The 92013-nt window shown below is 73.2% G+C and carries 87 protein-coding genes, 1 other RNA gene, 2 pseudogenes and 1 riboswitch; of the genes and pseudogenes, 48 read left to right on the top strand and 42 right to left on the bottom strand.

Annotated features, from left to right (window positions below; translation table 11 throughout):
- Nucleotides 1-149 precede the first annotated feature (149 nt).
- The gene (locus tag ACH4K4_RS07300) at nt 150-1328 is read right to left on the bottom strand and encodes an XRE family transcriptional regulator (RefSeq protein ID WP_398165431.1); all 1179 of its coding nucleotides are present in this window, start codon (nt 1326-1328) and stop codon (nt 150-152) included.
- A 504-nt stretch (nt 1329-1832) separates the two neighbouring features.
- Between ACH4K4_RS07300 and ACH4K4_RS07305 the strand changes: the two genes are divergently transcribed.
- Nucleotides 1833-2321: a hypothetical protein gene (locus ACH4K4_RS07305; RefSeq protein WP_398165433.1), complete on the top strand. Its 489-nt coding sequence runs from the start codon at nt 1833-1835 to the stop codon at nt 2319-2321.
- Nucleotides 2322-2413: 92 nt separating this feature from the next.
- A complete protein-coding gene (locus ACH4K4_RS07310) occupies nt 2414-3079 on the top strand; it encodes a class I SAM-dependent DNA methyltransferase (RefSeq protein ID WP_398165435.1) in 666 nt (221 codons plus the stop codon).
- A gap of 204 nt (nt 3080-3283) precedes the next feature.
- On the opposite strand, the gene rnpB is transcribed toward ACH4K4_RS07310, so the two are convergent.
- Nucleotides 3284-3684: RNase P RNA component class A (gene rnpB / locus ACH4K4_RS07315), an RNA gene on the bottom strand.
- Between the two features lie 77 nt (nt 3685-3761).
- Here rnpB and ACH4K4_RS07320 point away from each other — a divergent pair.
- From ACH4K4_RS07320 to eda, 4 genes and pseudogenes are all read left to right on the top strand, one after another.
- Nucleotides 3762-4585, top strand: a pseudogene (locus tag ACH4K4_RS07320) (MerR family transcriptional regulator).
- A gap of 76 nt (nt 4586-4661) precedes the next feature.
- Nucleotides 4662-5315 (top strand): hypothetical protein, encoded by a 654-nt coding sequence (locus tag ACH4K4_RS07325; RefSeq protein ID WP_398165436.1) that lies wholly within the window; start codon nt 4662-4664, stop codon nt 5313-5315.
- A 65-nt stretch (nt 5316-5380) separates the two neighbouring features.
- Nucleotides 5381-6178 carry a peroxide stress protein YaaA gene (gene yaaA, locus ACH4K4_RS07330; protein WP_398165437.1) on the top strand — a complete coding sequence of 266 codons (798 nt, stop codon included), beginning with the start codon at nt 5381-5383 and terminating at the stop codon, nt 6176-6178.
- A 33-nt stretch (nt 6179-6211) separates the two neighbouring features.
- Nucleotides 6212-6898 (top strand): bifunctional 4-hydroxy-2-oxoglutarate aldolase/2-dehydro-3-deoxy-phosphogluconate aldolase, encoded by a 687-nt coding sequence (gene eda, locus ACH4K4_RS07335; protein ID WP_398165439.1) that lies wholly within the window; start codon nt 6212-6214, stop codon nt 6896-6898.
- A 118-nt stretch (nt 6899-7016) separates the two neighbouring features.
- On the opposite strand, the gene ACH4K4_RS07340 is transcribed toward eda, so the two are convergent.
- The 5 genes from ACH4K4_RS07340 to ACH4K4_RS07360 form a co-directional block, all read right to left on the bottom strand.
- The gene (locus ACH4K4_RS07340) at nt 7017-9098 is read right to left on the bottom strand and encodes an alkyl/aryl-sulfatase (protein WP_398165440.1); all 2082 of its coding nucleotides are present in this window, start codon (nt 9096-9098) and stop codon (nt 7017-7019) included.
- A gap of 259 nt (nt 9099-9357) precedes the next feature.
- Nucleotides 9358-10116 carry a PIG-L deacetylase family protein gene (locus ACH4K4_RS07345; protein ID WP_398165441.1) on the bottom strand — a complete coding sequence of 253 codons (759 nt, stop codon included), beginning with the start codon at nt 10114-10116 and terminating at the stop codon, nt 9358-9360.
- 43 nt (nt 10117-10159) lie between these two features.
- The gene (locus ACH4K4_RS07350) at nt 10160-11353 is read right to left on the bottom strand and encodes a bifunctional RNase H/acid phosphatase (RefSeq protein WP_398165442.1); all 1194 of its coding nucleotides are present in this window, start codon (nt 11351-11353) and stop codon (nt 10160-10162) included.
- Nucleotides 11354-11356: 3 nt separating this feature from the next.
- Complete coding sequence (locus ACH4K4_RS07355) at nt 11357-12100, bottom strand: zinc ribbon domain-containing protein (protein ID WP_398166284.1); 744 nt, start codon at nt 12098-12100, stop codon at nt 11357-11359.
- Nucleotides 12097-12963, bottom strand: coding sequence for a Nif3-like dinuclear metal center hexameric protein (locus tag ACH4K4_RS07360; RefSeq protein WP_398165443.1), 867 nt, complete (start codon nt 12961-12963; stop codon nt 12097-12099). The genes ACH4K4_RS07355 and ACH4K4_RS07360 overlap by 4 nt, the downstream gene beginning before the upstream one ends.
- Nucleotides 12964-13228: 265 nt before the next feature.
- Here ACH4K4_RS07360 and ACH4K4_RS07365 point away from each other — a divergent pair, with 265 nt between their 5' ends.
- Nucleotides 13229-14644: a hypothetical protein gene (locus ACH4K4_RS07365; protein ID WP_398165444.1), complete on the top strand. Its 1416-nt coding sequence runs from the start codon at nt 13229-13231 to the stop codon at nt 14642-14644.
- Between the two features lie 150 nt (nt 14645-14794).
- Complete coding sequence (locus tag ACH4K4_RS07370; RefSeq protein WP_360136816.1) at nt 14795-14959, top strand: hypothetical protein; 165 nt, start codon at nt 14795-14797, stop codon at nt 14957-14959.
- Between the two features lie 84 nt (nt 14960-15043).
- Here the strand turns inward: ACH4K4_RS07370 and ACH4K4_RS07375 are convergent, their stop codons facing one another.
- The 3 genes from ACH4K4_RS07375 to ACH4K4_RS07385 form a co-directional block, all read right to left on the bottom strand.
- The gene (locus tag ACH4K4_RS07375; RefSeq protein ID WP_398165445.1) at nt 15044-15997 is read right to left on the bottom strand and encodes a 3-oxoacyl-ACP reductase; all 954 of its coding nucleotides are present in this window, start codon (nt 15995-15997) and stop codon (nt 15044-15046) included.
- A gap of 64 nt (nt 15998-16061) precedes the next feature.
- Nucleotides 16062-17147, bottom strand: a complete 1086-nt coding sequence (locus ACH4K4_RS07380; protein ID WP_398165446.1) for a Zn-dependent alcohol dehydrogenase — start codon at nt 17145-17147, stop codon at nt 16062-16064.
- A gap of 64 nt (nt 17148-17211) precedes the next feature.
- On the bottom strand, nt 17212-18078 hold the full coding sequence (locus ACH4K4_RS07385) for a MaoC/PaaZ C-terminal domain-containing protein (RefSeq protein WP_398165447.1): 867 nt from the start codon (nt 18076-18078) through the stop codon (nt 17212-17214).
- 353 nt (nt 18079-18431) lie between these two features.
- Here ACH4K4_RS07385 and ACH4K4_RS07390 point away from each other — a divergent pair, with 353 nt between their 5' ends.
- From ACH4K4_RS07390 to ACH4K4_RS07400, 3 genes are all read left to right on the top strand, one after another.
- On the top strand, nt 18432-19649 hold the full coding sequence (locus ACH4K4_RS07390) for a sensor histidine kinase (protein ID WP_398165448.1): 1218 nt from the start codon (nt 18432-18434) through the stop codon (nt 19647-19649).
- Between the two features lie 123 nt (nt 19650-19772).
- Nucleotides 19773-21170, top strand: a complete 1398-nt coding sequence (locus ACH4K4_RS07395) for a condensation domain-containing protein (RefSeq protein ID WP_398165449.1) — start codon at nt 19773-19775, stop codon at nt 21168-21170.
- 66 nt (nt 21171-21236) lie between these two features.
- Complete coding sequence (locus ACH4K4_RS07400; RefSeq protein WP_398165450.1) at nt 21237-21875, top strand: response regulator; 639 nt, start codon at nt 21237-21239, stop codon at nt 21873-21875.
- 11 nt (nt 21876-21886) lie between these two features.
- Here the strand turns inward: ACH4K4_RS07400 and gcvH are convergent, their stop codons facing one another.
- From gcvH to ACH4K4_RS07420, 4 genes are all read right to left on the bottom strand, one after another.
- Nucleotides 21887-22282: a glycine cleavage system protein GcvH gene (gcvH, locus tag ACH4K4_RS07405; protein ID WP_398165451.1), complete on the bottom strand. Its 396-nt coding sequence runs from the start codon at nt 22280-22282 to the stop codon at nt 21887-21889.
- A 120-nt stretch (nt 22283-22402) separates the two neighbouring features.
- Nucleotides 22403-23851, bottom strand: coding sequence for an MFS transporter (locus ACH4K4_RS07410; RefSeq protein ID WP_398165452.1), 1449 nt, complete (start codon nt 23849-23851; stop codon nt 22403-22405).
- A gap of 144 nt (nt 23852-23995) precedes the next feature.
- Nucleotides 23996-25192, bottom strand: a complete 1197-nt coding sequence (locus ACH4K4_RS07415) for a lipid-transfer protein (RefSeq protein WP_398165454.1) — start codon at nt 25190-25192, stop codon at nt 23996-23998.
- A gap of 30 nt (nt 25193-25222) precedes the next feature.
- On the bottom strand, nt 25223-27418 hold the full coding sequence (locus ACH4K4_RS07420) for an acyl-CoA dehydrogenase (protein ID WP_398165455.1): 2196 nt from the start codon (nt 27416-27418) through the stop codon (nt 25223-25225).
- Between the two features lie 248 nt (nt 27419-27666).
- Here ACH4K4_RS07420 and ACH4K4_RS07425 point away from each other — a divergent pair, with 248 nt between their 5' ends.
- The 4 genes from ACH4K4_RS07425 to ACH4K4_RS07440 all read left to right on the top strand — a co-directional run bounded on the left by ACH4K4_RS07425 (nt 27667) and on the right by ACH4K4_RS07440 (nt 31433).
- Entirely contained in the window at nt 27667-28317 is a 651-nt protein-coding gene (locus ACH4K4_RS07425) for a class I SAM-dependent methyltransferase (protein ID WP_398165456.1), read from the top strand.
- 21 nt (nt 28318-28338) lie between these two features.
- Nucleotides 28339-29274, top strand: coding sequence for an N-acetylmuramoyl-L-alanine amidase (locus tag ACH4K4_RS07430; RefSeq protein ID WP_398165457.1), 936 nt, complete (start codon nt 28339-28341; stop codon nt 29272-29274).
- 141 nt (nt 29275-29415) lie between these two features.
- Nucleotides 29416-30270 (top strand): DUF5336 domain-containing protein, encoded by an 855-nt coding sequence (locus ACH4K4_RS07435; RefSeq protein WP_398165458.1) that lies wholly within the window; start codon nt 29416-29418, stop codon nt 30268-30270.
- Between the two features lie 152 nt (nt 30271-30422).
- Nucleotides 30423-31433, top strand: a complete 1011-nt coding sequence (locus tag ACH4K4_RS07440) for an LLM class F420-dependent oxidoreductase (RefSeq protein WP_398165460.1) — start codon at nt 30423-30425, stop codon at nt 31431-31433.
- 44 nt (nt 31434-31477) lie between these two features.
- On the opposite strand, the gene ACH4K4_RS07445 is transcribed toward ACH4K4_RS07440, so the two are convergent.
- A complete protein-coding gene (locus ACH4K4_RS07445; protein ID WP_398166285.1) occupies nt 31478-32272 on the bottom strand; it encodes a maleylpyruvate isomerase family mycothiol-dependent enzyme in 795 nt (264 codons plus the stop codon).
- A gap of 120 nt (nt 32273-32392) precedes the next feature.
- Here ACH4K4_RS07445 and ACH4K4_RS07450 point away from each other — a divergent pair, with 120 nt between their 5' ends.
- Nucleotides 32393-32692 (top strand): hypothetical protein, encoded by a 300-nt coding sequence (locus ACH4K4_RS07450; protein ID WP_398165461.1) that lies wholly within the window; start codon nt 32393-32395, stop codon nt 32690-32692.
- A 53-nt stretch (nt 32693-32745) separates the two neighbouring features.
- Here ACH4K4_RS07450 and ACH4K4_RS07455 read toward each other — a convergent pair whose 3' ends face one another.
- From ACH4K4_RS07455 to ACH4K4_RS07465, 3 genes are all read right to left on the bottom strand, one after another.
- Nucleotides 32746-33816 (bottom strand): prenyltransferase, encoded by a 1071-nt coding sequence (locus ACH4K4_RS07455; protein ID WP_398165462.1) that lies wholly within the window; start codon nt 33814-33816, stop codon nt 32746-32748.
- Complete coding sequence (locus ACH4K4_RS07460; protein WP_398165463.1) at nt 33813-34583, bottom strand: methyltransferase domain-containing protein; 771 nt, start codon at nt 34581-34583, stop codon at nt 33813-33815. The genes ACH4K4_RS07455 and ACH4K4_RS07460 overlap by 4 nt, the downstream gene beginning before the upstream one ends.
- A gap of 90 nt (nt 34584-34673) precedes the next feature.
- Complete coding sequence (locus tag ACH4K4_RS07465; RefSeq protein WP_398165465.1) at nt 34674-36053, bottom strand: glycosyltransferase family 4 protein; 1380 nt, start codon at nt 36051-36053, stop codon at nt 34674-34676.
- A gap of 295 nt (nt 36054-36348) precedes the next feature.
- On the opposite strand from ACH4K4_RS07465, the gene ACH4K4_RS07470 reads away from it, so the two are divergent.
- Nucleotides 36349-36981: a TetR family transcriptional regulator gene (locus ACH4K4_RS07470; protein WP_398165467.1), complete on the top strand. Its 633-nt coding sequence runs from the start codon at nt 36349-36351 to the stop codon at nt 36979-36981.
- A gap of 121 nt (nt 36982-37102) precedes the next feature.
- A pseudogene (locus tag ACH4K4_RS07475) lies at nt 37103-37693 on the top strand (response regulator); the annotation flags it as partial.
- On the opposite strand, the gene ACH4K4_RS07480 reads toward ACH4K4_RS07475, so the two are convergent.
- From ACH4K4_RS07480 to ACH4K4_RS07505, 6 genes are all read right to left on the bottom strand, one after another.
- On the bottom strand, nt 37619-39502 hold the full coding sequence (locus ACH4K4_RS07480; protein ID WP_398165468.1) for an ATP-binding cassette domain-containing protein: 1884 nt from the start codon (nt 39500-39502) through the stop codon (nt 37619-37621). The pseudogene ACH4K4_RS07475 and the gene ACH4K4_RS07480 sit on opposite strands and share 75 nt — an antisense overlap.
- The gene (locus ACH4K4_RS07485; protein WP_398165470.1) at nt 39495-41201 is read right to left on the bottom strand and encodes an ATP-binding cassette domain-containing protein; all 1707 of its coding nucleotides are present in this window, start codon (nt 41199-41201) and stop codon (nt 39495-39497) included. Before ACH4K4_RS07485 ends, ACH4K4_RS07480 begins: the two co-directional genes overlap by 8 nt.
- Before the next feature lie 114 nt (nt 41202-41315).
- Nucleotides 41316-41435: a SapB/AmfS family lanthipeptide gene (locus tag ACH4K4_RS07490; RefSeq protein WP_398165472.1), complete on the bottom strand. Its 120-nt coding sequence runs from the start codon at nt 41433-41435 to the stop codon at nt 41316-41318.
- Nucleotides 41436-41559: 124 nt separating this feature from the next.
- Entirely contained in the window at nt 41560-44190 is a 2631-nt protein-coding gene (lanKC, locus tag ACH4K4_RS07495; RefSeq protein WP_398165473.1) for a class III lanthionine synthetase LanKC, read from the bottom strand.
- A gap of 184 nt (nt 44191-44374) precedes the next feature.
- The gene (locus tag ACH4K4_RS07500) at nt 44375-44653 is read right to left on the bottom strand and encodes a ferredoxin (protein ID WP_398165475.1); all 279 of its coding nucleotides are present in this window, start codon (nt 44651-44653) and stop codon (nt 44375-44377) included.
- Between the two features lie 9 nt (nt 44654-44662).
- Nucleotides 44663-46114: an aldehyde dehydrogenase gene (locus tag ACH4K4_RS07505; RefSeq protein ID WP_398165476.1), complete on the bottom strand. Its 1452-nt coding sequence runs from the start codon at nt 46112-46114 to the stop codon at nt 44663-44665.
- Nucleotides 46115-46258: 144 nt separating this feature from the next.
- On the opposite strand from ACH4K4_RS07505, the gene ACH4K4_RS07510 reads away from it, so the two are divergent.
- From ACH4K4_RS07510 to ACH4K4_RS07540, 7 genes are all read left to right on the top strand, one after another.
- Nucleotides 46259-47332 carry an MBL fold metallo-hydrolase gene (locus ACH4K4_RS07510; RefSeq protein WP_398165477.1) on the top strand — a complete coding sequence of 358 codons (1074 nt, stop codon included), beginning with the start codon at nt 46259-46261 and terminating at the stop codon, nt 47330-47332.
- Nucleotides 47333-47410: 78 nt separating this feature from the next.
- Nucleotides 47411-47512, top strand: a riboswitch (cobalamin riboswitch).
- 262 nt (nt 47513-47774) lie between these two features.
- The gene (locus ACH4K4_RS07515) at nt 47775-49097 is read left to right on the top strand and encodes a prenyltransferase/squalene oxidase repeat-containing protein (RefSeq protein ID WP_398165478.1); all 1323 of its coding nucleotides are present in this window, start codon (nt 47775-47777) and stop codon (nt 49095-49097) included.
- Nucleotides 49097-49813: an SCO2322 family protein gene (locus ACH4K4_RS07520; RefSeq protein WP_398165479.1), complete on the top strand. Its 717-nt coding sequence runs from the start codon at nt 49097-49099 to the stop codon at nt 49811-49813. The genes ACH4K4_RS07515 and ACH4K4_RS07520 overlap by 1 nt, the downstream gene beginning before the upstream one ends.
- The gene (locus ACH4K4_RS07525) at nt 49810-50916 is read left to right on the top strand and encodes an energy-coupling factor transporter transmembrane protein EcfT (protein ID WP_398165480.1); all 1107 of its coding nucleotides are present in this window, start codon (nt 49810-49812) and stop codon (nt 50914-50916) included. The genes ACH4K4_RS07520 and ACH4K4_RS07525 overlap by 4 nt, the downstream gene beginning before the upstream one ends.
- The gene (locus ACH4K4_RS07530; protein WP_398165481.1) at nt 50913-52670 is read left to right on the top strand and encodes an ABC transporter ATP-binding protein; all 1758 of its coding nucleotides are present in this window, start codon (nt 50913-50915) and stop codon (nt 52668-52670) included. The genes ACH4K4_RS07525 and ACH4K4_RS07530 overlap by 4 nt, the downstream gene beginning before the upstream one ends.
- A complete protein-coding gene (locus tag ACH4K4_RS07535; protein ID WP_398165482.1) occupies nt 52667-53572 on the top strand; it encodes an ECF transporter S component in 906 nt (301 codons plus the stop codon). Before ACH4K4_RS07530 ends, ACH4K4_RS07535 begins: the two co-directional genes overlap by 4 nt.
- Before the next feature lie 299 nt (nt 53573-53871).
- The gene (locus ACH4K4_RS07540; RefSeq protein ID WP_398165484.1) at nt 53872-54318 is read left to right on the top strand and encodes a transglycosylase SLT domain-containing protein; all 447 of its coding nucleotides are present in this window, start codon (nt 53872-53874) and stop codon (nt 54316-54318) included.
- A 48-nt stretch (nt 54319-54366) separates the two neighbouring features.
- Here ACH4K4_RS07540 and ACH4K4_RS07545 read toward each other — a convergent pair whose 3' ends face one another.
- Nucleotides 54367-55536 (bottom strand): steroid 3-ketoacyl-CoA thiolase, encoded by a 1170-nt coding sequence (locus tag ACH4K4_RS07545; RefSeq protein WP_398165485.1) that lies wholly within the window; start codon nt 55534-55536, stop codon nt 54367-54369.
- 307 nt (nt 55537-55843) lie between these two features.
- Here ACH4K4_RS07545 and ACH4K4_RS07550 point away from each other — a divergent pair, with 307 nt between their 5' ends.
- From ACH4K4_RS07550 to ACH4K4_RS07565, 4 genes are all read left to right on the top strand, one after another.
- Entirely contained in the window at nt 55844-57076 is a 1233-nt protein-coding gene (locus ACH4K4_RS07550; RefSeq protein WP_398165486.1) for a cytochrome P450, read from the top strand.
- 244 nt (nt 57077-57320) lie between these two features.
- Entirely contained in the window at nt 57321-57941 is a 621-nt protein-coding gene (locus tag ACH4K4_RS07555) for a DUF6230 family protein (RefSeq protein ID WP_398165487.1), read from the top strand.
- Nucleotides 57932-58399 carry a DUF6114 domain-containing protein gene (locus tag ACH4K4_RS07560; protein ID WP_398165489.1) on the top strand — a complete coding sequence of 156 codons (468 nt, stop codon included), beginning with the start codon at nt 57932-57934 and terminating at the stop codon, nt 58397-58399. Before ACH4K4_RS07555 ends, ACH4K4_RS07560 begins: the two co-directional genes overlap by 10 nt.
- A 137-nt stretch (nt 58400-58536) precedes the next feature.
- On the top strand, nt 58537-59247 hold the full coding sequence (locus ACH4K4_RS07565) for a hypothetical protein (protein ID WP_398165490.1): 711 nt from the start codon (nt 58537-58539) through the stop codon (nt 59245-59247).
- Nucleotides 59248-59282: 35 nt separating this feature from the next.
- Here the strand turns inward: ACH4K4_RS07565 and ACH4K4_RS07570 are convergent, their stop codons facing one another.
- Together ACH4K4_RS07570 and ctaD are read right to left on the bottom strand one after the other, a co-directional pair.
- On the bottom strand, nt 59283-59642 hold the full coding sequence (locus ACH4K4_RS07570) for a hypothetical protein (RefSeq protein ID WP_398165491.1): 360 nt from the start codon (nt 59640-59642) through the stop codon (nt 59283-59285).
- Nucleotides 59639-61264, bottom strand: a complete 1626-nt coding sequence (gene ctaD / locus ACH4K4_RS07575; RefSeq protein ID WP_398165492.1) for a cytochrome c oxidase subunit I — start codon at nt 61262-61264, stop codon at nt 59639-59641. The genes ACH4K4_RS07570 and ctaD overlap by 4 nt, the downstream gene beginning before the upstream one ends.
- An 82-nt stretch (nt 61265-61346) precedes the next feature.
- On the opposite strand from ctaD, the gene ACH4K4_RS07580 reads away from it, so the two are divergent.
- Entirely contained in the window at nt 61347-62066 is a 720-nt protein-coding gene (locus ACH4K4_RS07580) for an RNA polymerase sigma factor (RefSeq protein WP_398165494.1), read from the top strand.
- Between the two features lie 13 nt (nt 62067-62079).
- On the top strand, nt 62080-63159 hold the full coding sequence (locus tag ACH4K4_RS07585) for a CU044_5270 family protein (protein WP_398166287.1): 1080 nt from the start codon (nt 62080-62082) through the stop codon (nt 63157-63159).
- A gap of 18 nt (nt 63160-63177) precedes the next feature.
- On the opposite strand, the gene ACH4K4_RS07590 is transcribed toward ACH4K4_RS07585, so the two are convergent.
- Genes ACH4K4_RS07590 through ACH4K4_RS07600 form a run of 3 tightly spaced genes read right to left on the bottom strand, consistent with a single transcriptional unit; the run spans nt 63178 to nt 65262 of the window.
- Nucleotides 63178-64182 (bottom strand): aldo/keto reductase, encoded by a 1005-nt coding sequence (locus ACH4K4_RS07590; protein ID WP_398165495.1) that lies wholly within the window; start codon nt 64180-64182, stop codon nt 63178-63180.
- Nucleotides 64179-64454 carry a DUF397 domain-containing protein gene (locus tag ACH4K4_RS07595; protein WP_398165497.1) on the bottom strand — a complete coding sequence of 92 codons (276 nt, stop codon included), beginning with the start codon at nt 64452-64454 and terminating at the stop codon, nt 64179-64181. The genes ACH4K4_RS07590 and ACH4K4_RS07595 overlap by 4 nt, the downstream gene beginning before the upstream one ends.
- Nucleotides 64414-65262 carry a helix-turn-helix domain-containing protein gene (locus ACH4K4_RS07600; RefSeq protein WP_398165498.1) on the bottom strand — a complete coding sequence of 283 codons (849 nt, stop codon included), beginning with the start codon at nt 65260-65262 and terminating at the stop codon, nt 64414-64416. The genes ACH4K4_RS07595 and ACH4K4_RS07600 overlap by 41 nt, the downstream gene beginning before the upstream one ends.
- A gap of 92 nt (nt 65263-65354) precedes the next feature.
- Here ACH4K4_RS07600 and ACH4K4_RS07605 point away from each other — a divergent pair, with 92 nt between their 5' ends.
- The gene (locus tag ACH4K4_RS07605; RefSeq protein WP_398165500.1) at nt 65355-65816 is read left to right on the top strand and encodes an ATP-binding protein; all 462 of its coding nucleotides are present in this window, start codon (nt 65355-65357) and stop codon (nt 65814-65816) included.
- A 57-nt stretch (nt 65817-65873) separates the two neighbouring features.
- Here ACH4K4_RS07605 and ACH4K4_RS07610 read toward each other — a convergent pair whose 3' ends face one another.
- Nucleotides 65874-66440 (bottom strand): superoxide dismutase family protein, encoded by a 567-nt coding sequence (locus tag ACH4K4_RS07610; protein ID WP_398165501.1) that lies wholly within the window; start codon nt 66438-66440, stop codon nt 65874-65876.
- 404 nt (nt 66441-66844) lie between these two features.
- On the opposite strand from ACH4K4_RS07610, the gene proP reads away from it, so the two are divergent.
- On the top strand, nt 66845-68422 hold the full coding sequence (proP, locus tag ACH4K4_RS07615; RefSeq protein WP_398165503.1) for a glycine betaine/L-proline transporter ProP: 1578 nt from the start codon (nt 66845-66847) through the stop codon (nt 68420-68422).
- A gap of 125 nt (nt 68423-68547) precedes the next feature.
- Here proP and ACH4K4_RS07620 read toward each other — a convergent pair whose 3' ends face one another.
- A complete protein-coding gene (locus ACH4K4_RS07620) occupies nt 68548-68814 on the bottom strand; it encodes a hypothetical protein (RefSeq protein WP_398165504.1) in 267 nt (88 codons plus the stop codon).
- Between the two features lie 158 nt (nt 68815-68972).
- Entirely contained in the window at nt 68973-69497 is a 525-nt protein-coding gene (locus ACH4K4_RS07625) for a nitroreductase family deazaflavin-dependent oxidoreductase (protein ID WP_398165506.1), read from the bottom strand.
- A 138-nt stretch (nt 69498-69635) separates the two neighbouring features.
- Between ACH4K4_RS07625 and ACH4K4_RS07630 the strand changes: the two genes are divergently transcribed.
- Nucleotides 69636-69968: an antibiotic biosynthesis monooxygenase family protein gene (locus tag ACH4K4_RS07630; RefSeq protein ID WP_398165508.1), complete on the top strand. Its 333-nt coding sequence runs from the start codon at nt 69636-69638 to the stop codon at nt 69966-69968.
- Between the two features lie 40 nt (nt 69969-70008).
- On the opposite strand, the gene ACH4K4_RS07635 is transcribed toward ACH4K4_RS07630, so the two are convergent.
- Both ACH4K4_RS07635 and ACH4K4_RS07640 read right to left on the bottom strand, forming a co-directional pair.
- Nucleotides 70009-70563 carry a hypothetical protein gene (locus tag ACH4K4_RS07635; protein ID WP_398165510.1) on the bottom strand — a complete coding sequence of 185 codons (555 nt, stop codon included), beginning with the start codon at nt 70561-70563 and terminating at the stop codon, nt 70009-70011.
- Nucleotides 70560-71297 (bottom strand): hypothetical protein, encoded by a 738-nt coding sequence (locus ACH4K4_RS07640; RefSeq protein ID WP_398165512.1) that lies wholly within the window; start codon nt 71295-71297, stop codon nt 70560-70562. Before ACH4K4_RS07640 ends, ACH4K4_RS07635 begins: the two co-directional genes overlap by 4 nt.
- 139 nt (nt 71298-71436) lie before the next feature.
- On the opposite strand from ACH4K4_RS07640, the gene ACH4K4_RS07645 reads away from it, so the two are divergent.
- Nucleotides 71437-72000: a GNAT family N-acetyltransferase gene (locus ACH4K4_RS07645; RefSeq protein WP_398165514.1), complete on the top strand. Its 564-nt coding sequence runs from the start codon at nt 71437-71439 to the stop codon at nt 71998-72000.
- A gap of 12 nt (nt 72001-72012) precedes the next feature.
- On the opposite strand, the gene ACH4K4_RS07650 is transcribed toward ACH4K4_RS07645, so the two are convergent.
- Complete coding sequence (locus tag ACH4K4_RS07650) at nt 72013-74088, bottom strand: DHA2 family efflux MFS transporter permease subunit (RefSeq protein ID WP_398165516.1); 2076 nt, start codon at nt 74086-74088, stop codon at nt 72013-72015.
- A gap of 222 nt (nt 74089-74310) precedes the next feature.
- On the opposite strand from ACH4K4_RS07650, the gene ACH4K4_RS07655 reads away from it, so the two are divergent.
- Nucleotides 74311-75321 carry a peptidoglycan-binding protein gene (locus ACH4K4_RS07655; protein WP_398165518.1) on the top strand — a complete coding sequence of 337 codons (1011 nt, stop codon included), beginning with the start codon at nt 74311-74313 and terminating at the stop codon, nt 75319-75321.
- 199 nt (nt 75322-75520) lie between these two features.
- Nucleotides 75521-76183, top strand: coding sequence for an HAD-IA family hydrolase (locus ACH4K4_RS07660; RefSeq protein ID WP_398165520.1), 663 nt, complete (start codon nt 75521-75523; stop codon nt 76181-76183).
- Between the two features lie 48 nt (nt 76184-76231).
- Here ACH4K4_RS07660 and ACH4K4_RS07665 read toward each other — a convergent pair whose 3' ends face one another.
- Together ACH4K4_RS07665 and ACH4K4_RS07670 are read right to left on the bottom strand one after the other, a co-directional pair.
- Nucleotides 76232-76813 (bottom strand): TMEM165/GDT1 family protein, encoded by a 582-nt coding sequence (locus ACH4K4_RS07665; RefSeq protein WP_031003615.1) that lies wholly within the window; start codon nt 76811-76813, stop codon nt 76232-76234.
- A gap of 240 nt (nt 76814-77053) precedes the next feature.
- Nucleotides 77054-77812 carry an ABC transporter permease gene (locus ACH4K4_RS07670; protein ID WP_398165522.1) on the bottom strand — a complete coding sequence of 253 codons (759 nt, stop codon included), beginning with the start codon at nt 77810-77812 and terminating at the stop codon, nt 77054-77056.
- A 267-nt stretch (nt 77813-78079) separates the two neighbouring features.
- On the opposite strand from ACH4K4_RS07670, the gene ACH4K4_RS07675 reads away from it, so the two are divergent.
- The 3 genes from ACH4K4_RS07675 to ACH4K4_RS07685 all read left to right on the top strand — a co-directional run bounded on the left by ACH4K4_RS07675 (nt 78080) and on the right by ACH4K4_RS07685 (nt 81300).
- Entirely contained in the window at nt 78080-78724 is a 645-nt protein-coding gene (locus ACH4K4_RS07675; RefSeq protein WP_398165523.1) for an HNH endonuclease family protein, read from the top strand.
- A gap of 245 nt (nt 78725-78969) precedes the next feature.
- On the top strand, nt 78970-80658 hold the full coding sequence (locus ACH4K4_RS07680) for an alkaline phosphatase D family protein (protein WP_398165524.1): 1689 nt from the start codon (nt 78970-78972) through the stop codon (nt 80656-80658).
- A 165-nt stretch (nt 80659-80823) separates the two neighbouring features.
- Complete coding sequence (locus ACH4K4_RS07685; RefSeq protein WP_398165526.1) at nt 80824-81300, top strand: DoxX family protein; 477 nt, start codon at nt 80824-80826, stop codon at nt 81298-81300.
- 121 nt (nt 81301-81421) lie between these two features.
- Here ACH4K4_RS07685 and ACH4K4_RS07690 read toward each other — a convergent pair whose 3' ends face one another.
- Entirely contained in the window at nt 81422-82126 is a 705-nt protein-coding gene (locus ACH4K4_RS07690) for a superoxide dismutase family protein (protein ID WP_398165528.1), read from the bottom strand.
- Nucleotides 82127-82413: 287 nt separating this feature from the next.
- Between ACH4K4_RS07690 and ACH4K4_RS07695 the strand changes: the two genes are divergently transcribed.
- Both ACH4K4_RS07695 and ACH4K4_RS07700 read left to right on the top strand, forming a co-directional pair.
- A complete protein-coding gene (locus ACH4K4_RS07695; protein ID WP_398165530.1) occupies nt 82414-83076 on the top strand; it encodes a DedA family protein in 663 nt (220 codons plus the stop codon).
- Between the two features lie 155 nt (nt 83077-83231).
- Nucleotides 83232-83753: a GNAT family N-acetyltransferase gene (locus tag ACH4K4_RS07700; RefSeq protein ID WP_398165532.1), complete on the top strand. Its 522-nt coding sequence runs from the start codon at nt 83232-83234 to the stop codon at nt 83751-83753.
- A 47-nt stretch (nt 83754-83800) separates the two neighbouring features.
- Here ACH4K4_RS07700 and ACH4K4_RS07705 read toward each other — a convergent pair whose 3' ends face one another.
- Nucleotides 83801-84730: a universal stress protein gene (locus ACH4K4_RS07705; protein ID WP_398165533.1), complete on the bottom strand. Its 930-nt coding sequence runs from the start codon at nt 84728-84730 to the stop codon at nt 83801-83803.
- A 147-nt stretch (nt 84731-84877) separates the two neighbouring features.
- On the opposite strand from ACH4K4_RS07705, the gene ACH4K4_RS07710 reads away from it, so the two are divergent.
- Nucleotides 84878-86056: a methyltransferase gene (locus tag ACH4K4_RS07710; protein ID WP_398165534.1), complete on the top strand. Its 1179-nt coding sequence runs from the start codon at nt 84878-84880 to the stop codon at nt 86054-86056.
- Between the two features lie 43 nt (nt 86057-86099).
- Nucleotides 86100-86759: a nucleoside/nucleotide kinase family protein gene (locus ACH4K4_RS07715; RefSeq protein ID WP_398165535.1), complete on the top strand. Its 660-nt coding sequence runs from the start codon at nt 86100-86102 to the stop codon at nt 86757-86759.
- 18 nt (nt 86760-86777) lie between these two features.
- Here ACH4K4_RS07715 and ACH4K4_RS07720 read toward each other — a convergent pair whose 3' ends face one another.
- Nucleotides 86778-88334, bottom strand: coding sequence for a hypothetical protein (locus ACH4K4_RS07720; RefSeq protein ID WP_398165536.1), 1557 nt, complete (start codon nt 88332-88334; stop codon nt 86778-86780).
- Nucleotides 88335-88563: 229 nt separating this feature from the next.
- On the opposite strand from ACH4K4_RS07720, the gene ACH4K4_RS07725 reads away from it, so the two are divergent.
- From ACH4K4_RS07725 to ACH4K4_RS07735, 3 genes are read left to right on the top strand one after another with little or no spacing between them, the layout of a single operon-like run.
- The gene (locus ACH4K4_RS07725) at nt 88564-89112 is read left to right on the top strand and encodes a MarR family winged helix-turn-helix transcriptional regulator (RefSeq protein WP_398165537.1); all 549 of its coding nucleotides are present in this window, start codon (nt 88564-88566) and stop codon (nt 89110-89112) included.
- Nucleotides 89109-89990 carry an alpha/beta fold hydrolase gene (locus ACH4K4_RS07730; RefSeq protein ID WP_398165538.1) on the top strand — a complete coding sequence of 294 codons (882 nt, stop codon included), beginning with the start codon at nt 89109-89111 and terminating at the stop codon, nt 89988-89990. The genes ACH4K4_RS07725 and ACH4K4_RS07730 overlap by 4 nt, the downstream gene beginning before the upstream one ends.
- Nucleotides 89991-90037: 47 nt before the next feature.
- Nucleotides 90038-90829, top strand: a complete 792-nt coding sequence (locus tag ACH4K4_RS07735; RefSeq protein ID WP_398165539.1) for a PE-PGRS family protein — start codon at nt 90038-90040, stop codon at nt 90827-90829.
- A 164-nt stretch (nt 90830-90993) separates the two neighbouring features.
- Here ACH4K4_RS07735 and ACH4K4_RS07740 read toward each other — a convergent pair whose 3' ends face one another.
- Nucleotides 90994-91269, bottom strand: a complete 276-nt coding sequence (locus tag ACH4K4_RS07740) for a zf-HC2 domain-containing protein (protein WP_398165540.1) — start codon at nt 91267-91269, stop codon at nt 90994-90996.
- 61 nt (nt 91270-91330) lie between these two features.
- On the opposite strand from ACH4K4_RS07740, the gene ACH4K4_RS07745 reads away from it, so the two are divergent.
- Entirely contained in the window at nt 91331-91894 is a 564-nt protein-coding gene (locus ACH4K4_RS07745) for a sigma-70 family RNA polymerase sigma factor (RefSeq protein WP_398165542.1), read from the top strand.
- Nucleotides 91895-92013 lie beyond the last annotated feature (119 nt).

The raw sequence follows: 92013 nt of genomic DNA on the forward strand, positions 1-92013 counted from the left end.
GGGCGACGGAGTTCACCAGGCCATGCTCGGCATCGCCCGGTTGCACAACCTGGCCCTCACGGGATAACTCACACCCCATACGGGACAACCTCTAGGAACGACCACGCGGCTCGACTGACCTCACGCCCTGGCCTTCTCAAGCACTGCTCTCACCTGAGTGAGCCCCGTGTGGGCTTCGAGCTTGCGGAGCGCTGGGGCGATGCGCTGCCGGGGACGTACCGATGCCACACCGGTTGAGAGATCCAGGACCCGGTCAATGATGCCCGCAGCTTCCTCCACCTCTCCGGCTGCCAGGTAGGAGTCTGCCAGCCACTGAGTTCGTCGTGATCGACCCAGGCCGCCCAGTCGGGTGGGGGCGAGTCGTCAGCCGAGGCAAGCGCTGTCTCCGCAGCGTCCAACGCCCTCTCCGTCTCAGTAGCGTCCCCTGCGACGGCATAGGCCCATGCAAGGCGTTCGCGCAGCAGCGCCTGCACGCTCAGCGGTGCCGATGGGGTGGCGATCAAGCAGGCACCAGACGCGTCTTCCACTCCGCCTTTCGGGGTTCCGCCGCTCTTTTGGTAGCCGAGGAATGCCAGGGCATTGCCTGCTAGAGATAGGTCGCCGGCCTCGGTGGCTACTTGGTAGCTCTCGTGGTACAGGCTGCTCGCATCAGCATGATTGCCGTTGTCGAAGGCCGCCCATCCGGCCTGTTGAGCCTGCTCGGCCAGTACGGACAGCAGTTGCTTTCCGGTCGTATCAGTGCATCTGACCTCGCGCAGCATCCTCTTCGTAGCTTGGTACTCCCCGAGGTACACACGATAGGTGTCCCCTCCGCCCAAAATGTCGTCCATGCGCCGAAGGCGGGCTGTCCGCCGGCGCAGATACTCGGGGTAGCCGCTGCTCAGTTGGCCGTGAGGAGCTATGCACGCCGAGTCGGGCAGGCTGACCGCAAGTCCGGCCCCAGCAGTCAGCTTGAAAAACTTTCTGCGTCGCACAGCGTCTCCGTGTCGTGTGGTGGCGATACGTCGAACAGGCGCAGCGTTCTCTTCAGTGGGCGTCAGCTCCCAATCGCGGGGCGCGAGCCCCACCATGTGGCCGGGGATGCGCAAGGCGTCAGCTACCAAGCTGATCTTCTCGAAGCTCGCAATACGCCCTACCCCGCGCGCCAAGGTCCCAACGCGCTCCGGCTTGATGTCGCATGCCGCGGCAATCCTTGAGTAGGAGATACCTATTGCGTCCTTGGCGAGCCGGAAGACGGTGCCGAAGTCATGCGCCGCTAGAGCATCTGCCACATCCTCTCGCTCCAAGAAGCCGCATGGCAACGCGGTTGCTGACTGGTCCATGGTCATGAGAAGCCTCATTGTGCCTGCTGGCGCCAATCTGCCCACTGGCTTGCCCGGCAGCCTACCCATGCCGGGGATACCCCTTGCGGGGACGGCAAGGCCGTTATGACGCGGCAGTGTTGCCGGTGTCGCCGGCGCTCCCCGTCCGAGTCCGCCAGCGGGTCGCTCTGGGCCTGCCCAGGTGCGGCCGGCGGAATGGTTCCAGCTCCGTCGTTCTCGTCTTCCTCTTCCTTGCCGCTACCTACTGATCAGCCCCTAGACCCCCGTCTGCTGCCGTGCCCACCCGTGGCCCCGGCGAGGCATTGCGGCAGTAGACGGGCCTCAGAAGTCCCCTCGCATCGTCCGACCTCCGCGAGGGGATCAGGGGGTACCGATGCCGAAACCGCTTCTACGGCCCGGCGCCCCCGCCCTCCCGGTCGCACGCCGCCTCGTTTCCGTGAGCGGAGTCGACCGGGCAGGTCAGCAAGTGCAGCACTCCCAGCTCATCCCCCCACCTAGGAGGCACGCACGATGAGCATCACCGCCGAAGCCCCGACACGCACCCGTGATCCGCGGGTCATCCTGAACGCGCTCGAAGAGCGCGTCCCCCACCTCGTCGCCAATGTCGGCGTGGACGACCTGTGGGAGCGCGAAGTACAGCTCCTCTTGCGCGACAGCGTGGCCGTCCGCAGCCTCGCCGAGCGCATCCTCGGTCAGGGCGTCGCGTACCTGATCACCGCCATGGAGAACGCTGGCGTGGACATGGGCGTCGGCAAGACGGTCGACACCGGCGTCCATCAGATCATCCTCGACACGCCCTTGTACTTCGCGTTCTGCAACCAGTACAACGGCGGCATCTACAAGCACCACGCTCCGCTGATCGAGCGTCGCCGCGACGGCACCGTGATGCGGACAGCCGACCTCATCAGCAAGAACGGTTTCGAGGTCGACACCGAACTGTGGGCTTCGGACGAGTCCGACTGCTCACCGTGCGACAACAAGGTGCCCGACAGCCACTGATCTCGGCCCTGCCGGCACTGCAGTGCGCGCCTCTGCCCCCTGCGGGAGGCGGGGGCACGCCCCGTTGTTCACCCCACCCCAAAGGAAGTTCGTTGCGCGCACAGCACCGTTACGACCATGAACGCGATAATTGGGATGCCTTCGCCCGCAGCACCAGGGACAAAGTGTTCGAGGACGCCGAGCCCGCCTTCTGCTGGACACAGTACGCAGGGCACGGCCCCGGCCCGGAACTGCTCGGCGACCCGTCAACCGCCTTGGAGATCGGCTACGGTACCGGCCGGCATCTGGCCTACCTCGCCAAACGCGACGTGAAGATGAGCGGGGTTGACCTGTCCCCCGTCGCAGTCGAGCAGACGAAGGAAAGGTGGGGGTCGCTGGGCGTACAGCTCCATTGCGCCGAAACCCTCGACTTCCTGGCCACGACGAGCGAGACGTACGACGCCATTTATTCGATCTTCGGGGCAGCCTGGTTCGCCGACCCGGCCCGCCTCTTTCCGCTGGTGCATGAGCGCCTGAACCCCGGCGGCCGATTCGTGTTCTCCCAGCCCCCGGCCATTCCCGGAGCCTACGGCCCACAAGGGATGTACAAGGGCGGATTTGCGGGCAAGGAGACGTTCCTGTACCGCTACGCCTACACCCCAGAGAGCTGGGGGAACTTCCTGGCGGATGCGGGGTTCGAAGAAGTCGACGGGCAAGTATTCGCCGCTCCGGAAGAAGGCCACATCGGAACCCTCATCATGCAGGCGCGGCGAGGCTGAAGGTCGGGGGCTTACTTCCGTTCGAGCACGTTCCGGATGCGGCCTGCTTCATGCCGTTGTACCGCCACACAATCGCCACACGACGCTGAGCAACATCCCGAACCGGCCACAAACAGTGAGCGCTCCGTCACTGAAGGGCGTGCAGCGGAAAGCCCTCCGATCTGGCGTTTTGCCAGACCGGAGGGCCTTGCGCCAGGCGACCGGCGGACGAGTCGGCCTATACGCCGGGTTCTGTCGCCGAAGGGCCTTGCGGCCCGTCGGGAGACGGCCATCCATCTAGGGCTGTCGTTGCCGGCAGCCTCGTGCGGTCTACCCGCGGACTCGGGCGGGCAGCCCTCGAACGTCCGCGCAGAAACACCGGGGTGTTTCCTCTTGACCTTGCTCCGGGTGGGGTTTACCGAGCCCTCCGAGTCACCTCGGAGGCTGGTGGTCTCTTACACCACCGTTTCACCCTTACCGGCGCCTCGCGGCACCGGCGGTCTGCTTTCTGTGGCACTGTCCCGCGGGTCACCCCGGGTGGGCGTTACCCACCACCCTGCCCTGTGGAGCCCGGACGTTCCTCGGGAGGATCCGATGAATCCCCACGCGGCCGTCCGGCCGGCTCGTCCGCCGTGCCGACCATGCTACCTGCCGGGCGGCTGAGCCTTGACCTTGACGCAACGGCAACGTGTGTACTGGCCGCATGAGGATCGGAGAGCTCGCGGCGCTGGCCGGTGTCACCACCCGGACCGTACGGCACTACCACCATCTCGGCCTGCTCCCGGAACCCGAACGGCTGGCGAACGGCTACCGCGCGTACCGGCTGCGCGACGCGGTGACGCTGGCGCGGGTGCGGCGGCTGACGGAGCTGGGGCTCGGGCTGAGCGAGGTGCGCGACGTGCTGGCGGACGACGCCGGGCGGGAGCTGCGCGAGGTGCTCGGTGAGCTGGACGCGGACCTGGCGCGGCAGGAGGAGGAGATCCGCCACCGGCGCAAGCGGCTGGAGGGGCTGCTGCGGCAGGTGGAGAGCGGGCATCTGCCGGACGAGGGGCCGTGTTCGGAGCAGCTGACGGCGCTGGTCGGCGAGATGCAGCGGGTCTCGGCCGCGCTGCCGGGTCCGGAGCCGGCGATGGCGGTGAAGGAGCGGGAGATGCTGTCGGTGCTGGAGATGACCGCGGGGCGACCGAGCAGGGCGGGCGGATGCTGTCCGTGCTGCAGGAGGCCGTCATGCCGCCCGGGGCGATGGAACGCGCCTACGAGGTCTACGCCTTGCTGGACGAGCTGGCCGGGGTCGAGCCCGGGGACCCGCGGGTGGAGGAGGCGGCCCGCGCGCTCGCGACGTGTATTCCGGACGGGTTGGTGGAGGAGCTGCGCGAGGTGGAGAAGTTGGAGGAGGGGGAGGCGGCGACGGGCGGGTCGCGGTTCGATACGGGGTTCTTGGGGTCGTATTTCGCGGACTTCGCGCCGGCGCAGGAGGAAGCCGTGCGGTGGGCGGTCCGGTTGGTGCTGGAGCGGGACCGTGGGTAGCGGTCGCGGCGCGGCCGGAGGGGGAACGGGAATGAAGGGGACGGGAATGGGGGGTAGGGGCACGGGGGGCACCGGTATGGGGGGTCGGCTGGCGGCGTACGAGGGGCGGCGGATGGCCAGCCTGGCGCTGTGGGTGGCGCGTCGGCGCCACGGCGTGGGTGCCGGGGAGCGCGCGCTCGGGTATGCGCGGGCGCAGGCGCCGATGATGTACGGCTTCGCGTTCGTGTGCCTGGTCGAGACGGTCGGTGTCGGGTTCTTGATGGCGCAGCTTCCGGTCGCGCACCTGGTCATGCTGGTGCTCGACATCTACACGCTGCTGACGGTGCTGAGCTTTCAGGCCGCCGCCGTGACCCGGCCGCATGTCCTGGGGGACGGCGGGCTGCGGATACGCAACGGGGCGCAGCTGGACCTGTGGATACCCCTGGAGCGGATCACGTCCGTCCGCTACGACCTGCGCTTCCCGAAGACGGAGGTGGACAAGCGCCAGGAGCTGGAGCGGGACGGCGTGCTGGAACTGGCGGTGGCGGCGCAGACCTGCGTCACCGTCGAGCTGGCCGAGCCGGTCGTCGCGGTGAAGCTGCTGGGGCAGCGGGTGGCGGCCCGTACGGTCCGGTTCCACGCGGACGAGGGGCGGGCCGCGGTCGCCGCCATCAGGGAGGCGGTCGCGCGCCGGAAGGAAGCGGAGGGGGAGGAAGAGGGCGAGGGGAGGAGTGTGGTGGCGCCGGTGTGAGAGGGGCGGCCGCTCCCGAACGTAAAGTGGCGGGGCCATCGCACCGGGAGTTTAAGGAGAAGCGCGTGCTCGTGTTGCTGCCGCCGTCCGAAGGGAAGGCCGCGTCCGGGGGCGGGAAGCCGCTGGATCTGGGGGCGCTGTCGCTGCCAGGGCTGGGCCCCGCGCGGGAGGCGGTGCTCGAAGAGCTGGTCGGGCTGTGCGCGGCGGACGAGGCGAAGGCGCAGGAGGTCCTCGGACTGAGCGACGGCCTCAGGGGCGAGATCGCGAAGAACGCGGCGCTGCGCGAGTCCGGTACGCGGCCGGCCGGCGAGATCTACACGGGCGTGCTGTACGACGCGCTGGGCCTGGCCACGCTGGACGCCGGGGCGCGGCGGCTGGCCGGGAAGTCGCTGCTGGTGTTCTCGGGGCTGTGGGGTGCGGTGGGAATCGGTGACCGGATCCCGTCGTACCGCTGCTCGATGGGGGTCAAGCTGCCGGGCCTGGGCGCGCTGGGCGCGTACTGGCGTACGCCGATGGCCGGGGTGCTGCCCGAGGCCGCGGGGGACGGGCTGGTGCTGGACCTGCGGTCGGCGGCGTACGCGACGGCCTGGAAGCCCAAGGGTGAGGTCGCGGGCCGTACGGCGACGGTGCGGGTGCTCCAGTCGAAGATCGTGGACGGCGCCGAGAAGCGGTCGGTCGTCAGCCACTTCAACAAGGCGACGAAGGGGCGGCTGGTGCGGGACCTGCTGACGGCGGGGCGGGCGCCGGAGGGCCCGGCGGAGCTGGTCGAGGCGCTGGGCGATCTCGGGTACGTGGTGGAGGCCGAGGCCCCGGCGAAGGCGGGCAAGGCGTGGGCGGTCGACGTGGTGGTCAAGGAGCTTTAGGGGCGGCAGCCACCCCGTGTTGCAGTACGTGCAATGAGCGTTGCGGATGTTGTCGGGCGGGCGCAGTATGGGCGCGTGACTACCGCTGCCTCCTCCCCCGCCGGCGCGCCCTCCGTTCTCGGGCTCGCCCCCGTGATCCCGGTCGTGGTCCTCGACGACGCGGCCGACGCCGTCCCGCTCGCCCGCGCGCTGGTGGCGGGCGGGCTGCCCGCCATCGAGGTGACGCTGCGCACGGCCGCGGCGCCGGACGCGATACGGGCCATCGCCGACGCGGTGCCGGAAGCGGTCGTGGGCGCGGGCACGGTCCTGGCCCCGGAGCACGTGGACACGGCGGTCGCGGCGGGCGCCCGCTTCCTGGTCAGCCCGGGGTGGTCGCCGCGGCTGCTGACCGCGATGCGGCAGTCCGGCGTGCCGTTCCTGCCCGGCGTCTCGACGGCGTCGGAGGTGGTGACGCTGCTCGACGAGGGCGTGACCGAGATGAAGTTCTTCCCGGCGGAGGCCGCGGGCGGCACGGCCTACCTGAAGTCCCTCGCCTCGCCGCTCCCCCGGGCCCGGTTCTGCCCGACCGGCGGCATCGGCCTGGCCTCGGCCCCCGCGTACCTGGCGCTGCCGAACGTGGGCTGCGTGGGCGGCACCTGGATGCTCCCGGCGGACGCGCTCCGCGCGAAGGACTGGGGGCGGGTGGAGCGCCTCGCCCGCGAGGCCGCGTCGCTGCGCTGAGGCGGCGCGACACGCATCCACACGACGCGCATCCGCACGACACGCGTCCGTACGGCGCGGGCCCGGCCGGTGCGGATCGGCGTCCCCGCACCGGCCGGGCCCTCTCCCCGCCGGCCGGCTAGGCCCGGCCGCCGTCCCGCGGCGTGACGATCGGGAACATCGGGTCCGGCACCGTCAGGTAGCCGAAGACGGTGTCCGCCGCCGCCTGGTCGTCGACGCGGATCGCGCCGTTCTTGACCGCCGCGTCGAAGTTGTCGCGGAACAGCGGGCCGTCCAGCGCCAGCGAGTCGAACGCCGCCCTGGTCAGGACGATGGTGGCCTGCGGCTTGCCCGCGTAGAGGTCCTTGCCCGCCACGTACACCAGCACGCCGTTGCGCAGCGTGGTGGTGCACTCCTGCCGGGTGTCCGTGAAGTTCCACTGGAGGACGATCGCGGCGCGCTGCTCCTCGGCCGCCTTCGGTCCGTCCACACTGCGGGCCATCGCCGCGAAGACCTGCTCCAGGCTCATGCTGCGGACCAGGTCGGGCGCGCCCTTGCCGGTGGGCCGCTGCGGGCCGTTGCGCAGTTCGTCGGCGCCGGTGAGGAAGAAGTTGCGCCAGGGCCCGTTCTCGGCGCCGTAGCCGAGCTGGGCGAAGGTCTTGGCCTGGAGGGCCTTGGCGTCCTTGGCGGCCTGCTCGGAGACGGTGGCGGGGTCGGCGAAGATGACGTGGTTGAGCAGTTCGACGACCCAGCGGTACGCCTGCGGGTCGTCCGGGTGACGGTCGTAGGCCTCCTGCGCGGTGCGCACGACGGCCTCGGCGCCGCCCATCGCCGCCACGTACCGGGTGCCGGCCTCGGACGGCGGCAGGTTCCACAGGTGGGCCGGGTTTCCGTCGAACCAGCCCATGTAGCGCTGGTAGACGGCCTTGAAGTTGTGGCTGAGCGAACCGTAATAGCCCTGGTTGTACCAGTGTTCGGCGAGCCCGGCCGGCAGGTGCTGGAGTTCCTCGGCGATCTGTATTCCGGTGTATCCGCGGTTGACGAGCCGCAGCGTCTGGTCGTTGAGGTACGCGTACATGTCCCGCTGGTTGCTCAGGAATTCGAGAATGTTTTCCTTGCCCCAGCGCGGCCAGTGGTGCGAGGCGAATTCCACTTCGGTGTGCTCGCCGAAGGTCTGGATCGCGTCGGTGAGGTATTTCGCCCAGGCGTGCGCGTCCCGGACCTGGGCGCCGCGCAGGCTGAGAATGTTGTGCAGGTTGTGGGTGGCGTTCTCCGCCATGCACAGGGCCTGGAGTTCGGGGAGGTAGATGTTCATCTCCGCGGGGGCCTCGGTGCCGGGCGTGAGCTGGAAGAGCAGCCGTACGCCGTCGACGACCCGCCGGTGCAGGCCGGCCCGCCACGGGATGACGTCGGCGGGCGTCCAGTCGTCGCTGGTGACGGCCTGGGCCGCGCCGATGGAGTCGGTCGGCGGCAGGAGCGTGACCTCGCCCGTGGAGATGGTCAGCCCGAGGCCCGAACCGACCTGTGCGTACGGGGACTTGTCCAGCCCGGCCGCGTACATGTACTCGGCGCGGCGCGCCATCGCCGGGCCCGCGTAGACGTTCTCGCTGACGGCGTGCTCCAGGAACCCGTCGGGCGCGATGACCGGGAGGTCCGCGGGCACTTCGTCGCCCCGCTCGGCGAACAGGCCGCGGGCACCGCCGAAGTGGTCGACGTGGCTGTGGGTGTAGATCAGGGCGACGACCGGCCGGGGCCTGGGGCGGTCGCCCTCGACGGTGTCGCGGTAGAGCTTGAGGGCGGCCTGCGCGGTCTCGTAACAGGCCAACGGGTCGACGACGACGAGCCCGGTGTCGCCCTCGATGATCGTCATGTTCGACAGGTCGTAGCCGCGCACCTGGTAGACGGCCCGGCTGCCGTTGGAGGTGACCAGGAACAGCCCGGCCGACGCGGTGAGCACCCCTTGGCGCCACAGACTCGGGTTGACCTCGGCCGGCGCCTCGTCGCCGCCTTCGGTGAGGAAGTCGTACGACGCGAAGTCCCAGACGGCCTTGCCGCTGTCCGAGCGGGCGGGGATCACCGCGACGTCCGGTCGCGCGAGCAGTTGCCTGTTCGCGTCCTCGAAGTCCCGCGAGCCGCCCGCCGGGAAACGCTCCGCGGCGTTTCGATTGGCCTGTGCCACGGACGGGGAAACCTCGACGGGCTCGACGTACTCGCTCGACATACCAACCTCCGTACAGGCATGCGGAATTCACGCACGCGGTGAGGGAAAAGACGCTGGCCGCGCCCTGGTCTGCAAGCGACGCTATGGAAGCGGAGGGCGGCTTACAAGGAAACGAACAAGCCACCCGGCACGGACCGGCCGGACGCCGGTGAAAAGCACCGGATTCACGCCAAGGAAAAATGGCCCGGAAAGGGCAGGTCCGGAGCGGGAATTGCCCGCCGGCCCGCCCTTCCGGAGGTACGGGCGGGCCGGTGCGCGTTCAGGCGGTCAGTTCCGTCTGGGCGGCGGCCGCGGTGACGGGCGTGTGGCGGATGTACCACTCGGTGCCGAACAGCCGCTCCCTGGCGTCCGGCGCGAGGCCGTCGAGCATCCCCGGCAGGGCTCCGCGCGCCGCCTCGGAGCGGTGCGCCAGAATGGCGGCGGTCTTCTGCTCCAGCCAGGGCCGTACGTCGACGGCCGCGGTGACCAGTTCGTCGGGCACGCTGTAGAGCGACTCGCGCGCACCGAGCACGTCGCGGAGCCGCGGCACGGCCGAGTCGGGGTGCGTGGCCAGGTAGAGGGCGCGCGGCTGCCACGGTTCACCTGCCTCGGGGTAGAGCTTCCCGAGCCCGGCCGCCTGGACGGCGAGCATGGTCACCCGGTGGGTGTGCACATGGTCCGGGTGGCCCGGCAGCCCTCCGTACGCGTCGTGGGTGACGACGGCCTCCGGGCGGGTCTCCCGAATGTGCGCCACCAGCCGTCCCACCGCCTCGTCCAGCGGCGCGTCGCACAGCCGCGCGCGGCCCGGGGCCGACCACGGCACCCTCGCGTCGGCGTAGCCGAGCATCCGCGGCTCGCCGGCGCCGAGGATCGCGAGCGCCTCGGCCAGTTCGGCGGCGCGCGGGGTGTCCTCGGCCCAGGTCGCCGTGACGACCGCGGTACGCGCGCCAGCGGCCGCGTGCCGGGCGAGCACCCCGCCCGCCGACAGCGACTCGTCGTCGGGGTGGGCGAATACCGCGAGCAGGTCGGGCAACGCCATCGGCGTACCGCCTTCCGTCAGGAGAGGGCCCGGCCAGACCCTCTCAGCGCAGATGTCCCGTGTCGTTCAGCAGGCGCACCGACGCGTTCCCGTCGGCGTAGTACGCGACGGCGGACAGCGAAGCCGCGGAGAGTTCCATGCGGAACAGGGACTCCGGCGGGGCGCCGAGGGCCAGGCGTACCAGGGTCTTGACCGGGGTGACGTGGGTGACCAGCAGCACCGTGCGGCCCGCGTACCGGGCCAGCAGCTTGTCGCGGGAGACGGCGACGCGGCGGGCGACCGAGGCGAAGGACTCGCCGCCGGTGGGTGCCGCCTTGGCGGAGCCGAGCCAGGCGGCGAGGTCCTCGGGGTGGCGCTCCTGGACCTCGGCGAAGGTCAGGCCCTCCCAGGCGCCGAAGTCGGTCTCGCGCAGGCCCTCGTCGACGCGTACGTCCAGGCCGAGGCGGGCCGCGACGGTCTCGGCCGTCTGTTGGCAGCGCTTGAGGGGCGAGCTGACGACGGCCTGGACCGTGCCGCGCGCGGCGAGCGCTGCGGCGACCGCTTCGGCCTGGCGGTGGCCGGCCGGGGACAGCTCAGGGTCGGAGCCGCCGCTGCCGGAGAATCGCTTCTGCGGTGTCAGCGCGGTCTCGCCGTGCCGCAGGAGGACGAAGGTGGTCGGCGCGCCGAGGTCGGCGGGCGCCCAGCCGGCCGGCGGCGCCTTCGGCTCGGTGGCCGGAGCGGCCTCGGCGGCCTCCGCCGCCGCGTCGGCGGCGCGGGCCGCGGCGCTGCGCGCCGGGCCGCCCGCTTCGAGTCCGGCCCGCGAGTCGCGCGGCTCCCACTGCCGGCCCGCCTTGCCCGCGTCCATGGCCTCGTTGGCGAGCCGGTCGGCGTGCTTGTTCCGCTCGCGCGGGATCCACTCGTACGTCACCCGCGCGGGCGGGAAGACCCGCTGGGCCTCGGCGGCCAGCGGCCGCATGTCCGGGTGCTTGATCTTCCAGCGGCCCGACATCTGCTCGACGACCAGCTTGGAGTCCATCCGGACCCGGATCTCCGCCTCCGGGTCCAGCGCGTGCGCGGCGCGCAGCCCGGCGACCAGGCCCCGGTACTCGGCGACGTTATTGGTCGCCGTGCCGATGTACTCGGCGGCCTCGGCGAGGGTCTCGCCGGTCGCCGGGTCGATGACGACCGCGCCGTAGCCCGCGGGCCCCGGGTTGCCCCGGGACCCGCCGTCGGCCTCGACGACGAACGTACGGGCCACGGCCTACAGGCCCGAGTCGGGCGTGCGCACCAGGATGCGGCTGCAGTTCTCACAGCGCACGACCTTGTCGGCGGGCGCGCTGCGCACGTCGTTCAGCTCGGTGATGTCCAGCTCCAGGCGGCAGCCCTCGCAGCGGCGCTGGTAGAGGCGGGCGGCGCCCAGGCCGCCCTGCTTCTCCCGCAGCTTGTCGTAGAGCGCCAGCAGGTCGGCCGGGATGTCGGCGACGGTCAGCTCGCGCTCCTTGCGTACCGTGTCGGCCTCGGCGTCGATCCCGGCGAACGCGGCGTCCCGGCGGGCGACCGCGTCGTTGACCTTGGCCTGCACGGACTCCACGCGCTCGGTCAGCTCGGCGACGCGCTCCTGGGCGGACTCGCGGCGCTCCATGACCTCCAGGACGACGTCCTCCAGGTCGCCCTGGCGCTTGGCGAGGGAGGCGATCTCCTTCTGGAGGTTCTCCAGGTCCTTGGGCGAGGTGATGGCACCGGAGTCCAGGCGCTGCTGGTCGCGGGCGGCGCGCTGGCGCACCTGGTCCACGTCCTGCTCCGCCTTGGTCTGCTCGCGGGTGGTGTCGCTCTCCTCGGTCTGCGCGGCCACGAGCAGGTCGCGCTGCTGGGTGAGGTCGCCCTCCAGGGTGTGGATCTCGGCCAGCTCGGGGAGGTTGTTGCGCTTGTGCGCGAGCTGGCTGAGCCTCACGTCCAGAGCCTGGACGTCGAGGAGGCGGATCTGGTCGGCGGGCGCGGCGTTCAGCGTGGGGCTCCTGTTGTGTTCGTCGGGGTCGTGCGGGCGTCGGACGCCGCGTGGGCGGTCCAGGGATCGGTGACCGTGCGCGAGACGTGCGTGCGCAGGTTCCAGCCGTGCCGGTCGGAAATCTCGTCGAGCTGGGCCGCGGCCTGCTCGCACCAGGGCCACTCGGTGGCCCAGTGGGCGGCGTCGAGCAGCGCCGGGCCGCTTCGCTGGGTCGCCTCGGAGGCGGGGTGGTGGCGCAGGTCGGCGGTGAGGAACGCGTCCACGCCCGCCGCCCGCACGTCGTCGAAGAGGCTGTCGCCGGAGCCGCCGGAGACGGCGACCGTGCGGATCGTACGGTCGCCGGCGCCGGCGATCCGGACGCCCTGCGCGGTGGCGGGCAGCCGGGCGGCGGCGTACGGGCCGAACTCGGCCAGCGTCATCGGGTGCGGCAGCTCGCAGACCCGGCCCAGGCCGCGGCGGCCGTGCGCGTCGGTGGCGTCCGGCACCAGCGGACCGAGGACGCGCAGGTCCAGGGCGCCGGCCAGGGCGTCGGAGACGCCGGGGTCGGCGGTGTCGGCGTTGGTGTGCGCTACGTGCAGCGCGATGTCGTTCTTGATCAGCGTGTGCACGACGCGGCCCTTGAAGGTGCCGGCCGCGACCGTGGTCGTACCGCGCAGGTAGAGCGGGTGGTGCGTGACGAGCAGGTCGGCGCCGATCCTGACCGCCTCGTCGGCGATCTCCTGCACGGGGTCCACGGCGAACAGGACCCGGCGCACCTCGGCGTCCGGGTCACCGCAGACCGTGCCGACGGCGTCCCACGATGCGGCCCGCTCGGGGGGCCAGAGGGCGTCGAGCGCGGCGAGGACTTCAGACAGTACGGGCACGGGTGGAAGGTTACCTCCCACCCGTGCCCGTATGACGGGCCGCTTCGGACGGCGGCGGGCGGGCGGCCGCGCGCTCCGGGCGGCCGGGGCGCGAAGTCGGGGACGCCGCACCCCGGGGCGGACCGCTGCATAGAGCACAATCACCCCTCACGCCTCAGGCGAAGCAGACATCCGCCACTCTTTTGCGTGAAGTGCCGCAACCTTCGCCGAACGTTTGGAAAGACGAAAACTAGCTTCGAGCGCACTGACTGGAGGTGAGCACTCGATGACGGCCTGTGTCACCGAGGACGCCGCGGCGCCGGACACCCGGCAGCGCCCCGCGGCGCTGACGATCGCCGCCGACGGCTCCTACGCCGCCCGGCTCGCGCGCCACGAGAGCACCGGGAGCTGGTTCCCCGAGCGCTGGACGCTGGCCGGGCCCGAGCCGTACGCGGTTCCGCTGCCCGGCAACCAGCCCGAGGAGGCGGACACCGAGCTGCTGCCGCTCACGGACGGCCGGGTGCTGATCCGGCGCCGGTCCGGGGACCGCTTCGCGCTCGCCCTGCTGTACCCGACCGGGCCCGGCACCGGCGAGCTGGCGCTGGGCGCCGTGAGCGCGTCCGGGCTGACGCTGCTGCCCGCATCGCCCTGCGGGGCCCGCGCGTACGCGCTCGCGCCCGGCGAGCGGTCCACCGTGCTGTGGCTCGTGCACGACGGCCGCGACTCCCCGGTGCCCGGCCTGGCGCACTCGGGCCCCGCCTGCGTCGCCGAGATCCCGGGCCGCTGCACGGGCGGCGTCTGGCTGGACCGTACGGGCCGGCTGCTCGCCCTCGACCAGGAGCTGGACGGGCGCACGAAGACGGTGGCGGTCGACCTGGAGCGCGGCGGCGAGACCAGCCCGCTGCTCCAGATCACGGAGGAGAGCAACGACCGGCTGCTGCTGGCCGACCCGGACAGCGGCCTGCTGGTGCTGCGGTCCGACGCGGCCGGGCACGACCGGCTGGGCTGGGGCGTGCTGGGCAGCGCGCTGCCGGTGCGCTTCCCCGAGTGCCTGCGGCTGCCGGACGCCGCGCTCCGGCCGTTCGCGGTACAGCCGGGGCAGGCGCTCGCGCCGGAGAGCAGCGCGGTGGCGTTCCGCGTCGACGCGGTGGGCGGCACCTGGCTGGGCGTGTGGCGGCCCGCGGAGCGCAGGCTGCGGCAGTTGGCGGCCCCGCGCGGGTGGCTGGCGGGGGCCGGGCTGTGGACGGCGGACGGCGAGCTGCGGCTGCCGTTCGTGACGCCGATGGCGCCGTGCGGGCTGGCCCGGCTGCCGGCCGGGACCACGGGGCTCGCGGAGCGCGAGGCGCCTTCCGGGGAGTCGGGGCCGCGCGCGGAGGTCGCCGTACGGCACTCCCGGCCCTCGGACACCCCACCCCCGGACAAACTTCCCGAAGGGCCCCCACTCGCCAACTTCCCGCCCAGAGCGGCACGATGGATTCGATTCTCCCCGGCTCCGTCCCCAACTCCTCCCGTAGCGCTCCGAGTAGACCGCCCGGACGGCCGGCCGGAGGTGCGCTCCGAGGCCCCGCCTCCCGCCGCCTCCACACCATCCACACAACCGGAGTCCGTTACCCAGGAACCGTACGCCGCGCCCGCGCATCCCCTTCCTTGCAGGCCGGTGCCGTTGCAGCAGGCGCCCCTCGCGGCCCGGGAGGCCCGGTAGAGCAAGATCGTTCGCGCCGTTAGAATCGGGCGGGGGCTACGCAGCCGGTTGACCGGCCACCGACGGGTGCTGCCGCGGCAATCCCAGCGGTTCGCTGGGAGAGGTCCCGACGCGTACAGCTGTAAGCGATCTGACGGAGTGACTCCTCGCATGTCCGAAGCCCGAACCGATACGACCCAGGCGCGCCAGTACGACGCCGCCCAGGCCGCCGCGGCGGCAGGCGCCGGCAAACACCGTGGCCCGGCCGCCTCGGAGGACGCCGACGCGTCCCCGAACGGCAGGCACCGCCGGAGCAAGCAGACGCAGGACGCCTGAGGCGGGTCCGTACGACAACGGCCGTGGCCGCCGCACCGCGTTCCAGGGGTACGGGGCCACGGCCGCTGTCGTGCGCGCGGGCGGTCAGCGGTGCTTGAGGCCGAGCACCTCCGCCGCCGCGAACGTCTCGTGCGGCGGGCGCTCCGCGTAGTACGGCGTCAGCGCCTCGTCCAGCTCCTCGTAGGTGAAGACGTCCTTCGCGGTGTCGAAGCGCGCCGCCACCTTCGGCCGTTCGACCACCGCGACCATGCCGCCGTGCACGACGAGCAGCTGCCCGTTGACCCGCGCCGCAGCCGGCGAGGCCAGGTAGCCGACCAGCGGCGCGACGTGCTCGGGGGCCAGCGCGTCGCGGGCCCCGCCCGCCGGCACCTCGAATCCGGCGAAGACGTCCTCGGTCATCCGGGTGCGGGCCCGGGGGCAGATCGCGTTGGCGGTGACCCCGTACTTGGCCAGGGCCAGCGCGCAGGAGGTGGTGAGGCCGACGACGCCGCCCTTCGCCGCCGCGTAGTTGGGCTGGCCCGCCGAGCCCGCGAGGAACGCCTCGGACGAGGTGTTGACGATCCGCCCGTACACCGCGGCCCCGGCGGCCTTGGACCGCTCGCGCCAGTGGGCGGCGGCGAAGCGCGTGGTGTTGAAGTGGCCCTTGAGGTGGACGCGGATCACCGAGTCCCACTCGTCCTCCGTCATGGAGAACACCATCCGGTCGCGCAGGATGCCCGCGTTGTTGACCAGGACGTCCAGCTTCCCCCAGCGCTCGACGGCCAGCCGGACCAGACCGCGTGCCGTCTCGTGGTCGGCGACGTCGCCGAGGTGGGCGACGGCCTCGCCGCCCGCCGCCCGGATCTCGGCGGCGGTCTCCTCGGCCGGGCCCGCCGACGCCGCGCCGGAGCCGTCCCGGCCCGGCTGCCCGTAGTCGTTGACGACGACGGCCGCGCCGAGCCGGGCGAGTTCCAGCGCCTCCGCCCGGCCCAGGCCGCGGCCCGCCCCGGTGACGATCGCGGACAGTCCCTCAAGCGGCCGTGCGGTGGGAGCGCTCACGGTGCCGGCTTCCTCTCGGTCGGTGTGCGTACGCGGCGGGCCGGGCCCTGCGGGGCCGGTCCGGTCAGATCTCGATGCACGTACGGAGGGCGGCGCCGGTCCGCATCTGCTCCAGCGCCTCGTTGACCTCGGCGAGCCGGACCCGGTGGGTGATCAGCCCTTCCAGGTCGATCCGGCCCGCACGCCACAGGGCGATGGCCCGCTCGTAGGACCGCAGCACGTCCCCGCCCCCGTACAGCGACGGCAGGATGCGCTTCTCGTCGAAGAACAGCTCGAACATGTTGACCTGGAAGTGGTCGTCCACCGCCCCGGCGCCGACCACGCAGAGCGTGCCGCCGCGGCGCGTCGCCTCGTAGGCGGTGCGGGCGGTGGCGGCCTTGCCGACGACCTCGAAGACGTAGTCGAAGCCCTCGCCGCCGGTGATCCGCTGCTTGGCGTCGGCCAGTTCCGCCGGGGCCACCGCCTCGGTCGCGCCGAAGCGCAGCGCCGCCGCACGGCGGTTCTCCACCGGGTCCACCGCGACGATCCGCGCGGCCCCGCACACCCGCGCACCCTGGACGGCGGAGATGCCGACCCCGCCGCAGCCGATGACGGCGACCGACGCGCCGGGCTCCACCCGCGCGGTGTTCATCGCGGCGCCCAGCCCCGTCGTCACCCCGCACCCGATCAGGGCCGCGATCTCGTACGGCACGTCGTCGGGGATCGGCACGGCGCAGTCGGCGGCGACGACCACCTCCTCGGCGAAGGTGCCGGTGCCCGCGAAGCCGAAGACGTCGGGTGGATCGGCTGCGGCGCGGCGGAAGTTGGGCGTACCGGCGTTCATGAAACCCGCCAGGCACAGCTGGGTCTGGCCGCGCTTGCACGACGGACACCTACCGCAGGCGGGCAGCCAGCACATCAGCACCCGGTCGCCCGCCGCGAGGCCCTGGACGCCGTCGCCCACCTCCATGATCTCGCCCGCGCCCTCGTGCCCCGGGACGAAGGGCGCGGGCTGCGGCAGCACCCCGCTCATCGCGGACAGGTCGGAGTGGCACAGCCCGGTGGCCCGGATGCGCACCCGCACCTTCCCCGGGCCGAACCCGACCGCCTCGACGTCGTCGACGACCTCCAGCTTGTCCTGCCCTGTCTGGTGCTGAATCGCTGCGCGCATGGTGCGCTCCCTTCGCGGGGCGGCCGGGTCCTGGTGGGGGTGTCGCGGGCGCCGGGGCGCCGCCTCAGGCGCCGGACGGGCTGATGTCGATCACGGTGTCGGCGAGGACCGGCGCGTCGTCCCGGTCGGCGGCCGTGACCGACACCAGGACCCGGCCCGGCTCCCGCCACATGCGCACGCGCAGCGTCTCGCCGGGGTAGGCCACCCCGGCGAACCGGGTGGTGTACGCGGCGACGCGCGCCACGTCGCCGTCCAGCACCTCGTCCACCACCGCCTTGAGCGTGACGCCGTACGAGCACAGGCCGTGCAGGATCGGCCGGTCGAAGCCGGCCAGCTTGGCGAACTCGGGGTCGGCGTGCAGCGGGTTCCAGTCGCCGGACAGGCGGTAGAGCAGCGCCTGGTCCTCGCGCAGGTGCCGTTCGACGGTGCGGTCCGGGGCGCGTTCCGGCAGCTCCAGGCGGCCGGCGGGCCCGCGCTCACCGCCGAATCCGCCCTCGCCGCGGACGAAGATCTGCGTGTCGCAGGTCCACAGCGGGCCCTCGTCGTCGGCCGTCTCGGACCGCAGCACGATGACGGCGGCCTTCCCCTTGTCGTACACGGCGGGCACGGTGGCCGTCGTGACGGCGCGCCCCCGTACGGGAATCGGCCGGTGCACGGTCACGGTCTGGCCGCCGTGCAGGACCGCGGCGAGGTCCACGTCGATGCCGGGCGCGGAGAGGCCGCCGGCCAGCGCCATCCCGCCGCCCGCCACGGTCGCGAAACTGGGCAGCACGTGCAGCCGGCTCTCCAGCGTGTAGCGCAGCTCGCCGGGGTCGGTGGCGGGGACGCCCGCGCCGATGCCGAGGTGGTAGAGCTGGACGTCCTTGGGCTCCCAGGCGAGCTCGGTGGTCCTCGGCCCGGCCGCGGTGGCCTTGGCGGCGTCGATGGGCATGGGTCTGCTGCTCCTTCACCACGGTGTGAAGACCCCGGCCCGGCCGTCCGCACCGTCGGCCGTGCCGGGGTCGCCTGCGGTCGGCCGTCCGCGCCGTCGGGTCCGGTCGGCACGGATACGTGCGTGCGCGTACCGCACCCGCCGCTCGTTTTAGAACGCGTTCTATCCGACGGCATCCATGTATAGCCGATCCGGCACCGCCCGGGAACCCCTGACGCCCCGTCAGCCGACCGGGCGGACGCCCCGGTGCGTCGCCCGTGACATGTGTCCCCGTGGGCCGACTACATTCGCACCTGCCGGGGCCACAGACGGCTCGGTAGCGTCCTGACCAGGACGCGAACAGGGAAGAGGCAGTGCACGACGTGCGAAGGAACAAGCAGAGCGAGCCGGACGGGGACTGCGGGGCCGGGCCGGCGACGCCGCGGGAAAAGCGCCGGGGCAGGGACAGAGGCCCCAACAGCTTCACCTTCCTGCCGTGGCTGCTGATGGGCATCGGCGCCCTGTCCAACATCTTCAGCGGCAAGACCCAGAACACCTGGCTCGCGGGCCTCGGCCTGCTCACCTTCAATTCCCTCTACATCTTCGTCGTCTTCTCGGCCTTCAACCCCCGCTACCGCGACTCCCGCGTCCCGGTCTACGGGCTGGCCGCGCTGGCCGCGGTCACCTATGCGATCACGATCGGCTTCGGCCACGCCTGGCTGCTGTTCTTCCCGCTGCTCTCCCTGGCGTCCGGCACCGTCCGCGCGATCCGCGGCAAGCCCCACTTCGTCCTGCTCTTCGTCCTCAGCGCCTCCGCCGGCGCCGTCGCGGGCGTCCGCGTCGGCGACGGCTGGAACGCCTCCGCCATCGGCTACGGCACCTTCATCTCCGGCATGGTCGCCGCCACCGTCCTGAGCCTCTTCGACAGCATCAAGCAGCTCGACGAGACCCGCCAGGAGCTGGCCCGCACCGCCGTGGAGAAGGAGCGCCTGCGCTTCTCCCGCGACCTGCACGACCTGCTTGGCCACACCCTCTCGGTCGTCGTGGTCAAGGCCGAGGCGGTACGGCGGCTGGCGCCGCGCGACCTGGACGCGGCACTGGCCCAGGCCGCCGACATCGAGGCGGTCGGCCGCCAGGCGCTCACCGAGATCAGGGAAGCGGTCACCGGCTACCGCGAGGGCAGCCTGCGCACCGAACTGGACCGCGCGGCCTCCGCCCTCCGGGCCGCCGGCATCGACCCCGTCGTCCGCCGCTCGGGCCCGCCGCTGCCCCCGCAGGCCGACGCGCTGCTCGGCTGGGTGGTGCGCGAGGGCGTCACCAACACCGTCCGGCACAGCGGCGCGGCCCGCTGCGAGATCGAGGTACGCACGGACGCCGCGGGCGACCGCGCCCGGCTGACCGTCACCGACGACGGCCGCGGCCCCGACCCGGCCGCGACACCCCCCGCATCCGGCGGCACGGGGCTCAAGGGCCTGGCCGAACGCCTCGCCAGCGCCGGCGGCACCCTCGACGCGGGCCCGGACGGCCGCCGCGGCTTCCGGGTGGTGGCGGAGCTGCCGGTGGACCTGGACGAGGTGACGCCGGAACGCTGAGAGCCTGGCCGCGTACACCTCACATCTCCTGTACAACTTTCTCCTCAAGGGGTAACCCCCGCCTCGTACGGGACAACCTTCTAGCTATGTCCCGAGGGTCTACGATCGGAGAACCCTGTGCGCATGACTGACATCCAGCGCTGCGAGATCCGCCCCGGACGTCTGGTGGAGTGGACGCTGCACCCGGCGGCCGTCGAGACCGCGACGAGCCTGCCGAACGACACGCGCCCGCCCGCCTACATCCAGGAGTCCCACGTACGCACGGCACGGTCGGTACGCCAGGACGGCCTGTTCGTACCGACGTGGCTCGGCACCGCCTTCGACATACCGGGAAAGGCCGACCTCGACGTCCTCCAGGAAGCCCTGCGCGCCTGGACGCTCCGGCACGAGACGCTGCGCAGCGGTTTCCGCTGGTCCGGTGACGAGATGCGGAGGTTCACGCTCGACGCCGACGCCGTCGTGCTGCACCGTACGGAGATCGGCGAATTCTCCGACGCGGCGGCGCTGACCCAGCACCTCCAGGACCGTTTCGACGCCGGCGCCGACGCGCTCTCCTGGCCGAACTTCATCTTCGCCGCTGTCGTCAGGGACGACAGCACCAGCGTCTACATGGCGTTCGACCACAGCAACGTCGACGCGTACTCGATCCAGCGCATCACCGCCGAGATCCACGAGCTGTACGCGGCCGGCCTCGACAGCCGCACCGTGGACACGGCACCCGTCGCCAGCTATGTCGACTTCTGCGCGACCGAACGCTCCAGCGCCGACCAGGTCGACGACACGCACGAGGTCGTCGCCCGCTGGCGCAAGTTCATCGCCCAGTGCGACGGGAAGCTGCCGAACTTCCCCGTCGACCTCGGCCTCGACCCCGAAGGCCCGCTGCCCACGCAGAAGTTCATGCACGAGATGCTGGTGGACGACGCCACGGCGGCGGCCTTCGAGGCGTACTGCCGCCCGTACGGCGGGAGTTTCATCGGCGTCCTCGCGGCCACCGGCCTGATCGTCCGCGACATCGGCGGCCAGGAGGTGTACCGCACCGTGGTGCCCTTCCACACCCGGGCGAGGTCCCAGTGGTCGGACTCGGTGGGCTGGTACGTGGGCGGCGCGCCGATCGAGGTTCCGGTGGGGCAGGCGCCGGACTTCGACAGCGCCATGCGGATGGTCCGCGCCGCGCTGCGGGAGAACCGGTCGCTGTCCCGCATCCCGCTCGCCCGCGTGCTCCGGCTGCTGGGCGCGGACTTCCGGCCCACGTCCCCGGACCTGTACTCGATCGTCTCGTTCGTCGACGCGCGCGCCGTCCCGGGCTCCGAACGGTGGGAGCACCTCAAGGCGTACGGGCTGATCCGGGTCTCCTACGGCGACCAGGTGTGCGCGTGGATCACCAGGCTGCACGAGGGCCTGCAGTTCGCCGGCCGCTACCCGGACACCGACATCGCGTACGGCAACCTGCGCCTGTACGTCGAGCGGCTGCGGGAACTCATCGTCTCGGTGGCACGGGAGGGCGCGGCGTTACCCGCCTGACGACCTGGTCACCGGCCGGGGCCCCTTCGACCCGGGGCCCCGGCCGGGGCTGGCTAGGCTTGTCCCATGACCGACCCGGACGGCGAGCAGGCCGAGGCGTGTGTGAAGGTCCTCCTGGCCGAGGACCAGGGGATGATGCGGGGCGCGCTGGCGCTGCTGCTCAACCTGGAGGACGACATGGAGGTCGTCGCGCAGGTGCCGACCGGGGACCGGATCGTGCCGGTGGCGCTGGAGGCCAGGCCGGACATCGCGCTGCTGGACATCGAACTGCCGGGGCGCAGCGGGCTGGACGCCGCCGCCGAGCTGCGGGAGAAGCTGCCGTCCTGCAAGGTGCTGATCGTGACCACGTTCGGGCGGCCCGGGTACCTGCGGCGGGCGATGGAGGCCGGGGCGTCCGGCTTCCTGGTGAAGGACGGCCCGGTGGAGGACCTGGCGGCGGCGATCCGGCGGGTGCTGGCCGGGGAGCGCGTCATCGACCCCGGGCTGGCCGCTGCCGCGCTCAGCGCGGGCCCGAACCCGCTGACCCAGCGCGAGCGCGACGTGCTGACCGCGGCCGTGGACGGCGCGACCGTCGCCGACATCGCGGGCAAGCTGCACCTCTCGCAGGCCACCGTCCGCAACTACCTCTCGGCGGCCATCGGCAAGACCGGGACGCGCAACCGCATGGAGGCGGCGCGCGCCGCCCGCCAGAACGGCTGGCTGTAACCCCCGGGCGGCTACTCGGCCGCCCCCTCCCGCAAGCAGGCCTCGTATCCCCTCGCGTCCAGCAGGCCGTCGGCCTCGGCGGGCCGGATCAGGCGGAACACGACCAGCCAGCCGGCGCCGTACGGGTCGTCGTTGATCTGTTCCGGGGCGTCGTTGACGGTGTCGTTGACCACGAGCACCGTGCCGGTCAGCGGCAGGTAGACCTCGGTGACCGCCTTGACCGACTCCAGGGAGCCGAACGCGTCGCCCGCCTCGTAACGCTCGCCCGCTTTGGGCAGTTCGGCGTAGACGATGTCACCGAGCTGCCGCTGCGCGTGCTCGGTGATGCCGACGGTGACCTGATCGCCCTTGATCCGGACCCATTCGTGGTCCTTGGTGTACGAAAGATCCGCGGGGATGTTCGCCATGCCGCGGACGGTGCCACCGCGCTCCGGCGGAGGCAAGGCTTCCGGCGGGGCGCGGGCGCGGCGGGGCCGGGGCGCCGCCGACCAGGACCCGGCGGCCGGTGGCGGGGACAGGGGGCGGGGTCAGCCGTGGTGGGCGTCCTCGGGGCGGCGGGGCAGGGCCAGGACCATCAGCAGCACACTCGCCAGCAGGATGACCGTGCCGACCTGGAAGGCGAGGCCGTACCCGTCGGCCATCGCCGCCGGTCCGCCGTGTTCGCCCGTGATCCGGGAGGCGGCGACGGTGGACAGGATCGACAGGCCGAGCGCGCCGCCCATCTGCCGCGAGGTGTTGATCAGCCCGGAGACCAGGCCCTGGTCGGAGGGCGCGGCGCCGGAGGTGGCGATCGAGGCGACCGGGGTCGCCGTCAGGCCGGCGCCGAAGGACATCAGGACGCCGGGGCCGAGCAGCGTGCCGAGGTAGGTGCCGTCGGCGCCCATCTGCCCCTGCCAGACCATTCCCGCCGCGGATATCAGCGCGCCCGCGACGGCCAGGCTCTTGGCGCCCACCCGGTTCATCAGGCGCGGCGCGATCTTCGAGCCGAGCACGATGCTCAGCGAGTGCGGGATGAAGGAGAGCCCGGCTTCCAGCGGCGTGTAGTCGAGGACGTTCTGCACGTAGAGGGAGAGGAAGTACCACATGGAGAACATCGCGGCGCCGGCCAGCACCATGGCGCTGTTCGCCGCGTACACCGACCGCAGCCGGAAGAGTGTGAGCGGCATCAGCGGCGCCTTGGTGCGGGCCTCCACCAGCACGAACACCAGGAGCACCAGGAGGCCCGCCGCCAGGGGCAGCAGCGCGACCGCCGACGTCCAGCCGTGCGACTCGGTCTGCACGATGCCGTACGCCACCAGCGCGAGGCCCGCCGTCACCAGCAGCGCGCCGGGGATGTCCAGGCGCCGCCCCTGCCCGCGCCGGCTCTCGTCGAGCCAGAGCACCGCGCCGGCCAGCACCAGCGCGCCGACCGGCACGTTGATCAGCAGCACCCAGCGCCAGGACAGGTACTCGGTCAGCACGCCGCCGACGAGGCCGCCGACGGCGCCGCCGCCCGCGCCGACCGCGGTCCAGGTGGCGATGGCGCGGGTGCGCGCCGGGCCCGCGGGGAAGGCGGTGGTGAGGATGGTGAGGGTGGCCGGGGAGAGCACGGCCGCGCCGACGCCCTGGACCGTACGGGCGGCGATCAGGTGCCAGGACTCCTGCGCCAGGCCGCCCGCCAGGCTGGCGAGGGTGAAGAGGGTGAGCCCCACGACGAATATGCGCTTGCGCCCGAAGAGGTCGGCCATCCGGCCGCCGAGCAGCATGAAGCCGGCGAAGGTGATCACGTAGGCGTTGACGACCCATTGCAGGCCCAGTTCGCTCAGCCCGAGGCCGGTGCGCATGCTGGGCAGCGCGACGTTGACGACCGAGACGTCGAGGACGACGAGGAACTGTCCGGCACAGACCAGCAGCATCACCAACCAGGCGGGCGGGGGCGTGCGTCGGGCGTTTTCGGGCAGCGTGGTGGGAGTGACTGTCGGGGGCATGGTCTCCATGGTTGCACCCGGCACACGCCGGTGAACATCGGAATATCGGCCCGGCCTCGGCCGCCACCTGTCCTGGTCCTTCCGGCGTACGACGGGCGGCCGCGGATCCCGGGTGCGGAAGGGAACGTTCCGGGTGGCGCGGTGCCGGTACGGTCACGCCCCGCGCAAGAGTGTGACGACCGCCGCGCCGCCCAGGCCGATGTTGTGGGCCAGCCCCACCCGCGCCCCCGGCACCTGCCGCGCCCCGGCCGTACCGCGCAGCTGCCACACCAGCTCGGCGGCCTGCGCCAGGCCGGTCGCGCCGAGCGGGTGCCCCTTGGAGATCAGCCCGCCGGACGGGTTCACCACCCACCGGCCGCCGTGTGTGGTGGCCCCCTCCTCGGCGAGCTTGCCCGACTCCCCCTCCGCGCACATGCCGAGCGCCTCGTACGTCAGCAGCTCGTTGACCGAGAAGCAGTCGTGCAGCTCGATCACGTCCACGTCCTCGATGCCGAGTCCGCTCGCCTCGTACGCCTGCCGGGCCGCCGCCTTCGCCATCGGCCTGCCGACGACGTCGATGCAGGACCCGGAGGCGAAGCTCGCTTCCGTGTCCGTCGTCATGGCCTGCCCGGCGATCTCCACCGCCCGGCCGGCGAGCCCGTGTTCGCGGACGAACCGCTCGGAGGCGACGACGGCGGCGGCCGCGCCGTCGGAGGTCGGCGAGCACTGGAGCTTGGTCAGCGGCCGGTGGACGGTCCGGGCGGCGAGGATCTCCTCGACCGTGTAGACGTCCTGGAACTGCGCGTTCGGGTTGTCCGCCGAGTGCCGGTGGTTCTTGGCGCCGACCGCCGCGAGCTGCCGCTCGGTCGTGCCGTACCGGTCCATGTGCTCGCGCGCGGCGTTGCCGAAGATCTGAGCGGTCGGAGGCGTCATCTCGAAGCCGTGCGCGGCGGCCATCACACCGTAGTGCCGGGCCACGGGCGATGTCGCGAAGTCACCGCCGTCGGCTCCGCCGCCCAGCGCGCCGCGCTTCATCTTCTCGAAGCCGATGGCCAGTACACAGTCGTTGAGGCCGGAGGCGACGAACTGCCGGGCCATCATCAGCGCGGTCGAGCCGGTCGCGCAGTTGTTGTCGACGTTGTAGACGGGGATGCCGGTCAGGCCCAGTTCGTAGACGGCGCGCTGCCCGGCCGTGGACGCCTGGTAGCAGTAGCCGACCGGTGCCTGCTCGATGTCGCCGTACGGGATTCCGGCGTCGGCCAGGGCCTTGCCGCCCGCCTCCTTCGCCATGTCCCAGTACTGCCAGTCCCGCGTCTCGGGCTTCTCGAACTTCGTCATACCGACGCCGATGATGTACGCCTTGCCCGCCATGTCCGTCCTCCTCGTCGGTGGCGCCCGCGGTCAGCCGACCGGGCGCGGTTCGGGGTCCCTGGGCAGGCCGAGCAGCCGCTCCGCGACGACGTTCAGCTGCACCTGTGTCGTACCGCCCGCGATCGTCAGGCAGCGGGACATCAGGAAGCCGTGCAGGGCGCGGCCCGCGCCGCCCTCCCCCGTCGCGCCTTCCGGGCCGAGGAGTTCGAGCGCCAGCTCGGCGACCTTCTGCTGGTGTGCCGTCTGCACCAGCTTGCGGATGCTGGCTCCGGCGCCCGGCTCCAGCCCGGAGACCTGCTGGAGGGTGGTGCGCAGCCCGATGCACGCCAGCGCGTGCGCCTCGGCGGCGAGCCCGCCCACGCGCTCGCGCACCGTGTCGTCCAGCCCGGCCGACCGCTCGATCAGCGTCTCCAGGCCGGCGCCGAAGGTCACCTGGTCGGCCATGTGGACGCGCTCGTTGCCCAGCGTGTGCCGGGCCACCCGCCAGCCGTCGCCCACCTCCCCCACCACCGCGTCCGCCGGCAGCGGCACGTCGTCGAAGTAGACCTCGCAGAAGAGGGAGTCGCCGGTGATCTCCTTCAGCGGCCGCACTTCGACGCCGGGAGCCGCCATGTCGACGAGGAAGAAGGTCAGCCCCTGGTGCTTGGGCGCGCCGGGGTCCGTACGGGCGAGCAGGATGCCGTGGTCCGCCCGCTGGGCCGCCGAGGTCCACACCTTCTGGCCGTTGACGCGCCAGCCGCCGGCCACCCGCTCGGCCCGGGTGCGCAGCGCGGCCAGGTCGGAACCGGCCTCCGGCTCGGAGAACAGCTGGCACCACGACTGGTCGCCGCGGAGCGTCGGCAGCAGGTGGCGCTCCTTCTGTTCCGGCGTCCCGTAGGTGATCAGCGAGGGCACCACCCAGGTGGCGATGCCCAGACCGCCGACTTCGACGCCCGCGTCGCGCAGCTCCCGCTGGATCGCGAGCTGCTGGACGGGGCCCGCGCCCAGGCCGTACGGGGCGGGCAAGTGCGGCGCCGCGTATCCGGTGGGCGCCAGTTCGCGGCGTACGGCGGCGGGGTCGAGGCCGCGTACCGCGCCGATCACCTCGCGGGCCTGCTCGCGGTAGGCGGCCGCCTCCCGCGACCGCTCCGCCGGCAGGTCCGTGCGCAGCTCGCGCCGGGCGCCCCGCGCGCCGAGCCCCGCCGCCCGCAGCCGGTGCGCGGTGCCACCGCCGAGCAGTTGGCGGGCCACGGTCGCCCGCCGCAGGTACAGGTGCGCGTCGTGCTCCCAGGTGAAGCCGATGCCGCCGAGGAGCTGGATGCAGTCCTTGGCGCAGGTGAAGGCGGCGTCCAGGGCGGTGGCCGCGGCCAGCGCGCCGACGAGGCCGCGGGCCGCGGGGTCCTCGTCCGCCGCGCGTGCCGCGTCCCACGCCAGGGCGCGCGCCTGCTCGACGCGTACGAGCATGTCGGCGCAGAGGTGCTTGACGGCCTGGAACCTGCCGATCGGCCCGCCGAACTGCTCGCGCACGGTGGCGTGTTCCGACGCGGTGTGCAGCGCCCAGGAGGCCGTGCCGCACGCCTCGGCGGCGAACAGCGCCGCCGCCAGGTCCCGTACGAGGCCGCTGTCGATGTCCAGCACCCGGCCGGCCGGTACGCGGACGCCCTCGGCCGCGATGCCGGCGGCCGGGCGCGTCGGGTCGGCGGCGGTGGCCGGCACCCGTACGGACAGCGCGTCGGTGTCGGCGGCGAGCCAGACGGTGCCCGCCGGCGCCTCGGCCGCCAGGACGATCAGGTCGGCGTCGCCACCGCCGAGGACGGGCGGTGCCGCGCCGTCCAGTACGTAGCCGCCGTCCGTCCGGGCCGCGCGCAGCGTGCCCGCGCCGAGCGCGACGGCGCCGATGCGCTCGCCCGCCGCCAGGGCGCGCACAAGGCCGGGGGCGCCGCCGCGCCGCAGCAGTTCGGAGGCGAGCACGCTGGGCAGGTACGGCCCCGGCAGCGCGGCGCGGCCGGTCTCCTCCAGTACGACGGCGAGGTCGAGGAGGTCCCCGCCGCCCCCGCCGTCCGCCTCGGGCAGGTGCGGGCCGAGCAGGCCCATCGCGGCGAGGCCGTCCCAGTACGCGGGGCGCCCGCGCCGGCCGGCCCCGGCGTCCAGCAGCTTGCGCAGCTCCTCCGGCGGCACGGTGCGGGCCGCCCACCCCCGTACCGCCTGGGCCAGGTCCTGGTGTTCCGGTGTGATGGCGATACCCATGGCGGGCACAGTAGAACAGGTTCCAAACTGACGGTAGGTCAGGTCGGGGCCGGATCGCGGGCCGGACGGGCGGGCCGGACGGGCGGGCCGGACGGCCGGGACCCGTGACCAGATCCGCGACCGGGACCCGGGTCCGGAGCCCGCGTCCGGGGTCCGCCCCGCCCGGCCGCGCATGACCGGCACGTACGATCCGTCGTTGTGAGTCACCGCCGCACGCCCCGGTGACCGTACGACTAGGAGGAATCCCCATGGCCGCCGCGAACGCCCCCAAGCCGGAGACCCTCGCCGCATTCGAGGCGGCCAAGGGCTTCATGCCCCTCGACGAGGGCCTCGCGCTCTACGACGCCGCCGCGCGGGCCGCGGCGCTGGGGCTGCCGCTCGTGGAGGTCGGTACCTACTGCGGCCGCTCCACGATCCTGCTCGCCGACGCCGCACGCGCGGCCGGCGTGACGGCCGTCACCGTCGACCACCACCGCGGCAGCGAGGAGCAGCAGCCCGGCTGGGAGTACCACGACCCGTCCGTGGTCGACCCGGAGGTCGGCCTGATGGACACCCTGCCCACCTTCCGCCGCACGCTGTACGCGGCCGGGCTGGAGGACCACGTCGTGGCGCTGGTGGGCCGCTCCCCGCAGATCGCCGCGATCTGGAACACGCCCGTCGGCCTGGTCTTCGTCGACGGCGGGCACACCGACGAGCACGCCACCGCCGACTACGAGGGCTGGGCACCGCACGTCGCGCCCGGCGGGCTGCTCGTCGTCCACGACGTCTTCGCCGACCCGGCGGACGGCGGCCAGGCCCCGTACCGCGTCTACCGCCGCGCCCTGGAATCCGGCGCCTTCACCGAAATGTCGGCACACGGATCGCTGCACGTACTGCGTCGCACCGGCGAAGGCCACTGACCTCCCCACTACGATCGCGATGTGTCGAACGGCAGTACATTCCCCCCGCGCCGCCGCTTCGGCGGCACCCTCGTCGTCGTCCTGGCCGCACTGCTGGCCGCCTGCGCCGCCGGCTGGCTGATCTGGCGGTCCGCGAGCGGCCACGGCGGCGGCAGACCGCCGAAGGCGCTGCCGGCGCCGAGCCCGGACACACCCGGCGAGGACACGCCCGGCAAGGACGCGGACGGCGAGGCCGGCCGGGACGGCAAGGGCGACGAGCCCGGGTCCGGCGGCCGGGCCGGCACCCGCCTCAAGGGCAAGATCGTCCTCATCGATCCCGGCCACAACACCCGCAACCGCGACCACGCCCGGGAGATCGCGCGCCAGGTGGACGTCGGCAACGGGCGCAAGGAGTGCGACACCACCGGCACCTCCACCAACGACGGGTACGCCGAGGCGTCCTTCACCCTCGACGTGGCGCGGCGCGCCCGTACCCTCCTCCAGGCCGAGGGCGCCAAGGTCGTCTTCACCCAGGACGGCGACCGCCCGTACGGCCCGTGCGTGGACGAGCGCGCCCGCGCCGGGAACGAGGCCGGGGCCGACGCCGCCGTCTCCGTGCACGCCGACGGCTCGGGTGAGGGGAACCGGGGCTTCCACGTGATCCTCCCCGCCCGCGTCACCGCCGGCACGGCGGACACCTCCGCCATCGTCGGCCCCTCCCGGCGGCTCGGCGAACACCTGGCGGGCCGGTTCGTGGCACTGACCGGGAGCGCCCCGGCCAATTACATCGGCGGCGGAACCGGCCTTGACGTGCGCTCCGACCTGGGCGGCCTCAACCTCTCCCGTATTCCCAAGGTGTTCCTGGAGTGCGGCAATATGCGGGACGCGAAGGACGCCGCGCAATTGACCGACGCGAAATGGCGGGAAAAGGCCGCGCGCGGGATCAGCGAGGGCATTGCGGACTTCCTGGCGGAGTAGATACCGACAGGACGGCCCACAGGATCCGGCGGTAGGTTCCCCCTTACGATGGGGGGCCACCCCGCGCCTCGCCATGCGCCCACCAGCGCATAGGCAGCGACAGCGACGACCAAAACACCGGAACCGACAAAGGACCCTTACGTGAACATCCGCTCCCTCACTAGAGGCGACGGCGTGGTGATCGGAGCAGCGGTGTTGCTGTTCATCGCCTCGTTTCTCGACAGCAGCTCGTACGACGGCTCCGACTGCACCGGCAGCTTCTGCCCGAAAATCACCTCCACGAACGCGTGGGACGCGCTGCCCCTGCTGATGGGCGTGTACCTGGGCGGCGTGCTCGCGGCCGCCCTGATCGTCGTGGCGCGTGCCCTGCCGCAGCCGCTGAAGGTGGCCGGCCTCGACCTCGGCCAGTTCGGCGTCGCGTTCTCCGTGTTCGCCGCCTGGCTCGCCTTCTGGACGATCGTCAGCGCCTCCGGCGCGGGCGCCGGCCTGATCCTCGGTCTGATCGCGGCCCTCGTCCTGGCCGGCGCGGCCGTGGCCACCCCGCTCGTCCCCGCCCTCAAGGCCGGTCTCATCCCCGCCCCGCGGCCGCAGGCGCCGTCCCCGTACGGCGCGGCCCCCGGCCAGGGCTACGGCTACCCCGGCGCCCACCAGCAGCAGCCGGCCCCCGGCGGGTACGGCTACCCGGGCGCCCAGCAGCCCGGCCAGCCGCAGCCGGGCCAGGGCCAGCCGGGCCCGCAGACGTTCGGCGGCCAGCAGCCCGCGCCGGCCGCCGCGCAGCAGCCCGCCGCCCCCGCCGCGGACTTCGCGCCGTTCTGGTTCGCGGTGCCCGTCGCGCGCCCGCTGTACGGCGAGGACGGCGCGCCGACGCCGATCGCCGAGCTGGCGCCCGGCACGTGGTACCTGGCCGTCGACCAGCGCGGCCCGGCGCTCGTCGCGCAGACCCAGGACGGGCGCCGCGGCGTCCTCCAGGACACCACCGGCATCCAGCGCGGCTGACGCACGCGCGCGTGCACCGCACGGCCCCTCGCCCCCGGGCGCGAGGGGCCGTCGCCATACCGACCCGCCCTTCCCTTCCCCTCCCCCGCCTCGTACAGTGCATCCACCGCACCTGACGCCCCGTCAGCAGGCCGGTACGGGAGGGCACCGCCATGCGACTCGGCCTGGCACTCGGCTACTGGGGCCGCGGCCCCGACCCCCGGCACGTCGAACTGGCCCAGGAGGCCGAGCGGCTGGGCTACGACTCCGTATGGACCGCCGAGGCCTGGGGCTCCGACGCGTTCACCGCGCTCACGTGGATCGCGGCCCACACGTCCCGCGTCAAACTGGGCACCGCCATCGCGCAGATGGCCGCCCGCACCCCCACCGCCACCGCGATGCAGGCCCTGACCCTGGACCACCTGTCCGGCGGCCGGATGCGGCTCGGGCTCGGCCTGTCCGGGCCGCAGGTGGTCGAGGGCTGGTACGGCCGCCCGTTCCCCGCGAGCCCGCTCACCGCCACCCGCGAGTACGTGGACATCGTCCGCCAGGTCCTGCGCAGGGAAGCCCCGGTGACCCTCGACGGCCGCTTCCACCCGCTCCCCTACCGCGGCCCCGACGCCACCGGCCTGGGCAAACCCCTCAAGCCCATCACCCACCCGCGCCGCGCCGACCTCCCCGTCCTCCTCGGCGCCGAGGGCCCCAAGAACATCGCCCAGACCACCCGCATCGCCGACGGCTGGCTCCCGCTGTACTGGTCGCCGTACCGCACCGACGCGTACGAGGCACCGCTCGCCGGCGCCCCCGACGGCTTCCTGGTCGCGCCGATGGCCCTCGCGCGGGTCTGCGACGACGTCGCCGAGGGCCTGCTCCCCGTCAAGGGCATGCTCGCCTTCTACATCGGCGGCATGGGCCACGCGGCCCGCAACTTCCACGCGGACCTGATGTCCCGCATGGGCTACCCGGACGAGGCCCGCCGCATCCAGGACCTCTTTCGCCGGGGCCGCCGCGCGGAAGCCGTCCGCGCCGTCCCCGACGCCTTCGCCGACGCCATCTCCCTGACCGGCCCGCGCGCCCGCATCGCCGACCGCCTCGCCGCCTGGCGCGAGGGCCCGGTGACCGACCTTCTGATCACCACCCGCGACCCGCACACCCTGCGCGTCCTGGCGGAGCTCAACACCTGACCGGCACCCCACCCGCCTGGAAATCGAACCCGAGGTCTCGTCCCTCAGCCGAACGAGGAAACCGACAGCCACTCGTCCAGGAACGCCCGGTCGCCGGTGATTTCGACGCCGGGGGTGTCGGGCGAGAGACGGCGGTAGTAGACGCGGAGCAGGTCGGCGGCGGGGGCGTGAAGGGTGACGGTGGCTTCTTCGGCGGTGTGGCGGTAGGCGGGGGCGGTGCCGCTGAGGTCGACGACCCAGTCGGCGTGGGTGCCGGGCGGGGTGTCGGTCGCGTGCAGGCGCAGGGTGCGGCCGGTGCCGAGGAGGCGGTTGGACTCGTGGTCGGGCCGGAGGGTGGGGATCATGCAGATCAGTTGCGTGTACTCCTCGATGGTGTCGGCGGCCACCTCCGGGTCCAGGAGGAAGTCGGCGCCGGTCGTGGCCGCCGCGTCGGCCCGGTGGACGACCGTCTCGTGGGTCATCCGCCGTGCCCAGAAGCCGGACGGCTGCCCCGGTGCCCAGACCCAGATCGGGGTGTCGGGCCCGATCCCGCGCAGCGCCTCGGTGGTCAGCCGTGCGCCCTCGGCCAGCCAGGCGTCCAGTGCCGCCGGGTCGCTGCCCGCCGGGCCCTTGTACTCGGGGACCGAGTCGAACGGCACCATCTCGGTGGCCCGGGTCCGTACGGTCGTGTCGACCCAGCGGAGTGCGCCGCCGACGTGCCGTATGAGGTCTTCCAGGGTCCAGTCCGGACAGGTCGGCACGGTCGCCTTCAGGTCGCCGCCGCGTACGGTGCGCCGGAACGCGTCGGCCTCGGCGAGGACTTCGGCGCAGTAGCGCTCGTGGTCAAGTGTCCCGATCATGGTGGTCATGGGTCGCACTGTAACGGCCGCAGTGCTCGGCCGGACGCCGGGCCCCGGCCCAACGGGCCGGGGCTGTAGGGGGAGTTGTTTATTCCGGGCTTACGCGGCTACCCGGCCGGCATGGCCAGCAGACACCGGTACGGAAGCAGTCACGCGGCCACGGCCGTCACCGTCATCGCGGACGTCACCGCCCTGATCCTGGGCCTGTGGATCGCGATGTACCTGCTCGACGCGAACCGCGCCAACGACTTGGTGCACTTCGTCCAGGGCGCGGCGCGGTGGCTGGCGGGCTGGTCCTACGACCTGTTCACCTTCGACACGGACTGGCTGCGGACGCTGGTGAACTACGGGCTGCCGGCGCTCGTGTACCTCGTCGTCGGGCACGCGCTCGCGGCCCGTATCCGGCGCATCGAGCACTGAGGAGACGGTGGGGCGGCGGTGCGTGGGGCCGCCCCACCGGGCAGCGGCAGCGGTCAGCGGCAGCAGTCCGGGTCCAGTCCCGTCGGCAGGCGTTCGCCCCCGAAGACCGCGGTGGTCGCCTCGTCTCCCCCCAGCGCGGCCACGGCGAGCAGCATCGATCCCGCCGTCCAGGAGGTCTGTTCCTCGGGCCAGACGGCGTCGTCGTCGAAGACGTAGCCCGTCCAGTACATGCCGTTGTCGGCGCGCAGGTGCTGGACCCACTTGAGGACCTGGACGGCACTGTCGGACTCGCCCATCGCCCAGAGCGCGAGGGCCAGTTCGGCGCTCTCGCCGCCGGTGACCCAGGGGTTGGGCAGGACGCAGCGCACACCGAGCCCCGGGACGACGAAGTCCTCCCAGGCGGACTCGATGCGCTCCTTGGCGGCGGTGCCGCGCAGGGCGCCGCCGAGGACCGGGTAGTACCAGTCCATGGAGTAGTGCGCCTTGTCGAGGAAGCGTTCGGGGTGGTGCCGGATGGCGTGGCCGAGGCGGCCGAGGGCCAGTTCCCAGTCGGGCTGGGGTTCCTCGCGCTGTTCGGCGATGGCCAGGGCGCAGCGCAGCGCCTGGTAGACGGAGGAGGAGCCGGTCAGCAGCGCGTCGGTGACGGACGTTCCGTCGTCCTCGCGCTTCCAGCCGATCTCGCCGCCGGGCTGCTGGAGGTCGAGGACGAACTCCATGGCCGCGTAGACGGCGGGCCACATGCGGTCGACGAAGGTGTCGTCGCCGGTGGACAGGTAGTGGTGCCAGACGCCGACGGCGAGGTAGGCGCAGAAGTTGGTCTCGCGGGCGCGGTCGGTGGGGGCCGTGGCGTCCCCGTCGGCGTAGGCCGCGTACCAGGAGCCGTCCGGGTTCTGGTGCCGGGCCAGCCAGGCGTACGCGGCCTCCGCGCGCTCGTGCTCGCCGGCCGCGTCCAGGGCCATGGCGGCCTCGGTGTGGTCCCACGGGTCGAGGTGGTGGCCGCGGAACCAGGGGATGGCGCCGTCCTCGCGCTGGGTGGCCAGGATGCCGGCGACCGTGCGGGCCGCTTGTTCCGCGGTGAGCACTCCGGGCAGGACCAGGCGCTCCGTGCGCCCCGGGCTCGTCACTTGGCGGCCCCGGCGGCGTCCGTGGCGGCGGCGTCCGTGGCGGCGGCCACGGGCAGGTGCGGCTTGGTGGCGTACGCGACGAAGCTCTTGCCGATCACCGGGTTGAGCAGTTGCTCGGCCATCCGCGTGGCCAGCGGCTTCTTCATGATGTCCCAGACCAGCAGCTTGTGGTACGCCTTGACCGGCAGCGCCTGGTCGTTGTCGACGCCGAAGGCGCACTTGAGCCACCAGTAGGGGCTGTGCAGCCCGTGCGCGTGGTGGGTGCCGTACGGCTTCAGGCCCGCCTCGCGCATCTTGCCGAGGAGTTCGTCGGCCTTGTAGATGCGGATGTGGCCGCCCTCGACCTCGTGGTACTCGTCGCTCAGCGCCCAGCAGACCTTCTCCGGGCCGTAGCGCGGCACGGTCACCGCGATCCGCCCGCCGGGCCGCAGCACCCGCACCATCTCGGCGAGCACGCCCTTGTCGTCGGGGATGTGCTCCATGACCTCGGAGATGATGACGACGTCGAAGCTCTCGTCGGGGAACGGCAGGGCCAGCGCGTCGCCCTCCATGGCGGTGGCGGTGGCGCCCGCCGGGGCCTCCCCCGCCTCCTTCATCGCGGCGAACCACTTGGCGACCTCGCGGATCTCCTCGGCGTTCTGGTCGAGGGCCACGACCTGCGCGCCGCGCCGGTAGCACTCGAAGGCGTGCCGGCCCGCGCCGCAGCCCAGGTCGAGGACGCGGTCGCCCTGCGCCAGCGGGAATCGGGAAAAGTCGACGGTCAGCAAGGGCTCTCTGCTTTCGTCCTGGGGGGCCGCGTGCCTAGGGCCGGCGGCGGTGGGTCATGGCGGTGGTGGTAGGTACCCGGCCGGGGCGCATCAGGCGCGGCCGGCGGGGGACGGTGCGGTGGCGGGCGCGGGGCGGCGGGTGGCGGACCCGCCGGAGGACTGCAGGGCGATGGCTTCGCGGTAGCGCTCGGCGGTGCCGATGGCGGCCTGGCGCCAGGTGAAGCGGGCGAGGACGCGTTCGCGTCCGGCGGCGCCGAGGCGGCGGCGCAGCGCGTCGTCGTCCAGCAGGCGGACGAGCCCGGCGGCCAGCGCGCCCGCGTCGCCCGGCGGCACGGACAGGCAGGTCTCGCCGTCGGGCCCGGAGACCTCGGGAATGGCGCCGCCGGTGGTGGCCAGCAGCGGCGTACCGGTGGCCATGGCTTCGGCGGCGGGCAGCGAGAAGCCTTCGTAGAGGGAGGGGACGCAGGCGACCTGGGCGCCGCGGACCAGGTCGACGAGTTCGGCGTCGGTGATGCCCTTGACGAACTCGATGGCGTCGCCGAGGCCGTGCCGTTCGATGGCGGCGGCGACCGGGCCGTCGTCGGCGCGCTTGCCGACGACGACGAGGTGGGCGCGCGGGTTTTCGGTACGGACCTTGGCGAGCGCCTCCACGAGGTGGACGAGGCCCTTGAGGGGCACGTCGGCGCTGGAGGTGGTGACGATGCGGCCGGGGATCTCGGGGACCGAGGGGTCGGGCGAGAAGAGGTCGGTGTCGGCGCCGATGTGCACGACGTGGATGCGGCCGTCGCGTACGCCGAGGTGGTCGACGATCTCCTGGCGGGAGGAGCCGGAGACGGTCAGCACCGACGGCAGGCGGCGGGCGACGCGCTTCTGCATCCGGGTGAAGCCGTACCAGCGGCGTACGGAGGCGCGGCGCTTCCAGCCCTCCGCGGCGTCGAGGTCGAGCCGCCGGTCGACGGTGATGGGGTGGTGGATGGTGGTGACCAGGGGCGCGCCGAGGTCGCCGAGCAGGCCGTAGCCGAGGGTCTGGTTGTCGTGCACGACGTCGAAGTCGCCGCGCCGCGCCGCGAGGTGGCGGCGGGCCCGCAAGGAGAAGGTGAGCGGCTCGGGGAAGCCGCCGGTCCACATGGTGCCGACCTCGACGGCGTCGATCCAGTCCCGGTACTCGCCGCGCTTGGGGGTGCGGAAGGGGTCGGGCTGGCGGTACAGGTCGAGGCTGGGCAGCTCGGTGAGCACGACTCCCTCGTCGAGGACCGGGTACGGCTGCGCGCCGATCACTTCGACGGTGTGGCCGAGGCGGGCCAGCTCGCGGGAGAGGTGGCGGACGTAGACGCCCTGACCGCCGCAGAACGGGTTGCCTTTGTAGCTCAGCAGGGCGATGCGCAGGGGGCGGTCGCCGTCCGGGCCCGGGGAGGCAGCGGGGGCCTCGGCGGGGTGCGGCGCGACTGCCTGGACGGCCTCGGCGGACACTCTCGGCCCCCTTCTCGCTGGACTTTCGCCGGAGCGTAACCGCTGGCGCTAATCTAGAACAAGTTTCAGTGCGGATCGGCCACGGCCGGTCGGCGGCCGGTCTCCGGCCACCCGGCAGGGCCCTGCGGCCGATCGGCTACTGATCAGTTCAAGAGCTTCGAATCTACCGGCCCCCACCCCGGCGAAAAGAGCCGCACCAGGTGATTCGCGCCACGGACCACGGCCCTGCCATGCTGTGCCGATCGCTTGACCGGTACGCGCCGCACCGCGGACGGACTGTCACGGAATGGGACATATGACTACGGATTCCAAAGCGGCCGGATCGGCGCTTCCCGCCAGTCCTCCCCTGACCGAGCGTCAGGAAGCCCGGCGGCGCCGCATCCTGCACGCCAGTGCCCGGCTGGCCGTCCGCGGCGGGTTCGACGCCGTACAGATGCGCGAGGTCGCCGAGTCCTCCGACGTCGCGCTCGGCACCCTCTACCGGTACTTCCCCTCCAAGATCCACCTGCTGGTGGCGACCATGCAGGACCAGTTGCAGCACATGCACGAGACGCTGCGCAAGCGCCCGCCGACGGAGTCGGAGCCGGGCGCCCGCGTCGCGCAGACGCTGATGCGCGCCTTCCGGGCGCTCCAGCGCGAACCCCAGCTGGCGGACGCCATGGTGCGCGCCCTGACGTTCGCCGACCGCTCGGTGAGCCCGGAGGTGGACACCGTCTCGCGGCTCACCACGGCGATCATCCTGGACGCGATGGGGCTGGACGGCGCGCCGACGCCCGAGCAGCTCTCCGCGGTCCGGGTGATCGAGCACACCTGGCACTCCGCGCTGATCACCTGGCTCTCGGGGCGCGCCTCGATCGCCCAGGTGAAGATCGACATCGAGACGGTCTGCCGGCTCATCGATGTCACGGCGCCCCGGCACCACACCTGAGGTGACGGCTACGGGCGCGTAATCCCGCGCGAAGCACATTCGGGGCGCGCAGACCCCCGTCGCGCGCCCCCTTGCCCCTGCTTGGCCAGTTCTCCGGGTCCATGACAGCGGCATTGCCGGTATGAATTCCGGGTACTCGCAACGGAGCCGGTGCACAGGGGTCTGGAGGGGGACTGCAGTGATCCGGGTACTACTGGTCCACGACATCTGTCTGTTCCGATGGGCTTTGACAGAAGTACTCGACCGGGAGAACGACATCGAAGTCGCCGCCGCCACCACCGGTGACGCAGCGGAGCGGGCGTGGGCGACACGGCCCGACGTCTGCGTGGTGGACGCCGAGAGCGCCGAGCCGGCCGGCACCGGCTTATTGCGCAAATTATCGAAGCTCGGGAAGTCGAAAGCATTTACGAAATCGCCGGCGCTGCTGGTGCTGGGATCCGCAAACCGCCCCGGGCCGCTGCGCCGGGCCTTCGAAGCCGACGCGCTGGGATTCGTCGACAAGGAGGCCTCTCCGGTGCAGTTGACCACCGGTATACGCCAAGTGGCGGCGGGGAAACGGTTCGTCGACGGATCGCTGGGCTTCGGATTCCTGCAAGCCGCCGACATTCCGCTTACCCGCCGGGAGTTGAGTGTGCTGTCACTGGCCGCCGAGGGCTCCTCGGTCTCCGAGATCGCCGGCGTCCTGCATCTGTCGGCCGGCACGGTGCGCAACTACATGTCCGCCATCACCCGCAAGACCGGAGCCCGCAACCGCGTCGACGCCATCCGCATCTCCCGCGGGGAGGGCTGGCTGTAACGGGGCAGCCCCCGGGGACGGCGTGGCGCCGGCGCCCCCGCGGCCCCAGCCGCCCGCCAGTTCACGGTAGAGGGCGGAGCGCCGCAGCAGGTCGCGGTGGCGGCCCGTACGGGCGTGCGCCCCGTCCATCACCAGGACCCGGTCGGCGCGCAGCGCCGAGCTGATGCGGTGCGCGACGACGATCAGCGAACCGCCGGGACGGGCCGCGAAGGCGCGTTCGGCGCGGGCCTCGGCCGCGGGGTCGAGGTGGCAGGTCGCCTCGTCGAGGACGACCAGCGGGGCGGGCGCGAGGTAGGCGCGGGCCAGCGCGATCAACTGGCGCTCACCGGCCGAGAGTTCGGCCGGCGCGAGCGGGGCGTCCGGCCCGCCCAGCCGGGCGAGCAGCGCGCTCGCGCCGACCGCCTCGGCGGCGGCCGCGACGTCCGCGTCGGCGACCTCGCCGGGGCACAGGTACAGCAGGTTCTCCCGCACGGTGCCGGAGAAGACGTACGCCTCCTGCGGCACCAGCACCCGGCCCTCGGTGCCGGGCCGGCAGATCTCGCCGCTGCCGGGCTCCAGCATGCCCGCGACCAGCGCGGCCAGGGTGGACTTGCCGATGCCGCTCGGGCCGACGACGGCCAGGTGCCCGCCGACCGGCAGGGTCAGGTCGAGGTTGCGCACGACCGGGTCGGCGTGCGGCCCGTACGCGAAGGTCACGCCGCTGAGTTCGACGGCGACCCCGCTACGGGGGACGCGGTGCGGCCTGGCGTCCGCGGCCCCGGCCGCCGGTACGGCGGTCAGACGGCGCAGCACCACGCCCAGCCGGGTGCCCGCCGTGCCCAGCCCGTGCATCAGGCTCTGCAGCGCGGGCAGCAGCGACTGCGACAGGTACGCGAGCGCGCCCACCAGCGCCCCGGCCGTCACCCCGCGGTCCAGCAGCCAGGGCGCGGCGACCAGCAGCAGGACGATCGGCAGCCGGCCGCTGATGCCGAGGGCGAGCACCCGGCACACGCTCCAGCGGGCCAGGGCACCGGAAGCCCGGCGTTCGGCGTCGAACCGCTCGTCCGCCGCGGCGGCCACGCTCCGCTCGGCGCCGGCCGCGGTGATGTCGCGCAGCCCGCCGACCGCCGCGCCGGTCTCCTCCGCGATGGCCTCGTCCGTGACGAGGAACGTCTCCTGCCGGCGGGCCATCGGGCGCAGGGCCGCGCCGAACAGCGCCAGCCCGAGCACCAGCGGCGGCAGGACGAGCAGCAGGAGCACGGGGGCGAGCGAGCACAGTCCGGCCAGCGCCCCGACGGTGACGAAGACGAACGACCGGGACACCAGCACCAGCCCGGCGAAGGTGTCGCGGGCGATCTCCACCTGGTGGGTCAGCCGGGAGACCGCCGCGCCGTCGGGGGCGTGCAGCCCGCGGTCGACGACCTTGCGCACCAGGCTGTCGCGCAGCGGTTCCACCAGGTCGGCCACGGCCCCGTAGACGCGCGCGGTGCCGTACGCGCCGGCGCAGACGGCGACCGCCGCGGCCGCCAGCCAGGCGACGCCGACGGCCAGGCTGCCGCCCAGGAACCCGTCGTCGAGGGCGCGGGCGAGCGCGTACCCGAGCAGGAACGTCTGCGCCGACTCCACCAGGGACCAGCCGGCGAGGCGGCCCAGGACGGCGCGCCGCCGCTTGAGGAAGCGCGCCCCCGACCGCCGCAGCGGGGCGCCGGCGGCGATCTCCGGCCGGCCCGCGATGGCCTCAGGCATGCGCCGCCTCCTCGGCTGCCGCGGCGAACAGCTCTCGGTATCCGGGTAGTTGCCACAGTTCGGTGTGGGGCGCAAGGGCACGAATGCGCCCGTCGTCGAGCCAGGCCACCAGGTCGGCGCGGGCGGCGGTGGCGGCGCGGTGCGCGATGACGATACGGGTGGCGGCCTTGACGTCGTGCAGCAAGGCGCGGGAGACGTGCAGCTCGGTGACGGTGTCCAGGCTGGAGGTCGCGTCGTCGAGGATGAGCAGCCGCTCGGCGTGCGCGAAGGCCCGTGCCAGTCCCAGGCGCTGGGTTTCGCCGCCGGACAGGGGCGCGTCGGCGCAGCGGGTCGCGTAGCCGTCCGGCAGGCGGTGGATGAACGGGGCGGCGCACGCCGCGTCGGCGGCGGCTTCCACTTCCGCGCGGGCGGGCGTGTAGGAGCCGAGTGCCAGGGTGTCCCGGAGGGTGGTGCCGAGGAGCGCCGGGCGCTCGAAGGCGTAGCCGACCGCGCGGCGCAGGGCGTCGTGTCTCAGGTCGGGCAGCGGCACGTCGTCGAGGATCACGGTGCCGGAGTCGGGGTCGGCCAGCCGCCCGGCGACCGCCGCCAGGACGGACTTGCCGGTGCCGGAGCGGCCGACGACGGCGACCGAGGTACCGCCGGGCACGGTCAGGTCCAGGCCGCGCAGTACGGTGCGGTCGCCGCGCCGTACCGTCACGCCGTGTAGCTTCAGCGTGCCGTTCCCCTGGCCGAGCGGGCGGGATCCGTAGCGCATCGCCGGGACGTCCAGGGCGTCCGCGACGCGCCGGGCCGCTGCACGGCTGTGCACCAGGCTGTTCAGGCGGCCGACGAGCTGGCCGATGCCGGTGGCGAGCACTGCGTACCGGGAAGCGGCGAGCAGCCCGCCGACGCTCAGCTCGCCCTGCGACAGGCGAATTCCGGCCACGCACAGCACCGCGATCTGGAGCAGCGGTACGAGCATGGCGGCCTGGGCCGTCGACCTGCCCAGCACGTGCCACATGCGGCGTCCGTGGCCGGCGAGGCCGGGGAGGGGGGCGAGGATACGGGCGGCTTCGCGGCGCCGGGTGCCCGCCGCGGCGATGGTGCGGGCCCCGCCGACCGCCTCGACGAGCCGCCCGGCCATCTCGCCCTGGCTCTCCTGGTAGCGCCCGACGCAGTCGCCGGTGTCCCGCGCGAAGGCGCGCAGCAGCAGGGCCAGCAGGGGCATGCCCAGGAGGAAGACGGCGGCGGTCCAGGCGTCGACGAACGCGAGGGCGACGAGCGCGCCGACCGGGGTGGCGAGCGCGGCGGCGGAGGACGCCAGGGCGGTGGGCGCGGTACCGGCGTGGGCGGCGTTGCCGACGACGCGGGTGACCAGGTCACCGGTTCCGTACCGCTCGCCGGCGCGCGGCCCGGCGGCGAGGAGGTGGCGGGTCAGGCGGCGCCGTACCCAGGCGGTGCCGCGTGCGTCGGTGGTGCCGGTGAGCAGCCCTTCGAGGGCGTCCAACAGGACGATCAGACAGGTCAGGGCCGCGCAGGCGAGCAGCCACGACCCGGCGGGGCGGTGCGTCAGCAGCAGGTCGAGGGTGTGGCCGAGGGCGGCGGGGAGGGCCAGGCCGACGCCGGCCGAGACGATGGTGAGCAGCAGGATCGCGGTGGCGCGCAGGGCGCTGTGGCGCAGGGCGCCGAGCAGCAGCCGGTCGGCGGGGGTGACGGTCACGGGCTCTCCCACGGGGGTGTGCGTGCGGCCCACGCAGGGGCCGCACGCACGTCCGGATCACAACTCCCGGATCGGTACTACCGGTTCAGGCGTTCCGGTAGGGCTGCCGTCCGGTCAGAGGCACAGGACGATGCTGGCGTCACTCCAGCAGAGCAGCAGGCTGGCCTCGCTGCCGCCGCCACCGCCGCCGCCGTGCTCCGGAGCGTCCATCGCCTGAAGGTCGAGAAGCGCCATGACACTTTCCTTTCACTATGGGGACGTAGTTGTACTTGTTGTGCTGGTGTTGCTGCGGTTCCGGGTGACGGGTCTCCCCGGCTCACCCGGTGGTACGGCTCCGGCACGCAGGCCGGAGCCGGCTTCAGGGCCGCCGTGTCCCGGAGGAGGGCGGCGGCGGGAGGAAGGGCAGGTGGACGGGCCGGTCGTGCAGCGCGGCCCCGAGGGCCAGCAGGCAGCCCGCGGTTCCGGTCGCGAGGTCCATCGACAGGCGCATCATCTGGTCGCCCGGGAAGGCCAAATGCTTCTGGTAGGGCACGGCGTACCAGCTCAGGTAGGAGATCTGGGCCGCCAGCCCGCCGTCGCGGTCGGCGCCCGGCGTGGTGGTCCGCGCGAGGTGCAGGACAGACCCGGCACGTCCGCGGAACAGGCCGGGCTGGGCGTAGAAGCGGGACTTGGCCGCCGGCAGGATGGCGGTCCGCGCCTCCTGGAACTCCTCGTCCGCACGGTGCGCCAGGTAGTCGTCCAGGACGGTGGCGATGCCGACGCTGCCGCCGCCGAGGTACGGCAGGGTGCGCCAGCCCTCGTCCACGACCAGGGTGCCTTCCTTGTTCCGTACGCAGCGCGCCAGGTCGCGCCGGAGCGCCTCGGCCGCGAGGTCGAGCAGGCCGGGGTCGCCGGTGCTCTCGTACAGCCGCAGGAAGAGCAGCGCGGGTCCGCTGGCGCCGCGCAGCAGGCCGGCCCGCTTTCCGCAGGCGTCGAGCCGGTCGGCGGTGTGCCCGGCGGCCTCCAGGGCCCGGTCGCGCAGCCCGCGCTCGCCGCGGGTGCGGGCGAGGTGGTCGAGCGCCAGCCCGATGCCTGCCAGGCCGCCGTGCAGGTCGGGGGCGAGACGGTGCCACTTCTCCGCGAGGATCTGCTCCATCAGCTCCATGGCCCGCTCGGGGTGGCCCAGCCGGTCCAGTACGCAGGCGACGCCGGCCAGCCCGTCGTAGAAGCCGAGCGGGGTGCCGGGGGGCGGCGGAGCGGTCTGCCGCAACAACCACTCTTCGCCTTCCCCGTACCCCCCGGCACCGGTCTCGGCGAGCGCGTAGAGGACGCCTGCCGCGCCGTACGCGACCCCCAGGCCGCCGCCGTCCGTGAACTGGGCGATGTCACCGGGGAAGAGCCGGTCGGTGCGCTCGGGGGTGGCCGAGGCGAGGATGCCGCGGACCATGGAGTCCCGGCAGCGCGGCCAGTCGGCGGGCTCCGCGGGGAGGTAGGGGGCGGGTTCCGTCCGCCGCTTCGCGGGCGGGGCCTGCGGGGTGCTCGCGGGCGTGGTTTTCGGCGTGCCCTGGATCACGTCCACCGCTTCGGCCAGGAACCGCGCCGGTACGTCGGGGAACTCGTGCGCCACGACGTCGGCGAGGTGCGCGGCCTTGTCCCGGTCGATCACCAGCAGGGTGGTCATCGGCAGGAACAGCGCGAGCCGCAGGCAGGCGAGCGCGTAGCGGTCCACCTCGAAGCCGGTGCGGTCGGCGGGGGCGATGAAGCCGGGGTGGGCCAGCGTCTGCCGCTGCCCCTCGCCGGCCTCCGCGGCCGCCTCGAAGTCCAGCAGTTTCACGCCGCGTTCGTCGGGCGCGACCATGATGTTGAACATGTGCAGGTCGTTGAAGACGACGCCGCGGCGGTGCACGGCGGCCACCACGTCCTCGACCGCGGCGTGGATGCGCAGGGCCCACTGCGTGTACTCGGCCAGGGCGGACGGCTCCGGCGCGACCCCGATCAGCGGGTGCCGTTCGGCGAAGAAGGAGTTGAGGGTGCGCCCCTCCAGGAAGTCCATGACCAGGAAGCGGTGCTCGTCCAGCGTGAACCAGTCGCGGACCTCGGGCGCGACGCCCAGCCCGGACAGCTTCCGCAGCGCGTCCCGCTCGCGCTCCAGCCGCGTGACGGCGTCGGCACGGTCGGCGGCCAGCCCGGCGTACGGGCGCGCCTCCTTGAGCACCACCTTGTCGCCGTTGCGCCGGTCGCGGCCCAGGTAGACGCCGCCGCCGTTGGAGAAGTGCAGCGCGGATTCGATCTGGTACGGCAGGTCCGTGACGGTGGTGGAGTTGCGGGCGGCGAGCTGCGGGGCGAGGAAGTCCGGCAGCGTCACCCACTCCGGCGGCTTGAACGCGGGGCCGCGCCGGTCGGGGACCAGCTTGCCCTCGGGGTTCTCGATGGCGGCGGCGAGGCTGCCCTGCTCGTCGACGCAGTAGCGCCGGGTGAAGCCGCCGTAGCGTACGTACAGCGGGCCGTTCCGCCACCGGAGGTCGCTGAGGATGTACGGGCCCGGCTCGCCGTCCAGCAGTGCGCCCAGCTCCCGCAGGATGGTGTGCAGCTGCTGTTCGTCCGACGGGTAGACGGTGGCGAACTTGCCGCTCGAACCGCGGTCGGCGTACTTGGAGTTGCGCAGGTGCAGGGGGCGCGGTCCGGGCACGAACTTGAACGGAACCAGCCGGGCGACGCAGTAGTCCCACACCTGGGAGGCCGTCTTCTCGGCGTTGTCCGTACAGGCGGAGACGTGGATCTTCCAGCCCTGTGCGGGCAGCCCGGGGCGCGGTGCGCCGGCGGCGTCGACGGGGTTGACGTGGAGCCAGTCCCCGGAGAGGAAACACCGCCACCCTTCGGGGACTGCGCGCTGCGCCGCTTCGTAGAGCGGGCCGCTGCCCGACGGGGCACCGGTGCCGGTGGAGAGACGGTCCGGGGTCTCGTAGAAGGTTCTGTCGGCGAGACAGTAGATCTCGTACCGCTTTTCCATCGATTCCCCCCTCGGCGGCGTGGACTTGAGATTTCCACGCCGCCGGGGAGGGTTAACAGTCACAGATGTCACGAGATCACTGTGAGAAGTTCACGGGTTACCGAAGGTACGCACCGGTGGGCGCGTGCCTCGCACCCGCACCGCCCAGCGGGGACGTCCGCACGGCCCGGTGGCCGGAAGCCGCTCACTCCTCGGGCGGGAAGACGGCCTCGCCGGTGTCCGCGAGCGTGATGGCTATCGCCTCGACGGGGCACCCCTCGGCGGCGGCCAGCACGTCCTCGTCCGCGTCGCGTTCGGCCTGCCGCGGGTGCGACTGCCGGGCCGCGTCCAGCTCGAACCCGCCGGGCGCGGTGGCCGCGCACATCCCGGAGCCGATGCACACGCCCCGGTCCACCGTCACGCGCCAGCGGGGCCCCGCCGCCGGCTCGCCGCCCGTACCGCGGTTGCCGCCCTTACCGCTCATGCCGCCCCCTCACCCCGTCGCCGGCAGGTGGATCGTCTTGTGCTCCAGGTACGCGCCGAAGCCCTCGGGGCCGAACTCCCGCCCGATGCCGGAGTCCTTGTAGCCGCCGAAGGGGCCGAGCACGTCGATGCTGAAGGTGTTCACGGAGTACGTGCCGGTGCGCACCCGCCGCGCGATGTCGACGCCATGCCCGGTGTCCGCGGTCCACACCGAGCCGGACAGCCCGTAGTCGGAGTCGTTGGCGATCCGGACGGCCTCCTCCTCGGTCTCGTACGGCAGCAGGCAGATCACCGGGCCGAAGATCTCCTCGCGGGCGACGCGCATCGCGTTGGACACCTCGCCGAACAGCGTCGGCTCCACGTACCAGCCGGTCTCCGCGCCCTTCGGCCGGCCGCCGCCCGTGAGGACCTTGGCGCCCTCGCGCTGCCCGATGGAGATGTAGTCCAGCGAGCGCTGCTGCTGGCGCCGGGAGACCAGCGGGCCCAGCTCGGTCGCCGGGTCCAGGGGGTCGCCGATGCGCAGCGCGCCGGCAGCGGCGACGAACCGTTCGGCGATCTCGTCGTAGTGCTCGCGGGGCGCCAGGATGCGCGACTGGGCGATGCACGCCTGCCCGTTGACGAGCCACGCGAACGGCGCGATGCCCGCCACCGCGGCGTCCAGGTCGGCGTCCGGCAGGATGACGGCCGCCGACTTGCCGCCCAGCTCCAGCGTCACCCGCGTCAGGTGGCGCGCCGCGACCTCCATGACGCGCTTGCCCGCCGCGACCGAGCCGGTGAAGGCCACCTTGTCCACGTCCGGGTGCCCGACCAGGTACTCGCTCACCTCCCGGTCCGCCGGGAGGATCGACAGCACGCCCGGGGGCAGCCCGGCCCCGCTCGCGATGTCCGCCAGGATGTACGCGTCCAGCGGCGTCTCCGGCGACACCTTGAGGACCACCGAGCAGCCGGCCAGCAGCGCGGGCGCCAGCTTGGCCGCCGCGGTGAACTGCGGCACGTTCCACGGCACCACGGCCGCCACCACGCCGACCGGCTCGCGCCGCACCAGCAGCGGCCCCAGCGCGCCGGCCCTGCGCTCCTCGAACGGGAAGTCGCGCGCGACGGTGACCGCCGCGTCCCACGCCATCACCGCGGCCAGCGCCTGCACCATGACGGAGGAGGTGTACGGGGTGCCGTTCTCGGCGCTGACGACCTTGGCGATCTCCTCGCTCCGCGCGGCGAAGGCGTCCTTGATCCGGGTGACCACCGCGATCCGCTCCGCGAGCGGCGTCCGCACCCACACCCCGGAGTCGAAGGAGGCACGGGCCGCGGAGACGGCGTGGTCCACGTCGGTCCGCGAGGCGTGCGGCACCCGGCCGATGACCTGCTCGGTGTGCGGCGAGACCACCTCGATGGTGCCGCCGCCGGCCGGATCGGCGAACTCGCCGCCTATGTAGAGCCGTCCGTGCTCGACGAGGTCGCTCATGGCTGCCGCCTCCTGCGGGTCGACCGTCCGGGAATGCCGCCGAAATTCCTGACGCTGCATCAGAACTGATACCAGTTGCAGTTATGGTGGGCAATGCTCGGCACGGCGGCGCGGCCGGACCGCGCGGAGGCGGGGAGGCGGCGGATGCCGGAGGCGACCGGAACCGGGCAGGCGGCGGCCGGCCCCGGGGTGACCGACCACAAGGGCGGCGTGTGGTCCGTCGCCGTGCCCATCCCGGACAACCCGCTCGGCCACACCCTCGTCCACCTCCTGGAGACCCGCCGGGGCCCGGTCCTCGTCGACACCGGCTGGGACGATCCGGACTCCTGGGACGCCCTGGCCGCCGGGGTCGCCGCCTGCGGCTTCGACGTCACCGACCTCCACGGCGTACTGATCACCCACCACCACCCGGACCACCACGGCCTCTCCGCCCGCGTACGGGAGGCCTCCGGCGCGTGGATCGCCATGCACGACGCCGACGCCGCCGTCGTACGCCGCACCCGCGAAGCCGAACCCGGCAGGTGGCTCGACTACTTGATCGCCAAGCTGACCGCGGCAGGGGCACCCGACAGCCACCTGGCACCCCTGCGCACGGCGCGCGCCGGGGGCGGCGGACGGGCACTGCCCGGACAGCGGGCCGCGCTGCCCGACCGCGCCATCGCCCCCGGCGAACTGCTCGACCTGCCGGACCGGCGGCTCCGCGCCGTATGGACGCCGGGTCACACGCCGGGCCACGTGTGCCTGCACCTGGAGGAAGAGCACCCGGCGCGCCGCCCCGGGCACGGCCGGCTCTTCTCCGGCGACCACCTGCTGCCCGGCATCAGCCCGCACATCGGGCTGTACGAGGACCCGGACGACGCGACGGCCACCGACCCCCTCGGCGACTACCTCGACTCCCTGCGCCGGGTCGCCCGTCTGGCGCCCGCCGAGGTGCTGCCCGCGCACCAGCACGCCTTCACCGGCGCGGAAGGGCGCGTACGCGAGCTGCTCGCCCACCACGAGGCGCGGCTCGCCGGCCTGCGTGCCCTGCTCGCCGCGCCCCGCACGCCCTGGCAGCTCGCCGAGGGCATGGAGTGGAACCGCCCGTGGGAGCGGATCCCGTACGGGTCGCGCACCATCGCGGTCTCCGAGGCCGAGGCCCATCTGCGCCGCCTGGTCGCGCTGGGACAGGCCGAGCGGGTCGCGGGCTCGGACCCCGTCGCCTATCTGGCCGTCTGAGGACGCCCGGCCGCTCCCCGTACGCGCGCCCCGGTCCCGGGCCGTCCGGAGGGCACCCGTAAGCCGCCGGTTAAAGTGTGCGGGACAATTTCATCCCGTGCCCGATCGGGGGAAGCCGGTGGAAATCCGGCGCTGACCCGCAACCGTGATCCGGGACGTACGGCACCGACACGTCGGACGCCGGGGCCGCGCACGGTCCCGGGCTCCCCGGCCGCCCGCCGCCCGTACGCCCGGCGAGCCGGAGCACTCGTTGGGGCACGACCAAGGCTCCCGCCACCGCAAGACCGCGCCTCCTCGCGCGGACGGCCGGTGCGCGGCACCGTCGAGGTATGCGGAGCTGAGCCCGGTGCCACCGCGGCCGACGACCGATCGGCGTGCGGCGGGGCGTCCGAGTGCGGCTGCGCACCCACCGCAGCGAACTGACCCGAGAGGCACCGACCCGATGGCCACCACGGCTTCCCAGGCCCCCCTGGCTCCCAGGGCTTCCACGGCCCCCACCTTCGCCGGCCTGGCGCGCCGTGCCGCCGCGGCGCTGGCCGGCGCCGCCCTGCTGTGTGCGGCCGGCACACCCGTGGCGGCCGCCGACTCCCCCGCTCCCGCCGCCAAGGCCTCGAAGCTGCCCGACGGCCTGTACGGCACGAAGGACCCGCAGTACGACGGCGTGTGGCGGCAGTCGCTGGCGCTGCTCGCGCAGCGCACCGTCGGGGTGCGCCCGTCGGTGACGGGCGTCGACTGGCTCGCCGGCCAGCAGTGCTCCGACGGCGCCTTCGCCGCCTTCCGGGCCGACCCGGCCAAGGCGTGCGACGGCAAGACGATGCGGGACACCAACCAGACGGGCGCCGCCGTGCAGGCGCTGGCCGCGCTCGGCGGGCACGACGACGCCGTGCAGAAGGCCGTGAAGTGGCTGAAGTCGGTGCAGAACAAGGACGGCGGCTGGAGCTCGATGAGCGGCTCGCCCAGTGACGCCAACTCCACCTCCGTGGTGATCGGCGCGCTCAAGGCGGCGGGCGAGAAGCCGGAGTCCGTCAAGAAGGACGGCAAGTCCCCGTACGACGCGCTGGTCACCTTCCAGCTGGGCTGCGAGGCGAAGAAGGGCGAGCGCGGCGCGTTCGCCTTCCAGCTCAAGGGCGGCAAGCCGGCCCCGAACGCGGACGCCACCGCGGCGGCCGTGCTCGGCGGGCTGGGCGACGGCTTCGTCGTGGACCCGGCGGGCAAGGACGCCGGCAAGCCGGTCGAGCCGCTGAAGTGCGACGGCGGCAAGGCCGGGCAGCGGGATCCGAAGAAGGCCGCCGAGGGCGGTGCGGCGTACCTGGTCTCGGTGCTCGACGCGGGCGGCCAGCACCTGAAGTCCGCGATGCCCGGCGCGGAGAACCAGCCCGACGTGGGCAACACCGCCGACGCCGTACTGGCGCTCGCCGCCGGTTCGCACGGTGCGGCCGCCCGGAAGCCGCTGCAGTGGCTGGAGAAGAACTCCGCGCAGTGGGCCAAGGAGGGCGGCCCGGCCGCGTACGCGCAGCTGGTGCTGGCCGCGCACGCCGCCGGCGGCGACCCGCGCGCGTTCGGCGGCAACGACCTCGTCGCGCAGCTGAACGCCACCGGGCCGAAGCCGGCCCGCAGCGCCGCGCCGTCCGCCACCCCGCAGAAGGGCGCGAAGGACAAGGACGACTCGGGCTCCGGCACGTGGTGGATCGTCGGCATCGTGTTCGTGGCGAGCGTCGGCGCCGGGTTCCTGGTGAGCGGCCGCCGGAACAAGAGCGGCTCCTGATGCGCCCGCCGCGGCCCCGGCACGCCCGCCTGCTCGGCGCCCTGGTCCTGGCCGGCGCGGTCACGGGCCTGGGCGCCGCGCCCGCGCAGGCGCAGGAGTACCGCTACTGGTCGTTCTGGGACGGGCCGGCGGCGGGCGCCTCCCCGGCGAAGGACGGGGGCTGGTCGTACGCGACCGAGGGCCCGGCCACCACCCGCCCCCGGGACGGCGCCGTGGCGGGCTTCCGTTTCACCGTCAGCGCCGGCTCGGCGGCGGCCGGCAAGCCGCGCCGCGCCGCGGACTTCGCCGCGATCTGCGCGAACACGCCCGCCGAGGGCGGCACCAAGCGCGTCGGCCTGGTCCTCGACTTCGGCACGAAGGCGGAGGCGCCGGGCGGCGAGATGCCGCCCGCGGTCCGTACGGAGTGCGCGCGGCTGCCCGAGGACGGCACGGTCGGTGACGCGCTGGCCGCCGTCGCGGGGCCGCTGCGCTACGACTCGAACGCGCTGCTGTGCGCGATCGCCGGGTACCCGAAGTCGGGCTGCGCCGACAAGGCGGGACCGGGACCGGGGCCGGGAACCCCGGATCCCGGTGCCTCCGGAGACGCGTCCGCCTCCGGCGAGGGTACGGACGGCGACGACTCGGGCGGCCCCTCCGCCGGGCTGATCGGCGGCATCGCCGCCGTGGTCGTCCTGGGCGCGGCGGCCGGGTGGCAGGCGCGCCGCCGCCGCGGATGAGCGCCCGCGTCCCCCGGGCGACCCGCTCCACCGCGCTGCACGCGGGCGCCTGGTGGCTGTGGGCACTCGGCCTGGCCACCGCCGCTTCCCGGACGACCAACCCGCTGTTGCTGGGCCTGCTGATCGGGGTCGCCGGGTACGTGGTCGCGGCGCGCCGCTCGGACGCGCCGTGGGCCCGTTCGTACGGCGCGTTCCTGAAGCTGGGTCTGCTGGTCATCGGCATCCGGCTGGTCTTCGCGTTCTTCCTCGGCTCGCCCGTTCCCGGCACCCACACCCTGGTGACGCTGCCGGAAGTGCCGCTGCCCGAGTGGGCGCGCGGCGTGCGCATCGGCGGCCGGGTCACCGCGGAAGGCATGCTGTTCGCCTTCTACGACGGCCTGAAGCTGGGCACCCTGCTCATCTGCGTCGGCGCCGCCAATGCGCTCGCCAGCCCGGCCCGGCTGCTCAAATCGCTGCCGGGGGCGCTGTACGAGGCGGGCGTCGCGGTCGTCGTCGCGATGACCTTCGCGCCCAACCTCGTCGCCGACGTCCAGCGGCTGCGGGCCGCGCGCCGGCTGCGCGGCCGCCCCGACCGGGGGTTCACGGCGCTGCTCCAGGTGGGGCTGCCCGTCCTGGAAGGCGCGCTGGAACGCTCGGTGTCACTGGCGGCGGCCATGGACGCGCGCGGCTACGGCCGTACGGCCCAGGTGCCACCCGCCGTACGGCACACCACCACGGCCCTCACCCTCGGCGGCCTGCTCGGGGTGTGCGCCGGTACGTACGGGCTGCTGGCCGACACGGGAGCGGCGTACGGCCTGCCGGTGCTGCTCGCCGGGCTCGCCGCGGCCCTCGGCGGACTGTGGCTGGGCGGCCGCAGGACCGTCCGCAGCCGCTACCGCCCGGACCGGTGGGGCGTGCGCGCCTGGCTGGTGTCCGGGTCGGGCGTCGCGGTGGCGGCCCTGATGATCTGGGCGAACTCCTACGACCCGGCCGCTCTGCACCCGCCCGCCGTCCCGCTCACCGCGCCCGCCCTCCCGCTGTGGCCGGCCGCCGGAATCCTGGTGGGCCTGCTGCCCGCGTTCGTCGCGCCACTGCCGCCGCACACGAAGGAGTCCCCCCAGTGATCCGCTTCAACCAGGTGTCGGTCACCTACGGGGACGCGGCGCGGCCCGCCGTCCAGGGCGTCGACCTGACCGTGCCGGAGGGCGAACTCTGCCTTCTCGTCGGCCCGTCCGGCGTCGGCAAGTCCACCGTACTGAACGCCGTCTGCGGCCTCGTACCGCACTTCACCGGCGGCACCCTGCACGGCCGCGTCACCGTGGCAGGCCGGGACACCCGCACCCACAAGCCGCGCGAACTCGCCGACGTGGTCGGCACCGTGGGCCAGGACCCGCTCGCCCACTTCGTCACCGACACCGTCGAGGACGAGCTGGCGTACGGCATGGAGTCGCTGGGCCTGGCCCCCGACGTCATGCGCCGCCGCGTCGAGGAGACCCTGGACCTCCTCGGCCTCGCCGACCTGCGCGACCGCGCCATCACCACGCTCTCCGGCGGCCAGCAGCAGCGCGTCGCGATCGGCTCGGTCCTCACCACCCACCCCAAGGTGCTGGTCCTGGACGAGCCGACCTCCGCCCTGGACCCGGCCGCCGCCGAGGAGGTCCTCGCGGTGCTGCAACGCCTGGTGCACGACCTCGGCACCACGGTCCTGCTGGCCGAACACCGGCTGGAGCGCGTCGTCCAGTACGCGGACCGGGTCATCCTGCTGCCCGCCCCCGGCGCGCCGCCGGTCGTCGGCGCGCCCGCCGACATCATGGCCGTCTCCCCCGTCCACCCGCCGGTGGTGGCCCTCGGCCGCCTCGCCCACTGGTCGCCGCTGCCGCTGTCCGTACGCGACGCCCGCCGCAAGGCGTCGCCGCTGCGCGAACGGCTGACGGGGGTGGAGTCGGGCGGAACGGCGCCTTCCGGGCCGTCCGGCGCCGTACCCGCCGCACCGCCGGAGGCGGGCCCGGGTGACACCGGCGCGGCCCGTAAACGCTTCGGCCGCCGGCGCCGCCGCGAGGACCGCCGGGAGGCCGGTACCGCGGGCGCCCGCCCCGGCACCGGCACCGGGCCCGCGCCGCTCGCCGCCGAAGCCGTGGGCCTGTCCGTACGGCGCGGCCGGACCGACGCCCTGCACCGCGTCGGCCTGGCCGTACGCGCGGGCGAGACCATCGCCCTCATGGGCCGTAACGGCGCGGGCAAGTCCACGCTCCTGACCACCCTCGTCGGGATGCACGAGCCCGCCGCGGGCTCGGTACGCGTCGGCGGCGCCGCTCCGCACCGCACCGGCCCGCGCGAGCTGCTGCGGCACGTCGGCCTCGTACCGCAGGAACCGCGCGACCTGCTGTACGCGGACACCGTCGCCGCCGAGTGCGCCGCCGCCGACCACGACGCGGACGCCGCCCCCGGCACCTGCCGGGCGCTGGTCACCCGGCTGCTCCCGGACGTACGGGACGACACCCACCCGCGCGACCTCTCCGAGGGCCAGCGGCTCGCCCTCGCGCTGGCCGTCGTGCTCACCGCCCGCCCGCCGCTGCTCCTGCTCGACGAGCCGACCCGCGGCCTGGACTACGCGGCCAAGGGCCGTCTGGTGGAAGTGCTGCGCGGGCTGGCCGCCGAGGGGCACGCCATCGTCCTGGCCACGCACGACGTCGAACTGGCCGCCGAACTCGCCCACCGCGTCGTCATCCTCGCGGACGGCGAGATCGTCGCGGACGGGCCCACCGCCGAGGTCGTCGTCTCCTCGCCCGCCTTCGCGCCGCAGGTCGCCAAGGTGCTCGCGCCCCTGCCGTGGCTCACCGTGCCGCAGGTCGCCCACGCCCTGGAGGCCACGGCATGAGCCGTACGCTCCCCTCCCCGCCGGACCGGCAGGCGCGCGCCGTCCGGCTGGGCCCGCGGGCCGTCATCGCGCTCGTCCTCGTCTCGGTCGCCGGCGTCATGGCCTTCGGATGGCCGCTGCTGGCCGACTCCGCCTCCGGCCTCGCGCACTCCAACGACGCTCCGTGGCTGTTCGCGGCGCTGCTGCCGCTGCTGCTCGCCGTCGTCGTGGCCACGATCGCCGACACCTCGGCCTCCGCCGCCTCCGGAGGCGCCCCCGGCCTGGACGCGAAGGCCATCGCCATGCTCGGCGTGCTGGCCGCGGCGGGCGCGGCGATGCGCCCGCTGGGCGCGGGCACCGCCGGCATCGAGCCGATGTTCTTCCTGATGGTGCTGGCGGGCCGGGTGCTGGGTCCTGGCTTCGGCTTCGTCCTCGGCTCGGTGTCGATGTTCGCCTCCGCGCTGCTGACCGGCGGCGTGGGGCCGTGGATGCCGTTCCAGATGCTGTCGATGGGGTGGGTGGCGATGGGCGCGGGCCTGCTGCCAGGCCCCGACCGGCTGCGCGGCCGCCGCGAACTCGTCGTGATCGCGGCGTACGGCGCCGTCTCCGCCGTCCTGTACGGCCTGGTCATGAATCTCCAGGGCTGGCCCTACATCGGCGGCCTGGGCTCGGGGGTCTCGTTCGTACCCGGCGACCCGCTGCCCGACAACCTGGCCCGCTTCCTGGCCTACTGCCTGGCCACCTCGCTCGGCTGGGACCTGCCCCGCGCCCTGGTCACGGTCGTCCTCACCCTCACCCTCGGCGGCACCCTCCTCAAGGCCCTGCGCCGAGCCACCCGCCGCGCGGCTTTCGACGCACCGGCAGCGTTCGCGTCACCACCGGGGGCAGGCCGGGAGCCGGGAGCGCATCGAGCCGTGGAGTAATGGGCAATATAGCCAAAAGCCCATTACTCTCACCCCTCCTCCCTGTGACCCCACCCACAGGACTTCCGTCACATACGAGCCCTCTTCGTAGGCCGTCCTCTTCCGTCAATCCGCTCCCCTGCGGGAAACCACGGGCAGGACTTCCCGCCCCGCGTGCGAGATCCACTAGTACGAGCGGGGGATTGCCATCCCGCCCGAGCACTTCCCAGGGTGGACGTGTCGCCGAGAGCAGCGCGGCCTTTCCCCCCGGCCGCGCCCTCGGCGGCGTCCCTTGCCCCCTGTCGGAAGGTTCCTCCTCCGTGACCTCCCCCGCGTCCACGATCACCAGCCGTCTCGCCGCCCACAAGAAGGCCGCCGTCGCCGTCGGTGCCGTCGCCCTGGGTGCTTCGGCCGCCGCCTTCGGCGCCACTCCGGCCCAGGCCGCCGCCCCCGCGCAGGCCCCGTCCTCCGCCGGCGCGAGCGACGCCAAGGCCGCGGCGCACAAGCTGATCCCGGACCAGGCGCAGTACCAGTGCTTCAGCAACATCGTCGAGCGCGAGAGCGGCTGGGACCCGACCGCCACCAACCCGTCCAGCGGCGCCTACGGCCTCGTGCAGGCCCAGCCGGGCTCGAAGATGGCCTCGGCGGGCCCGGACTGGAAGACCAACCCGGAGACCCAGGTCAAGTGGGGTCTGGACTACATGAACACCACCTACGGCAGCCCCTGTGACGCCTGGAACTTCTGGCAGTCCCACAACTGGTACTGAGCAGCGGGGCCGGCCCCGGCCCGGCTCCGTACGCCGGTCCGCCGCCCCTCACAGCCGCTGGATGATCGTCCCCGTCGCCAGTCCCCCGCCCGCGCACATCGTGATCAGCGCGAACTCCTTGTCCGTCCGCTCCAGCTCGTGCAGCGCGGTGGTGATGAGCCGCGCCCCCGTGGCGCCGACCGGATGACCCAGTGCGATCGCGCCACCGTTCACGTTGACCTTGTCCAGGTCCTGTTCGAAGACCTGCGCCCACGACAGCACGACCGACGCGAACGCCTCGTTGATCTCGACGAGGTCGATGTCCTTGAGTGACATGCCGGCCTTGCCCAGGACGGCCCGTGTCGCGTCGATCGGCCCGTCGAGGTGGTAGTGCGGGTCCGCGCCGACCAGGGCCTGGGCGACGATCCGGGCCCGCGCCTTGAGTTTGAGCGCGCGGGCCATCCGCTTGGACGCCCACAGCACCGCGCTCGCGCCGTCCGAGATCTGCGAGCAGTTGCCGGCCGTGTGCACGGCGGTCGGCATGACCGGCTTGAGGCCGCCGAGCGCCGCCATGCTCGTGTCGCGCAGCCCCTCGTCGCGGTCCACGAGCCGCCACATGCCCTGCCCCGCGGCCTGTTCCTCCTCCGTGGTCGGCACCTGTACCGCGAACGTCTCGCGCTTGAAGCGCTCCTCGGCCCAGGCCGCCGCGGCCCGCTCCTGGGAGAGCAGGCCCAGCGCGTCCGCGTTCTCGCGGGTCAGACCCCGGTTGCGGGCGATGCGTTCGGCCGCCTCGAACTGGTTGGGCAGGTCCACGTTCCACTCGTCCGGCCAGGGTTTGCCCGGCCCGTACTTGGATCCGCTGCCCAGCGGCACCCGGGACATGGCCTCCACCCCGCACCCGATGCCGATGTCGACGACGCCGGCCGCGACCATGTTGGCGACCATGTGGTTGGCCTGCTGGGACGAGCCGCACTGGCAGTCCACGGTGGTGGCGGCGGTCTCGTACGGGAGGCCCATCGTCAGCCAGGCGGTGCGCGCCGGGTTCATGGACTGCTCGCCGGCGTGGGTGACCGTGCCGCCGACGATCTGTTCGACGCAGTCGGGCTGGATGCCGGTGCGGGCGAGCAGTTCGCGGTAGGTCTCGCCGAGGAGGTAGGCGGGGTGGAGGTTGGCGAGCGCGCCGCCGCGCTTGCCGATCGGGGTGCGTACGGCTTCGACGATGACGGGTTCCGCGGCCATGACTGACTCGTCCTCTCCTCGCGTCCCGCAGGACGTCCCGGCACCCCCGACGACGGAACTGGTACGCGTTCTAGTTCCACGGACAGTCTCTTGAGCCGTGGCCGGGGGCGCAAGGGTGCTGCACCGCCCTTCGCCCGGTATCCGCGTGCGCGAGGCGGCGGTTGACGGCGTCCGCTCCCTTGCCGCTTCGCCCGCCCTCTTGCCACTTATAGAACTCGTTACTACCTTCACGGACATGAGCTGACGGGCCGTCAGGACAGCCGACCGGCCGACCGGTACCGGTCCGGACCAGATCTGGAGTGCCGAGATGCCTTGCCCCGCGCTGCCCGACGGATTCGACTTCACCGACCCCGACGTCTACCAGAGCCGCGTGCCGCTGCCCGAGTTCGCCCAGCTGCGGCGGACCGCCCCCGTCTGGTGGAACGCCCAGCCGCACGGCATCGCCGGGTTCGACGACGACGGCTACTGGGCCGTGACCCGCCACGAGGACGTCAAGGAGGTCTCCACCCGGCCGGAGCTCTTCTCGGCGAGCCTCAACACCTCGATCATCCGCTTCAACGCCGCGATGACCCGCGACAAGATCGACGTACAGAAACTGATCATGCTGAACATGGACCCGCCGGAGCACACCCGGGTCCGCCAGATCGTCCAGCGCGGCTTCACGCCCCGCGCCATCCGCGCCCTGGAGGACGGGCTGCGCACCCGCGCGCGGGCCATCGTCGCCGGGGCCCGGCGCAAGGGGTCCGGCGACTTCGTCACCGACATCGCCTGCGAGCTGCCTCTCCAGGCCATCGCCGAGCTGATCGGCATCCCGCAGGACGACCGGGCCCGCATCTTCGACTGGTCGAACAAGATGGTCGCGTACGACGACCCGGAGCTGGCCATCACCGAGGAGGTCGGCAACAACGCGGCCGTCGAGCTGATCTCGTACGCGATGAACCTGGCCGCGGCCCGCAAGGAGTGCCCGGCCGAGGACATCGTCAGCCGGCTCGTCGCGGCGGAGGACGAGGGCAACCTCGCCTCGGACGAGTTCGGGTTCTTCGTCCTGCTGCTGGCCGTCGCGGGCAACGAGACGACGCGTAACGCGATCACGCACGGCATGCACGCGTTCCTGACCCACCCGGACCAGTGGGACCTGTACAAGCGCGAGCGGCCGCGCACCGCGGCCGAGGAGATCGTGCGCTGGGCGACCCCCGTCGTCTCCTTCCAGCGCACCGCCACCCAGGACACGACCCTGGGCGGCGCGCGGATCGGCAAGGGCCAGCGCGTCGGCCTCTTCTACGCCTCCGCCAACAACGACCCCGAGGTCTTCGACCACCCCGAGACGTTCGACATCACCCGCGACCCCAACCCGCACCTGGGATTCGGTGGCGGCGGCCCGCACTTCTGCCTCGGCAAGTCGCTCGCGGTCCTGGAGATCGACCTGATCTTCAACGCGATCGCGGACGCCGTGCCGGACATCGCCCTCGCGGACTCCCCGCGCCGCCTGCGGTCCGCCTGGCTCAACGGGGTGAAGGAGCTGCGGGTCCGGTACGCGTAGGCCGCCGCCCTCCCGCGTCCTCGCGGCCCCGCGTCGTCACTTTTGCGTCTCCCGTGGTTCCTTCGGTCCTCAACCTTGCCAACGGCTACTGGCAGACTTACATTCAACTCGCCAGTAACACCGGCGAGTTCTGCACACCCTCCACGTGACCCTCACGTGCCCCCACGCTCCAGTCACGTGTCCAGAACATTCCCCCACACTTTTCGGCTGCGCGATCCACCGCACATCGAAGGGGACCACTCTCATGAAGGACGCACACGGCAGACACGTCACGGGGCGGGTCAGCTGGCGCAAGTTCGCCGTGCTGTCCGTGCCGGCCTTCGCCGGGACGGCGGCCCTGGCCATCGCCCTGGCCAACGGCGCGCTCGCGGCCTCGTTCGCCGTATCGGGCCAGCAGTTCAAGGTGTCCGCCGCCTCCCTCAAGGGCGACGGGTTCGCCCAGTACGGCGGCGTCGACCAGAACGCCCGCGGCGACCTCCTGCCGGTGGCCGTGACCGCCATCAAGAAGGCCGAGTTGCGCAGCCTGTGCCAGTCGGTCGTCACCACACTGCCGGTGATCGGCGACATCTCGCTCAACCTCACCGCGGGCAGGGGCAGTACGCCGGTCAAGGCAACCGACCTCTTCGTGGACGCCACCCAGCTCTCCGGCAACGCCGACTTCACCAACATCGAGATCGGCCGGGACGCCTCCACCCTCGACAAGGGCCCCGCGACCGCCCAGGGCATGCAGGACCTCTTCGCCCAGCAGGCCGACGACGTGAGCATCACCAACCTCAAGCAGACGGCCTGGGCGACCAACGCCGGCACCTTCCGGCTGTCCGGGCTGAGCATGGCCATCTCCAAGGGCAAGAAGGAATGCTTCTGACCCGGCGGCGCCGGCGCACGACGGCCTGGCGGCGCTGGCGCAAGGGCCGCCCCTTCTGGGGCGGGCTGGCGGCCATCGTCGCCGGCGCGGAGATCTGCGCGATCCCGCTGGCGCCGCTCAAGGTCATGCTCCAGCAGGGCATCGCCGGGATACCGTCGGTCCTGATGGGCATCGTGATGATCCTGATGGGCCTGTCCGCCTGGTTCGCGCCGCACTACCGGGGCCTGGCCGGCATCCTCACCGTCCTGGTCGCCGCCGCCGCGCTGGTCATGTCCAACCTCGGCGGGTTCCTGTTCGGCACGATCGTCGGCATCCTCGGCGGCGGCATGATCTTCGCCTGGCAGCCGCGTCCGCTACCGGATCCCGACACGAGTACGGACACCGGTACGGACACCGCTACCGGGCCGGGCGCCGAACCGGAGCAGGCGCCGTCGGACAGCAAGCAGCCGCAGAGCTGATCCCCGGGCCCCGGCCCCGCCGCAGCCACGTCCCCCGGTCTTTCCCCTCCGGGCTCGCCGTACGCGTACGCCGGAAACGCCGTCCGCGTACGCCGGTCCCGTCATGTGTACACACCGCTCGCAGAAGGAGATCCGCGATGACGCACAGACCCGCACGCTCTCGCGCACATCACTCCCGCGTACGGCCGCGCGCCCTGCTCGCCGCCGGTACGGGAATCCTCGCGACCGCGTCCCTGTCCCTGGCCCTCACCGGCTCGGCCACCGCCCGGCCCGCCACCGACCGGCCCGTCGCCCTCGATTCGACCACCGTCACCCCCGCAGGGCACTCCTACGCCGCCGACCTCACCGGCAAGGCCACCTTCAAGGCCGGTTCGGTGACCGTGACCTGCACCGTCTCGCACGCCACCGGCCAGGTCCCGGACGCCCCGGCCAACACCAACGCCTCCGGCCCGGTCGGCAACGGCATCTCGGCACCCACCTACAGCTCCTGCACCACCAGCATGCCGGGCGTCCGCGCCACCATCGAGACCTCCGGCGCCTGGGGCGTCTCCATGCAGAACGGGGCGTCCATCACCGCCGGGCTGACCATTCCGACCGGCGGCTTCGTCCTGAAGACCAGCGGTCTGGCCACCTGTACGGTGACCGCGGCGCCCACCGGCGCGGCGGTGGTGAGCGGAACCTGGACCAACGGCGCGCCGTCCACCCTCGGCTTCACCAACGCCTCGGTACCGGTCGAGGTCGTCGGCGGCTTCGGCTGCCCGACCAGCGCCACGACCTCCACCTTCAACGCGAACTACCGGGTCGCCGACACCACCGACCCGGCGTCGCAGATCACGGTCACCGGCTGACGCACCAGGCCCCCGGTGCCGTCAGGCCGTTGCCCTCACCCTCCGGTGAGGGCAACGGCGACCGCCGCGGCCCCGGCCATCAGCACCACCGCCGCGGCCAGGAACCCCGTCACCAGCCGGCGCCGCAGCTCCCGGTAGACGCCTTCGTATTCGGCGCGCAGCTCCCCGCTCCGCGCCGCGATACGCCGCAGATACGTACGGGAGATCTCCAGCTGGTCCGCCCGGTAATGCCGTTCGACCTCCTCCCGCTGCGCACGCGTCAGCCATGGCAGCCCGGCGCAGAACGCCTCGGCGCGAGTGCGTGCGCGGTCCTTCTCGGCTTCCCAGAGCAGATATCCCTCGATCTCGTTGATCGCCGCGGCCGTGCCGGCCGGCGTACCTCCGCCACCGCTCACACCAACGCACCTCGCTCCTTCTCACGGTCCGGTCCGGGCGCCCCGACCCCGGGGTGGTGCAGGTCGAATGCCGGGGATTCGGAGCGAATACGCGGCAGGGCGGTGAAGTTGTGCCGGGGCGGCGGGCACGAGGTGGCCCATTCCAGCGACCGGCCCCAGCCCCACGGATCGTCGGTCCCGACCTTCTCGCCGTACTTGGCGGTCTTCCAGACGTTGTAGAGGAACGGCAGGATCGACATGCCGAGGAGGAACGAGAAGATGGTCGATACGGTGTTGAGCGTAGTGAAGCCGTCGGCGGCCAGGTAGTCGGGAATGCGCCGCAGCATGCCCTCGGCGCCCAGCCAGTGCTGGACGAGAAAAGTGCCGTGGAAGCCGATGAACAGCGTCCAGAACGTGATCTTCCCGAGCCGCTCGTCCAGCATCTTCCCGGTGAACTTGGGCCACCAGAAGTGGAAGCCAGCGAACATCGCGAAGACGACCGTGCCGAAGATGACGTAGTGGAAGTGGGCGACGACGAAGTACGTGTCGGTGACGTGGAAGTCGATCGGCGGTGACGCCAGGATGACGCCGGTCAGGCCGCCGAAGGTGAAGGTGATCAGAAACCCGACCGCCCACAGCATCGGCGTCTCGAAGGACAGGCTGCCCTGCCACATCGTGCCGATCCAGTTGAAGAACTTCACACCGGTCGGTACCGCGATGAGGAACGTCATGAACGAGAAGAACGGCAGCAGTACGCCGCCCGTCGCGTACATGTGATGGGCCCAGACCGTCACGGACAGCCCCGCTATCGAGATCGTCGCCGCGATCAGCCCGATGTAGCCGAACATCGGCTTCCGGGAGAAGACCGGAATGACCTCGGAAACGATGCCGAAGAACGGCAGCGCGATGATGTACACCTCGGGGTGCCCGAAGAACCAGAACAGATGCTGCCAGAGCAGCGCGCCGCCATTGGCCGCGTCGAAGACGTGCCCGCCGAATTTACGGTCCGCCTCCAGCGCGAAGAGCGCCGCCGCCAGCACCGGAAAGGCCAGCAGGACCAGCACACCGGTCAGCAGCACATTCCAGGTGAAGATCGGCATGCGGAACATCGTCATGCCCGGAGCACGCATACAGACGATCGTGGTGATGAAATTGACCGCGCCGAGGATCGTACCGAACCCGGAAAGGGCCAGGCCCATGATCCACATGTCTCCGCCGATGCCCGGGGAATGCACGGAATCGGAGAGCGGCGCATAGGCGAACCAGCCGAAGCCGGCCGCGCCCTGCGGAGTGAGAAACCCGCCGACCGCGATCAGCGAGCCGAAGAGGTAGAGCCAGTACGCGAGCATGTTGAGCCGGGGGAACGCGACATCGGGCGCGCCGATCTGCAACGGCATGATCCAGTTCGCGAAACCGGAGAACAGCGGCGTCGCGAACATCAGCAGCATGATCGTGCCGTGCATCGTGAACGCCTGGTTGAACTGCTCGTTCGACACGATCTGGTGACCCGGCCTGGCCAGCTCGGCGCGCATCAGCAATGCCAGCAGGCCGCCGACACAGAAGAACGCGAACGAGGTGATCAGGTACAGCGTGCCGATCGTCTTGTGGTCGGTGGTCGTCAGCCACTTCACGGGGGACTTCATGCACCGTAGGTGTCCGGGGCCCCGGAGAACTTCACCAAAAACCGGGTGTGAAGATCGGGGGCATGCCGGACACCAACAGATCATGAGCAAGGACGCAGCCGCCGAGGACGGCCCGGGCGGGTACACCGACAAGGGCGTCGGCAGGGACATCGGCAGAGACGTCGGCAGGGACGTCGACGCGGCCTTCGCCGACGCCTACCGCGCGCATTACTGGGCGGTCAGCCGCTTCGTCGCCCGCCGCCTGGACAGCGGCCAGGCGGACGACGTCGAGGAGGTGGTGGCGGAGGTCTTCTCCATAGCGTGGCGGCGCCGCGCCGAACTGCCCGAGTCGCCGCTGCCGTGGCTGTACGGAGTCGCCCGCAACTGCCTGTCGAACACGGTGCGCGGCTTCGGCCGCTACCGGCGCCTGCTGCACCGCCTCGGCAACCACGAGGCGGCCCACCGCCGCCAGACCGTGGACAGCCCCGACACGGACCGGCCCGGTTCCTGGGTGCACGAGGCCCTGGACCGCCTCTCCACCGCCGACCAGGAAGTGCTGCGCCTGACCGCCTGGGAGGAACTGACCCTCCAGGAACTGGCCGTGACCCTCGGCTGCACCCAGAGCGCCGCGGCGATGCGGCTGCACCGGGCCCGCAACCGTCTCCGTACGCAGATAGAACGGCTACGCCCCAGGACACCACCGGACAGCGCAGCGAGCCCGGCCCCTGCCCCTCCTCCCCCACGCCGTACGACCCCACGACGATCGTCCCCCCTGCCCGCACCCGCGGTGCCGACCCGAGCCGGAGGCCGCAGCCATGACTGACGCCGACGCAGCCATGACTGACGAACTGGAACTGCTGCGGCAGGCCGACCCCGTACCGTCCGGGGCGGGCCCCTGGCGCGACCGCCCACTGGACGCCCGCGCGGAACACCGGCTGGCCGCCCTCATGAGCGCCGACGCGCCGCCCGACGCGCCGGCGCCCGAGCGCGCCGCCCGCTCCGCCCGTACGCCCCGGCCGCGCCGCACCCGGCGCCTCCTCCTCGGCGCCACCGCCGCCTCGGCCGCCGCGGTCGCGGCCCTCACCCTCACCTTCTCCGGCGCCGGCACGTCACCGGCCCAGGCCGCCCCCACCGCGCTCGTCGTACAACGTGACGCGCCCGCCCTCCCGCTCGACAAGGTCGCCCGCAACGCCGAGGCATACGCCCGCGCCCTGCGCAGCGCCCCCGGGCCGCACCGCGGCAGCCACCTCCAGAGCTGGTACCTGAGCATGCGGACGGGCCCCGACGCCGCGCCGCCGGTCACCGTCCCCGAGGAGCGCATCACCCGCTGGAACCCGGACGGCAGCGGCTCGGAACTGGTCGTCGCCACCGATCCGCGGCACCCCGGCCGCCCGGTGATCAACGACGCGGACGGCGAGTGGCGCACCGTCAACGACGGCAAGGTGCTGCACCGCAAGACGTACCCGGAGGGCACGCGCCTCGACGACCCGGTCACCGGCGACGGCACGCTCCCCGCACGCCCGCCCGCCGACCCCGACGAACTACGCGCCTACCTCTCCACCTTCTACAGCGGCGCCGGCACGAAAACGCAGCCCCTCCTGATGGCCCTCTCCTCCTTCCTCCAGGAGTGGACCCCGGGCCCGCGCGAGTCGGCCGCGGTGGCGCGCATGCTGTCCCGGCTGCCCGACCTGCGCCCGGCGGGCCAGGTCGTCGACCGCCTCGGCCGCCGCGGCCAGGCGTACGCGTACCGCGGCACGGACACCTCGGACGGGGCCATGGACGGAACGCTGCAACTGGTCATCCTCGACCCCGAGACCGGCCGGGTCCTCGGCATGGAGACGACGTTCACGAAGGACGTCCCCGACTTCCAGATCAAGTCGGGCGACGTCCTGTCGTACGAGGCGTGGATGCCGTAAGGCGCGCCCCGGCGCTCCTCAGTGACCGAGCCGGTCGAGGGCCTGCTGCGGGTAGCGCGCGCCCGCCACGGCGTCGGCGGGCACCGCCGCGCGCAGTCGGGCCGCCTGCTCGGCAGTGAGTTCCAGCCCGGCCGCGGCGGCGTTCTCCTCCACATATCGCGCCCGCTTCGTGCCGGGGATCGGCACGATGTCCTCGCCCTGCGCGAGCAGCCAGGCGAGCGCGGCGCGCGCCGGCGGCACGCCGATCTCGTCGGCGACGCGCCGTACGGCACGGACGAGCGCGAGATTGCGCTCGATGTTCTCGTCCGAAAACCGCGGCCAGCGACGCCGGTTGTCCCCCTCGCTCAGCTCCTCACGGGAAGCCAGGGCCCCCGCGAGCATCCCGCGCCCGAGCGTCGAGTACGCCACGACGGCGATGCCCAGCTCCCGGCAGGTGGCGAGCATTTCGCCTTCGGCGACCTCCCGCGTGAACAGCGAGTACTCGACCTGTACGGCACTGATGGGGTGCACGGCGTGCGCCTTGCGCAGCGTCTCCGGGCTGACCTCGGACAGCCCCAGGTGGCGCACCTTCCCCGCCGCCACCAGCTCCGCCATCGCGCCGACGGTCTCCTCGACCGGTACGGCGGGGTCGCGCCGATGCGCGTAATAGAGGTCGATGTACTCGACGCCGAGCCGGCGCAACGAGGCGTCGCACGCGACCGGAACGTACGCGGGCGACGTGTCGACGGCGTCCACCCGTCCGGACACGGGATCGTGCCGCAGCCCGAACTTGGTCGCGAGGACGAGGGCGCCCCGCGCGCCCGGCCCCCGGCCGCGCACCCATTCCCCCACGAACTCCTCGTTCGCGCCACGCCCGTACGCGTCGGCCGTGTCAAGGAACGTCACGCCCGACTCGGCGGCCCGATCCAGCGCCCGCCGCGCTTCCGCCGGATCGGCGGGCCCGTACGCGACGGACATCCCCATACACCCGAGCCCAACCGCAGAAACGCTGGGCCCACCGGCCCCAAGCCGCCGATACCTCACAACCGCCCACCGCCCACCGCCGCCACGAAGGCCGCGAACGCGGCCGGGGGGAGGGTGAGGGTGGGGCCAGTGGGGTTCTTGGAGTCGCGGATGGCGATGGTGGTGGGGTGGGGAGCTATTTCGACGCAGGAGCCGCCGGTGTCACTGCTGTGAGCGGACTTACGCCAGCGGGCGGAGCCGAGGGGTGCGCACTCGACGCACTCGCCACCTTGGTCGCCGCTGTAACTGGACTTACGCCACTGGGCTCCGGGCGGCTCGGGTGTGGTCCCCATAGCGTTCCTCCATCACTCGCTGGATCAGTTCCGCCGAGTCCTGAAGCGACAGGGCAGCGGCTTGGAGGTGAGCGTAACGAAGCCCAAGGCCCCTGACTTCGACGGGGTTTGGGGTCACATGCTGCATACCGTACCCCTCGAAGGAAACGAGAGCCGGGTCGCTTTCGAAGCGGTAGAGCGTGAACGAGCCTTGCAGTCCGGCGTGGGCTCCAGCCACGAACGGCAGCACTTGGAGGTTCACCCACGGGTTGCCGCCGAAATTCAACAGGTGCGCCAGTTGCCTTCGCATCACTGCACGGCCACCGATTTCCTGGTACAGGACCGCCTCGCCGAGAACCACCCACAGCACAGGGGGGACGTCCTTCGCCAGCACCCGCTGGCGGTCGAGCCTGGCAGCTACCTTGCCCTCCAGGCCGTCCTGGTCGACCGCCCCGAGAACAGCACGCGCGTACTCCTCGGTCTGCAACAGTCCGTGTACCAGTTGCGCCTGGAACACGTAGATCTCTGCGGCCCTGGCCTCTCGGAGCGCCGCCTCCTGGAACCAAGCCGGGAGCTGGCTGCGCAGGACCAGGCCCACCAGACGTTCCAGCGCCCCGTCCGTCTTCAGCACGTCGTCCATGCGCTGGCTGAACTGACGCGTCGGCACCTTCTTCGCCGTCTCGACCTGGCCGATCAGCGAACCGGTGTAGCTGGCCCTCGCCCCCAGCTCCTTGAGCGTGAGCCCGGCCGTCTCCCGGTAACGCCGCAGTTCACAGCCATAGTGATCCAGCGGTGAAGCATCTGGGTCGAGAACGTTGCTGCGAGCCACGGGCCACGCCCCCTTGATCAACTCTGCCAACAACGTGACAGGTTGGGTTCCGTACGTAGCTCAGCGTAGCCACTCGGTCGCACGCTGGACGCATGAAGTGGATGACTTTCACCATCGGTGAGCACTCGGCCCGGCACGTGCGGCGGATCGTGCGGACCTATCTGGCCGACTGGGGCATGGCGGAGCTGACGGACGCGGCCGAGCTGGGCGTCACCGAGTTGCTGTCCAATGTCGTACGGCACGTACCCGACCGCCGTTGCACGATTCTGATCCTCCGGCGACCGGGAGGCATGCGCGTCGAGATCAGCGATGGCGCGCCCGGCCTCCCCGTAAAGGGCACGTCACCCGATGACCTCAGTACGCGGGGCCGCGGGCTCGTACTCCTCGACGCCCTCGTGGACCGCTGGGGCGTGGACCCCGCCGTAGGGCGGATCGGCAAGACGGTGTGGTTCGAGTGCGAGGCCGAGGAGACGCCGGCGCGGCCGGCCGAGTGGCGGGGTGTGCCCGGATGGCCGATGCTTGATGGGCGCGACGATCCTGCGGCGCGGCAGTGAACCAGCGGAACGCTGAACGCTGCCGCGCCGCTCGCGTAGGGGCGTACGGGGGCGGTCTCAGGCCAGCGGTACGTTGACGCAGGCCAGGCGGGCGCCCGCGGTGCCCGCGTGGCCGGGTTCGGTGTGGGTCTTGTGTTCGTGGACGACCACGGAGCGCGCCTCGCCCTGGCGGACGTGCCAGTTGACCTTGGCGACCGAGGCGCCGTCGCCGTCCTCGTCCGTCTTCATGTCGAGCCACACCTCGTTGCGCGGGTTCGCGTAGGCGGGGTCGACGGAGGGTTGGACGGGGTCGCGCACGTTCTGGTAGTGCGGGCCGGAGTCGGCCGGGTTCGCGCCGCACGGCTTGGTGTGCACGTGGGCGCCGTACGTACGGTCCGGGACCAGGCCCGACAGGCGCAGGGCGACGACCGTACGGGCGCCCTTGCCGGACCCGTACCGTTTCTCCACGACCGCGACCCGGCTGCCCTCCGGCACCAGGGTCGGGTTGTGGGTGACGGCCTCACCTGTAGGGGACGCGGTGAAGTGGGCACGGACGGTCACGTTCGCGCACTGCACTCCCATGGCCGGCGCGGCGGTCGGCGCCATCGCCAGTGATGCGGTCAGCACTGCCGTAGCAAGAGACATGCGACGCACCTTCGCGCTCCCGTGCGACAACCGGAACCGGGTATCCGGTCAAGCGGGGCGCACGGGGAAGTTATGGAAGAGGGGCGTTCGCAGCCCCCGGCGCGCGGCTTCCGAAATTAATGGGAACGCGCGTGCATACATTCGCGTGGACTGGGCAGGGTCAGGTTCGTGCGTTGCATATGTGGCGCAACTCGGGGCAATTCGGTTGCGGTGATCGCAGCGAGATGGATCACACACATAAGGACCGCGTAAAGCCCTTTGAGGCGTTGTTTCCCCTGTTGAGAGCAGGGTTGAGCGCTGTTGCGCGGTCAACCGTGCACTGTCCGTGATGAGCCGCTCTGCCCCTATGGTCGACCTTTGCCCACCACGCCATGGCGGGCTCGGCCCGCTGCTGCGGGTGTTCCATGCAGTCGTCCCAGAGAGCGCAGGCGAGCGAGCACGTGCCGACGCAGTCACCCGTCGCACCGCGGACCCGTACCGGTGGTTCCGCACCCGATCCGGCCGGGCCGGAGAAACTGGAGAAGCGGGGGCAGGGCGGCAGTGACGTCACCGTCGTCGATCCGTCCATGGTCAAGCGCGCGGTCTCCGCGGCCGCGGTCGGCAACGCGATGGAGTGGTTCGACTTCGGCGTCTACAGCTACATCGCGGTCACCCTCGGACAGGTCTTCTTCCCGTCCGGCAACCCGACCGCGCAGTTGCTGTCGACGTTCGGAACGTTCGCGGCGGCCTTCCTGGTACGGCCCATCGGCGGCATGGTCTTCGGGCCGCTCGGTGACCGGATCGGCCGGCAGAAGATTCTCGCCATCACCATGATCATGATGGCCGCCGGCACCTTCGCGATCGGCCTGATCCCGTCGTACGCCTCCATCGGCGTCTGGGCACCGATCCTGCTGCTGGTCGCCCGGCTGGTGCAGGGCTTCTCGACCGGCGGCGAGTACGGCGGCGCCTCGACCTTCATCGCCGAGTACGCGCCCGACAAGAAGCGCGGCTTCATGGGCAGCTGGCTGGAGTTCGGCACGCTGGCCGGTTACGTCGGCGGCGCCGGCCTGGTCACGCTGCTGACGTACCTCTTCCGCCACGACCACGACGCCCTGCTCTCCTGGGGCTGGCGCATCCCGTTCCTGGTCGCGGGTCCGATGGGCATCATCGGCCTCTACCTGCGGATGCGGCTGGAGGAGACCCCGGCGTTCGCGCAGCTGGAGCAGGAGGCGCGGTCCAAGGAGAAGAAGCGCCGGGAGGTCGAGAAGAAGATCGGCCTGCGCGAGATGATCTTCGGCCAGTGGCGCGCGATGCTGCTCTGCGTCGGCCTGGTCCTGGTCTTCAACGTCACCGACTACATGCTGCTGTCGTACATGCCCAGCTACCTGACCTCGGAGCTGAAGTACGACGAGACGCACGGGCTGCTGGTCGTGCTGGCGGTCATGGTCGTGATGATGTGCGTGCAGCCCTTCGCGGGCCGGCTCACCGACCGCTTCGGGCGCCGCCCGGTCATCGCGACCGGCTGCGTCGGCTTCCTGGTGCTCTCCGTACCGTCGCTGCTGCTGATCCGGCAGGGGTCGCTGGCCGGCATCGCCCTGGGCATGGCCGTACTCGGCCTGCTGCTGGTGTGCTTCACGTCCACCATGCCGTCCACGCTGCCCGCGCTGTTCCCGACGAAGGTGCGCTACGGCTCGCTGTCCATCGGCTTCAACATCTCGGTGTCGGTCTTCGGCGGTACGACTCCGCTGGTGGTGACCGCGCTGATCGGCGCGACGGGCAACAACATGATGCCCGCGTTCTACATGATGGCCGCCGCCGTGGTCGGCGGGATCGCGGTGCTGCTGATGTCGGAGAGCGCGCGCAAGCCGCTGCCGGGGTCGCCCCCGGCCGTGGAGACGGAGTCGGAGGCGCGCGCGCTGCGCCGGGCCGCGGCTGCGGCTGCGGGGTCCGCCTCGGGTGTCGCTTCCGGGAAGAAGCGGCGGGTGGCGGAGTCGCCGGCCTGAGGTGAAGGGCGGCGCCGGCTGCCCCCTTGCACGACTTGTGCAACGCCTGCAACGCCTGCAACGCCTGCAACGCCTGTGCGCGAGGACGAAGATCGTCTTCGCGCACAGGCGTTGTGGCGTCTCGGCTACGTGTCGCTCGGGCGGCCCGCCCACTCACCGTCGTCGCAGGTCCGGCCCGACGGGTCCTTCTGGCCGTGAGGGTAGAGCGCGTCCCCTGTGGTCGCACCGGACGGCGAGGGATAGAAACTGGTGTAGGCGAAGCGGCAGCTGTCACCGCTCGCCGGACGTTCGTGCGCGGGGCAGGCCGACGCGGCGGGGACGGCGGCCAGGACGGCGCCGACCGCGGAGACCGCCACCACCGCGGCGCGGGTGAACTTCCGCTTGGAGTACAAGAGGTTCCCTTCCTTCACCGGGCCGCGCCCCTCGCGCGCCCCGATGGCCATGCTGGCGGGAAACCACCGCCCGGCCCCGGCCACACTCCGGCACCCCGGCGGCCGCAACTCCAACGGCGGACACTCACGGTACGGCGCCAGGCCCGCCGCCGGACGCGCTACTGCTCCACCAACCGCACGAACGGAACGCCCTCCCCCGCCTGCCGGAAGCCCTCTGCCGTGCCGTCGACCTCGAACCCCATGTACGAGGTCAGCTTCCCGGCCGCCTTGGGGTGCTTGGTCGCGTACCGCGCCATGATCCGGCCGCCCTCCTCGGCGGGGAGGAAGTGCGCGATGACGGCGCACCGCCTGCGGCCGACCTGGATGGTGGCTCTCGGCTGCGCCTGAAGGTTGCGGTACCACTGCGCGCCCACGCCGAAGCCGGAGGCCAGCGTCCACGTACGCGCCTGCTGGTCGTACGACACCACCTCCAGCACGACCCGCCTGGTCTTGCCCGACGTCCGCCCGAGGTGCTCCAGAAGCAGCAGCCGCTTCCCGAACAGGCCACCGAGACCGAGCCGGTAGAGGTGGATGGGGGCCCGGTAGGCGAGCCGCTTCCAGCCGGTCGGCCGCGCGGGCCGCCCGACCTGCCGCGCTGCCCGCGGCGACCGCGACGGTTCCTGTCCCGCTCCTGAGTTCGACATACTCCGAAGCTAACCCCACCCACCGACAACGGAACTGACGCAACCGGCCGAGCTGGGGCGCGAACCCCGCGCGTTCTCCCGTGTGTCCGGCAGGACCTGGCCGGCGGCCGGGCCGCGGTATACGGCACGATGTTCGGTATGAGCATCGTGAAGATCAATGTACTGACTGTGCCCGACGAACAGCGGGACGTGCTGGAGAAGCGGTTCGGGGCGCGGGCCGGTTCCGTGGACTCGTCGGACGGTTTCGAGTGGTTCGAGTTGCTGCGTCCGGTGGAGGGCACCGACAGCTACCTCGTCTACACCAGGTGGAAGGACGAGGAGTCTTTCCAGGCGTGGATGGAAGGGCCGATGAAGGCCGCGCACCAGGGTGGTGGCGCGGAGGGCGGCGAGCGGCCCAAGCCCGCCGCCACCGGGTCCACGCTGTGGTCGTTCGAGGTCGTGCAGCAGGCCGGGCCGAAGAAGCAGGGCTGACGCGGCACGGGGCGGCCCGGCCTGTGGGGCTGCCCGGGGCTCAGAAGTCGAGCAGGCGCTGGGCGGTCTCGCGGTAGTGGCGCAGGGCGACGCGGAGTTGTTCGGTGTCGGCGTTGCCCTGTTCCCAGGATGTGCGCAGGGCGCGGCGGCGGGCCGCCAGCGCCTCGGGCAGGAGCGCGGCCAGTTCCTCGTAGAGGCTGTCGGCTTCCTGGACGGCCTCACGGGGGCGGTCCACGAAGCCGTTGACGGCGTGGTCCAGCCGCTGGCTCAGCTTGTCGCGGGCCTCGGCCGGGAGGAGGGGCTCGGCCTGGCCCATGTGGCCGGAGCCGGAGGTTTCGGACGGGGTGGGCTCGCCGGTCCGGTCGGCGGAGCCCGCGGGGTAGTCGGTGTCGGTGCCGGGCAGGCCGGCGTACGCGCCGGGGGTGGTGTCGGCCGCTCCCGAGGTGGTGGCGGGCGGCGGGGCAGTCGGCTGCTGCGCACTGCGGGTGCCCTCGTACGCCGCGGCTCCGCGCTCGGGGGGCGGCATGCCCTCGCTCGCCGCGCGTTCGCGGGGTGTCTCGACGGGGCCGGGGTCGCGCTCTTCGAAGGTACTCATCGCGCACCGCCTTCCGCAGTGTCGTGCCCGTGGCCGCGGCCGTGCGTCCAGGGGGGACGCAGCCGGTCGCCGAGCCGCCGGGTGGTGGCGTTGGGGTTGGGTTTGGGGTTGGGTTTGGGGTTGGTCCTGTGGTGCCCGGTCCTGTGGTGCCGGGGGGCGTGGTGGGTGGTGGTTCCGTCCGGGCCGGACTTGAGCAGTTCGGAGAACAGGGCCCGCGCGTGCACCACGGCCGCGCGCAGTTCCTCCGTGCCCGCGGCGTTGTCCGGGCGGTTGTTCCGGGCGCGTACGGCGGTCTCGTGGGCCTTGCGGTAGTCGTGGACGCCCTGCGCGTGGTGGACGGAGAGCGCGTCGGTCTGCTCGTCGTAGCTGTCGGACGGGTAGCCGCGCTCGCGGGCGAGGCGGCCGATCAGCAGGTCGGCCTCGACGACGGCCTGTTCGGGCTCGTCGACGAACTGCCGCTGCACGGCCTCCCAGCGCTCCTCGTACTGTTGGCGCAGGTCGGGAGCGAGCGGCAGGGGGCGGAACGCGCCATGCCGGTCCAGCCGCCGGTTCAGCTCGCGTTCGGCGGCGGCGGTGTCGCCGTCGTGTACGGCGACGGCCCGTTCGTACTCGGGGCCGAAGCGGCGCCGCAGTCCTCTGCTGCCGCCGCGGGCGACCTTGGCGCGGGCTAGCAGGACGAGGGCGGCGATCACGATGAGCGCCACGATCGGGACGATGATCAAGGTGATGGACATATCGGCCGGGTAGCCCTGCCGGCGGGGGCCAAACCCCGTACGGGGGCGGGCCGGTGGCGGCCGGCGACCGGGCGCGGTACGCGGTATGCCGGAGAAAAATCCGCGGCGGCGGCCCCGTGCCCACCGGCACAATGGCACTATGCCCGACGCCCAGCCTGTCACTCTGCCCGTCTCCGGTACCGGCCGCCCGCCCGCTGCATGGGACATTTCGGCAGAGACCGACCAAACCCCCGCCGCCGAGGCGCTGTTCCGCGAGTACTACACCGAGGTCGCGGGCCGGTACCACGTCCTGCACGGCTTCGATCCCCTCACGCCCGAGGACGTCGAAGAAGGGCTGGCGACGTACCCGCCCGGCCAACTGGCCCCGCCCCGCGGAGTGGTGTTCGTCGCCCGGTACGAGGGCGAACCCGCCGCGTGCGCCGGGCTCCTGCTCATCGACGGCGGGCGCACGGCGGAACTCAAGCGGGTGTTCGTGCGCGCCCCGTGGCGCGGACTGGGCGCGGCGCGCGTACTGATGGGCGTACTGGAGCGGCGGGCGTCGGAACTCGGCGCCGAGCGCCTGCGGCTGGACACCCGGCGGGACCTGACCGAGGCCGTCGCGCTGTACCGGGCGCACGGGTACGCGGAGATACCCGCGTACAAGGAGGACCCGTACGCGGACGTCTTCTTCGAGAAGCGGCTGGTGGAGGCGGCGAGCAGGTGAGCCGAGCCGAGGCTACGGGCCGGGGCTGCCCGGCCGGCCCTCCCCGCGCGCGGGCGGCCGTGACGCGCGGGCCCCGCTGCCGTGCGGGCGCTCCGCGTCCGAGCCGCACAGCTCCGTCGACAACTGCTCGACCAGCTCCGTCAGGTCGGTGGGCCGGTCCTCGGTCCACCAGTCCCCCAGCAGTTCGGCCAGCGACTCCCGGCGGGCGGCGACCAGCCGTTCCGCGACCGCGCGGCCCTTGTCGGTGAGGACCAACGGCAGCCCTTCGCGTACCGCCAGCCCCCGCTCCTCGATCTGCCGGGTGGCCTCCGCGATCACCCTGAGCGGCACGATGCTGCGGTCGGCGAGCACCCCGGGCTCCACCGAGCCGAAGCGGTTGATACGCAGCAGCATCCAGCTCGACGCGGGCCGCAGGTCCAGCCCGGCCTTCTCGGTGACGCGCTCGTAGACCGCCTTGCGGCCCTCCAGGCTGCCCAGTTTGGACAGGGCCCGGCAGACCTCGTCGTACGAGGAGCGGTGTACGGGGTTGGAGGCGAGCACCTCGGAGGTGTCGGGCGCGGTGACGCCGCGGCGCAGCGGCTCCTCGCGCAGGAACCAGGCCAGCACGAAGGCGACCAGCACGACCGGGACCGCGTAGAGGAAGACGTCGGTGATGGACGTGGAGTAGGCGTCGAGCACCCCGGCCGCCTCGGAAGCGGGCAGCCGGCCCACCGTCCGCGGATCCTCCGCGATCTTGGACGGGTCGACGCCGGGCGGCAGTTCCCTGCCCGCGAGGGCGTCGGCGATCCGCGGCCCCAGCTTGTTGGCGAAGATCGTGCCGAAGACGGAGACGCCGAAGGAGGAGCCGATCGAGCGGAAGAACGTGGCGCCGGAGGTGGCGACGCCGAGGTCCTGGTAGTCGACGGCGTTCTGCACGATGAGGACCAGGACCTGCATGACCAGGCCGAGCCCGAAGCCGAAGACGAAGAAGTACAGGCTCATCACGGTGACGCTGCTGGACGGGTCGAGCCGGTGCAGGAGCAGCAGCCCGGCGGCCGTGACGGCGGTGCCGGCGATGGGGAAGACCCGGTAGCGCCCGGTGCGGCTGACGATCTGCCCGGAGGCGGTCGAGGACAGCAGCATGCCGATGACCATCGGCAGCATGTGCACCCCGGACATGGTGGGCGACACGCCGTGCACGACCTGGAGGAAGGTCGGCAGGTAGGTCATCGACCCGAACATCGCGAACCCGATGACGAAGCCGATGACCGCGGTGAGGGTGAAGGTGCGCAGGCGGAACAGGCGCAGCGGCAGGACCGGTTCGGCGGCCCGGCGCTCGACGGCGGTGAACACCGCCAGCAGGAGTACGCCGAGCACCCCGAGGCCGATGATCTGCCAGGAGCCCCAGTCGTAGCTGACGCCGCCGAGCGAGGTCATCAGGACGAAGCAGGCGGCGACCGCGGCGATGAGGAGGGTGCCGAGGTAGTCGATGCGGTGCGGGGCGCGGTGGGCCGGGATGTGCAGGACGGCGGCGATGACGAGCAGCGCGACGATCCCGATGGGCAGGTTGACGTAGAAGACCCAGCGCCAGCTGAGGTGGTCGACGAACAGGCCGCCGAGCAGCGGGCCGAGGACGCTGGTGGCGCCGAAGACGGCGCCGAACAGCCCCTGGTAGCGGCCGCGGTCGCGCGGTGGCACGAGGTCGCCGACGATCGCCATCGACAGCACGATCAGGCCGCCGCCGCCCAGGCCCTGGACCGCGCGGAAGGCGATCAGCTGCGGCATGTCCTGGGCCACGCCGCACAGCGCGGAGCCGATCAAGAAGATCACGATGGCGGTCTGGAAGAGCCGCTTGCGCCCGTACTGGTCGCCCAGCTTGCCCCACAGCGGGGTCGCGGCGGTCGAGGCCAGCAGGTACGCGGTGACCACCCACGACAGGTGGTCCAGACCGCCGAGGTCGCTGACGATGGTGGGCAGCGCGGTGGCCACGATGGTCTGGTCGAGTGCCGCGATGAGCATGCCGAGCAGCAGCGCGCCGATCGCGACGAGGACCGTCCGCCGGGACCGGCCCTCCCCTGGGAGGGCCGGAGCGCCGGTGTGCTGCGCCATGAGCGTCCCTCTCTGTTGCGGGCTCTGTTGCGGGCTCTGTGCGGGCTCTGTGCGGGCCGGGGTGGTGCTCGGGGTGGTGCTCCTTCCCATCCTGATCGTTTCGTGCGGATACGGCCTGCTGAGCGCGGTGCGGCCGGGTGGCTCCCGGATGCTCCCTGTGCAGGATGGGGCCAGACCGGGATAATCACTGACCGATCGAGGGCTTCAGGGAGGGGAACGCTCGTGACGGCTGAGACCTGCCCGCACTGCTCGGCGCCCTCGCGCGCCGACGGCCGGACGAGGTGCCTGTGCGAGGCGGCCGGTGCCGAGGACTTCGATCCCCTGCGGGTGCGTCCGTATGTACGGCTGCCGGACGAAGCGGACGCCGGGGGCGCCGGCCCGGACGCGGCGGCCCGGGCGCTGCGCCCCGATCCGCGCCCCGCGCCGCGGTTCGGGTTCCGTACGGTGCCGCCGGCCGGGTCGCGGGCGGGCGCGCGCGGCGGCTCGCGCGCGGGACCGCGCCCCGGATCGCGTACGGGCTCGCACTCCGGTTCGTGCGCCGGCACGCAGTCCGACCGGGCGTCCGGCGCGCACTCCGGGGGCAGCGAGAGCGGCGAGGTGCACGGCGACGCCTCCCGGCGGCGCAGGAGGCAGGTGGCCCTGGGCGTCATGGCGGCCTCGGCGGCGGCCTTGGCGGCGGGCGCGGTGCTGCTCAGCGGCGCGCTGCTGTCCGACGCTGACGAGGACCGCGCGCTGCTGGACGACCACCGGAGCGTGCCCACCGCCGCCCGGACGGCGGACGACGGCACGGACAGCGGCTCGGGCGGCGGACCGGGGCGCCGCGCCGCCCCGCCGCCCGCCTCGCCCACCCGTACGCCGCACCGGCCGCCCGGAGCACAGCCGGCGCCCGGCCCGTCCCGTACGCCGTCCCCGCCGCCCTCGCCGTCGCACGCGCCGGGCACGGCCACGGCGTCCGGCGACATCACCAGCGCTCCGGAGAGCCGCGCGCCGAGCAGCCCGCCGGGCGGGCCGATCGTGCTGCGGGAGGGCGCCACCGGGCCGGAGGTCCTGGAGCTGCAACGGCGGCTGGAGCAGCTGGCCGCGTACTTCGGCCCGGAGGACGCGCGCTACGGCGCCGCCGTCCGCGCCGCCGTCGCCGCCTTCCAGCGGTCGTACGGTGTACGGGGCGATCCGGACGGCGTCTACGGGCCGCGGACGCGCGGTTCGCTGGAGGCCCGCACGGTCGAGCCGTGAGCCCGGGGCGGCGGCCCGGGAGGGGGACGGGCCCGTCACCGGCCCGGGTCACCGACCCGGGTGGCCCGTCTCACCAGGGGGTGGTTGGCCTCCGGCCGGGTGCTCTTTGTATCGTGTAGGAACAAAGTGGCTCCGCCCGCACTCCCTGACCGGCGGGCGGAGCCGCTTGACTCTTTCCCCAGCGCCCAGGAGCCCGCCGATGTCGGCCACCACCACGCTCACAGCCCGCGCCCTGCTGCTGGACATGGACAGCACGATCGTGAACTCCGAGGCCGTGGTCGAGCGCTGCTGGCGCCGCTGGGCCGACGAGCAGGGGCTCGACGCGGACGAGGTGCTCAAGGTGGTGCACGGCCGGCAGGGCTGGGCCACGATGGCCGCGCTGCTCCCCGAGCGCCCGATGGAGCTCAACCACGAGGACAACCGGCGGATGCTGGCGCAGGAGACCGCCGACGTGGACGGCGTGGTGCCGGTCCCCGGCGCGCCCGCCTTCATGGCCGCCCTCGCCCGGCTCCCGCACGCCCTGGTGACCTCCGCCGACATCGCCCTCTCCGACGCCCGCATGGGCGCGGCCGGGCTCCCGATGCCGGCCGTGCGGATCACCGCCGAGTCCGTGAGCGCCAGCAAGCCGGACCCCGAGGGCTTCCTCAAGGGCGCGGCCGAGCTGGGGTTCGCGCCCGAGGACTGCGTGGTCTTCGAGGACTCCGAGGCGGGCATCGCGGCCGGGCGCGCGGCGGGCATGCGGGTGGTCGGCGTCGGCGAGCGGGCCGGGGCCTTCGGCCCGGACGTCCACGTACGCGACCTGGAGCAGATCCGCGTCGAGGCGCTCGCGGACGGGTCGATAGCGCTGCACGTCGCCGCCTGACCGGGCGGAAGAGGCGGGGCGGGCCGGCGGCCCGCCCCCTTCCCGTACTCAGCCCGCGATCGCCTCGTACAGGCTGAACCCCGCCAGCAGCACCATCACCGCGGCCGCCACCTTCGTGATCAGCTTGAGCGGTACGTACTTCATGAGCGTGCGGCCGCCGAGGATGCCCAGGCCCGCCACGGCCCACAGGGCCAGCACCGCGCCGACGCCCACCGAGACCGGGTCGTCGTAGCGGGCGGCCAGGTTCGCGGTCATGATCTGGGTCAGATCGCCGAACTCGGCGACCAGGATCATCATGAAGCCCGCCCCGGAGACCTTCCAGAAGCTCTGGTCGGCGGGCTTCTTCACCTCCTCCTCGTCCTCGTCCTTCTTGAAGAGCAGGACCGCGGCGCCCGCGAGGAAGAGCACGCCGACGACCGCCTGCACGAGGCGGTGCGGGAGCAGGGACAGCACGCTGCCCGCGGCGATGGCGAGCGCGACGTGCACGGCGAAGGCCGCGGCGACGCCGGCGAACACGTACGAAGCGCGGTAGCGGGTGCCGAGCATCAGCCCGGCCAGGGCGGTCTTGTCCGGCAGCTCGGCCAGGAAGACGACGCCGAAGACGACGGCGGCGACGGTGAAACTGAACACGGGGTGTCTTACCTCGATTGGTCGGGCCGCACCGAGGGGCCCGGAAAAGGGGTCGCTTCGGCACGGCAGCGTCTCTTGCGCACACGTGCGTCTGCGCAAACACTGCGGCCGAAGGTCTCGCTGGCGCGGCAGGGACACATGCCACCTGTCGCGCTCCGGGCGCCGGCCCACCGCGGGCGGCCTGTCACCTGGGCGGTGGCGGCCGACGGGCGGGCAGTATGTCGACGGTCCGGCGAAGAGCTACTCCCCTTCTGCTGTGGCCAAGGGTACGCGGTGCAGGCGCCCGCGGGCCACCAGCTCCAGCACCACCGCGACGGCCGACGCCTGTACGGCCAGCAGCGCGACCAGCACGAACAGCTGGACCGCGCCCGCCTGAACGGGTGAGGCGCCGCCCAGCAGCATGCCGACGAAGGCGCCGGGGAGCGTGACGAGTCCCACGGTGCGGGTCTGGTCCAGGCCCGGCAGCAGCGCGTCGGAGGCGGCCGGACGGGCGACCTCCATCCGGGCCTCCCGGTCGGGCAGGCCGAGCGCGAGGCCCGCCTCCACCTCGCCGTGCCGCGTCTCCAGCTCGTCCAGCGCCCGCCGCCCGCCGAGGACGGTGGCGGTGAGCGCACCGCCGATGAGGATGCCGGCGACGGGGATGAGGGTGACGCCACGCGGCGGCACCAGACCGGTGAGCAGCAGGGCGCCGACGACCGGTACGACTCCGGCCGCGAGGGGAAGGGCCGCCCACCACCAGGTGCGGTTGGGGGTGAGGCGGCGGCCCGCCGTCCGCACGGCGACCGTGAACATCAGTACGAGGAAGCAGAGCAGCCAGGGCACGGACCGTACGACCCAGCCGATGAGGTACGAGACGGCGGCGAGCTGGAGGGCGGCCCGCAGCCCGGCGAGGGCGAAGGCCCGCGCGTGGCCGAGGTGCGCGAGTGCCGCGACGGCCACGGCGGCGGCCAGCAGGACGGCGAGAACGACCCCGAGGGTGGCGTTGACCGGCAGCAGCACGCGCTCACTGTAGGGCGGCCGGGAGTGCGGGGGCGGACGGGCGCGGCGCGTCCGGCGCGGCGGAGGCAGGCGCGCACGGAGGGGCGTACGCGCCCGCGCGGGCCACCGGCCGGGACGCCGGGTGCGGATGACGTACCGTCAACCCCTTGAACTGACGTGGGCATGTCGCCACTCTGTTACCTGGAGCCCATCCGGTGGACACCCCACGACCCCACCATGGGCCCGTCCCGCACCTCGACTTCCCCCCCCCACATACAGGGAGTTACGATGCCCAAGGTCTACGCGCGTCGCGGTTCGCTCGCCGCCGCCTCCGCCGCCGCCCTCGTCTGCACGCTGTCCTTCGGCGGCCAGACCGCCCAGGCCGCACCGCCCACCCCGCCGGACGCCGCCACAGCGCGCGCCTACCTCGCCCAGATCAAGGAAGCGCCCCAGGGTTCGCAGGACGGCTACAGCCGCGACAAGTTCCCGCACTGGTCCGACCAGGGCCAGAACTGCAACACGCGCGAGGTCGTGCTCAAGCGGGACGGCGAGAACGTGCAGACCGACGCCAAGTGCGCCGCGACCGGCGGGACCTGGAAGTCGGCCTATGACGACGGCGTGTGGTCCAAGGCGTCCGACGTGGACATCGACCACGTCGTACCGCTGTCGGAGGCGTGGAAGTCCGGCGCCTCGAAGTGGACGACCGAGCGCCGCAAGGAGCTGGCCAACGATCTCACCCACTCGCAGCTCATCGCCGTCACGGACAACGTGAACCAGGAGAAGGGCGACAAGGACCCGGCCAAGTGGCTGCCGCCGAAGACCTCTTACCACTGCACGTACGCGCGGATGTGGGTGTCGGTGAAGCACACGTACGGGCTGACGGCCGACTCGGCCGAGAAGGCCGCGCTGAAGAAGATCCTGGACCGCTGCTGAGACACGCGCGCCGCGCCGGCACCCGGCCGACCGTGCGCGCCGGCGCGGCCGGTCCGGCACCCGGCCGACCCCGAAACGACCCCGAAACGGCCTTGGGCCGGCTTGCGTCCGAGTGGCGCAACCGTACGACCGGATGGCTCCGTCTTTCTCCGTGCAGCGGCCGGAGCTGCCCCGTCGCCCCGCGAGCGGCTCCTATCCTCTGAGCACGCGTACGGGCACCGGCCCGTACGAGGGGAGGTCCGCCGATGGCCGTGCTGCGCCTGGGGCCGCTGCTGCGGTACGTGGACGAGACCAGCGCGACGGTGTGGGTCGAGACCGACGGGCCGTGCGAGGTGCACGTCCGGTGCGAGAGCGGCGCCGGCGGCGCGGAGCGCGCCTGGCAGGTGGCCGGCCACTACTACGCGCTGGTGCCGGTCGCGGGGCTGACCCCGGACAGCGAGACCCCGTACCGCGTCCTGCTGGACGGCGAACAGGTCTGGCCGCCGCCCGGCAGCCGCTACCCGGACAGCACGATCCGCACGCCCGCGGCGCCAGGCGGCGAACCGGCCGGGCAGCGCCTGCGGGTCGCGTTCGGCTCCTGCCGCTGGGCGGCGCCGCCCGCCGACACACACGACCCGGTCGGTCCGGACGCCCTGGACACCCTCGCGTCGGCGCTCGCCGCCGACCCCGCGCGCGAACGCCCCGACGTCCTCCTCCTGCTGGGCGACCAGATCTACGCCGACCAGACCTCGGACGCGACCGCCCGGCTGCTCGCGGCCCGCCGCGACACCTCGAAGCCGCCCTGGCGGCAGGTCGCGGACTACGAGGAATACACCCACCTCTACGCCGAGTCGTGGCTCGACCCCGAGGTGCGCTGGCTGCTCTCCACCGTCCCCAGCTGCATGATCTTCGACGATCACGACGTAATGGACGATTGGAACACCTCCGCGGCCTGGCTGGCCCGGGTGCGCGCCACCTCCTGGTGGCGGGAGCGGGTGCTCGGCGGCCTGATGTCGTACTGGGTGTACCAGCACCTGGGCAACGTCTCCCCCGCGGAGCTGGAGAAGGACGAGCTGTACGCGCGGGTCCGCGCGCTGCCCGACGGCACGGCCCTGGTACGGGAGTTCGCGGCCGCGGCGGACGCCGACCCGGGCTGCGCGCGCTGGAGTTACCGCCGCGACTTCGGCCGCGTACGGCTGGTCATGGTCGACACCCGCGCCTCCCGCGTCCTGGACGAGGGGCGGCGGGCGATGCTCGACCCGGCCGAGGCCCGGTGGCTGCGCGACGCGGTGCTGGCCGACCACGGCGCGTACGACCACCTGCTGGTCGGCAGTTCGCTGCCGTGGCTGCTGCCGAACCTGGTCCACGACGCGGAGAGGTGGAACGCCGCGCTGTGCGCCGGGGCACGCGGACCGGGCTGGGCGCGCCGGAGCGAGCGGCTGCGGCAGCGCGCCGATCTGGAGCACTGGGCGGCGTTCCCGGAGTCCTTCGCGGCGCTGACCGGTCTGCTCGCCGAGGCCGGTTCGGGCGAGGGGGCGCCGGCCACGGTGTGCGTGCTGTCCGGTGACGTCCATCACGCGTACGTGGCCGAGCCGCACTGGCACGACGGCACCGAGCCGGTCGGGCGGGTGCTCCAGCTGACCTGCTCGCCGGTGCACAACGGCATTTCCGCGTCCATACGGGCCGGCTTCCGCTTCGGCTGGAGCCGGGCAGGGCGCCGGCTGGGGCACGCGCTCGCCCGGCACGCACGGCTGGACCGGCCGCCGATCGGCTGGCGCCGCACCGGCGGCCCGTGGTTCGGGAACCAGCTCATGACGCTGACGCTGCACGGGCGCGCGGCACGGCTGCGGCTGGACCGGGCCCGCGGCGAGCGGGGCGGTGGGGCACGGCTGTCGTGCGCGCACGAAGAGCTCTTGACGGGGCATCAAGGGCAAGCGGGTCATCGGGGAGCGTAAGCCGCACGGCGGACGCGGCACCCGCGCGCCGGCGGCACTTCGGGCCATGAGCGTTTTCGGCCACCGGCCGGATATGGCCAGATGTTGAACTTGCAAGTACCGATTAGGTCTCCCTAACCTGTCCCTTTGTCGGTTCCCGTCCCCGAAACCGCAGGAGTCCCCACCATGTCCGCTCAGTCCCCGGTGACCGAGTTCACCGAACGAATCAAGCCGCACACCCTGTCGTTGTTCCGCATCGTCGTGGGTCTGCTCTTCGCCTGCCATGGCGCGTCCTCGCTGTTCGGCATCCTCGGCGGCGCGATGGGCAAGGGGCTGACCGTGCCGGCGGGCAGCTGGCCCGGCTGGTACGCCGCCGTCATCCAGCTGGTCGGCGGCGTCCTGGTGATGGTCGGTCTCGGCACCCGCACCGCCGCCTTCATCAGCTCCGGCTCCATGGCGTACGCGTACTTCTCCGCGCACGCCGGCCAGTCCCTGTGGCCGCTCCAGAACGGCGGCGAGCTGTCCGCGCTGTTCTGCTGGTCTTTCCTGCTGCTCGTCTGCACCGGTCCCGGCGCCTGGTCGCTGGACCGCCTGTTCTTCGGCGCGCGGCGGCAGCCCGAGGAGGCCGGGGCGACCGCGCGGCGCGAGCCGAGCGCGGCCTGACGGCGGCACCGGCGGCCCGCTGCCGCCGGCATACAGACGAGCGGCGGCCCCCGGTGTGCACCGGGGGCCGCCGCTCGTGCGGTACCTCGCGCGCGGCCGGGCAGCCGCGCCCGTGCGGCAGTCAGAGGATCTTCGAGAGGACGTTCGAGAGGTTCTTCGGCAGGGCCGTCGAGGAGTCGAACGGCACGGTGTAGCACGCCACCGCCCGGCCGGCGGTCCCCGCCACTCCCTGCCGGGTCGCGGTCCGCCGCTCGTGGATCACCAGGGACCGCGCCTCACCGGCCCTGAACCGCCAGTCGTGCCGGGACTCGGCGAACCCCTCGCCCTTGCCGTTGGTCGTGAAGTCCAGCCACACCTCGTTCTTCGGGTTGGCGAAGGCCGGGTCGGTGGAGGGCGTGCGCGGGTCCTTGCGGTGCTGGTAGTGCGGCCCCGAGTCGTCCGGGCGCGCACCGCACGCGTTCTTGTGGACATGCGCCCCGTACGTGCGGTTCGCCACCAGGCCGGCGACCCGCAGGCCGACCCGGGTCCGCTTGTCGCCGGCGCGCTGGCTGACCGTGATGCGGGAGTTCTCGGGCACCAGCTTCGGGTCGTACGTCAGCGCCTGGCCCAGCCTGGTCCCGTTCGGGCGGGTGAACTGTCCCGCGACCGTCACCGCGTACTCCGAGTTGACGGAGTTCTTCGTGACCTTGCCGTCGCCGTCCGCCGCCGCGGCCGCCGACATCGGGCCGGGCGTGAGCAGGAGCGCGGTCGCCGCGGCGAGGGCCGCCCCGGTGACACCTGCCGCCTTGGCCGTCCGCTTCGCCGACGGCGTCGTCCATGTCTCCATCTATGTCTCCATTTCGTGTGCCACTCCGCTCCAGGACGCCCTGCCGTGCTCACACAAGGCGCGCGTATCGGCTTATAACGTGCCCAAAGCCGCGCTCTTTTGCGCCACGGCCGGAGCAGACGGGTGACAGTGACATCCGGAGCCTCTGCGGGGGCGGATGTGAACCCAACAACACCGTGTGCCCCGGAACGTCACCGTGTGCCCGCCAGGCGTACGCTGTATGGCGGTACAGCCGCCCCAGCCGCCGATGCGACGTCGCGGCAGGGGTTCGGACCGGGAGAAGGACGTTGTTGGAAAGCCTGGGGCCGCTGAGCGGCACCCCTTGGGTCTACGCGGTCGTCGGTCTCTCCGTACTCCTCGACGTCTTCGTGCCGATCCTGCCCAGCGGCGTCCTGGTGATCACCGCGGCCACCACGGCCGCCGGCACCCGCACCGCGGCCGGCGCGGTGGGCGTCTCCACCTCCGTACGCGGCGACGCCGACCTCGCCGAGATGCTGGCCCTGGTCCTGTGCGCGGCGACCGCCTCGGTGCTGGGCGACATGGTCGCCTACCGGCTGGCCTGGCGCGGCGGCGACCGGTTCGACCGCGCCATCGCCCGCTCCCGCCGCCTGGCCGCCGCGCAGGAACGACTCGGCGCGGCCCTCACCCGGGGCGGCGGCGGCATCGTCGTACTGGCCCGGTTCGCGCCCGCCGGGCGCTCGGTGGTCAGCCTGGGCGCGGGGGTCGCACACCGTACGGTCCGGGAGTTCCTGCCGTGGTCGGCGCTGGCCGGGCTGGCCTGGGCCGCGTACGGCGTAACGCTGGGCTGGGTGGGCGGCCAGTGGCTCGGCGCGTCGTGGATCGGCACCGCCGTCTCGGTGTTCGCGCTGTTCGCGGCGGGGTCGGCGGCGGTGTTCCTGATGCGCCGCCCGGAGCGCCGGACCGCGTTCCCCGCGACGACCGCCGACTGAGCCGCGAACCCGGCGCCCGCGCACCGGGGCCGGGTACCGGCCACTTACCGGCCGACCGGATTCCGCCCTGCGGGTGAACGGTATGCAAGGCGGGGCGGGGGTCCGGCCGGGAAAGAGCCGGGCGGGTTGTCAGACCCCGGTGCGAGGATGAGGGCATGGACAACTGGCTGTGCCGCCCCGAGACTCCCGAGGACATCCCGGCCGTCCGCCGGATCAACCTCGCCGCCTTCGACACCTCCGGCGAAGCCGATCTGGTCGACGCGCTGCGGCAGGACCCGTCGGCCTGGCTGCCCGGCCTGTCGTACGTGGCCGTGCCCGCCGGGTCCGGGGCGGCGGCCGCGCCCGTCGCGCATGCCCTGCTCACCCGCTGTCACATAGCCACCGAACCGGCCGTCGCGCTCGCGCCCTGCGCCGTGCTGCCCGAGCACCACAAGCAGGGTGCGGGCAGCGCCGTCATCAGGGCCCTGCTGGACGCGGCCCGGGATGCGGGCGAGCGGACGGTCGTGGTGGTGGGGCATCCGCCGTACTACCCCAGGTTCGGCTTCGAGCGCGCCTCCCGTTTCGCCATCGTGCCGCCCCAGGAGTGGCCGGACGAGGCGTTCATGGCGCTGTCCCTCGACGGCAGCACGCCCCCGCCCGGCATGGTGCGCTACGCGGAGGCGTTCGGCATCGCGTAGCACGGCTGCCCGGCCTCCTCCGGCTCCTCCTGCCCGGCCTGTTCCGGCTACTCCCGTCCGGCCTGCTCCGCGCGCCGGTCCCGCTCCTCCGGTACGACCGCGACCGGGCACACCGCGTGCAGCAGTACGGCGTGCGCGACCGAGCCGAGCCGGCGGCCGACCGGCAGGCGGCGGCGGTGCCGGGCGACCACGACCAGGTCGCTGGCCTTGGACGCCTCGACGAGCTGCCCGGCCGCGTCCGCGTCCCGCAGCTCGACCGTCACCGCCACCTCGGGGTGCCGCTCGCGGTGCGGCGCGAGCGTCTCCGTCAGCTGCTTGACCAGCGCGTTCTCGTACTCCTGCTGGGTGCCTTCATAAGCGGCCACATATTCGAACGCGGGCGGCGCCAGCATCGGCCAGGAATAGCCGGAGACGACCTTGAGGCGGGCGCCGCGCCTGCTCGCCTCGGCGAAGGCGAAGCCGATCGCGCCGGGCTCGTCCGAGGACGCGTCGACGCCGAGCGTGATCTGCCGCTCGGCGGGGCGTACCACCTCGCCGTCCGGACCCAGCTCGCCGCCGCGGTCCGGGCGGGGCACCACCACGACGGGCCCGGCCGCGTGCGCGGCGCAGGCCATGCCGTTGGAGCCGAGCAGCAGGCTGGCGAAGCCGCCGCGGCCGCGCGAGCCGAGCACGAGCAGCTGCGCCTCGGCGCCGAGGGCGGGCAGCAGCGTGTCGGTGAGCCCGCTGAGGCTGCGGTATTCGATGCCCGGCAGACCGGCCGAGTCGGCCTGCCCGTTCAGCGTCTTGCGCAGTTCGTCCAGGACCGGGTCGCCGATGCCGGACTCGGCCGCCGCCCGGCCCTCCGTCGTGACGTACGGCCAGACGTGCACGACCTGGAGCGGTGCGGAGCGCAGCCGGGCCGCCTCGATCGCCCAGCGCAGCGCCCGTTCGCTGTCGGGGGATCCGTCCACCGCGACAATGACCGGCAGAGTGTCCATGTGCGCCTCCATACGACCAATAGCGTGTGCTATGCCCAACTATTTCCATCCTCCTCCCCCGCGCCGTCCCGGCGACAGGGGGCGAAGGTCCCGGCCGGGCACGGAGTAGAGTCGAACGTCACTTCTCAGCCCCTTACCTGGGACGCAATGAACACACTTCAGGCCCCGCAGCTCGTCGCGTGGACCGAGGCCGGCGAGGACCGAACCGCCCGCTGGCGCTCCGAGAGCGGCACGCCGCCGCCCCGCCGGGTGGCCGTCGCGGACGACCGCACGAAGGCCGACGACGCGTACAAACTCGCCTGCGAGGGCACCGCGCTGCTGTGGCGCGGCGACTTCCACAACGCCCGCCAGCTGCTGACGGCGCTGGCCCGGCGCATCGACCGCCGCCCGCGCAAGCGGCCGCCGGCCGACCCCGCCCAGGCGTTCCACCTGCACCGGGCCGCGCAGAGCCAGCGCGCCCGCATCCTGGGCATGCTGCTGGTGCCGCTGGATCCCGGGTACGAACTGCCGCTGCACCGCGCGCCGGACGTACGGGAAGCGTGCGGCCAGGCGTACGGCCCGGACGACGCCGGGGACGGACGGCGGCTCCCCCTGCTGGTCTCGCTGCGCGAACTGCTCGGCGTGATCGGCGCGTACGAATGGCGCAGAAACGGCGTCGCGATCCCGGCACTCGGCGGCGACCGCGTCCACCCGTACTACGGCGTCTTCTCGCCGGTCCGCGGCGAGTACGTGGACCTGGTGGCCCGGGCCCCGCTGCCCGCCGTCCCCGGCCCCGCCTTCGACATCGGCACCGGCACCGGCGTGCTGGCCACGGTGCTGGCGCGGCGCGGCGTGCCGCGCGTCGTCGCCACCGACCAGGACCCGCGGGCCCTGGCCTGCGCACGGGAGAACACCGAACGGCTCGGCGTGGCGGACCGCGTGGAGGTCGTCGCGGCCGACCTGTTCCCCGCCGGGCGCGCGCCGCTGATCGTCTGCAACCCGCCCTGGGTCCCGGCCAAGCCCACCTCCCCCGTCGAGTACGCGGTCTACGACCCGGGCAGCCGGATGCTCCGCGGCTTCCTGAACGGCCTGGCCGGCCACCTCGCACCGGGCGGCGAGGGCTGGCTGATCCTCTCCGATCTCGCCGAACACCTCGGGCTGCGCACCCGGGACGAGCTGACCGGCGCGTTCGCGGCGGCGGGCCTGGCGGTCCTGGACCGCCTCGACATCCAGCCGCGGCACCCCCGCGCCCGCGACGCCGGCGACCCCCTGCACGCGGCCCGCGCGGCCGAAGTCACCTCGCTGTGGCGACTGGGCGCGGCGGACCCGCCGGGCCCCGGCGCGTAGCACCCGGCACCCGGCACCCGAAGGAGGAACAGGAACCGCCGCCATGGACGTGCAGCAGCTCACCGAACGCGCCCGGCGCCTCGCCGCCACCGCCACCCCGGCCCGGCGCCGGCTCCTCGGCATCACGGGGCCGCCCGGCGCCGGCAAGTCCACCCTGGCCGCCCACCTGGTGTCCGCGCTCGCCGGATCGGCCGCGCTCGTCCCCATGGACGGCTTCCACCTCGCCGAGGCGGAGCTGCGCCGCCTCGGGCGCGTGGACCGCAAGGGCGCCCCGGACACCTTCGACGCGGGCGGCTACGCGGCCCTGCTCGCGCGCCTGCGCTCCCCCGCGCCGGACACCGTCGTCTACGCCCCCGCCTTCGACCGCCGTATCGAGGAGCCGGTGGCCGGCAGCATTCCCGTGCCGCCCGGCGTGCCGCTCGTCGTGACCGAGGGCAACTACCTGCTGCTCGACGGCCCTTCCTGGGAGCGGGCCAGGGCCTGCCTCGACGAGGTCTGGTACGTGGACCTGGACCCCGCGGAACGGGTACGGCGCCTGGTCGGCCGGCACGAGCGCTTCGGCAAGCCCCGCGCGCACGCCGAACGGTTCGTGCACGCCTCGGACGAGGCCAACGCCCGGCTGGTGGCGGCGGCCAGGGACCGCGCCGACCTGGTCGTCAGCTTCGCGCCGGACGCGGCGCCGGTGCCGTACGACGAGGGCTGAGCCCCGCGTTCCGGCGCGTCACCGCACCTTCTCGTAGACCTCCACCCGGCGCCCCGCGGTGTCCGTACGGGCCGTGCGCTCGAAGTGCCGGTCGAGGACGCGGAGCTTCCCGGTCTCGCGGGCGGGCGCGGAGGCGGCGCGGTGGGTGTCCGTGACGACGACGATGCGGGACTTGCCCAGCATCGCCGTGCGTATGTGCTCGGCGCTGCCCTCGACGCCCTTGATGGTGCCGGACGACACCGGGCCCTCGACCAGCGCGAGATCGTCCAGGCCGGTGAAGGCCGACGGCGACACCTGTGCCGTGTCGCGCCGCGCGGCCGGTATGAACAGCACGCCGTCGCCCGTGCGCGCGACCGACGCCACCTGTTCCGCCGCCCGCAGCACGTCGTCCACCCGGCTCTCCGGCTTGCGCAGAGCGGTCTCGACGGGCAGCAGCGCCACGAAGGCCAGCGCCGTGACGCCCGCGAGCGGCACCCAGGTGCGTCCCGGGACGGCCTGGACGGTCGCCGCGATGCCGACGCCGAGGAGCAGGGCGAAGCCGATGTTCGTATAGAGGACGTAGCGGTCGAGGTAGAGGGGCTCCACCAGGGCGGAGGCCAGCAGCAGGCCGCACTGCGGCACGGCGAGCAGCGGCAGCCCGACGGACGCCGGTGTGAGGGGAGCACGCCCGCGGCCCGGGTACGGGACCCGGGCGCACGCCAGCGCCACGAGCAGCAGGGCGGCGACGCCCAGCAGCGTGGAGGCGGCGACGGGTCTGATCCAGGACACCTGCCCCGACTGGGTGCGGCTGGCCAGGATGAGCGGCAGCGCGCCCGCCACCACCACGGCGGCCGACACCGACCACGGCAGCAGCAGCGGCCGGTGGCCGCGGCGGCGGGCGACGAGGACCGTGACGGCGTGGGCGGGCAGGACGAAGAGCGAGAACCAGTTCAGCAGGGCCGTGGTCAGCATGACGGCGGCGTAGGCGGCCCAGCGCGGCCCGGCGCGCCACCCGAGCCGGCCTGCCCGCGCGGCTGACGGTGTGCGTCCGGTCGCGCCCACCAGGATCCACGTGGCGGTCGCCACGCCTGCCGTGACCAGCGCGTACGCCCGCCCTTCCTGCGCGTAGTGCTGGATGTTGGGGATCAGCGCGAGCACCAGGCCCGCGGCGAGTCCGGCCCACGGCCCGGCGAGGCGGCGGCCGGCCGCCGCGGTGGCGGCAGCGGCGGCGGCGACGGCCAGTACGGAGGGCATGCGCAGCACGGCCGTGCCCGTACCGAAGACCTCGAACACGCCGTGCATCAGCATGTAGTAGAGGCCGTGCACGACGTCCACCTCGTCGAGCATGTGCCAGATCTCCGCCACCGAGCGCTGCCCGACCTGCCAGGTCACGGCCTCGTCCCGCCACACGCTGCCGTCCCGCCGGATGCCCCACAGGCCGAGCGCGAGCGCCAGCAGCGCGGGGAGGACCGGGACGGCGAACCGCGCGAGCACGGGAGCGGGGGCGGAGGGTGCCGGGCCGGCGGGGGCGATGCCGGAGCCGCGCTGCCCGGGGAGGACGTGGGCCGGCAGGGGGCGGACGGTTTCAGCGGGCATGTCATGACCCTACACGGCATGTATACATGGCACGTATACACGGCATGCATACGATGCATGTGTACGCTCCAGGCCGCCGACCGGGCCACCGCCCGCACCGCCGGACGCCGCCTGTGGCGCGCGACGGCGCCCGCGCGCCGCCCCGCCCGACACACATGACGCGGAACGGGAACTTCGCCGCACCCCCACCCGTACATTCGGCAGATACCGCGCATGCCATCATGACACCATGAGTGTCAACGAGGGCGGCGCGGAGCCGGTCGAGCACCTCGCGTACGAGGTGATCCGACGCCTGCGGCCGCTGCACCGCACGGTCGTGCGCGCCCTGGAGCGGGAGTTGTCGGGCACCGGCCTGACGGCCGGTCAGCACGCGCTGCTGGACGCCCTGCACCACCACGGCCCGCGGACCGTACCGGAACTGGCCCGCGCCCTGGACCTGGACCGCCAACCGGTCCAGCGCCGGGTGAACCACGCGGCCGGCCTGGGCCTGGTCGAGACCGTCCCCAACCCCGCGCACCGGCGCTCCCCCCTCATCCGGCTCACGCCCGAGGGCTCCGAGGTCATCCGCTCCGTCCAGCGCTTCGAGGCGGCCGGGCTGCGGCGCGGACTGGCCGGGCTGCCGGCCGCCGACGTGGCCACCGCCCTGCGCGTACTCGACCGTCTCGGCGAGGAGTTCCGCGCGCTGGCCCGCGACACCCCGCCGGATCCGCACTCGCCCCGGGCGACCCCGGCACCCCTCCCGGCACCCGCACCCCACACAGGACGGCACGGAGCATGACGACCCAAGGAATCAACGCCTGGCCCGAGACGGAGATCGAGAACGGCACGATCCCGATCGAGAACGGCGAGCTGTTCTACGAGTCGGCCGGCGTCGGCTCCGAGGGCGACCCCTCGGTGGTCCTGCTGCACGGCGGCATGCTCGACCAGCGCATGTGGGACGAGCAGTTCGCCTGGCTCATCCACTCCGGCCTGCGCACCGTCCGCTACGACGCGCGCGGCCACGGCCTGTCCTCCACCGTCGACGGCGACTACGCCCACCACGAGGACCTGCGCGCTCTCCTCGATCACCTCGGCATAGCGAGCGCCATCCTCGTCGGCCTCTCGCACGGCGCCCGGGTCGCCCTGGACACCGCCCTCGCCTACCCGGACCGCGTCTTCGCGCTGGCCCTGGCCTCGCCCGGGGTGAGCGGCCGGGCCTTCACCGACCCGTTCCTCCTGGAGCACATCAAGGGACAGGTGGCTGCCCTCAGCGCGGAGGACGAGGAGGAGGACGGCGCGGAGCGCTACATCGAGCACTTCCTGCGCATGTGGGTGGACGGCCCGCACCGCGACCCCGCCGCCGTGGACCCGGACCTGCGCGAGCGGATGCGCGCCTCGGCCGACGCCAACGTCGTCGTGCACGCGGGCGGGATGGGTGCCGGCCTGCCGGCCGAGGTCGGCGCGTACGAGCGGCTGGCGGAGATCCGCGTACCGACGCTGGTCCTCGACGGCGACCTGGACAGCTCCGACATCTCCGCCAACGCCCACGCCATCGCCCTCGCCGTCCCCGGCGCCCAGCGGGTCCGCATCCCCGGCGCCGCCCACATGGTGAACCTGGAGAACACCGCCCACTTCGACCAGGCCCTGCACGGGTTCCTGTCCGGCCTGCCGTACTGAGCCCTGCCCGTCCGGTGCGCGGGGCGGGGTGCAACGATGAGCGCGTCATGATTGCGGGGCGTGTTCTCAGGGGCTTGCGGGCCGGGGTGTTCGCGGCGGTGTGTGTGCTGCTCGCCGCCCTCGGCCACGCCTTGATGTCCGACGCCCCCGTGCCCTGGTGGCTGGTGCTGGGTGCCGTGGCGGTGACGGCCGGCGGCACCTGGTGCCTCGCCGGCCGCGAGCGGGGCCCGCTGTTCGTGACCTCGCTGACGCTGGCGGCGCAGGCCGCTCTGCACGCCGCCTTCTCCTTCGGGCAGTCGGTGGCGTCCGCGGCGTCGGCCATGGCGGACGGCAGCGGGCAGCCGTCCCTGGCCCAGCGCTGGGCGGCCTCGTTGACGTGCGGCGTGGGCGGGCGCGCGATTCCGCAGCGCGACGCCGAACGGATGCTGCACGAGGCGGGGATCAACGGGCACGGCGGCCCGATACATGAGGTGCACGGGATGCACGGGATGCACGGGATGTCTTCAGGGTCCTCGATGCCATCGGCACCCGACATGACAGGCATGCACGACATGGCGGGCATGCACGGCAGCATGACCGGCATGATCGCGGCGCACATGCTGGTCGCGCTCCTGAGCGCGTGGTGGCTGTGCGGCGGCGAGCGGGCGGCGTTCCGCGTCGTACGGACCGTCTCCGTACGGCTCTTCGTGCCGCTGGCGCTCGTCCTGCGCGCGGTCCTGCCCGAGCCGCCCCGGCCCGCCCGCCCGGTCCGCCGCGAACCCCGGCGGCCGCTGCGGCGGCTGCTCCTCGTCCACGTCATCTGGCTCCGCGGTCCGCCCCGGGAGACCGCTGTCTGCTGACAGCACGGTCACACCCAGGGCTTCACGTCCTGGTCCCGGTAGTTTTCCCGAAGGCCAGAGGACTTTTGATGATGACTCCTGTCCGGATGACGACTCCTGTCCGGAAGGCGGCTCCGCCGGCGATGCCGCCGTCCGCCGCCGATCCCTCGCGTACGCGCTCCCTTTCAGACCTGCCGGTCGCCGCCCGGAGCGCCGTCCCTCCGCAGCCGGTCGAGCAGACCGTCCAGTGCCGGGTCGTCCGGTGCCGGGCCGTCCGTGCCCGCGGCCGCCTCCCGCGCGGCCGAGGTGAGGCGCCGCAGCCGGGCGGCCCGCTCCGACCAGCGGCGGCAGTCCGCGCAGCCCGCGAGGTGGGCGTCGAGCCGCGTGTCTGTGACGCCCGGCGGCAGCCGTTCGCCGTCCAGGCGGGCGGAGAGGGCGGTTCGTACGCGCGAGCACTGCATGGCCCCATTCTCCCCGAATTCCGCGGGCCGCGGCCCGCGCCCGCCGGCGGGGAGGTGCGGAGTGCGGGATGACGCCTCGGTGACGGCCTGGGCCCTCGCGGCCCGTAGCGGGGACGAGGCGGCCGTGGAGCGGTTCGTCCGCGCCACGCAGTTGGACGTACGCCGCTACGTCACGCACCTCAGCGGCGACGCGCAGGCCGCGGACGACCTGATGCAGGACACCTACCTGCGGGCGCTGCGCAGCCTCCCCGGGTTCGAGGGGCGGTCGTCGGCGCGCACCTGGCTGCTGACCATCGCGCGCCGGACGGTCGCCGACCGGTTGCGGTCGCTGGCCAGCCGGCCCCGGCTCGCCGGGGCCGACGACTGGCAGGCGGCGGCGGAGCGGGCACAGCCGCGCGGCGTGCCGGGGTTCGAAGAAGGCGTCGCGCTCGCCGAACTGCTGTCGGCGCTGCCCGCGAACCGCCGGGAGGCGTTCGTGCTGACCCAGCTGCTGGGCCTGCCGTACGCGGAGGCGGCGGCGATCGCCGGCTGCCCTGTGGGGACGGTGCGTTCCCGGGTGGCGCGGGCCCGCGAGACGCTGGTGACGCTGCTGGCGGAGGAGGAGCCGGTGCGCGCCGCCGCCTGAACCGGCCGGGGGGGCGGGGCGGCCCCCCCCCCCCCCCCCCCCCCCGGCCCCCGGGCCCCCGCCCCCCGAGCGCCCCGGGGGCCGGCCCCCCCCCCGGCGGGGCGGGGGCCCGGCCCCCC

It is taken from the genome of Streptomyces sp. NPDC017529, assembly GCF_044329785.1.
GTDB lineage: Bacteria > Actinomycetota > Actinomycetes > Streptomycetales > Streptomycetaceae > Streptomyces.

Coding starts and splice junctions, on each gene's coding strand:
- proP (WP_398165503.1), top strand. CDS start 66,845: ATGCAGTCGTCCCAGAGAGCGCAGGCGAGCGAGCACGTGCCGACGCAG.
- ACH4K4_RS07345 (WP_398165441.1), bottom strand. CDS start 10,116: ATGGCGTTGCCCGACCTGCTCGCGGTATTCGCCCACCCCGACGACGAG.
- ACH4K4_RS07480 (WP_398165468.1), bottom strand. CDS start 39,502: ATGCCTGAGGCCATCGCGGGCCGGCCGGAGATCGCCGCCGGCGCCCCG.
- ACH4K4_RS07425 (WP_398165456.1), top strand. CDS start 27,667: ATGGCCGCCGCGAACGCCCCCAAGCCGGAGACCCTCGCCGCATTCGAG.
- ACH4K4_RS07650 (WP_398165516.1), bottom strand. CDS start 74,088: ATGGCGCAGCACACCGGCGCTCCGGCCCTCCCAGGGGAGGGCCGGTCC.
- ACH4K4_RS07415 (WP_398165454.1), bottom strand. CDS start 25,192: ATGGCGGGCAAGGCGTACATCATCGGCGTCGGTATGACGAAGTTCGAG.
- ACH4K4_RS07640 (WP_398165512.1), bottom strand. CDS start 71,297: ATGTCCATCACCTTGATCATCGTCCCGATCGTGGCGCTCATCGTGATC.
- ACH4K4_RS07550 (WP_398165486.1), top strand. CDS start 55,844: ATGCCTTGCCCCGCGCTGCCCGACGGATTCGACTTCACCGACCCCGAC.
- ACH4K4_RS07625 (WP_398165506.1), bottom strand. CDS start 69,497: ATGTCGAACTCAGGAGCGGGACAGGAACCGTCGCGGTCGCCGCGGGCA.
- ACH4K4_RS07725 (WP_398165537.1), top strand. CDS start 88,564: ATGAGTGTCAACGAGGGCGGCGCGGAGCCGGTCGAGCACCTCGCGTAC.
- ACH4K4_RS07610 (WP_398165501.1), bottom strand. CDS start 66,440: ATGTCTCTTGCTACGGCAGTGCTGACCGCATCACTGGCGATGGCGCCG.
- ACH4K4_RS07300 (WP_398165431.1), bottom strand. CDS start 1,328: ATGACCATGGACCAGTCAGCAACCGCGTTGCCATGCGGCTTCTTGGAG.
- ACH4K4_RS07555 (WP_398165487.1), top strand. CDS start 57,321: ATGAAGGACGCACACGGCAGACACGTCACGGGGCGGGTCAGCTGGCGC.
- ACH4K4_RS07410 (WP_398165452.1), bottom strand. CDS start 23,851: ATGGAGACCATGCCCCCGACAGTCACTCCCACCACGCTGCCCGAAAAC.
- ACH4K4_RS07635 (WP_398165510.1), bottom strand. CDS start 70,563: ATGAGTACCTTCGAAGAGCGCGACCCCGGCCCCGTCGAGACACCCCGC.
- ACH4K4_RS07585 (WP_398166287.1), top strand. CDS start 62,080: ATGACTGACGAACTGGAACTGCTGCGGCAGGCCGACCCCGTACCGTCC.
- ACH4K4_RS07385 (WP_398165447.1), bottom strand. CDS start 18,078: ATGCCCATCGACGCCGCCAAGGCCACCGCGGCCGGGCCGAGGACCACC.
- ACH4K4_RS07690 (WP_398165528.1), bottom strand. CDS start 82,126: ATGGAGACATGGACGACGCCGTCGGCGAAGCGGACGGCCAAGGCGGCA.
- ACH4K4_RS07400 (WP_398165450.1), top strand. CDS start 21,237: ATGACCGACCCGGACGGCGAGCAGGCCGAGGCGTGTGTGAAGGTCCTC.
- ACH4K4_RS07700 (WP_398165532.1), top strand. CDS start 83,232: ATGGACAACTGGCTGTGCCGCCCCGAGACTCCCGAGGACATCCCGGCC.
- ACH4K4_RS07525 (WP_398165480.1), top strand. CDS start 49,810: ATGAGCGCCCGCGTCCCCCGGGCGACCCGCTCCACCGCGCTGCACGCG.
- ACH4K4_RS07685 (WP_398165526.1), top strand. CDS start 80,824: ATGTCCGCTCAGTCCCCGGTGACCGAGTTCACCGAACGAATCAAGCCG.
- ACH4K4_RS07365 (WP_398165444.1), top strand. CDS start 13,229: ATGACGGCCTGTGTCACCGAGGACGCCGCGGCGCCGGACACCCGGCAG.
- ACH4K4_RS07735 (WP_398165539.1), top strand. CDS start 90,038: ATGATTGCGGGGCGTGTTCTCAGGGGCTTGCGGGCCGGGGTGTTCGCG.
- eda (WP_398165439.1), top strand. CDS start 6,212: ATGAGCGTTGCGGATGTTGTCGGGCGGGCGCAGTATGGGCGCGTGACT.
- ACH4K4_RS07515 (WP_398165478.1), top strand. CDS start 47,775: ATGGCCACCACGGCTTCCCAGGCCCCCCTGGCTCCCAGGGCTTCCACG.
- ACH4K4_RS07660 (WP_398165520.1), top strand. CDS start 75,521: ATGTCGGCCACCACCACGCTCACAGCCCGCGCCCTGCTGCTGGACATG.
- ACH4K4_RS07595 (WP_398165497.1), bottom strand. CDS start 64,454: ATGGGGACCACACCCGAGCCGCCCGGAGCCCAGTGGCGTAAGTCCAGT.
- ACH4K4_RS07445 (WP_398166285.1), bottom strand. CDS start 32,272: ATGATCGGGACACTTGACCACGAGCGCTACTGCGCCGAAGTCCTCGCC.
- ACH4K4_RS07520 (WP_398165479.1), top strand. CDS start 49,097: ATGCGCCCGCCGCGGCCCCGGCACGCCCGCCTGCTCGGCGCCCTGGTC.
- lanKC (WP_398165473.1), bottom strand. CDS start 44,190: ATGGAAAAGCGGTACGAGATCTACTGTCTCGCCGACAGAACCTTCTAC.
- gcvH (WP_398165451.1), bottom strand. CDS start 22,282: ATGGCGAACATCCCCGCGGATCTTTCGTACACCAAGGACCACGAATGG.
- ACH4K4_RS07630 (WP_398165508.1), top strand. CDS start 69,636: ATGAGCATCGTGAAGATCAATGTACTGACTGTGCCCGACGAACAGCGG.
- ACH4K4_RS07680 (WP_398165524.1), top strand. CDS start 78,970: ATGGCCGTGCTGCGCCTGGGGCCGCTGCTGCGGTACGTGGACGAGACC.
- ACH4K4_RS07730 (WP_398165538.1), top strand. CDS start 89,109: ATGACGACCCAAGGAATCAACGCCTGGCCCGAGACGGAGATCGAGAAC.
- ACH4K4_RS07370 (WP_360136816.1), top strand. CDS start 14,795: ATGTCCGAAGCCCGAACCGATACGACCCAGGCGCGCCAGTACGACGCC.
- ACH4K4_RS07710 (WP_398165534.1), top strand. CDS start 84,878: ATGAACACACTTCAGGCCCCGCAGCTCGTCGCGTGGACCGAGGCCGGC.
- ACH4K4_RS07675 (WP_398165523.1), top strand. CDS start 78,080: ATGCCCAAGGTCTACGCGCGTCGCGGTTCGCTCGCCGCCGCCTCCGCC.
- ACH4K4_RS07560 (WP_398165489.1), top strand. CDS start 57,932: ATGCTTCTGACCCGGCGGCGCCGGCGCACGACGGCCTGGCGGCGCTGG.
- ACH4K4_RS07450 (WP_398165461.1), top strand. CDS start 32,393: ATGGCCAGCAGACACCGGTACGGAAGCAGTCACGCGGCCACGGCCGTC.
- ACH4K4_RS07535 (WP_398165482.1), top strand. CDS start 52,667: ATGAGCCGTACGCTCCCCTCCCCGCCGGACCGGCAGGCGCGCGCCGTC.
- ACH4K4_RS07470 (WP_398165467.1), top strand. CDS start 36,349: ATGACTACGGATTCCAAAGCGGCCGGATCGGCGCTTCCCGCCAGTCCT.
- ACH4K4_RS07605 (WP_398165500.1), top strand. CDS start 65,355: ATGAAGTGGATGACTTTCACCATCGGTGAGCACTCGGCCCGGCACGTG.
- ACH4K4_RS07645 (WP_398165514.1), top strand. CDS start 71,437: ATGCCCGACGCCCAGCCTGTCACTCTGCCCGTCTCCGGTACCGGCCGC.
- ACH4K4_RS07440 (WP_398165460.1), top strand. CDS start 30,423: ATGCGACTCGGCCTGGCACTCGGCTACTGGGGCCGCGGCCCCGACCCC.
- ACH4K4_RS07490 (WP_398165472.1), bottom strand. CDS start 41,435: ATGGCGCTTCTCGACCTTCAGGCGATGGACGCTCCGGAGCACGGCGGC.
- ACH4K4_RS07325 (WP_398165436.1), top strand. CDS start 4,662: ATGGGGGGTCGGCTGGCGGCGTACGAGGGGCGGCGGATGGCCAGCCTG.
- ACH4K4_RS07305 (WP_398165433.1), top strand. CDS start 1,833: ATGAGCATCACCGCCGAAGCCCCGACACGCACCCGTGATCCGCGGGTC.
- ACH4K4_RS07340 (WP_398165440.1), bottom strand. CDS start 9,098: ATGTCGAGCGAGTACGTCGAGCCCGTCGAGGTTTCCCCGTCCGTGGCA.
- ACH4K4_RS07580 (WP_398165494.1), top strand. CDS start 61,347: ATGAGCAAGGACGCAGCCGCCGAGGACGGCCCGGGCGGGTACACCGAC.
- ACH4K4_RS07380 (WP_398165446.1), bottom strand. CDS start 17,147: ATGCGCGCAGCGATTCAGCACCAGACAGGGCAGGACAAGCTGGAGGTC.
- ACH4K4_RS07420 (WP_398165455.1), bottom strand. CDS start 27,418: ATGGGTATCGCCATCACACCGGAACACCAGGACCTGGCCCAGGCGGTA.
- ACH4K4_RS07720 (WP_398165536.1), bottom strand. CDS start 88,334: ATGCCCGCTGAAACCGTCCGCCCCCTGCCGGCCCACGTCCTCCCCGGG.
- ACH4K4_RS07505 (WP_398165476.1), bottom strand. CDS start 46,114: ATGAGCGACCTCGTCGAGCACGGACGGCTCTACATAGGCGGCGAGTTC.
- ACH4K4_RS07545 (WP_398165485.1), bottom strand. CDS start 55,536: ATGGCCGCGGAACCCGTCATCGTCGAAGCCGTACGCACCCCGATCGGC.
- ACH4K4_RS07740 (WP_398165540.1), bottom strand. CDS start 91,269: ATGCAGTGCTCGCGCGTACGAACCGCCCTCTCCGCCCGCCTGGACGGC.
- ctaD (WP_398165492.1), bottom strand. CDS start 61,264: ATGAAGTCCCCCGTGAAGTGGCTGACGACCACCGACCACAAGACGATC.
- ACH4K4_RS07500 (WP_398165475.1), bottom strand. CDS start 44,653: ATGAGCGGTAAGGGCGGCAACCGCGGTACGGGCGGCGAGCCGGCGGCG.
- ACH4K4_RS07510 (WP_398165477.1), top strand. CDS start 46,259: ATGCCGGAGGCGACCGGAACCGGGCAGGCGGCGGCCGGCCCCGGGGTG.
- ACH4K4_RS07705 (WP_398165533.1), bottom strand. CDS start 84,730: ATGGACACTCTGCCGGTCATTGTCGCGGTGGACGGATCCCCCGACAGC.
- ACH4K4_RS07715 (WP_398165535.1), top strand. CDS start 86,100: ATGGACGTGCAGCAGCTCACCGAACGCGCCCGGCGCCTCGCCGCCACC.
- ACH4K4_RS07395 (WP_398165449.1), top strand. CDS start 19,773: ATGACTGACATCCAGCGCTGCGAGATCCGCCCCGGACGTCTGGTGGAG.
- ACH4K4_RS07565 (WP_398165490.1), top strand. CDS start 58,537: ATGACGCACAGACCCGCACGCTCTCGCGCACATCACTCCCGCGTACGG.